107 protein-coding genes, 7 tRNA genes and 1 pseudogene (2 of these 115 running past the window's edge) are annotated in these 111935 nt (G+C 67.4%); 59 read left to right on the forward strand and 56 right to left on the reverse strand.

Features of this window, described 5'->3' with window-relative positions; all coding sequences use genetic code 11:
• On the reverse strand, positions 1-2334 hold the 5' portion of the coding sequence (ptsP, locus tag ACF8ML_RS08190; RefSeq protein WP_047327113.1) for a phosphoenolpyruvate--protein phosphotransferase. Its footprint begins 210 nt before the window's first position; the window shows 2334 of its 2544 coding nt (coding positions 1-2334); the start codon lies at positions 2332-2334; its stop codon lies beyond the left edge, outside the window.
• Between the two features lie 135 nt (positions 2335-2469).
• On the opposite strand from ptsP, the gene ACF8ML_RS08195 reads away from it, so the two are divergent.
• From ACF8ML_RS08195 to ACF8ML_RS08215, 5 genes are all read left to right on the forward strand, one after another.
• Positions 2470-3456 (forward strand): LacI family DNA-binding transcriptional regulator, encoded by a 987-nt coding sequence (locus ACF8ML_RS08195; RefSeq protein WP_017407260.1) that lies wholly within the window; start codon positions 2470-2472, stop codon positions 3454-3456.
• A 128-nt stretch (positions 3457-3584) separates the two neighbouring features.
• Entirely contained in the window at positions 3585-4271 is a 687-nt protein-coding gene (locus ACF8ML_RS08200; RefSeq protein WP_016445168.1) for a DUF3334 family protein, read from the forward strand.
• A gap of 116 nt (positions 4272-4387) precedes the next feature.
• Complete coding sequence (locus tag ACF8ML_RS08205) at positions 4388-4897, forward strand: MarR family winged helix-turn-helix transcriptional regulator (RefSeq protein ID WP_016453094.1); 510 nt, start codon at positions 4388-4390, stop codon at positions 4895-4897.
• Position 4898: 1 nt separating this feature from the next.
• A complete protein-coding gene (locus tag ACF8ML_RS08210) occupies positions 4899-6125 on the forward strand; it encodes a multidrug effflux MFS transporter (protein WP_070080514.1) in 1227 nt (408 codons plus the stop codon).
• A gap of 114 nt (positions 6126-6239) precedes the next feature.
• Positions 6240-7139 (forward strand): alpha/beta hydrolase family protein, encoded by a 900-nt coding sequence (locus ACF8ML_RS08215; protein WP_034363042.1) that lies wholly within the window; start codon positions 6240-6242, stop codon positions 7137-7139.
• Between the two features lie 64 nt (positions 7140-7203).
• Here ACF8ML_RS08215 and fumC read toward each other — a convergent pair whose 3' ends face one another.
• Positions 7204-8595, reverse strand: a complete 1392-nt coding sequence (gene fumC / locus ACF8ML_RS08220; RefSeq protein ID WP_016445164.1) for a class II fumarate hydratase — start codon at positions 8593-8595, stop codon at positions 7204-7206.
• Between the two features lie 313 nt (positions 8596-8908).
• On the opposite strand from fumC, the gene ACF8ML_RS08225 reads away from it, so the two are divergent.
• The 4 genes from ACF8ML_RS08225 (at position 8909) to murI (ending at position 12728) form a co-directional block, all read left to right on the forward strand.
• The gene (locus ACF8ML_RS08225) at positions 8909-10462 is read left to right on the forward strand and encodes a fumarate hydratase (protein ID WP_013803260.1); all 1554 of its coding nucleotides are present in this window, start codon (positions 8909-8911) and stop codon (positions 10460-10462) included.
• 100 nt (positions 10463-10562) lie between these two features.
• The gene (locus tag ACF8ML_RS08230) at positions 10563-11195 is read left to right on the forward strand and encodes a class I SAM-dependent methyltransferase (RefSeq protein ID WP_047327111.1); all 633 of its coding nucleotides are present in this window, start codon (positions 10563-10565) and stop codon (positions 11193-11195) included.
• Entirely contained in the window at positions 11192-11779 is a 588-nt protein-coding gene (locus ACF8ML_RS08235; RefSeq protein ID WP_047327110.1) for a GNAT family N-acetyltransferase, read from the forward strand. Before ACF8ML_RS08230 ends, ACF8ML_RS08235 begins: the two co-directional genes overlap by 4 nt.
• A 58-nt stretch (positions 11780-11837) precedes the next feature.
• Positions 11838-12728, forward strand: coding sequence for a glutamate racemase (gene murI / locus ACF8ML_RS08240; RefSeq protein ID WP_047327109.1), 891 nt, complete (start codon positions 11838-11840; stop codon positions 12726-12728).
• Position 12729: 1 nt separating this feature from the next.
• Here the strand turns inward: murI and ACF8ML_RS08245 are convergent, their stop codons facing one another.
• The 13 genes from ACF8ML_RS08245 to tig all read right to left on the reverse strand — a co-directional run bounded on the left by ACF8ML_RS08245 (position 12730) and on the right by tig (position 22417).
• Positions 12730-13341: a M48 family metallopeptidase gene (locus tag ACF8ML_RS08245; RefSeq protein ID WP_047327108.1), complete on the reverse strand. Its 612-nt coding sequence runs from the start codon at positions 13339-13341 to the stop codon at positions 12730-12732.
• Between the two features lie 32 nt (positions 13342-13373).
• On the reverse strand, positions 13374-14000 hold the full coding sequence (locus ACF8ML_RS08250) for a DUF6806 family protein (protein WP_013803265.1): 627 nt from the start codon (positions 13998-14000) through the stop codon (positions 13374-13376).
• A gap of 328 nt (positions 14001-14328) precedes the next feature.
• Positions 14329-14419, reverse strand: a tRNA-Leu gene (locus tag ACF8ML_RS08255).
• 99 nt (positions 14420-14518) lie between these two features.
• Positions 14519-14594, reverse strand: a tRNA-Gly gene (locus ACF8ML_RS08260).
• 139 nt (positions 14595-14733) lie between these two features.
• A complete protein-coding gene (locus tag ACF8ML_RS08265) occupies positions 14734-15498 on the reverse strand; it encodes a M48 family metalloprotease (protein WP_016445158.1) in 765 nt (254 codons plus the stop codon).
• Positions 15499-15881: 383 nt separating this feature from the next.
• A tRNA-Cys gene (locus tag ACF8ML_RS08270) sits at positions 15882-15955 on the reverse strand.
• Positions 15956-16001: 46 nt separating this feature from the next.
• Positions 16002-16077, reverse strand: a tRNA-Gly gene (locus ACF8ML_RS08275).
• Between the two features lie 58 nt (positions 16078-16135).
• A tRNA-Gly gene (locus ACF8ML_RS08280) sits at positions 16136-16211 on the reverse strand.
• Between the two features lie 67 nt (positions 16212-16278).
• Positions 16279-16354: transfer RNA gene (locus ACF8ML_RS08285), tRNA-Gly, on the reverse strand.
• Between the two features lie 103 nt (positions 16355-16457).
• Positions 16458-18872 carry an endopeptidase La gene (gene lon, locus ACF8ML_RS08290; RefSeq protein ID WP_016445089.1) on the reverse strand — a complete coding sequence of 805 codons (2415 nt, stop codon included), beginning with the start codon at positions 18870-18872 and terminating at the stop codon, positions 16458-16460.
• Between the two features lie 120 nt (positions 18873-18992).
• Positions 18993-20255 carry an ATP-dependent Clp protease ATP-binding subunit ClpX gene (gene clpX, locus ACF8ML_RS08295; protein WP_012204530.1) on the reverse strand — a complete coding sequence of 421 codons (1263 nt, stop codon included), beginning with the start codon at positions 20253-20255 and terminating at the stop codon, positions 18993-18995.
• 107 nt (positions 20256-20362) lie between these two features.
• On the reverse strand, positions 20363-20971 hold the full coding sequence (gene clpP, locus ACF8ML_RS08300; protein ID WP_016445088.1) for an ATP-dependent Clp endopeptidase proteolytic subunit ClpP: 609 nt from the start codon (positions 20969-20971) through the stop codon (positions 20363-20365).
• Positions 20972-21106: 135 nt separating this feature from the next.
• Positions 21107-22417, reverse strand: coding sequence for a trigger factor (gene tig, locus ACF8ML_RS08305; RefSeq protein WP_016445087.1), 1311 nt, complete (start codon positions 22415-22417; stop codon positions 21107-21109).
• A 569-nt stretch (positions 22418-22986) separates the two neighbouring features.
• On the opposite strand from tig, the gene ACF8ML_RS08310 reads away from it, so the two are divergent.
• The 24 genes from ACF8ML_RS08310 (at position 22987) to ACF8ML_RS08425 (ending at position 42181) form a co-directional block, all read left to right on the forward strand.
• Entirely contained in the window at positions 22987-23205 is a 219-nt protein-coding gene (locus tag ACF8ML_RS08310; protein ID WP_016445086.1) for a hypothetical protein, read from the forward strand.
• Between the two features lie 381 nt (positions 23206-23586).
• The gene (locus ACF8ML_RS08315) at positions 23587-23790 is read left to right on the forward strand and encodes a tail protein X (protein ID WP_016445085.1); all 204 of its coding nucleotides are present in this window, start codon (positions 23587-23589) and stop codon (positions 23788-23790) included.
• Between the two features lies 1 nt (position 23791).
• Positions 23792-24058: a hypothetical protein gene (locus ACF8ML_RS08320; RefSeq protein ID WP_392406920.1), complete on the forward strand. Its 267-nt coding sequence runs from the start codon at positions 23792-23794 to the stop codon at positions 24056-24058.
• The gene (locus tag ACF8ML_RS08325; protein ID WP_392406921.1) at positions 24055-24636 is read left to right on the forward strand and encodes a glycoside hydrolase family protein; all 582 of its coding nucleotides are present in this window, start codon (positions 24055-24057) and stop codon (positions 24634-24636) included. The genes ACF8ML_RS08320 and ACF8ML_RS08325 overlap by 4 nt, the downstream gene beginning before the upstream one ends.
• A complete protein-coding gene (locus ACF8ML_RS08330) occupies positions 24636-25202 on the forward strand; it encodes a DUF2514 family protein (protein WP_392406996.1) in 567 nt (188 codons plus the stop codon). The genes ACF8ML_RS08325 and ACF8ML_RS08330 overlap by 1 nt, the downstream gene beginning before the upstream one ends.
• The gene (locus tag ACF8ML_RS08335; protein ID WP_392406923.1) at positions 25186-25695 is read left to right on the forward strand and encodes a phage tail protein; all 510 of its coding nucleotides are present in this window, start codon (positions 25186-25188) and stop codon (positions 25693-25695) included. Before ACF8ML_RS08330 ends, ACF8ML_RS08335 begins: the two co-directional genes overlap by 17 nt.
• A 95-nt stretch (positions 25696-25790) precedes the next feature.
• Positions 25791-26387 carry a phage baseplate assembly protein V gene (locus ACF8ML_RS08340; RefSeq protein WP_235434622.1) on the forward strand — a complete coding sequence of 199 codons (597 nt, stop codon included), beginning with the start codon at positions 25791-25793 and terminating at the stop codon, positions 26385-26387.
• On the forward strand, positions 26384-26734 hold the full coding sequence (locus tag ACF8ML_RS08345) for a GPW/gp25 family protein (protein WP_016445079.1): 351 nt from the start codon (positions 26384-26386) through the stop codon (positions 26732-26734). The genes ACF8ML_RS08340 and ACF8ML_RS08345 overlap by 4 nt, the downstream gene beginning before the upstream one ends.
• Before the next feature lie 8 nt (positions 26735-26742).
• A complete protein-coding gene (locus ACF8ML_RS08350; protein WP_224986493.1) occupies positions 26743-27588 on the forward strand; it encodes a baseplate J/gp47 family protein in 846 nt (281 codons plus the stop codon).
• A complete protein-coding gene (locus ACF8ML_RS08355) occupies positions 27585-28565 on the forward strand; it encodes a phage tail protein (RefSeq protein ID WP_141833969.1) in 981 nt (326 codons plus the stop codon). The genes ACF8ML_RS08350 and ACF8ML_RS08355 overlap by 4 nt, the downstream gene beginning before the upstream one ends.
• Before the next feature lie 2 nt (positions 28566-28567).
• Positions 28568-29053 (forward strand): hypothetical protein, encoded by a 486-nt coding sequence (locus ACF8ML_RS08360; protein ID WP_012204516.1) that lies wholly within the window; start codon positions 28568-28570, stop codon positions 29051-29053.
• A 10-nt stretch (positions 29054-29063) separates the two neighbouring features.
• A complete protein-coding gene (locus ACF8ML_RS08365; RefSeq protein WP_392406926.1) occupies positions 29064-32180 on the forward strand; it encodes a DUF4815 domain-containing protein in 3117 nt (1038 codons plus the stop codon).
• Positions 32177-32716, forward strand: coding sequence for a hypothetical protein (locus ACF8ML_RS08370; protein ID WP_343740059.1), 540 nt, complete (start codon positions 32177-32179; stop codon positions 32714-32716). Before ACF8ML_RS08365 ends, ACF8ML_RS08370 begins: the two co-directional genes overlap by 4 nt.
• Positions 32713-33846, forward strand: coding sequence for a hypothetical protein (locus ACF8ML_RS08375; RefSeq protein WP_392406928.1), 1134 nt, complete (start codon positions 32713-32715; stop codon positions 33844-33846). The genes ACF8ML_RS08370 and ACF8ML_RS08375 overlap by 4 nt, the downstream gene beginning before the upstream one ends.
• A complete protein-coding gene (locus tag ACF8ML_RS08380) occupies positions 33836-34321 on the forward strand; it encodes a hypothetical protein (protein WP_392406930.1) in 486 nt (161 codons plus the stop codon). The genes ACF8ML_RS08375 and ACF8ML_RS08380 overlap by 11 nt, the downstream gene beginning before the upstream one ends.
• A gap of 306 nt (positions 34322-34627) precedes the next feature.
• Positions 34628-35038, forward strand: a complete 411-nt coding sequence (locus ACF8ML_RS08385; protein ID WP_155524763.1) for a hypothetical protein — start codon at positions 34628-34630, stop codon at positions 35036-35038.
• Positions 35038-35523: a hypothetical protein gene (locus tag ACF8ML_RS08390; protein WP_392406932.1), complete on the forward strand. Its 486-nt coding sequence runs from the start codon at positions 35038-35040 to the stop codon at positions 35521-35523. The genes ACF8ML_RS08385 and ACF8ML_RS08390 overlap by 1 nt, the downstream gene beginning before the upstream one ends.
• A 57-nt stretch (positions 35524-35580) precedes the next feature.
• A complete protein-coding gene (locus tag ACF8ML_RS08395) occupies positions 35581-36774 on the forward strand; it encodes a phage tail sheath subtilisin-like domain-containing protein (RefSeq protein ID WP_016450710.1) in 1194 nt (397 codons plus the stop codon).
• Between the two features lie 63 nt (positions 36775-36837).
• Positions 36838-37347, forward strand: coding sequence for a phage major tail tube protein (locus ACF8ML_RS08400; RefSeq protein WP_012204508.1), 510 nt, complete (start codon positions 36838-36840; stop codon positions 37345-37347).
• A 68-nt stretch (positions 37348-37415) separates the two neighbouring features.
• Positions 37416-37775 carry a phage tail assembly protein gene (locus ACF8ML_RS08405; RefSeq protein ID WP_012204507.1) on the forward strand — a complete coding sequence of 120 codons (360 nt, stop codon included), beginning with the start codon at positions 37416-37418 and terminating at the stop codon, positions 37773-37775.
• A gap of 8 nt (positions 37776-37783) precedes the next feature.
• Positions 37784-37900 carry a GpE family phage tail protein gene (locus ACF8ML_RS08410; protein WP_012204506.1) on the forward strand — a complete coding sequence of 39 codons (117 nt, stop codon included), beginning with the start codon at positions 37784-37786 and terminating at the stop codon, positions 37898-37900.
• A 113-nt stretch (positions 37901-38013) separates the two neighbouring features.
• Positions 38014-40728, forward strand: a complete 2715-nt coding sequence (locus tag ACF8ML_RS08415) for a phage tail tape measure protein (protein WP_392406935.1) — start codon at positions 38014-38016, stop codon at positions 40726-40728.
• Between the two features lie 11 nt (positions 40729-40739).
• Positions 40740-41180, forward strand: a complete 441-nt coding sequence (locus ACF8ML_RS08420; protein ID WP_012204504.1) for a phage tail protein — start codon at positions 40740-40742, stop codon at positions 41178-41180.
• Positions 41180-42181 (forward strand): contractile injection system protein, VgrG/Pvc8 family, encoded by a 1002-nt coding sequence (locus tag ACF8ML_RS08425; RefSeq protein ID WP_392406937.1) that lies wholly within the window; start codon positions 41180-41182, stop codon positions 42179-42181. The genes ACF8ML_RS08420 and ACF8ML_RS08425 overlap by 1 nt, the downstream gene beginning before the upstream one ends.
• A gap of 48 nt (positions 42182-42229) precedes the next feature.
• On the opposite strand, the gene ACF8ML_RS08430 is transcribed toward ACF8ML_RS08425, so the two are convergent.
• Positions 42230-42562, reverse strand: coding sequence for a helix-turn-helix domain-containing protein (locus ACF8ML_RS08430; protein WP_012204502.1), 333 nt, complete (start codon positions 42560-42562; stop codon positions 42230-42232).
• 86 nt (positions 42563-42648) lie between these two features.
• On the opposite strand from ACF8ML_RS08430, the gene ACF8ML_RS08435 reads away from it, so the two are divergent.
• From ACF8ML_RS08435 to ACF8ML_RS08460, 6 genes are all read left to right on the forward strand, one after another.
• Complete coding sequence (locus tag ACF8ML_RS08435) at positions 42649-42870, forward strand: hypothetical protein (protein WP_224986487.1); 222 nt, start codon at positions 42649-42651, stop codon at positions 42868-42870.
• 61 nt (positions 42871-42931) lie between these two features.
• Complete coding sequence (locus tag ACF8ML_RS08440) at positions 42932-43255, forward strand: ogr/Delta-like zinc finger family protein (RefSeq protein ID WP_099734180.1); 324 nt, start codon at positions 42932-42934, stop codon at positions 43253-43255.
• A gap of 151 nt (positions 43256-43406) precedes the next feature.
• The gene (locus ACF8ML_RS08445; RefSeq protein ID WP_232244042.1) at positions 43407-43811 is read left to right on the forward strand and encodes a hypothetical protein; all 405 of its coding nucleotides are present in this window, start codon (positions 43407-43409) and stop codon (positions 43809-43811) included.
• Between the two features lie 4 nt (positions 43812-43815).
• Positions 43816-45789, forward strand: a complete 1974-nt coding sequence (locus ACF8ML_RS08450) for a replication endonuclease (RefSeq protein WP_392406941.1) — start codon at positions 43816-43818, stop codon at positions 45787-45789.
• A 21-nt stretch (positions 45790-45810) separates the two neighbouring features.
• Positions 45811-46068 carry a hypothetical protein gene (locus tag ACF8ML_RS08455; protein WP_213757928.1) on the forward strand — a complete coding sequence of 86 codons (258 nt, stop codon included), beginning with the start codon at positions 45811-45813 and terminating at the stop codon, positions 46066-46068.
• A 42-nt stretch (positions 46069-46110) separates the two neighbouring features.
• Positions 46111-46317 (forward strand): AlpA family transcriptional regulator, encoded by a 207-nt coding sequence (locus tag ACF8ML_RS08460; protein WP_012204496.1) that lies wholly within the window; start codon positions 46111-46113, stop codon positions 46315-46317.
• A 26-nt stretch (positions 46318-46343) separates the two neighbouring features.
• Here the strand turns inward: ACF8ML_RS08460 and ACF8ML_RS08465 are convergent, their stop codons facing one another.
• The 6 genes from ACF8ML_RS08465 to ACF8ML_RS08490 form a co-directional block, all read right to left on the reverse strand.
• Positions 46344-47651 (reverse strand): type II toxin-antitoxin system HipA family toxin, encoded by a 1308-nt coding sequence (locus ACF8ML_RS08465; protein ID WP_392406943.1) that lies wholly within the window; start codon positions 47649-47651, stop codon positions 46344-46346.
• Positions 47651-48052 carry a helix-turn-helix domain-containing protein gene (locus ACF8ML_RS08470; protein ID WP_392406945.1) on the reverse strand — a complete coding sequence of 134 codons (402 nt, stop codon included), beginning with the start codon at positions 48050-48052 and terminating at the stop codon, positions 47651-47653. The genes ACF8ML_RS08465 and ACF8ML_RS08470 overlap by 1 nt, the downstream gene beginning before the upstream one ends.
• Positions 48053-48171: 119 nt before the next feature.
• A complete protein-coding gene (locus ACF8ML_RS08475; protein WP_026062098.1) occupies positions 48172-49188 on the reverse strand; it encodes a tyrosine-type recombinase/integrase in 1017 nt (338 codons plus the stop codon).
• A gap of 185 nt (positions 49189-49373) precedes the next feature.
• Positions 49374-49460, reverse strand: a tRNA-Leu gene (locus ACF8ML_RS08480).
• A 120-nt stretch (positions 49461-49580) separates the two neighbouring features.
• Positions 49581-52796 carry an efflux RND transporter permease subunit gene (locus tag ACF8ML_RS08485; RefSeq protein WP_392406947.1) on the reverse strand — a complete coding sequence of 1072 codons (3216 nt, stop codon included), beginning with the start codon at positions 52794-52796 and terminating at the stop codon, positions 49581-49583.
• Entirely contained in the window at positions 52793-54016 is a 1224-nt protein-coding gene (locus ACF8ML_RS08490) for an efflux RND transporter periplasmic adaptor subunit (RefSeq protein ID WP_154834815.1), read from the reverse strand. Before ACF8ML_RS08490 ends, ACF8ML_RS08485 begins: the two co-directional genes overlap by 4 nt.
• 174 nt (positions 54017-54190) lie before the next feature.
• Between ACF8ML_RS08490 and hpnC the strand changes: the two genes are divergently transcribed.
• The 4 genes from hpnC (at position 54191) to ACF8ML_RS08510 (ending at position 58501) form a co-directional block, all read left to right on the forward strand.
• Entirely contained in the window at positions 54191-55075 is an 885-nt protein-coding gene (gene hpnC / locus ACF8ML_RS08495; RefSeq protein ID WP_353178910.1) for a squalene synthase HpnC, read from the forward strand.
• A gap of 67 nt (positions 55076-55142) precedes the next feature.
• The gene (gene hpnD, locus ACF8ML_RS08500) at positions 55143-55988 is read left to right on the forward strand and encodes a presqualene diphosphate synthase HpnD (protein ID WP_016449592.1); all 846 of its coding nucleotides are present in this window, start codon (positions 55143-55145) and stop codon (positions 55986-55988) included.
• A complete protein-coding gene (gene hpnE, locus ACF8ML_RS08505) occupies positions 55985-57358 on the forward strand; it encodes a hydroxysqualene dehydroxylase HpnE (protein ID WP_392406950.1) in 1374 nt (457 codons plus the stop codon). The genes hpnD and hpnE overlap by 4 nt, the downstream gene beginning before the upstream one ends.
• Positions 57359-57481: 123 nt before the next feature.
• A complete protein-coding gene (locus ACF8ML_RS08510; protein ID WP_099751390.1) occupies positions 57482-58501 on the forward strand; it encodes a tripartite tricarboxylate transporter substrate binding protein in 1020 nt (339 codons plus the stop codon).
• A gap of 39 nt (positions 58502-58540) precedes the next feature.
• Here ACF8ML_RS08510 and ACF8ML_RS08515 read toward each other — a convergent pair whose 3' ends face one another.
• Positions 58541-59224: a GntR family transcriptional regulator gene (locus ACF8ML_RS08515; RefSeq protein WP_392406952.1), complete on the reverse strand. Its 684-nt coding sequence runs from the start codon at positions 59222-59224 to the stop codon at positions 58541-58543.
• Positions 59225-59391: 167 nt separating this feature from the next.
• Between ACF8ML_RS08515 and pcaC the strand changes: the two genes are divergently transcribed.
• From pcaC to ACF8ML_RS08530, 3 genes are all read left to right on the forward strand, one after another.
• Positions 59392-59790 carry a 4-carboxymuconolactone decarboxylase gene (gene pcaC, locus ACF8ML_RS08520; protein ID WP_392406954.1) on the forward strand — a complete coding sequence of 133 codons (399 nt, stop codon included), beginning with the start codon at positions 59392-59394 and terminating at the stop codon, positions 59788-59790.
• A gap of 10 nt (positions 59791-59800) precedes the next feature.
• Positions 59801-60664: an NAD(P)-dependent oxidoreductase gene (locus ACF8ML_RS08525; protein ID WP_192368149.1), complete on the forward strand. Its 864-nt coding sequence runs from the start codon at positions 59801-59803 to the stop codon at positions 60662-60664.
• A 132-nt stretch (positions 60665-60796) separates the two neighbouring features.
• A complete protein-coding gene (locus ACF8ML_RS08530; RefSeq protein ID WP_016454061.1) occupies positions 60797-61780 on the forward strand; it encodes a tripartite tricarboxylate transporter substrate binding protein BugD in 984 nt (327 codons plus the stop codon).
• Between the two features lie 173 nt (positions 61781-61953).
• On the opposite strand, the gene ACF8ML_RS08535 is transcribed toward ACF8ML_RS08530, so the two are convergent.
• From ACF8ML_RS08535 to ACF8ML_RS08545, 3 genes are read right to left on the reverse strand one after another with little or no spacing between them, the layout of a single operon-like run.
• Positions 61954-62166: a DUF2788 domain-containing protein gene (locus ACF8ML_RS08535; RefSeq protein WP_016454060.1), complete on the reverse strand. Its 213-nt coding sequence runs from the start codon at positions 62164-62166 to the stop codon at positions 61954-61956.
• A gap of 55 nt (positions 62167-62221) precedes the next feature.
• Positions 62222-63055, reverse strand: coding sequence for a DUF2189 domain-containing protein (locus ACF8ML_RS08540; protein ID WP_374005627.1), 834 nt, complete (start codon positions 63053-63055; stop codon positions 62222-62224).
• Between the two features lie 30 nt (positions 63056-63085).
• Positions 63086-63856, reverse strand: a complete 771-nt coding sequence (locus ACF8ML_RS08545) for an HAD family hydrolase (protein ID WP_141834014.1) — start codon at positions 63854-63856, stop codon at positions 63086-63088.
• Positions 63857-63947: 91 nt separating this feature from the next.
• Between ACF8ML_RS08545 and hemH the strand changes: the two genes are divergently transcribed.
• The 4 genes from hemH to ACF8ML_RS08565 all read left to right on the forward strand — a co-directional run bounded on the left by hemH (position 63948) and on the right by ACF8ML_RS08565 (position 67542).
• Positions 63948-65045, forward strand: a complete 1098-nt coding sequence (gene hemH / locus ACF8ML_RS08550; RefSeq protein ID WP_374005628.1) for a ferrochelatase — start codon at positions 63948-63950, stop codon at positions 65043-65045.
• Between the two features lie 146 nt (positions 65046-65191).
• On the forward strand, positions 65192-66166 hold the full coding sequence (locus tag ACF8ML_RS08555) for a sulfurtransferase (protein ID WP_374005629.1): 975 nt from the start codon (positions 65192-65194) through the stop codon (positions 66164-66166).
• A 93-nt stretch (positions 66167-66259) separates the two neighbouring features.
• Complete coding sequence (locus ACF8ML_RS08560) at positions 66260-67357, forward strand: YeeE/YedE thiosulfate transporter family protein (protein WP_043823824.1); 1098 nt, start codon at positions 66260-66262, stop codon at positions 67355-67357.
• Positions 67358-67368: 11 nt separating this feature from the next.
• Complete coding sequence (locus tag ACF8ML_RS08565) at positions 67369-67542, forward strand: hypothetical protein (protein WP_016449605.1); 174 nt, start codon at positions 67369-67371, stop codon at positions 67540-67542.
• Between the two features lie 13 nt (positions 67543-67555).
• On the opposite strand, the gene ACF8ML_RS08570 is transcribed toward ACF8ML_RS08565, so the two are convergent.
• From ACF8ML_RS08570 to ACF8ML_RS08615, 10 genes are all read right to left on the reverse strand, one after another.
• Positions 67556-68551: a rhodanese-like domain-containing protein gene (locus tag ACF8ML_RS08570; RefSeq protein ID WP_016449606.1), complete on the reverse strand. Its 996-nt coding sequence runs from the start codon at positions 68549-68551 to the stop codon at positions 67556-67558.
• Between the two features lie 110 nt (positions 68552-68661).
• A complete protein-coding gene (locus ACF8ML_RS08575) occupies positions 68662-69582 on the reverse strand; it encodes an alpha/beta fold hydrolase (RefSeq protein ID WP_288899361.1) in 921 nt (306 codons plus the stop codon).
• 62 nt (positions 69583-69644) lie between these two features.
• Positions 69645-71849 carry a 3-hydroxybutyrate oligomer hydrolase family protein gene (locus ACF8ML_RS08580; RefSeq protein WP_061289074.1) on the reverse strand — a complete coding sequence of 735 codons (2205 nt, stop codon included), beginning with the start codon at positions 71847-71849 and terminating at the stop codon, positions 69645-69647.
• A 52-nt stretch (positions 71850-71901) separates the two neighbouring features.
• Complete coding sequence (locus tag ACF8ML_RS08585) at positions 71902-72969, reverse strand: branched-chain amino acid ABC transporter permease (RefSeq protein WP_392406960.1); 1068 nt, start codon at positions 72967-72969, stop codon at positions 71902-71904.
• Positions 72970-72982: 13 nt separating this feature from the next.
• Positions 72983-73975 carry a branched-chain amino acid ABC transporter permease gene (locus ACF8ML_RS08590; protein ID WP_016449610.1) on the reverse strand — a complete coding sequence of 331 codons (993 nt, stop codon included), beginning with the start codon at positions 73973-73975 and terminating at the stop codon, positions 72983-72985.
• Complete coding sequence (locus tag ACF8ML_RS08595; protein ID WP_016454051.1) at positions 73972-74721, reverse strand: ABC transporter ATP-binding protein; 750 nt, start codon at positions 74719-74721, stop codon at positions 73972-73974. Before ACF8ML_RS08595 ends, ACF8ML_RS08590 begins: the two co-directional genes overlap by 4 nt.
• On the reverse strand, positions 74718-75500 hold the full coding sequence (locus tag ACF8ML_RS08600) for an ABC transporter ATP-binding protein (RefSeq protein ID WP_012204469.1): 783 nt from the start codon (positions 75498-75500) through the stop codon (positions 74718-74720). The genes ACF8ML_RS08595 and ACF8ML_RS08600 overlap by 4 nt, the downstream gene beginning before the upstream one ends.
• A 3-nt stretch (positions 75501-75503) precedes the next feature.
• Complete coding sequence (locus ACF8ML_RS08605; RefSeq protein WP_017406780.1) at positions 75504-76697, reverse strand: substrate-binding domain-containing protein; 1194 nt, start codon at positions 76695-76697, stop codon at positions 75504-75506.
• Positions 76698-77044: 347 nt separating this feature from the next.
• Complete coding sequence (msuE, locus tag ACF8ML_RS08610) at positions 77045-77626, reverse strand: FMN reductase (protein ID WP_016454049.1); 582 nt, start codon at positions 77624-77626, stop codon at positions 77045-77047.
• A 297-nt stretch (positions 77627-77923) separates the two neighbouring features.
• Complete coding sequence (locus ACF8ML_RS08615) at positions 77924-78826, reverse strand: LysR family transcriptional regulator (RefSeq protein ID WP_016449615.1); 903 nt, start codon at positions 78824-78826, stop codon at positions 77924-77926.
• A gap of 111 nt (positions 78827-78937) precedes the next feature.
• Here ACF8ML_RS08615 and ACF8ML_RS08620 point away from each other — a divergent pair, with 111 nt between their 5' ends.
• The 3 genes from ACF8ML_RS08620 to ACF8ML_RS08630 all read left to right on the forward strand — a co-directional run bounded on the left by ACF8ML_RS08620 (position 78938) and on the right by ACF8ML_RS08630 (position 82047).
• The gene (locus ACF8ML_RS08620) at positions 78938-79912 is read left to right on the forward strand and encodes a tripartite tricarboxylate transporter substrate binding protein (RefSeq protein ID WP_013803335.1); all 975 of its coding nucleotides are present in this window, start codon (positions 78938-78940) and stop codon (positions 79910-79912) included.
• A 54-nt stretch (positions 79913-79966) separates the two neighbouring features.
• The gene (locus ACF8ML_RS08625; RefSeq protein ID WP_017405477.1) at positions 79967-80824 is read left to right on the forward strand and encodes a substrate-binding domain-containing protein; all 858 of its coding nucleotides are present in this window, start codon (positions 79967-79969) and stop codon (positions 80822-80824) included.
• Between the two features lie 119 nt (positions 80825-80943).
• Complete coding sequence (locus tag ACF8ML_RS08630) at positions 80944-82047, forward strand: porin (RefSeq protein ID WP_392406963.1); 1104 nt, start codon at positions 80944-80946, stop codon at positions 82045-82047.
• A gap of 178 nt (positions 82048-82225) precedes the next feature.
• Here ACF8ML_RS08630 and ACF8ML_RS08635 read toward each other — a convergent pair whose 3' ends face one another.
• Positions 82226-82399: a hypothetical protein gene (locus tag ACF8ML_RS08635; protein WP_392406965.1), complete on the reverse strand. Its 174-nt coding sequence runs from the start codon at positions 82397-82399 to the stop codon at positions 82226-82228.
• Between the two features lie 87 nt (positions 82400-82486).
• On the opposite strand from ACF8ML_RS08635, the gene ACF8ML_RS08640 reads away from it, so the two are divergent.
• On the forward strand, positions 82487-82744 hold the full coding sequence (locus tag ACF8ML_RS08640; protein WP_155294193.1) for a hypothetical protein: 258 nt from the start codon (positions 82487-82489) through the stop codon (positions 82742-82744).
• Between the two features lie 446 nt (positions 82745-83190).
• Positions 83191-83514 carry a hypothetical protein gene (locus ACF8ML_RS08645; RefSeq protein ID WP_034391624.1) on the forward strand — a complete coding sequence of 108 codons (324 nt, stop codon included), beginning with the start codon at positions 83191-83193 and terminating at the stop codon, positions 83512-83514.
• Between the two features lie 99 nt (positions 83515-83613).
• Here ACF8ML_RS08645 and ACF8ML_RS08650 read toward each other — a convergent pair whose 3' ends face one another.
• Positions 83614-83742, reverse strand: a complete 129-nt coding sequence (locus tag ACF8ML_RS08650; RefSeq protein WP_392406967.1) for a hypothetical protein — start codon at positions 83740-83742, stop codon at positions 83614-83616.
• 179 nt (positions 83743-83921) lie between these two features.
• Here ACF8ML_RS08650 and ACF8ML_RS08655 point away from each other — a divergent pair.
• Positions 83922-84074 (forward strand): annotated as a pseudogene (locus ACF8ML_RS08655) (porin); the annotation flags it as partial.
• Positions 84075-84106: 32 nt separating this feature from the next.
• Here the strand turns inward: ACF8ML_RS08655 and ACF8ML_RS08660 are convergent.
• The 3 genes from ACF8ML_RS08660 to ACF8ML_RS08670 form a co-directional block, all read right to left on the reverse strand.
• A complete protein-coding gene (locus tag ACF8ML_RS08660) occupies positions 84107-84385 on the reverse strand; it encodes a hypothetical protein (RefSeq protein ID WP_392406969.1) in 279 nt (92 codons plus the stop codon).
• Positions 84386-84555: 170 nt separating this feature from the next.
• Positions 84556-88476 (reverse strand): AAA family ATPase, encoded by a 3921-nt coding sequence (locus tag ACF8ML_RS08665; RefSeq protein ID WP_392406971.1) that lies wholly within the window; start codon positions 88474-88476, stop codon positions 84556-84558.
• A gap of 504 nt (positions 88477-88980) precedes the next feature.
• Entirely contained in the window at positions 88981-89634 is a 654-nt protein-coding gene (locus ACF8ML_RS08670; RefSeq protein ID WP_392406972.1) for a S24 family peptidase, read from the reverse strand.
• Positions 89635-89720: 86 nt separating this feature from the next.
• Between ACF8ML_RS08670 and ACF8ML_RS08675 the strand changes: the two genes are divergently transcribed.
• From ACF8ML_RS08675 to ACF8ML_RS08685, 3 genes are read left to right on the forward strand one after another with little or no spacing between them, the layout of a single operon-like run.
• Positions 89721-90440, forward strand: coding sequence for a hypothetical protein (locus ACF8ML_RS08675; RefSeq protein WP_392406974.1), 720 nt, complete (start codon positions 89721-89723; stop codon positions 90438-90440).
• Positions 90437-91177: a hypothetical protein gene (locus ACF8ML_RS08680; RefSeq protein WP_392406975.1), complete on the forward strand. Its 741-nt coding sequence runs from the start codon at positions 90437-90439 to the stop codon at positions 91175-91177. The genes ACF8ML_RS08675 and ACF8ML_RS08680 overlap by 4 nt, the downstream gene beginning before the upstream one ends.
• Positions 91177-91920 (forward strand): hypothetical protein, encoded by a 744-nt coding sequence (locus ACF8ML_RS08685; protein WP_312840858.1) that lies wholly within the window; start codon positions 91177-91179, stop codon positions 91918-91920. The genes ACF8ML_RS08680 and ACF8ML_RS08685 overlap by 1 nt, the downstream gene beginning before the upstream one ends.
• 18 nt (positions 91921-91938) lie before the next feature.
• On the opposite strand, the gene ACF8ML_RS08690 is transcribed toward ACF8ML_RS08685, so the two are convergent.
• The 15 genes from ACF8ML_RS08690 to ACF8ML_RS08760 all read right to left on the reverse strand — a co-directional run.
• A complete protein-coding gene (locus ACF8ML_RS08690; RefSeq protein ID WP_392406977.1) occupies positions 91939-94494 on the reverse strand; it encodes a TonB-dependent siderophore receptor in 2556 nt (851 codons plus the stop codon).
• Between the two features lie 111 nt (positions 94495-94605).
• On the reverse strand, positions 94606-95712 hold the full coding sequence (locus ACF8ML_RS08695; RefSeq protein ID WP_392406979.1) for a FecR family protein: 1107 nt from the start codon (positions 95710-95712) through the stop codon (positions 94606-94608).
• 120 nt (positions 95713-95832) lie between these two features.
• Positions 95833-96390, reverse strand: a complete 558-nt coding sequence (locus tag ACF8ML_RS08700; protein ID WP_392406997.1) for a sigma-70 family RNA polymerase sigma factor — start codon at positions 96388-96390, stop codon at positions 95833-95835.
• Positions 96391-96552: 162 nt separating this feature from the next.
• Positions 96553-97731 carry a DUF4272 domain-containing protein gene (locus tag ACF8ML_RS08705; protein WP_392406981.1) on the reverse strand — a complete coding sequence of 393 codons (1179 nt, stop codon included), beginning with the start codon at positions 97729-97731 and terminating at the stop codon, positions 96553-96555.
• A gap of 84 nt (positions 97732-97815) precedes the next feature.
• Positions 97816-99348, reverse strand: coding sequence for a sigma-54-dependent Fis family transcriptional regulator (locus tag ACF8ML_RS08710; RefSeq protein ID WP_047218309.1), 1533 nt, complete (start codon positions 99346-99348; stop codon positions 97816-97818).
• 42 nt (positions 99349-99390) lie between these two features.
• On the reverse strand, positions 99391-99711 hold the full coding sequence (locus tag ACF8ML_RS08715; protein ID WP_016449629.1) for a metalloregulator ArsR/SmtB family transcription factor: 321 nt from the start codon (positions 99709-99711) through the stop codon (positions 99391-99393).
• A 140-nt stretch (positions 99712-99851) separates the two neighbouring features.
• Positions 99852-102374: a TonB-dependent siderophore receptor gene (locus ACF8ML_RS08720; protein WP_392406983.1), complete on the reverse strand. Its 2523-nt coding sequence runs from the start codon at positions 102372-102374 to the stop codon at positions 99852-99854.
• Positions 102375-102460: 86 nt separating this feature from the next.
• Positions 102461-103501: a siderophore ABC transporter substrate-binding protein gene (locus tag ACF8ML_RS08725; protein ID WP_267178822.1), complete on the reverse strand. Its 1041-nt coding sequence runs from the start codon at positions 103499-103501 to the stop codon at positions 102461-102463.
• A 65-nt stretch (positions 103502-103566) separates the two neighbouring features.
• Complete coding sequence (locus ACF8ML_RS08730) at positions 103567-104529, reverse strand: iron chelate uptake ABC transporter family permease subunit (protein ID WP_017405488.1); 963 nt, start codon at positions 104527-104529, stop codon at positions 103567-103569.
• On the reverse strand, positions 104529-105533 hold the full coding sequence (locus tag ACF8ML_RS08735) for an iron chelate uptake ABC transporter family permease subunit (protein WP_043792727.1): 1005 nt from the start codon (positions 105531-105533) through the stop codon (positions 104529-104531). Before ACF8ML_RS08735 ends, ACF8ML_RS08730 begins: the two co-directional genes overlap by 1 nt.
• On the reverse strand, positions 105530-107347 hold the full coding sequence (locus ACF8ML_RS08740; protein ID WP_392406986.1) for an ABC transporter ATP-binding protein: 1818 nt from the start codon (positions 107345-107347) through the stop codon (positions 105530-105532). The genes ACF8ML_RS08735 and ACF8ML_RS08740 overlap by 4 nt, the downstream gene beginning before the upstream one ends.
• The gene (locus ACF8ML_RS08745) at positions 107341-109155 is read right to left on the reverse strand and encodes an ABC transporter ATP-binding protein (RefSeq protein ID WP_392406987.1); all 1815 of its coding nucleotides are present in this window, start codon (positions 109153-109155) and stop codon (positions 107341-107343) included. The genes ACF8ML_RS08740 and ACF8ML_RS08745 overlap by 7 nt, the downstream gene beginning before the upstream one ends.
• A 163-nt stretch (positions 109156-109318) precedes the next feature.
• The gene (locus ACF8ML_RS08750) at positions 109319-110356 is read right to left on the reverse strand and encodes a FecR domain-containing protein (protein ID WP_392406988.1); all 1038 of its coding nucleotides are present in this window, start codon (positions 110354-110356) and stop codon (positions 109319-109321) included.
• A 9-nt stretch (positions 110357-110365) separates the two neighbouring features.
• Positions 110366-110884 carry a sigma-70 family RNA polymerase sigma factor gene (locus tag ACF8ML_RS08755; RefSeq protein ID WP_212646072.1) on the reverse strand — a complete coding sequence of 173 codons (519 nt, stop codon included), beginning with the start codon at positions 110882-110884 and terminating at the stop codon, positions 110366-110368.
• Between the two features lie 103 nt (positions 110885-110987).
• A protein-coding gene (locus ACF8ML_RS08760) for an SGNH/GDSL hydrolase family protein (RefSeq protein ID WP_392406989.1) crosses the window boundary here: on the reverse strand, positions 110988-111935 show its 3' portion. The gene runs 357 nt beyond the window's last position; the window shows 948 of its 1305 coding nt (coding positions 358-1305); its start codon lies off the right edge, out of view; it ends in the stop codon at positions 110988-110990.

The raw sequence follows: 111935 nt of genomic DNA on the forward strand, positions 1-111935 counted from the left end.
GACGCCCACGGGGCGCGCGCAGGTGGCAGCGCCCTGCACGGTGGCGCGCACCATCCGCAGCACGGCCGGATTCAGGCTGTCCGCCTCGGCCGCCAGTTGCGGGTTCTGGCGGTCCATGGCCAGCACGTACTGGGTCAGGTCGTTGGTGCCTATGGAGAAGAAATCGGCATGGCGGGCCAGTGCGTCGGCCTGCACGGCGGCGGCGGGCACCTCGATCATGATGCCCAGCGGCAGGACCGGGGCGTCCAGTTCGGCACGCAGCCGTTCGCAGGCCGCGCGCAGCGCCAGCAGCTCCTGCACGCCGGTGACCATGGGAAACATCACGGACAGCCTTGCGCCATCGCGGGCCGCCCGGTACAGGGCGCGCATCTGGGGCTCCAGCAGGTCGGGGCGGCGCAGCAGCAGCCGCGCGCCGCGCACGCCCAGGAAGGGGTTGTCCTCGCGCGGCAGCTCCAGGTGGGCGACCTGCTTGTCGCCGCCGATGTCCAGCGCGCGAACGATCAGCGGCCGGCCCTCCAGCGCCTGCGCCATGGCGCGGTAGGTTTCGTACTGCTCGTCCTCGCCGGGCGTGCTGCCGCGCTCCAGGAACAGGAATTCCGTGCGCATCAGGCCCACGCCCTCCGCGCCCTGGGACAGAGCCAGCGGCACCTGCCCGGGCAGGTTGACGTTGGCGCAGACTTCGATGCGCACGCCATCGGTGGTGATGGCAGGCAGGCTGCGCTGCGCGGACACGCGTTCCTGCAGTGCCTGCTGCTCGGCCATGTGGGCACGCGCCGAAGCCAGGTCCTGCTCCGAGGGATCAAGGTAGATGCGGCCATTGGCGCCATCGACGATGGCCAGGGCCCCATCGGCCATGCCCAGCACGCCGCCGCCTGCCGCCACGGCGGCCGGCAGCCCCAGCGTGCGCGCAAGTATGGCCGTGTGCGAGGTGGGACTGCCCTGCGCCGTGACCAGCGCGGCCACGCGCGCCGTGTCCAGCTGGGCGGTTTCCGAGGGCGAAAGATCGGCCGCGACCAGGATGCAGCCGCCTTCCGGCAGGCCCTCCGGCCCCGCCGCTGCCAGCGAGGGCTGCAGTTGCACCAGCACGCGCCGGCCCACGTCGCGCAGGTCGGCGGCACGCGCGGCCAGCGCGGGGTTGTCCAGCGCCTGGAGACGGGCAGCGCCCTCCTCCACGGCCTGGTCCCAGGCCCAGGCCACGCCGTGGCCCTGGACCATGAACTGGCAGGCGCGCGTGAGGAGACCGGTGTCGCCCAGCCACTCGGCCTGCGCGCTGAAGATGGCCGCATCGCCTTCGCCCAGGCGGCGGCGAGTGTCGTCATGCAGGGCGCGCAGCTGGCCCTGTGTCTCGGCCAGCGCCGCATGCAGCCGCCCGCCGCCCACGCTGAGCGGCTCAGGCAGGTCGGGGATCTCGGCGGCCTCCACACGCCACTGGTGGATGCGGGCCACGGCCAGCCCCGGGCTGGCGCCCAGGCCCACAAAGGCAGGCCGCGCCAGCGGCGGCAGCCAGCCCGTGGCGGGCGATTCGGCCGCCTTGCGCGCAGCGGCGTCGGCATCGGCACGTTCCTGGACCACCAGGGCCTGGGCCACGGCACACAGGCGCTGGACCGCGGCACTGGCATCGGGCCCCTCTGCCGAGACGGTGACCTTGTCGCCTTCGCGCAGTCCCAACTGCAGCAGGCTGGCCATCTGCCGCGCATCGGCCACCTCGCCGCCATGGCGCACCTGCATGCGCGAGGCAAAGCCGCGCGCCGCCTCCGCCCAGCGCGTGGCAGGCCGCGCATGCAGGCCGTTGGGATAGGCAATGGTCCATTCGCACGCCTCGGCCAGGTCCACTGCCGCCGGGCGGGCGGCAGGCGGTGCCGGGTCCGCCTGCCCCTGGAGGACATCGATGACCTGCTGCGCATCGCCGGTGGTGAACAGCGCCTGCAGCCGGGGTGTCTGCAGCAGGCCGGCCAGGCGGCGCAGCAAGGTGATGTGGGCATCGGAGCGTGCCGCCACCGCCACGACCAGATGCACGTTCTGGCCGGCATTCCAATCCAGGCCCTCGCGCACCTGGAGCACGGCCACCGCGTCGCGCAGCACCAGGGCCCGGTCTTCGGCGCGGCCGTGGGGAATGGCCACGCCGTGGCCCAGAAAGGTTTCGGCCTGGGCCTCGCGCGCCTGCATGCCGGCGGCATAGCCAGGGGCCACGCAGCCGCTGTCCTGGAGCAGCCGGGCGGCCTGGTCAATGGCGTCGGCCTTGTCGCGCACCCTGGCGCCCAGGCGCACGGCGATCTGCAGGCCCGCAGAAGCGGTGGGTGCAACCGCCGGGAGGGATGAATGGGCATTGATCATGGCGCGGATTGTGGGAACGTTCCCAACCATCAGTCAATCTGCACTGCAACATAACCTGGCCACAATCCGGCCATACCTCGGCATTTCTTTGGAGTTATCCTCTGCGGCACACCACAACCAACGGGAACGATTGCATTGAGCATCAGCATCAACGATGTGGCCCGTGCGGCCGGGGTTTCCAAATCAACGGTATCGCGCGCGCTGGCGGGCGGCTCGGTCAGCGAAGAAGTCCGGGCGCGGGTCGCGGCCGCCGTGCAGGCCACGGGCTACCGGCCCAATCTGATGGCGCGCCGGCTGCGCGCGCGCGACGCAGGGCCCATGGGCGTGCTGGTGGCCGACATACGCAACCCGTTTTTCACGGCCCTGATCCGCGCGGTCGAGGCCGAGGCCTATCGCCAGGGCCGGCGCGTGCTGTTGTGCAATACCGACGAAGACCCGCAGCGCGAAGCCATGTACCTGCAGCTCATGCAGGAAGAGCGCATCGCGGGGCTGATCTTTGCGCCCACCCAGGCCAGCCTGCACAAGCTCGAGCGCATGCAGCTGGAGTTTCCCGTTGTCCTGGTGGACCGGGCGGGCGCCCCGGCCTTCCATGACAGCGTGGTGCTGGACAACGCCCAGGCCTGCGCCACCCTGGTCAGGCATCTGGTGGAACAGGGCCGCCGCCGTATTGCAGGCGTCTTCGGCAGCACCAGCAGCACGGCGCGCGAGCGCTGCGACGGCTATCTGGCCGCCATGCGCGATGCAGGCCTGGAGCCCGACTTGCGCCAATTGCCCCCGACCAGCGATGCCGCCGAGGCCGAAGTCACGCAATGGCTGCGCCAGCCGCAGCGGCCCGACGCCTTCGTGGCCAGCAACGGCCTGCTGCTGGAAGGCTGCCTGCGCGCGATACGCGCCGCAGGCCTGCGCATCCCCGGCGATGTGGCGCTCGCCGGTTTCGACAACGAGCGCTGGACGGAGCTGGTGGCCCCCGCCATCACCGTCATCGAGCAGCCGATCGACGCCATGGGCCGAACGGCCTTCAGCCTGCTGATGGAGCGGCTGCATGCGCCCGAGCTGCCCGTGCGCAAGGTGGTCATGCAGGGGCGCTGCATCGTGCGCGAGTCCACGCAGGCGATTCGCTGAGCGCGGCTTTCGGGGCCGCCTGCCAATCCCCGCCCCAGGAGGGGGCACATTGGACTTTCAATGTTACAAACAGTCGCAAACAACGGACTTGCACCCATAATCGCTCACAATTTTGTCCCGTTGACCTCATGAACCAGCCCCAACATCCCATCGTCCATGGCACGGAAGACGTGCTGATCAGCCTCTGCAACTCCGTCTCGCGCGTGCTCCAGGTGGCCACGCAGTGCCAGATCCAGTATTCGGGCATGGTGCAGCGCATCACCAAGACCAGCCTCAAGCCCGACATCGGCTGTTTTGTCCTGGTGGACGGCGGCTTTTCGGGCCTGGTGATCATCAACTTCTCGGCCGCCGCCGCCATGGAGCTGTACCGCAGCTACATGCTGAGCATGGGCATGGGCGAGGAGGACCTTGCCAGCTCCTACACCTCCGACGATGTCAGCAACGTCATGGGCGAGCTGATGAACCAGGTGGTGGGCGACTTCACCAGCAAGGTCCAGCGCGAGCTTCAGACCTACATCACGCAAAGCCAGCCCAAGATGATCCGCCTGAACAAGCAGGTCAACCTCAGCGTGGATGCCAACCTCGACTCTCCCGAGGCGCGCCGCGTGACCTTCTACACGGGCAACAACAACATCTTCTATCTCGAGCTGGCCATGGACCGCACGGAGTTCATCAAGGTGGTGGATTTCGAACCGCAGGAGCGCCCCGACCCGGACGCCCTCATGGCGCAGGCCAACGCCAGCGCCCCCGCCGCAGCGCCTGAACCGGCCGGCAGCACGGACACCGACGAACTGCTCAAGTCCCTGGGCATGTAGGCCCCGCCTCCCCTGCGGGGGCCAAAACCCTGACGCCTGCGGATGTATCAGGCGGCTCCGGGAAACGATATCGTTGACATGCAGATAATTGGAATGCCAACTATTTGAATGCCACGATGTCTTCCCTTCCCGACCAGTCCCCGCCCGCGCAAGCCGATGCCGCCAGCGTGCAGCGGCATTTCATGTTCACGCTGGGCCAGGTCAACAAGCAATGGCGCCGCACGCTGGACAGGCTGCTGGCGCCCATGGGCCTGACCCAGGCGCTGTGGATGCCGCTGATGCATCTGGCGCGTTCGCCTGAAGCCATGCGCCAGAAGGATCTGGCCCATTCCCTGGCGCTGGACAGCTCCTCGGTCGTGCGCCTGGTGGACGGCCTGGCCGCCCAGGGCTGGATAGAGCGCGTGGACGACAGCGACCGCCGCGTCAGGAAAATCCAGCTCACGCCAGCCGGCCATGCCCAGGTCGAAGCCGTGCAGGGCCTGCTGCAGCAGGCCCGCGCCCAGGTGCTGGGCGCCGTGCCGCCCGAGGAACTGGGCGCGGCCTACGCCACGCTGCAGCGCCTGCTGGAGGCCATGGCCGCCGAGCCCGCCTGCGACACGGACCTGCCCGACGAGCAGGCTGCCTGAGATGGCTGCCGAGCACTCTTCGCTGCCACCCGCCCAGGACCATACAGCGGCCAGCCGCAAGGCGCCGCTATGGCTGCTGGTGGTCGTGACCATCGTCGGCACGCTGGCCATGCACATGTTCCTGCCCGCCCTGCCCGATGCGGCACGCCAGCTCCAGGCCGGCGCCAGCCAGATGCAGCTGACCATCACGGTCTACATCCTGGGCCTGGGCGTGGGCCAGTTGATCTATGGCCCGCTGTCGGACAGCCTGGGGCGCCGCCCCATGCTGCTGGCCGGACTCATCCTCTATGCGCTGGCCAGCCTGGCGGCCTTTCTCGCCCCGTCCGCCCCCTGGCTGATCGGCGCGCGGCTGCTCCAGGCGCTGGGCGGCTGCGCGGGCCTGGCCCTGGGCCGCGCGATTGCGCGCGATTCGAGCACGCCCGAGAACGCCGTGGGCAGCCTGGCGCTGCTCAACCTGATGATGATGATCGGCCCCGGCATCGCGCCGGCCATCGGCTCGGCCATCGACGACGCCCTGGGCTGGCGCGCCATCTTCGGCACGCTGGCCGTGGTCGGCGGCGTGACGGCCTTCGCCATCTGGAAGCTGCTGCCCGAAACCGGCCAGCCCACGGGCCGCCTGCACCTGGGCACCATCCGCGACGACTACCGCAGCCTGCTGCGCTCGCCGGCCTTCGTAGGCTTTGCCGTGGGCGGCGGCTGCGCCACCACGTCCATCTATGCCTTCCTGGCGGCGGCGCCCTTCGTGTTCATCGAGCAGCTGCATTCCACCAAGCATGAGGTGGCCATCTACCTGGGCCTGCTCATGGGCGGCATGGCCGTGGGCAATGCGCTGGCCCGCCAGCTGATACGCCACTGGCCCCTGGAGCGGCTGATGCTCAACGGCAATCTGCTGAGCCTGGCCAGCGCGGCCATGCTGCTGTTGCTGGCCCTGTTCAACCAGCTCACGCCGGCCATCGTGGTGGGGCTGATGGTGCTGTTCGCGCTGGGTTCGGGCCTGACCAGCCCTGCGGCGCTGGCCAGCGCGCTGAGCGTGCATCCGCGCCTCACGGGCTCGGCCGCCGGTGTCTACGGCAGCACGCAAATGGCCGTGGGCGGCCTGTGCACCTTGGGCGCCAGCCTGGGCAGCAACCCGGCGCTGTCGGCCGCGCTGGCCCTGGTCGTGGCCTGCGTGGTGGGGCAGTTGGGCTTTCGCAGCGCGCTGCGCCACGCGCAGCGCGCGCCCGGCTGAGGGCCATGGTCCCCGAGGCGACGGCCCGGCCGCGCGGAGCGCAGGCGGGGCCAGGGCCTCGATTACATTGGCGCAGCCGTGGGCCCTTGCCACGGACCACAGGAGACAAAAAACATGCGCCAACTTTCCTTTTCCATCGTCCTGCGCCAGGCCGCCTCCGGCACGCTGGCGGCCGCCGCGCTGCTGGCCGGCCCGGCCGCCCAGGCCGGCTCCATCGAGGCCGCCGAGTTCAAGAGCGCCACGCTCCAGCGCAGCTGGACCTACAACGTCTACCTGCCCACGGGCTACGACGCCCAGTCCAGGCTGCGCTACCCCGTCATGTACCTGCTGCACGGCAACGACGGCCAGCGCAACGACTGGCCCGTCAAGGGCAACCTGCTGCGCACGGTGGACCAGCTGATCCAGAACGGCGAGATCCCGCCCGCCATCATCGTCATGCCCGACGCGGGAACGACCTGGTACGTGGACCTCAAGGAGCCCATGGAGACGGCCTTCTTCCAGGACCTCGTCCCCCATGTCGAGAAGAAGTACCGCACCCTCACCAGCCGCGATGGCCGCGTCATCGGCGGCCTGTCCATGGGCGGCTACGGCGCGCTGCGCTACGTGCTCAAGTACCCGGAGAAATTCCAGGCCGCCGCCCTGCTGAGCCCCGCCATCTACAACCCCGAGCCGCCCGCCGATTCCTCGGCACGCTCGGTCAAGGTCTTTGCCGAACCCAACACGGGCGGCCAGTACAGCACCACGGTCTGGAAAAGCTACAACTACCCCGCGCTGTGGGACAGCTTTCTCGCCCGCAAGATCAGCGTGCCCATGTACATCAATTCGGGCGACGACGATGAATTCATGATCGAGTCCGACGCCGCCCAGCTCTACGCCCAGCTGCGCAGGAACAAGCAGCCTGCCGAGCTGCGCATCGTCAACGGCAAGCATGAATGGCCGGTCTGGGAAAGCACCATCGGCGACGCGCTCAAGTACGTGTTCCGCACCGTGCGCCGCCCGCAGGCGGACAACTGAGCCAGGCCATGAAGCAAAAAAAGGGGAGCCGATCGGCTCCCCTTTTTGATGGCATCAGCAGGTCCTACAGGTTGCCGACCATCTTGGCAGGGATCACCCAGGCGTCGAACTGTTCGCCGGTCAGGTGACCGGAGGCCACGGCCGCTTCGCGCAGGCTGGAGCCTTCCTTGTGCGCCTTCTTGGCGATGTAGGCCGCCTTGTCGTAGCCGATGTGCGGATTCAGCGCCGTCACCAGCATCAGCGAGCGCTGCACCAGCTCGGTGATGCGCTCGCGGTTGGGCTCGATGCCCACGGCGCAGTGGTCGTTGAAGCTCTTCATGCCATCGGCCAGCAGGCGCACGCTCTGCAGGAAGTTGTGCGAAACCATGGGGCGGAACACGTTCAGCTCGAAGTTGCCCGAGGCGCCGCCGAAGTTGATGGCCACGTCGTTGCCGAAGACCTGGGCCGCCAGCATGGTCACCGCCTCGCTCTGCGTGGGGTTGACCTTGCCGGGCATGATGGACGAGCCGGGCTCGTTCTCGGGAATGGAGATCTCGCCCAGGCCGCTGCGCGGGCCGGAGGCCAGCCAGCGCACGTCGTTGGCGATCTTCATCATGCTGGCGGCCAGCGTCTTGAGCGCGCCGTGGGCGTGGACCAGGCCGTCGCACGAGGCCAGGGCCTCGAACTTGCTGGGCGCCGTCACGAACGGGTAGCCGGTGAGCTGGGACAGCTCGGCCGCCACGCCCTCGGCATAGCCCTTGGGTGCATTCAGGCCCGTGCCCACGGCCGTGCCGCCCAGCGCCAGCTCGTACAGGTGCGGTAGCGCGGCGCGCACATGCTTTTCGCCATGGGCCAGCTGGGCCACCCAGCCCGAGATTTCCTGGCCCAGCGTCAGCGGCGTGGCGTCCTGCAGATGGGTGCGGCCGATCTTGACGATGTCGGCATAGGCCTCGCTCTTGGCCTGCAGCGTATTGCGCAGCAGGGCAATGGCGGGCAGCAGCTTTTGCTCGATGGCCGTGACGGCAGCCACGTGCATGGCGGTCGGGAATACGTCGTTGCTCGACTGGCTCTTGTTCACGTCGTCATTGGGGTGGACCAGGCGCGATTCGCCCCGCTCGCCACCGAGGATTTCGCTGGCGCGGTTGGCCAGCACCTCGTTGACGTTCATGTTGGTCTGCGTGCCCGAGCCGGTCTGCCAGACCACCAGCGGGAACTCGTCCGGGTGCTTGCCGGCGATCACCTCGTCGGCGGCGGCCAGGATGGCCCGGGTCTTCTTCTCGTCGAGCAGGCCCAGCTTGTGGTTGACGGTGGCCGAGGCCTTCTTGACCTGGGCCAGCGCGTGGATGATCTCGCGCGGCTGCTGCTCGCCGCTGATGTCGAAGTTCTGCAGCGAACGCTGCGTCTGCGCGCCCCAAAGCTTGTCTGCGGGGACGGCTATGGGTCCGAAAGTGTCTTTTTCCTGGCGGGTCGCGGTCATTGGTGTGGACTCCTTGGTGAAAACAACGCGGCGCAGTTGGCTGGAGGCAGGTCGGCGGGCCGCGCGCTGCGTGGCTCGGGGATGTCTGGCTGGCGGGGCCGCAATGGCAAAAACCCGCCCATGGTAACTCCGCAAATGGGAACCTCTCGCATCCATCCCCCACTGAGGTGTCGCCGAGGCGGGCTTGTCCAGGCAAACCCCTCGACTCTTGTACAAGACTGCACCCCTCGCGTGCACTTTCCGCCGCGCAGCGCCGATAATCGCCCCCGGGATTCCCCTCCCCTGTTCCCCCGATCAAAAAGACACCCCACCGATGACCACCACGATCCGCCAGCAGGACCTGATCGATTCGATCGCAGGCGCCCTGCAGTACATCAGCTACTACCACCCCGCCGACTACATCGCCCACCTGGCCCGCGCCTACGAGCGCGAGCAGAGCCCGGCGGCCAAGGACGCGATGGCCCAGATCCTGACCAACTCCAAGATGTCGGCCACCGGCCACCGCCCGATCTGCCAGGACACCGGCATCGTCAACGTGTTCCTGAAGGTGGGCATGGACGTGCGCTGGGAAGGCTTCACGGGCGGTCTGGAAGACGCCATCAACGAAGGCGTGCGCCGCGGCTACAACCACCCCGACAACACGCTGCGCGCCTCCGTCGTGGCCGATCCGCTGTTCGCGCGCAAGAACACCAAGGACAACACGCCTGCCGTCATCAACGTGCAGATCGTGCCCGGCGACAAGCTGGACGTGACCGTGGCCGCCAAGGGCGGCGGCTCGGAGAACAAGTCCAAGATGATCATGATGAACCCCAGCGACAACCTGGTGGACTGGGTTCTCAAGACCGTTCCGACCATGGGCGCGGGCTGGTGCCCGCCGGGCATGCTGGGCATCGGCATCGGCGGCACCGCCGAGAAGGCCGTGCTGCTGGCCAAGGAAAGCCTGATGGAAGACCTGGACATGTACGAGCTGCAGGCCAAGGCCGCGCGCGGCGAGAAGCTCGACCAGGTCGAGGAACTGCGCCTGGAGCTGTACGAGAAGGTCAACGCCCTGGGCATTGGCGCGCAAGGCCTGGGCGGCCTGGCCACCGTGCTGGACATCAAGATCAAGATGTACCCCACGCATGCGGCCTCCAAGCCCGTGGCCATGATCCCCAACTGCGCGGCCACGCGCCACGCGCACTTCGTGATGGACGGCTCCGGCGCGGTCTACATGGACGCCCCCTCGCTGGACCTGTGGCCCAAGATCGACTGGGAGCCCGACTACAACAAGTCGCGCCGCGTGGACCTCAACGCCCTGACCAAGGAAGAAGTGGCCAGCTGGAAGCCCGGCGACACCCTGCTGCTCAACGGCAAGATGCTCACGGGCCGCGATGCCGCCCACAAGCGCATCCAGGACATGCTGGCCAAGGGCGAGAAGCTGCCCGTGGACTTCACCAACCGCGTGATCTACTACGTCGGCCCCGTGGACCCGGTCAAGGACGAAGCCGTGGGCCCCGCAGGCCCCACCACGGCCACCCGCATGGACAAGTTCACCGACATGATGCTGGAGCAGACCGGCCTGATCGCCATGATCGGCAAGGCCGAGCGCGGCCCGGTGGCCATCGAGTCCATCAAGAACCACAAGTCGGCCTACCTGATGGCCGTGGGCGGCGCCGCCTACCTGGTGTCCAAGGCCATCAAGAACGCCAAGGTCGTGGGCTTCGAGGACCTGGGCATGGAAGCCATCTACGAATTCGACGTGGTGGACATGCCCGTGACCGTGGCCGTGGATGCCGGCGGCACCAGCGCCCACATCACCGGCCCTGCCGAATGGCAAAAGCGCATCGCATCCGGCGAGTTCAAGACCATTGAGATTGCCTCGGCCTGACGCCGGCGCCAAGCGCAAAGAGGCCGCCTTCGGGCGGTCTTTTCATTGGCGCGGGCATTTGTGACAGACTGCCCGCTGCCTGCAACACTGCCCATTCAACATGACCATCGCGCTCGTCCTCATCGCCCTGCTGGCCGCGACCAGCCTGGCCTGGCGCCTGTCCTCCCGCCGCCATGTCCTGCCCTGCCCGTCCTGGCTGCGCTGGATGGTCGAGCTCGACAATCCCTTCGCGGCCAGCAACAAGGCCGCCTTCATCGTCGGGCAACTGCAGATCCAGCCAGGCATGAAGGTGCTGGACGCGGGCTGCGGCCCGGGCCGCGTCACCCTGCCGTTGGCACATGCCGTTGGCGCGCAGGGACAGGTGCTTGCCGTGGACCTGCAGCCGGCCATGCTCGAACAGGTGGCGGCCAAGGCGCGCGCGCAGGGGCTGGAGAATGTGCGCACCCAGGCGGCGGCGCTGGGCCAGGGGCAGCTGGCAGCCGAGCAGCACGACCGCGCCGTGATGGCCGCCGTGCTGGGAGAGATCCCGGACCGCCAGGCCGCGCTGGCCGACGTGTTCCAGAGCCTGCGCCCCGGCGGCCTGCTGGCCGTGGCCGAGCTGGTCTTCGACCCGCATTTCCAGCGCCGCACCAGCGTGGAAAAGCTGGCAGGCAAGGCAGGCTTCATCCCCCACTCCTTCCACGGCCATGCGGCCGCCTATCTGCTGGTGCTGCAGCGCCCTCTCCAACCATGACCACCACACATTCCCCTGTAGCGACCCTGCGGACACCGCGCCTGATACTGCGCCAGTGGCAGGCCGGCGACCGGCAGCCCTTTGCCGCGCTGAATGCCGACCCACAGGTCATGGAGCACTTTCCGACACTGCTCAGCCGTGAACAAAGCGATGCCATGGCAGACAGGATCCAGGCACTGATCGAGGAACGCGGCTGGGGCTTCTGGGCGGCAGAGCACCTTGCCAGTGGCGAGTTCATGGGCTTCATCGGGCTGCACACTCCCGCCGCGTCTTTGCCGTTCTCGCCCTGCGTGGAAATCGGCTGGCGGCTCGCCCGGCCTTTCTGGGGCCAGGGCCTGGCCAGCGAAGGCGCGCGGGCGGCGCTGGAGCACGGCTTCGGCGCGTTGCATCTGGAGTCCATCGTCTCGTTCACCGCGCTGTCCAACCTGCGTTCGCAGGCCGTGATGCAGCGCCTGGGCATGGAGCGCGACGCCCATGACTTCGACCATCCGGAGGTGCCGGCAGGCCATGCGCTGCGCAGGCATTGCCTGTATCGCCTGACACATACCCAATGGCTGCAGCAGCAAGCCATGGCCGCAGCATGAACGCGCCCGAGCGGGCATACTGGGCGCCGCCTCCAAAAGCCTTTATCCGCATCTCCACATGACCTCCCCGGCCTCTCCCATCGGCGTCTTCGACAGCGGCATCGGCGGCCTCAGCGTGCTGCAGGCGCTGCGCCATGAGCTGCCGCATGAGCGCTTCATCTACCTGGCCGACAGCGGCTATGCTCCGTATGGCGATGCACGCGGCGACGCCTTCGTGCAGCAGCGCACGCGCACCATTGCGCGCCACCTGTGCGACCAGCACCAGATCAAGGTACTGGTGATCGCCTGCAATACGGCCACGGCCGCTGCCGTGGACATGCTGCGCGCTGAAATGCCCGAACTGCCCCTGATCGGTGTGGAGCCCGCCATCAAGCCCGCTTCGCTATCGAGCCAGACCGGCCACGTGGGCGTGATGGCCACGCGCGGCACGGTGAGCAGTGCGCGCTTTGCCCGGTTGGTGGCCGACCATGGCCAGCGCGTGCAATTCCATGTCCAGCCCTGCGACGGACTGGCCAAGGCCATCGAGGAAAGCACGGAGCAGCCCGTTCCCGCCGACCCCATGGCCACCGAGGTCGCGCGCCTGTGCGCCAGGTATGTGAATGCCCTGGGCAGCTTCGGACAGAAGACGGGTGAGATGGATTCCCTGGTGCTGGGCTGCACCCACTACATATTCGCCCGCGAGCAGTTGCGCACGCTGCTGGGGCCGGACATCCAGTTCATCGACACAGGTGCCCCGGTAGCCCGCCAGACGCGGCGCGTGCTGGACCGCCTGGGCACCCTGGCCAGCGAAACAGGACCCTTGCCCGCGGCGGAGGGCCAGGTCCGGTTGATGACCACGGGATCGCTGCAGGCCCTGCAGGCTGCGGCATCGCGCTGGCTGGATCTGCCCGCGCAATGCTGCTCGTCCGTTCAGGTCGGCGAATCCAGCGCCATCCCCACGGCCGCTTGAATCACGGCTGCGCCTGCCACAGGCGCCGGCCCGAGTGGTCCATCCAGCTCAGGTACAGCCGCAACTCGAACTCCAGCTGGTGGTATTCGGGCTCCATGTGGGTGCACAACTGGTAGAAGGCCTTGTCGTGATCGGGCTCGCGCAGGTGGGCCAGCTCGTGGACGACGATCATGCGCAAAAAAGCCTCGGGCGCTTGCTTGAACAGTGCACCGATGCGGATCTCATGCCGTGCATTGAGGCGGCTTCCCTGCACCACGGCGCGGCGCGTGTGCAGGCCCAGGGCGTTGTGGACCACATGGATGCGGCCGTCGTAGGCTACCTTGTTCAGCGTGCCGGCATTGCGCAGGTGCCGGCCCTTGAGGGCATCCACGTAGTCATAGAGGCTCTTGTCCGTGCGCACGGCATGGGCCTCGGGATGCTTGCGCAGCAGCCAGGCCTCGGCCTTGTCATCGGCCAGCCAGCCACGCACCTGTGACTGCAGCGCGGCCGGGTAGGCGGACAGGTAGGGAAGCGGCAGCGCGCCACCGGCCACCTCGCGCCGCTGCTCGCGCTGGCGGCGCACGGTCTCGGTGACTGCTCCAGAATACTTGGGCGTGCTGGTCTGTGCCGCCATGGCTGTACGCTGCGCGGGGCAGCGCCTTGCGCTCAATGCAGGTGGCGGGGGCGGCGGTTGCCGCCGTGGCCCGAACCCGATCCACCCATGCCGCGCGGCGGCTTGCCGATCTCCAGCGAGCTGACCAGGGCGTCGAAGCGCTGGGAGAACAGCTTGTCGATCTCCTGCACCACGCCACCCAGCTCGGAGCCGTCGAAATGGCGCTCCATCAGGTTGACCACGTCCTGCACCAGCAGGTCGCGCTGCACCTGCATGATGGCCGCGGGCGTCGGGCCCACGAAGAGCATGACGAAGTCGTCGCGCGACTCGGCCTCTTCGGACTCCTCTTCCTCGTCGAACTCGGTGTCGTAGAAGGTTACCTCGATGGCAGCACCCTGCTCGGCCAGCTCGTTGATGCCCATGCACATGTCGTCCAGCGACTGGCGGAAGTCCTCATCGCCGCGCACCGTCCAGCACACCTGGAGCAGGCGCTCCTTGGTATCGAACTGGATGCCGGGCTCTTCTTCGTAGACGCTGCCAGCGCCATCGGCCAGGGAGCGGGCACCCGCATACTTCCACAGCGGGCCCAGCGCTTCCTGCAACTGCTCGTAGGTCGTGTCGGGGCGCAGCAGCACCTGGCCGTGCACGTGGATTTCAAATGGAGCGTTGTAATTCGACATGTTCTCGTCTGGGATGAGTTTGGCCACACCTGTCACGCCGCACCATGTGCCACGATCAATGTCAACGGAACGCATGCAGGCATCGCCATCACTGTCTGCCCGAGCCGCGCCATCCAGGCAAGCAGCCCGGGGCCTGATGAAGGGATTCTCGCACGTAATGCAGCCGGCAAGGACTTGGCGGCGCATGGCCACAATGCGGTGCTGCAAGAGCACGAAGCCAGCAACATGCACTGCGCAGCACCGCGAAACATTGCGCAACCGCAGCATTCGCCTCAACGCAAAATTGCTGCAAAGATTGCAGCATCAGAACGTTGCTGCACATAGCTCATGGTGCCCCGAGCCGGGATCGAACCGGCACGCCCCTGTTCGGAAGCGGCGGATTTTAAGTCCGCAGTGTCTACCAATTTCACCATCGGGGCCCTGCGCCGCAGCGTCACAGGCCAACGCAAGCTGCTCATGCCTGCGAACTGCAGCACCAACGAAAAAGGGAAGCGTTACCGCTTCCCTTTTTTCTGAATTGGAGCGGGAAAACGGGTTCGAACCGTCGACCTCAACCTTGGCAAGGTTGCGCTCTACCAACTGAGCTATTCCCGCATATCTGTCAAGCTGTGCGCCTCACAGAGCAGACTTGAATTCTAGCGCAGATTTCCGGCACTCCGGACCAAGTCCGGAAAAAATCCACGTCGAAGCGGATCAATGCCCACCCGCACAGCAGCCCGCTCCATGCCGTCGCTTACTTGCCGTCGATGCGGTCCTGCATGCGCTTGGCGCGCTGTTCAGACGGGGGGTGAGAGCTCAGGATGGAGCTGCCGCCACTGCCACCGCTGAGCTTGGCCAGCTTCTGGAACGATGTGACCAGGCCCTGGCGACTCATCTTCTTTTCCGTGAGCAGGTCAAAGGAATAGTCATCAGCCGCCGACTCCTGGGACTGGGAGAACTGGGCGTTGATGAACTTCTCACCCAGATCTCCGGCCTGCGAGCGCGACAGCGAGGCCAGCGCCGAATTGCCGCTATTGGCTGCAATCGAGCGCGCAGCCGATGCCGCATAGGCCGTTTGCATGCGCTTCTTGCTATGACCCAGCGCCACATGCCCGATCTCATGGCCAATCACGCCACGCAATTCATCGTCGTTCATCAGATCCATCAGGCCGCTGTAGACGCGAATGCAGCCATTGGCCATGGCCCAGGCATTCACGTCCTGCGTCATATAGACCTTGTAGACGGCTTTTTTCCCATTGACGGCCTGCGGCATGCTGGCAATGACCTTGTTCAGCCGCACCGTGTACTTGCTCTTGGCATCGGCCACCTTGTTCTGCGCATCCATGGCCGCGCAGGAGTCGTTGGACAGCGTGACCACATCGTCATCCGTGAGCGTCATGGCCTTCATGGCCGTGGAGCCTGAATCCAGCAGCCCGCCCACATCAGCGGACTCCATGGTTTTACAACCCGCCAGCACCACGCCGCTGGCAACAATCGCCGTCAATAGCTTGATCTTCATAATCCCTCCCGATGAATGAAGCGCGCATCATATCCACGACCGGCCAATTGAATCCACCGCCAATGGCAAGCCATTTGCACTTTTTTGCAATTTTCCAATCAACTTCCAATAAGCACGCTCGCGGCGAGGATCCAGGCAGAACAATTGGAAACAAAATAATTCACCGAACTGGCAATGAATTACAGAATGGAATTCTCTTCATGTCACAGAAGAACAAGCCCTGAACCACTCGCAGAGTGCCGAAACTTTAGAGAGAGGGAGAGATGGAGCTTGACCGGGCACGGGGCTGGCTCGAACCAGACAGCAAGGACAAGCAATGATCCTGACGCAGAAAAAGAAAAAGGCCCCGAAGGGCCTTTTGAACTGTTTTCGCAATGAATTTTTGGAGGCGCGAACCAGAGTCGAACTGGTCTAACCGGATTTGCAATCCGGGGCATAACCGCTTTGCTATCGCGCCAAGATCACTATCAAACAACTACAGCATTGCTGCAGTTTTTAAAAACTGGAGCGGGAAAACGGGTTCGAACCGTCGACCTCAACCTTGGCAAGGTTGCGCTCTACCAACTGAGCTATTCCCGCAAACATTCAAGCAACTACCCGTCACCTGAATCGAACGTACACAAGGCACATTCAAAACTGGAGCGGGAAAACGGGTTCGAACCGTCGACCTCAACCTTGGCAAGGTTGCGCTCTACCAACTGAGCTATTCCCGCTTGAATCATCCATTCTGGCAGCCAACCGCCACCAGAACCGAACACACCCGAAAGCATGTTCAAAATCTGGAGCGGGAAAACGGGTTCGAACCGTCGACCTCAACCTTGGCAAGGTTGCGCTCTACCAACTGAGCTATTCCCGCATTTCTATCGAAGCCTGACATTCTACAACGTCGTTTGCTGCGATGGGATGAATTGTAGCGTAGTTCTTGGAGGGTTCAGGAAAAACGCTACATTTTTTCATCTTCAGTGCTTGACTGCAGGCTCCACAGCCTTGGTTTCCGCCGGGGCCACGGCGGCGGCCTCCTCGTCGGACAGAGGCTCTGGCACACGTTCCAGCGCCACCTTGAGGACCTGGTCGATCCACTTGACGGGAATGATTTCCAGGCCGCTCTTGACGTTGTCGGGGATCTCCTGGAGGTCCTTGACGTTCTCTTCGGGAATCAGCACCGTCTTGATGCCGCCACGCAGGGCCGCCAGCAGCTTTTCCTTGAGGCCGCCGATGGCGGTGACCTCACCGCGCAGCGTGATTTCACCAGTCATGGCGACATCGGCACGCACCGGGATACCCGTCAGCGCAGAGACGAAGGCCGTCGTCATGGCTGCACCCGCGCTGGGGCCGTCCTTGGGGGTGGCGCCATCGGGCACGTGCACGTGGATGTCCTTCTTCTCGAAGGCCTCGTCCTTGATGCCCAGCATGCGCGAGCGGCTGCGCACCACGGTACGCGCGGCTTCGACCGATTCCTTCATCACGTCGCCCAGCGAGCCGGTGCGCGAGATCACGCCCTTGCCGGGCATGATGGCGGCCTCGATGGTCAGCAGATCGCCGCCGACCTCGGTCCAGGCAAGACCCACGACCTGGCCGATCTGGTTGTTCAGTTCGGCACGGCCATAGGTGTACTTGCGAACACCCAGGTAGTCAGGCAGGTTGTCGGCAGTGACGACGACGGTGGGCTCCAGCTTCTTGAGCTGCAGGCCCTTGACGACCTTGCGGCAGATCTTGGACAGCTCGCGCTCCAGCGAACGCACGCCGGCCTCTCGAGTGTAGTAGCGCACGATGTCGCGGATGGCGGATTCCTCCACCCGCATCTCGCCTTCCTTCACACCGTTGTTGGTGATCTGCTTGGGCAGCAGGTAGCGGATGGCGATGTTGACCTTTTCGTCCTCGGTGTAACCCGACAGGCGGATCACTTCCATGCGGTCCAGCAGCGCGGGCGGGATATTCATGGAGTTGGAGGTCGCCACGAACATCACGTCGCTGAGGTCGAAGTCCACTTCGACGTAGTGATCGCCGAAGGTGTGGTTCTGCTCGGGGTCCAGCACTTCCAGCAGGGCGCTCGACGGATCGCCACGGAAGTCCATGCCGAGCTTGTCGATTTCGTCCAGGAGGAACAGCGGGTTGCGCGTGCCGACCTTGTCCAGGCTTTGCAGCACCTTGCCCGGCATGGCGCCGATGTAGGTGCGGCGGTGGCCGCGGATTTCCGCCTCGTCACGCATGCCGCCCAGCGCCATGCGGACGTACTTGCGGCCCGTGGCCTTGGCGATGGACTGGCCCAGCGAGGTCTTGCCCACGCCCGGAGGACCGACCAGGCACAGGATGGGCGCCTTGACCTTGTCCACGCGTTGCTGCACGGCAAGATATTCAAGGATGCGGTCCTTGACCTTTTCAAGGCCGAAGTGGTCGGCATTGAGCACCTCCTCGGCATTGGCCAGGTCGTGCTTGATCTTGGTCTTCTTGCTCCAGGGCAGGCCCGTGAGCACATCGATGTAGTTGCGCACCACGGTGGCTTCGGCCGACATGGGCGACATGAGCTTGAGCTTCTTGAGCTCGGCCTCGGCCTTCTTGCGCGCCTCGGCAGGCATGCGAGCGAGCTTGATCTTCTTTTCGATCTCTTCGATGTCGGCGCCGTCCTCGCCCTCGCCCAGCTCCTTCTGGATGGCCTTGACCTGCTCGTTCAAATAGAAGTCGCGCTGGTTCTTTTCCATCTGGCGCTTGACGCGACCACGGATGCGCTTGTCGACATTGAGGATGTCGACCTCCCGGTCCAGCTGCTCGAACAGGTTTTCCAGGCGCTCCTTGATGTCCACCAGGTCGAGCACGGCCTGCTTGTTCTCGAGCTTGAGCGGCAGGTGCGCGGCGATGGTGTCGGCCAGGCGGCCGGCATCATCGATGCTGGCGATGGAGGTGAGGATCTCGGGCGGGATCTTCTTGTTGAGCTTGACGTACTGGTCGAACTGCTGCGTCACGGCGCGGCGCAGGGCTTCGATCTCGCTGGGCTTGTGGGTTTCGGCCTCGGGCGCCACGGGCACGACGGAGCCCACGAAGTGGGTCTCTTCATCCATGACCTGCTTGACCAGCGCGCGCTGCTGGCCTTCGACCAGCACCTTGACCGTGCCGTCGGGCAGCTTGAGCATCTGCAGGATGGTGGAGACGCAGCCGACGTCGAACATGTCGGCCGCCGTGGGTTCGTCCTTGGAGGCGGTCTTCTGGGCCACCAGCATGATGCGGCGGTCGCCCTCCATGGCCAGCTCCAGCGCCTTGATGCTCTTGGCGCGGCCCACGAACAGCGGAATCACCATGTGGGGGAACACGACCACATCGCGCAGCGGCAGCAGCGCCAGGTCTAGGGGGGTGGAAGGCAAAGGGGTATGTCCTGACATGGGAATCCTCGGTTTGTCAGCGGAAGATGGTCCGCCCACCGGTGTATTTCAACCCCGCAGCCCGAAAGGATTTCGGGCCACAGGGACTTGCGCTGCCGGACCTTTGCAGGCAGCGGCGCATCAGGCTTTCTTGGCCGCCTCGCGGTAAACCAGCAGCGGTGCTTTTCCGTCTTCGATGGTGGACTCGTCCACCACCACCTTCTCGACATTGTCGGCATTGGGCAGTTCGTACATGGTGCCGATCAGCGATTGCTCCAGGATGGAGCGCAGGCCACGCGCACCCGTCTTGCGCGCCAGCGCCTTGCGGGCGATGGCCTTGAGCGCGGCGGGCCGGATCTCCAGCTCCACGCCTTCCATGGCCAGCAGCTTGCTGTACTGCTTGACCAGGGCGTTCTTGGGCTCGGTCAGGATCTGCACCAGGGCGTCTTCGCCCAGTTCGGCCAGGGCCGTGACCACGGGCATGCGCCCCACCAGCTCGGGGATGATGCCGAACTTGATCAGGTCTTCAGGCTCGATCTCCTGGAACACTTCCGAGATGGAGCGCTGCTTCTTGCTCTTGACCGTGGCGCCAAAGCCGATGCCCGACGCCTCGGTGCGGTTCTCGATGACCTTCTCCAGGCCCGCGAACGCGCCACCGCAGATGAACAGGATGTTGGTCGTGTCGATCTGCAGGAAGTCCTGGTTCGGATGCTTGCGGCCGCCTTGCGGGGGAACGCTGGCCATGGTGCCTTCGATGAGCTTGAGCAGGGCCTGCTGCACGCCCTCGCCCGACACGTCACGCGTGATGCTGGGGTTGTCGGACTTGCGCGAGATCTTGTCGATCTCGTCGATGTAGACGATGCCGCGCTGCGCACGCTCGACGTCGTATTCGCAGCTTTGCAGCAGCTTCTGGATGATGTTCTCGACGTCCTCGCCCACGTAGCCGGCCTCGGTCAGCGTGGTGGCATCGGCCATGACGAAGGGAACGTTGAGCATGCGCGCCAGCGTCTGCGCCAGCAGCGTCTTGCCGGAGCCCGTGGGACCGATGAGCAGGATGTTGCTCTTGGCCAGCTCAATCTCGTCCTTGCCAGCCTTGTCCTTGTGACGCAGGCGCTTGTAGTGGTTGTATACGGCGACAGCCAGCGTGCGCTTGGGCAGGTCCTGGCCGATCACGTAGTTGTCCAGGTTGGCCTTGATTTCGGCGGGCGTGGGCAGGTCGCCTCGGCCGTCCTTGGCCTCGGTGCTGGGCTGCTCGTCGCGGATGATCTCGTTGCAGAGATCGATGCACTCGTCGCAGATAAAGACTGACGGACCCGCGATCAGCTTCTTGACCTCATGCTGGCTCTTGCCGCAGAAGGTGCAATAAAGGTTTTTTTCGCTGGAGGAGCCTTTTTTCTCGGCCATGGGGTCGGTGCCTTGTTACAGAAATATGGAAAAGGATGATAACCAAATGGAAAGCGGCGTTTTCCGTAGGGGGAAAACGCCGCCCATTCTCATACAGCCTCCGGGCTTCAGGAGCGCTTGTTGATCACCTGATCGACCAGGCCGTAGTCCTTGGCTTCGTCGGCGGACAGGAAGTAGTCGCGCTCGGTGTCGTGCTGGATCTTTTCCAGCGGTTGGCCCGTGCGCTCGGCCAGGATCTTGTTCAGGCGCTCGCGGGTCTTGAGGATCTCGCGGGCGTGGATCTCGATCTCGGTGGCCTGGCCCTGCATGCCGCCCAGCGGCTGGTGGATCATGACCTGGGAATTGGGCAGCGCAAAGCGCTTGCCCTTGGTGCCAGCGGCCAGCAGGAAGGCACCCATGCTGGCTGCAATGCCGGTGCACAGCGTGGACACATCGGGCTTGATGAAGTTCATCGTGTCGAAGATGGCCAGGCCGGCGCTTACGGAGCCGCCGGGGCTGTTGATGTAGAACGAAATGTCCTTGTCGGGGTTTTCGCTTTCAAGGAACAGCAGCTGGGCCACGACGAGGTTGGCCGTCTGGTCATTGACAGGGCCCACCAGGAAGATCACCCGGTCCTTGAGCAGGCGCGAGTAGATGTCGTACGACCGCTCTCCGCGGCCGGACTGTTCGATGACCATTGGGATCATGCCCAAACCCTGAGTTTCCAATGCGCTCATGTTTTCTCCAGTACTAGGGGGCTACTTTAGCCGTATCCGGAAAGAAAATGGGGCTTGTGCGCCAAAGCACAAGCCCCGCAGATGCCAACCCGCCCGCCGATCTCACGAAGCGGCAGGCAGGCGGTGCTCAAACCCTCAGGCCTGGCCCATCAGTTCGTCGAAGGACACGGCCTTGTCGGAGACCTTGGCCTTGCCCAGCACGAACTCGGTCACGTTGTTTTCGATGACAACGGCTTCGACTTCAGCCAAGCGTTGGCGGTCGCCGAAGTACCAGCGTGCCACGTCTTCGGGCTTTTCGTAGCTGGCGGCCAGCTCTTCCACGTGGGCCTTGATCTGCTCGGGCGTGGCGTGCAGCTCGTTGGCGCGCACCAGCTCGGCCACCACCAGACCCAGGCGCACGCGGCGCTCGGCTTGGGGCAGGAACACGTCTTCAGGGATCTCGGCCTTGTCGGCGTCCTTGATGCCGCGCTGCTGCAGCTCGGCGCGGGCGCCTTCCAGCAGACGTGCGACTTCAGCCTGCACCGAGGCCTTGGGCAGTTCCAGCTCGGCCTTGGACACCAGGGCGTCCATCACGGCTTGCTTGTTGCGGCCCTGGACGCGGAACTTGACTTCACGCTCCAGGTTCTTCTTGATGTCGGCGCGCAGGCCTTCGACCGTGCCTTCAGCCACGCCCAGGGCCTTGGCAAAAGCCTCGTCCACTTCGGGCAGGTTGGCGGCTTCGATCTTCTTGACCGTCACCAGGAAGTCGGCAGTCTTGCCGGCCACGTCCTTGCCGTGGTAGTCGGCGGGGAAAGCCAGGGGGAAGGTCTTGGACTCGCCGGCCTTCATGCCGCGCACTGCGTCTTCGAATTCCTTGAGCATCTGGCCTTCGCCGACCAGGAACTGGAAGTCTTCGGCCTTGCCGCCGGAGAAGGTCTCGCCGTCGATCTTGCCTTCGAAGTCCACGGTAACGCGGTCGCCGTCCACGGCCACATCGGCCTGGGCGCGCTGCGCGAAGGTGCGGCGCTGCTTGCGCAGGATGTCCACGGTCTTGTCGATGGCGGCGTCGTCCACTTCGGCCGTCAGCTTCTCGACTTCGGCCGAGGTCAGGTCACCGATCTTGACTTCAGGCATCACTTCGAAGATGGCTTCGAACTGTGCCTCGCCCTCGGGAGCGCCTTCCTTTTCGGAGATGCGGGGCTGGCCGGCCACGCGCAGCTTGGCTTCGTTGACGGCCTGTGCAAAAGCCTCGCCAACCTTGTCGTTGAGCACTTCATACTGCACCGAATAGCCATAACGCTGGGCCACCACGCTCATCGGCACCTTGCCGGGACGGAAGCCGTCCATCTTCACGGTGCGCGCCACTTGCTTGAGGCGGTTCTCGACTTCGCTCTGGATGGAGTTCAGGGGCAGGCTCAGCGTGATCTTGCGCTCGAGCTTTTCAAGGGTTTCAACAGTAACGGCCATGTTTGTTCCTATGAGGGATTGGACCGTGCCGGCTGCTGTACAGCCCGCACCGTATTGCGCAAAAGTCACGGTGCAACGCGAGCCAAAGCCAGTCGGCCGCGCGGCACCTCAGATTTCAAGGGCTTACATCACATGCGCCTGGCCGCTGGGGACCGCACATGGTTCGCTCAACCCGTGATGTAAGCGAAGCCGGACATTATAAACGAGGCGGTTTTAACCTCCGGACGCACCCACTTGCGGGGAATCCCCCAATCCGTTTGCAAACGGGCCGTCCCTACAGGAAGCGGGCTTGGGCAGTGTTCGCCGCAGTTGAGCGGCGTTGGTGCGTGGTGCGCGGGGGGCGGGTCGTCAACCATTCAAAAACAATCACTTGTCTTCACAGCGCGGGATTCGCGCGGGCCGTTCAAAAGCCTCCAGGTGCACTCTGCACACCCCAGGTCGACATGTACACGACCTGATCAAAACCCCGCTTGCCGTCCTCAATCAGCAGATGAAACAGGGTCACTTCAAATTGAAACATCTGCCCATTCGACCTATACTGTATGTGCATACAGTAGAAAGAAGACGTGATGCAGCACCAGATTGAGACGGTCAGGGACGATGTGGAAAGCGCCAGCGAGCAAGTGGCCGCCATCTGCGAGCTGCTGGCTGCAGCCCGGGGCACGGCCGTGCACGCCTCGGCCATTACCGCATTGCTGCTGCCGGTGTCACGCAAGCTCAGCGCGGCGGCGGGCGACCTGTCCGACCATCTGCATCGCAGCCAGGCAATTGGCAGCAAGCGCAGCTAGCCCAGCCCACCTTCGCCTCGACAAGGCCCCGCCCTGCGGGGCCTTGTCGTTCCTGCACCGGATACGCCGATGGTGTGCCCGGTTTGCGCACAGGCTTCGGCGATTGCCCGGCTGGCGCCCCTGGGCAAACATGGCATTCAACCCCGGCCCGCGCGCCGGACCCGGCATACCGCCTGCCCGGTGCCTCCGTGATCCGGTGGACTGAGGCGTTCCCGGCATCCGCAGCCACATGCATGGCGGGTGCACCAGGAACAGGTCCATGCGGGCCGGCCCACGAGGAGCCTCAGTGAGTCTTGCCATTCCCATTCCCATTCCTGCGCCGGATCAGGCGATATCGCCCCCTGCCCATACCGCCACCCATGGGTACAGGGAGTGCGACTAATGCAGGCCATTGCCCGTGAATACGAAACGCTGGACGAGCTGTGCATGCGCCAGCTGGGCGCCACGCGCGGCGTGGTGGAAGCCACGCTGGAGCGCAACCCGGGCCTGTCGGCCCACGGGCCCCATCTGCCCGCCGGCCTGGCCGTCGAGCTGACCGAACCCGCCCAGGCCCCCAGCCTGCCCCTGATCAGTTTCTGGGATTGACATGGACCGAGAAACCATCGTCAAGACCGCCGCCCTGGAAGGCGCCAAGGCCGCGCCTCCCGTCACCGTCGTGGCCGCGAACGTGGCCAATGGCTGGACCATGACCCATACCGCCACCGCGCTGACCATCGTCTACGTGCTGCTGCAGGCCGTGTATCTGCTGTGGCGCTGGCGCAATGAGCGCGAGGACCGGCGCGCGCGCCAGGCCGAGGACGCTGCGCGCAGGAAGGCGTCTTCGACCGCCACAGACACCGGAGTGGCCCCATGAGCACAGCGCGCATGCCAGCGGCAGGTCTGGGCATTGGCGCGGCCATCGTTGCTGCCTGGATTGCCGCAGAAGGCTTCAGTGCGGCGCCCATCATTCCCGTGCAGGGCGATGTGCCCACCATCGGCCACGGCGCCACGCGCTACGAGGACGGCACACGCGTGACCCTGGCCGACCCGCCCATCACCCGCGAACGGGCACGCGAGCTGGCCATCAACCTGCTGGAGCAGCAGTACGGCGCCTGTGTGCGCGATTCGCTGGGTGACACGCAGGTGCACCCGGCCGAGTTCGCCCAGGCGGTGGACTTCGCAGGCCAGTACGGCTGCGGGGCCTGGCGCGGCTCCTCGATGCTGGCCCGGACACGGGCTGGCGACTACGCCGGCGCCTGCCAGTCCTACCTGTCCTGGCGATTCATGACCAGCAGCCAGCCTTTGCAGGGCTTCAGCGCCTATCGATGGGATGGCGCAGGCCGGCCCACGCGCTGGCGCTTTGACTGCTCGGCACCCGGCAACAAGGTGTGCCGCGGCGTGTGGACACGCCAGCAGGCGCGCCACGCGGCCTGCATGGAGGCCCAGCCTTGATGGACCGCCTGCAAACCCATGCCTGGCAGCTGCTGGCCCTGCTGCTGGCGGCACTGCTGGTCTGGCAGTCGCTGGCGCGGCTGGGTGCCGAGCGCGATGCGGCGCAGGCACGCACGGATCTGGCGACCGACCGCCAGGCCGCTGCCACCGCCGCGCTGCACGCATCCGAACGCTATCGACAACGGGAAGGAGCCTACCGTGAACGCCTCGACTTTCTTGCACGCGACACGGACCTGGCCCTGGCGCGCGCTGCGGCGGATGCCGATGCTGCCCGCGCTGCTGCTGGCCGGCTGCGCGGCGACCTCGCCAGCTACCTCACCGCCCACCGTGCCGCCGCCCAGGCTCGCGCCGCTGCCGGACAGTGCGCGCCAGACACCGCAGCCCTCGATCTGCTCGCCGAGCTGCAGCGCCGCGCTGACGAGCGAGCGGGAGCGCTGGCGCGCATTGCTGACGACGCCCGCCACCGAGGCAGCGCCTGCGAGCGCGCCTACGACGCCGGGCTCGCGCTGACCAGCGCCCTGACAAGCACCATGACCCCGGACCCACGCCATGCTCAAGCCCGCTAGCCTGCGCGACGCGCTCGTCGCTGCCCTGCCCCAGCTGCAACAGTCGCCGGGGAACATCCGTTTCACCATCCAGAGGGGCCGTGTGGTCAACACGGGCACGCCGTCCCTTTCCTGGGAATACCGCTACACGCTGAGCCTGGTGATTGCGGACTTCACCGGCAGCATCGATGCCGTGACCGTGCCGCTGCTGGTCTGGGCGCGGCGCCACCAGCCCGACCTGTTCGACCATGCCGAAAAGCGCGAGCAGGCGATCCGCTTCGACATTGCGCCCCCTTCCACGGACCCTGCAGCCGCCTCTCAGCCGCAGCAGCTCGCGATCGAGATCGACCTGGTGGAGGCTGTGCTGGCGCGCCCGCGCGAGGGCGGCCCCGGTGCCTTCGACCTGATCTACAAGCCCGAGCCGCCAGGCCAGCTCGACATTGCGCAGCGCCAGTTGTGGGAGCTGTTCCTGTTCGGCGAGAAGGTGGCCGAGTGGAACTACGACCCGCGCTGAGGCGTGGCCGGGCCGCATGCCGGGCTGCATGTGGCAGCGTGCGCCACGCCCGGCACACGGCGACACGCAAGGGCCCGGCCGGCACCATGAACGCCATGGATTCGCCCGTCGCACAAACCGAGAGCCCGTACGAGATCATCCGCCGCCTGGAGGGGCTGATCCGCACCGGCACCATCGCCGCAGTCCGCCATGCACGCCCTGCGCGCTGCCGCGTCAAGACCGGCAACCTGACCACCAACTGGATTCCCTGGCTGGCACTGCGCGCCGCAGGCGAGAACGCCAGCGTCTGGTGGCCACCGGCCGTGGGCGAGCAGTGCGTGCTGCTGTCGCCCGGCGGCGACCTGCTGGGCGCCGTGGCGCTGACCGGCATCTACAGCAGCGCCGCAGCCCAGCCCAGCGACCGCGAAGGGGTATGCCACACGCAGTGGAGCCCCACCGATTTCATGGAGCACGACAGCACCACGGGCCGTCTCAACATCAACGTGGCCCACGGCATCACGCTGCGCGTGGGCAACTCGGTGATCAGCATCGACGAGCAAGGCATCAGCCTGCAGGCCGGCGGCGGTTCGGCCACCGTCAATGCGCAGGGCCTGGCCGGCGCGCCCGATGTGACCACCGGCCCCATCAGCCTGCTGCGCCACCGACACGGCGGCGTCAGGGCAGGCGACGCCGTCACGCAGGGGCCGCTATGAACCGCCATACAGGCCGCCGTATCGAGGGCATGGAGCATCTGCGCCAGAGCGTGGCCGACATCCTGTCCACGCCCATCGGCTCGCGCGTGATGCGCCGCGACTATGGATCGCTGGTCCCGGCGCTGCTGGACCAGCCCGACAACAACGCCACCCAGGCGCGCCTGCGCGCCGCCGTGGCCAGCGCGCTGATGCGCTGGGAGCCGCGCATCCGGCTGACGCGCATCGTGATCGAGCGCGATCCGGCCGCACCCGGGCGCGCCGACCTGACGCTGATCGGCACCTTCAACAACACGCGCCGCCCGGCCCCGCTGAGCCTGCAGATGCCCATCGCCCGCACCCTTTCATGAAGCAAGACATGACCCCTGCACTGGACGCCCTGCCGCCGCCCGGCGTCGTCGAGACGCTGGATTTCGAGCGCATCCTCGACGCCCACCGCGCCGATCTGCTGGCGCGCCACCCCGAGGCCGCCGAGGTCCTGGCGCTGGAGAGCGAGCCGCTCAACAAGCTGCTGGAGGCGCACGCCTATCGCGAGCTGCTGTACCGGGCGCGCGTCAACGATGCCGCGCGTGCGCACCTGATTGCGTTCGCCCAGGGCTCGGACCTGGATCACAAGGGCGCCTTCTATGACGTGGCCCGACTGCCCGGCGAAAGCGACGAACGCTACCGCCAGCGCATCCTGCTGCGCGTGCGCGCGCTGGCCGGCAGCGGAACGGCAGAGCACTACGAGCACCTGGCCATGACGGCCAGCGCCAATGTGCACAGCGCCATCGCCACGCAGCCCCAGCCCGGCCGCGTGAGCGTGCAGCTGTGGCTGGTCGAGCCCGCACAGGCCGAAGAGACCCTGGCCATCGTGCTGTCGGCCCTCAATGCGCCAGGCGCGCGGCCGCTGGGCGTACCCGTGTCGGTATCGCTGGCGCGCCCGCACCCCATCGACATCACGGCGCACCTGCTGCGCGAGCCCGGTGCGCCCGTGGACATCGTGGCGCGCCTGCAGGCCGGCCTGGCCGCCCAGATTGCGGCCTACGCGCTGCTGGGCCGCGATGTGCCGCGCTCGTGGATCACCACGCGCCTGCATGTGGACGGCATTGCCCGCGTCACCTACCCCGACGCCCAGGCCCCGGCCGAGCTCACGCCGCTGGCCGCCGACGAATACCCGGTGCTGGGCCGCGTCCAGCTGGTGGACGAGGGCCTGCAGGCATGAGCACCGCCGCCATCGTCCCGACGGCGCCCCGCCGCCACGTGCTGCCGCCCAACGCCACGGCGCTGGAGAAGGCCGTGGACCAGGTCGTCCCGAATTGGGATGGCCTGGCCGGCGCCTTTCCCGCGCCGGCCCATGGCGAGCCTGCGGCCTTTCTGCCCTGGCTGGCGGCCGAATGGGGCATCGCCCAGTTCGACCGCTACTTCGACGATGTGCCCGCCCTCATCGCCAACGGCCTGCCCTGGCTGCGCGAGCGCGGCACGGCCGCGTCCATGCAGCGTGCGCTGGGCTGGCTGGGCTATGACGGCGCGCAGCTCGACGAGGATGGTGCCTGGCTGCACCTGGACCTGGGACGCATCATCGGCGACGCAGAGCTGGCCAGCGTGGCCCATGTGGTGCGCGCCAGCCTGCCGGCGCACGTGCGCTTTTACCGCGTCTTCCACGGCCACGACCTGCGCCCGCTGCGGCTGGACCACGGCCCGGGCCTGGACGCCGGCATGCTGGACAACGACAGCGGCACCTGGATCGATGTGTCGCCGTATGGCGAACCCGTCAAGCTCAGCCAGGGCCTGCCCCGCCGCACCGGCACCGAGGCACCGCCTTCGGACGGCGTGCTCACGGCCCAGCTGTTCCGCGTCACCACCATCGCCACCTATGCCGACCGCATGCTGCTCGATGCCTGGACGCTGGACAGCGAGATCCTGATCGACGCCAGCCTGGGCATCACCGAAGTCAACGCCACCACCACGGGCGAGCCCGCCTACTACGCGCCGCTGCGGCCCATTCCCGCGCAGGCCATGGCCACCCACAGCGCCTGGACGGCGCCCGCTCCGCTGGCCCTGGCCAGCCTGCACCCCTGGGCCAGCACCGAGCGCCCGCACGACAACACCCGTACCTGGACCGGACGCTGGGACAGCACGCCCTGGCGCCGATCCTTCGAAACCCGCACCACCACCACCGAAGAACCCGAGGAACCCTGAACATGGCAGTTCTGCAGCAAGCGGGCCGCATCGCCCTCGCCAAGGCCGTCGCCGCCCAGACCATCCACATCGCCTGGGGCCGCGGCCTGCCCGCCTGGGACGCCGCGCCCGAGCCCGAACCCATCACCGCCAACGCCCTGGTCGACGAAATCGGCCGCCGCCTGGTCACCGAGGTGCGCTTTGCGCGGCCCGACGACAACGGCGAGATCGAGCTGCCCAGCGGCGCGCGCTACAGCGTCAGCGACACACCCACCACCTTCGTCTACCTGCGCGCGGCCTTCGGCTTCGACGACGCCAAGGGCGAGGACGTGCGCGAGATGGGCGTGTTCTTCGGCACCCAGGTCGCCACCGACGTGCCGCCCGGCCAGCGCTGGGTGCTGGCCAGCCAGCTGACCGGCAAGGGCGAGCTGTACACGCTGGAGCGCCGCCCCCGGATCCTGCGCAGCGGCAGCGTGCGCCAGGTCGAAGAAATCATCCTCCCCTTCTGAACGGCACCCCATGAGCCAGACCAAGATCTACGACCGCTTCGACGCCGGCAAGCGCTACGACAGACTGCAGTTCGCGGCCGACCGCGTGCTGCAATCGGCCGAACTCAACGAGCTGCAGAGCATGCAGCAGCACCGCCTGCGCGGCATCACCGATGTGCTGTTCAAGGAGGGCGACATCGTCCGCGGCTGCCAGTGCATCACCTCCGCCGACACGGGTGCCACCACCATCGAGGCCGGCGCGCTCTACGTGGCCGGCGCCGTGCGCGGCATCACGCCGGGCACGCTCACCGTGGCCACCGTGGGCACGGTCTACGTGGGCGCCTACCTGCAGACCGATACCGTCACCGAGCTGCAGGACCCCGAACTGCTCAACCCCGCCGCCGGCACGCGCGGCTATGGCGAGCCCGGTGCGCTGCGCGAGCGCGTCACCCTGGTCTGGGGTGCGCAGGGCGACGGCACGGCCGGCACGTTCTATCCCGTGTGGACCATCATCGACGGCTCCGTCATGCCCAAGGAGCCGCCGCCCAACATCGACGCCGTCACCCAGGCCCTGGCCCGCTATGACCGCGACAGCGCGGGCGGCACCTACGTGGTGCGCGGCCTGGACGTGATCATGGGCGAGGACCTGGCCACCGGCCAGCAGGTCTACACCGTGCGCGAGGGCGCCGCCCGCGTCAACGGCCATCCGCTGGAGCTGGGTGCCAGCCGCCGCCTGGTCTACGAGGCCAAGCCCGACCTGTTCTTCGTGGACAGCGAGCCCCACACCTCGGCCGGCACGGCCGCCCAGCGCATCCGCTTCGACCGCCAGCCCGCTGTCGGCACGCCCCAGGTGCGCGTGCAGGCGCGCAAGACCGTCACGCTCACGCATGGCGGCTTCACGGGCGCGGCCGACCCGCTGCCCGACAACGCCGTACTGGCCGTGGACAGCGTGGTCCAGGCCGGCACCACCTACATGCAGGGCACGGACTGGAAGCTGGTGGGCGGCCAGATCGACTGGAGCCCCTCGGGCGCCGAGCCCGTTCCCGGCAGCACCTACCAGGTCACCTACCAGTACATGCTCAACGCCACGCCCACGGCCGTGGACTCCACGGGCTTCACCGTGGAAGGCGCGCTCAAGGACACCCTGGTACTGGTCAGCTACCACTACGCGCTGCGCCGCTACGACCGCCTGGTGCTCAACAGCGAAGGCCAGCTGCAATGGGTGCCCGGCGTGCCCGCCGCCTGGTCGCCCAAGGTTCCGGCCGCACCCAGCGGCACCCTGGCCCTGGCCTCGGTCTACCAAAGCTGGGACAGCAACCGCCGCGTGGACCAGGACGCCGTGCGCGTCGTGCCCATGCAGACCCTCAAGGCCTACCAGGACCACATCCAGACCATCTACGCCGACCTGGCCGAGCTGCGGCTGTCGGTGGACGTGTCGGGGCGGCACAGCGGGGTCAAGAAGGGGTTGTTTGCGGATCCGATGCTGGATGACAGCCTGCGGGATGCAGGCCGTGCGCAGACCGGCCATATCCTGGGTGGCCATCTGCGCCTGCCGCTGAATGTGCAGCTGCACCAGATCGGCACCGACATCACCTCACCCCAGACCACGCCCTACCAGGCTGTGCCCGTGCTCAGCCAGTTGGGCCGCACGACCACCATGCTGGTCAACCCCTACGGGGCCTTCGACCCGCTGCCCAGCTCCACCAGGCTGACGCCCGCCGTGGACTATTGGACCGAGGTGCAGACCACATGGGCCAATCCCATCATCGCAAGCTTCTGGAGCGGAGAGTCCGAGCGTGTGCTCTCGGACACATCCAAGAACATTGAGTTCCTGCGCCAGATCGAGGTGCAGTTCTGGATCGACTTCCCTGTGGGCGAAACGCTGACGGCAGTGACCTTCGATGGCATCGCCGTCACGCCAGAGCCTTTGGCAGGCGGCACGCTGGTGGCCACGGAACAAGGTCTGAAAGGCAAGTTCAAGATCCCGGCTCGCGTGCCCGCAGGCACCAAGGCCGTGCGCTTCACAGGCCGAGGCGGCAGCCATGCAGAAACCATCTTCACCGGTCAAGGCACGCTGCGCAGCCGTACGCTGGCCTCGGTGGTGGTCGTCATCATGTTGACCAACGGCTGGGATCCGCTGGCCCAGACCTTCACACTGGGCACCACGCGCGAAGTCTGCGGAACACGCCTGTGGTTCACGACTCCGGGCAAAGAGGACGTGCAGGTGCAACTGCGCGAAGTCACAGGCGGCGTTCCCTCGCGCGGCGTCATCTCCGAATGCGTGCTCAAGCCGGAGCAGATCCGGGCCGACGTCGCCGCAGGAAAGCCCACCCTTGCGCAATGGGCGCCGCAGCTGCTGGAGGCCGGCGTCGAATACGCCATTGTCATCCTCACCAACGACATGACCACCGCCGTGGCCGTGGCCGAACTCGGTGGCTGGGACCAGGCCCGCGCGCAATGGGTCACCAGCCAGCCCTACAGCGTGGGCGTGCTGCTGTCCAGCAGCAACGCCAGCACCTGGACGCCACACCAGACGCGCGATCTCGCCTTCGAACTGCTGGCGGCTGAACACACGGCCAACACCCGCACCGTCGAGCTGGGCCGCGTCACCGTGGAGGACGCCACCGACCTCATGGTGCAGGCCGGCGCCATGCTGCCGGCAGCCGACTCGCAGGTGGTCTTCGCCATGCAACTGGAGGATGGAACCACGTTGGAGGCCGCAGCCGGCCAGCCCGTGCAACTGGCCAGCCGCTACAACGGCGAAGTGGCCGTGCGCGCCAAGCTCTCGGGCAACACCCAGTTGGCAGCCCATCTGCTGCCCGGCATGCAACTGGCCGCCGCCAGCCTGCAAAACACCGGCGACTACATCAGCCCCACCATCAACGCCGGCAGCAACACCACGCTCAGCGTAGTGGCAGAGGCCGTGCTGCCCGCTGGCAGCTCCCTGGTCGTGCAGATGCAGGCCGAGGGCAGCAGCACCTGGGTAAACGTCCCCTACCTGAGCACCAGCCCGCAGACCGCCGGCGTGCTGGAGATCACCTACCGCCTGGCCGGCATCAACGCCGAGCGCCTGCGTGTCCGCCTGGTCCTCACGGGCAGCCATAGCGCCCGTCCCCAGGTCACCAACCTGCGAGCCATCGTGATATGACATTGCACGACGACAAGACAGCGCAGGGCTGGCCCCTGCCCCACCCCGACAACCGGCTCGAGGACGACGTGCTGCGGCTGCGCCAAGCGGTGCAGGACGTGGACCAGGCACTGACCGCAGCGCGCCAGCTCATCGACACCAAGGCCAGTTCCCAGGGCGTGCAGGACGCCATGGACGTGGTGGCACACCGCATAGAGCAGCTGGAGACCGCTGCCCAGGCGTTGAGCACCGGCAAGGTAGCCAGCGTCAACGGTGTGGCCGGCATCAACGTCAAGCTCAACCCAGAGCACCTCGCGCTGGGCCCGGCCAACGGCGCCACCAGCGAAAGCTTCGGCTACGACGCCCAAGGCCGCATCAGCAGCATCACGCGCAGCGTCAACGGCTTCAGCGCCACCACCGCCGTCAGCTACGACGGCGCCGGCCGCGTCTCCCAGCAGCAGACCAGCTACCGCGGGCGCGTGCGCACGGAAACCTATGCCTACGACGCCGCCACGGGGCGGGTGTCCGGGGTGAATGCGACGGAGGTGCAGGGATGAGCTTGGATGTGATTACGCACAGTGAAGTGCGGCGTTTGGCGCAGAGCCTGCAAAAGGACATGGGGCTGCAATTGCGGTCACGGCCAGTGTGGAAAGGCCCGGAGCGATTTGCACCGGGGATTCGGGTGGGTGGGGACAGTCCTTATCGGATGCTGCCAGCCTTCAGCCCGAACTACTTCTTGGAATCTGTCTGCCATAACGGCGAGATATATGCAGGGACACAGATCAATGGCAGCGTGGGAGCTTCTGTCTACACTTCTGCCGATCTCAAGACATGGGTACTGCGCTCCAGTGCCAGCAACGTCTCCAGTATCTCTAATATCGGCAGAACGATTTTGCTGTGGTGGAACAACCGCCAAACAGTCAGCATATCCAATGACAACGGCCTGACCTGGCCTACCGCCCTCAATGGAACGACATTAATCAATGTCGTAGCTGCGGGTGCCTATGGGTTTGGTCTCAACTCCTCCCAATATTACTATCTGTTTACGGTGACGGGCGGCTGCGAGACGCTTCCCCTTCCAGAATCTCGCCAGTGGAAATACATGCTTTTCAACGGCAGCCGCTACTTGGTGTTGGACTACTACTGTGACCGCGCCTATGCCAGTCAGGATGGGCGAACCAGCTGGCAGGCTACAGCCAATCTGAGCCAGGCGCTGACAGATTTGCCAGGCAACTATGGCTCTATTACCGCTCGCCAAGCCTATGTTATTGATGGACGCTTCGTGATACTTGATGTGGCGCGTGGATCCATCTCAACCGTGATCTCGGACGACGGCATTAACTGGAGAGCAGGCACCACTGGCATGATTTTCGGGCACCATGGCTATATCGCCCAATGCTCCGACAAAGCATCCATATATGACGGCGCACTGTACATAGGTGCGCGCCTCACCAACGGGGTGGCCGGCGATCTTGGCCGGTTCGTATTGCTTGAAATCAGGGAAGGAACCCGCGTCCGGCTAATGCCCTCCTTCTACACGCCAAGTTCCAGCGGCTCCTCGGAGACGCCGCCTGGAATACATGCCAAGGTGGGGGGAACCGGTCTGTTCTTCAACTCAAGCGCCAACGTCCCTGGCGCACGCTACGAAATCAACCCAGATGCCATGGAGACCTACCATGCACTATGAATATGACCTCTGGGGTTGGTATGTCGGTGAGCACCAAACCTGGCGTGAACGCTGCACCACACTGGCGCCATCATGCACCGACATGCCCGAAGAGCCCGGCACCACACGCTGCCTGTGGACCGGCAACGGCTGGATAGAACACCCCTACGAGAAGCCGCCGATCCTGCCAGATTTGCCACAGCATCCAGACCCACGCCACATCACCCCCCTGGCCCTGCGCCGCCGCTTCACCCTGGCCGAACGCTCGGCCATCGAATGGGCGGCCGTGGACCGTGCCGACACCAGCGAGAAGCAGCGCAAGGATGCCGCCATGCTGCGCGCCTGCCTGAAGGACCAGGAGCAGGCCGGCTTCATCGACCTGGACGATGCGGACGTAGCCACCGGCGTGCGGCTGATCGAGGAGCTGCAACTGATCGCACCAGGCCGCGCAAGCGAGATCCTCGTGGCACCCGTCCAGCCCGGCGAACGCCCCTGATATCCCCACCTGCAAAAGCCCCGGCACCTATTGGGCGGCCGGGGCTTTTCCGTTTCTGATCTGCACCCCAAAACCGGTGCAAAAGCAAGCCTCTGTGCAGCCCTCCGGCACAGCCAAGGTCGCTGGTGCCCAAGCCCCCGCCGCGAGAACATCAATGCAACCCGGGCACAGCGCCAGCGGCCTTGCAGGCGGCCGGCGTCAGGCCCTGCCAGGACAACCAGGCCGCCTTGGCTGCATGAACTTCAGCATGAAACAAACCATCACTGTCGATTCCATCAACACCGCAGCTTGCGCAAAGGTGCCCGCGTGAGCCTGGATGCCGTCATCAGTGCCGATCTGGTGAAGACGCGGGCGGAGATTGCTGCCTTGACCAGCTCCCTGGCGGCCGCACGCAGCGCGGTTGCGGAACTGAGCAGCCAGGTCAACGGCAGTACTGTCATCAAGAGCGTTCAGAGGGGTCGAATCGATATTCCCGCCGCTAGTAGCGGAAGCACTAGCAGGGTGGTTGTCAGCATTTCACCGGTCAATCCCGCAAAAGCAGCCTTGTCGTATCTAGGTAGCACAGGTGTTCGCCAATGGAACACCGAAGGCATGTTCAACGGAGGACATGTTGCCTTGATTTCTGGCACCCAAATTGAAGGGAACTGCACGCTTCCACCGTGGGCGGGAGCAGGAACTGGGTTCTCCATGTCTTGGGAACTGGTGGAGTTCAAGTAATGTCCCACCACTACGCCCAGCTCACCCCCGCCGGCGTGGCCTTCGCCATCACCGAAACCCACGCCGAGCTCAACGCTCCCGACCTGCTCCCCCTGCCCCGCTACGACACCTCGGTGCTCGGCCGCCGCTGGACCGGCACGCACTGGGAAGACGTGGCGCAGGCCTTGCCTGAAGACCAGGCAGCGTCCAACGAACCCGCCTCCCGCCACATCACCCCCCACGCCCTGCGCCGCCGCTTCACCGTGGTCGAGCGCACGGCGCTGGAGTGGGCGGTGGTGGACCGTGCCGAGGCGGGCGAGGCCGACCGGCTCAACGCGGCCACGCTGCGCTCGCTGCTCAAGGACATCGAGCAGGCGCGGCAACTCGATCTTGACGACCCCGAACTGGCCGACAGCCTGCGCCGGTTCGAGGCCTTCGGACTCATCGCCGCGGGGCGTGCCCAGGAAATCCTGGACGGCCCCGTACAAGCCCACGAACAGCCGTGACCACCCCTTTTTGACGACAGCCCCACGGCCCAACCACCCCCCAACCCGGAGAACACCATGGCGACAGCCCCGTTCCATCATGGCATTCGCGTCACGGAAGTGAGCGAAGGCATCAATTCCATCCGCATCGTGTCCACGGCCGTGATCGGCCTCGTGGCCACGGCCAGCGACGCCGATGCGGCCACTTTCCCGCTGAACCGCCCGGTGCTGGTCACCAAGGTCGATGCGGCCATCGGCAAGGCCGGCACCAAGGGCACGCTGGCCCAGGCGCTGAACGCCATCAAGGAGCAGTGCCGCCCGGTGCTGGTCGTCGTGCGCGTGGCCGATGGCGAAGGCGCCACCGAGGCCGAGCGCCGCACCGACCAGGACGCCAAGGTCATCGGCACCACCGCCGGCAACCAGTACACAGGCCTGCAGGCGCTGCTGGCGGCCCAGGCCCAACTCGGCGTCAAGCCGCGCATTCTGGGCGCACCGGGCCTGGACAGCCAGGCCGTGACCGACGCGCTGGCGTCCGTGGCCATCAAGCTGCGCGGCTTTGCGTATGCGGCGGCCATCGGCAACGATGTGGCCGAGGCCCAGGCCTACCGCGAGCACTTCGGCCAGCGTGAACTGATGCTGCTGTGGCCCGGCTTCAAGGCGCTGGATCTGTCCACCGCCGCCGTGCAGGACGCCTCGCCCGTGGCCTACGCCCTGGGCCTGCGCGCGCGGATCGACCAGGAGCAGGGCTGGCACAAGACGCTGTCCAACGTGCCGCTGTCCGGCGTGCTGGGCATCTCGCGCGATGTGCACTGGGACCTGCAAAGCCCCGATACCGAGGCCGGCATCCTCAACCAGGCCGGCATCACCACGCTGATCCAGAGCCAGGGCCACCGCTTCTGGGGCTCGCGCACCTGCACGGACAGCGAGCTGTTCCGCTTCGAGTCCAGCGTGCGCACCGCGCAGGTGCTGGCCGACACCATGGCCGAGGCGCATTTCTGGGCCGTGGACAAGCCCATGCACCCCAGCCTGGTCAAGGACATCCTGGAAGGCATCAACACCAAGTTCCGCGAACTGAAGGCCCTGGGCTACATCCTGGACGGCAAGGCCTGGTACGACGAAACGGTCAACGAGACCGCCACGCTCAAGGCCGGCAAGCTGGTGCTGGACTACGACTACACGCCCGTGCCTCCGCTGGAGGACCTGGGCTTTCGCCAGCGCATCACCGACCGCTACTTCGCCGACTTCGCCCTGCGCGTGGGCACCGGCCAGTAAGCGGCGGCCGCACCCGACACACCCAATACACCGAACACACCGGATACACAGGAGAAAAGCACCATGGGACTGCCCCGCTCTCTCAAGAATTTCGCCACCTTCGTGGATGGCAACTCGTACATCGGCGACATGCCCGAAGTGGGCTTGCCCAAGCTCACCCGCAAGATGGAGAAGTACCGCGCCGGCGGCATGAACGGCGAGGTCAGCCTGGACTTCGGCATGGAGGCCATCGAGGCCGACCTGACCGCTGCCGGCTACATGAAGGAATTGATCTCCACCTGGGGCACGCTGCGCCACGACGGCGTGCTGCTGCGCTTCGCCGGCGCCCTGCAGGGCGATGACAGCGAAGGCGTGGACTCGCTGGAAGTGGTCATGCGTGGCCGCTTCTCGGAGTTCGACCCCGGCAAGGCCAAGGCCGGCGACAAGACCGAGATCAAGTACAAGCTGGCCGTCAGCTACTACCGCCTGTCCATCAACGGCCAGGTGCTGATCGAGATCGATCCGGTCAACTTCGTCGAAGTCGTCAACGGCATCGACCGCCTGGCCCAGGTCCGCGCCGCGCTGGGCATCTGAGCCTGGCTCAACTGACCGGGCCGGCCGGCCCGGTCCTCCTCTTTTCTTCACCCGAACGCTGACACACCATGGACACCACCAAGCCCCAGGAAGACCTCCAGAACCAGGCTGCCGCCAACGCGGCCGCCCTCGCATCGGGCGATGCGCGCGAGATCACGCTCGACGTGCCGCTCAAGCGCCCGGGCGGCGACCTGGCCCGGGTGCTGGTGCGCCGCCCCAATGCCGGCGCGCTGCGCGGCCTGTCGCTGGTCGAGCTGCTGCACATGAACGTGACCGCGCTGCAGACCCTGCTGCCGCGCGTGACCGAGCCCATGCTGCACAAGGCCGAGGTGCTGCAGCTGGACCCCGCCGACCTGGTGACCCTGGGTACGGAGGTGGCCTCTTTTTTGGTGCCGAAGGCGCAGAGGGAGCAATTCCCGAGCGCGTAGAGGACGCCATGGCCGACCTGGCCATGGTCTTCCACTGGCGGCCGGCGGACATGGAGGACATGTCGCTGGCCGAACTCGGCCAATGGCATGAACGGGCGCGCGAGCGCTACGAAAGCCAGGACTGAGCCAGGACTGAGCACCACCTCCACTCCATCGCCCGCCTCTCGCCCCTCTCTTGCACGCCCCTTGCCCATGACCTCCACCCAACGCCAAAACCGCACCGGCCAGGGAGCCCTCCATGGCCGTTGACACCCTGCGCCTGGACGAGGTGCTCAAGCAGGCCGAGCGCGTGCACCAGCCCCTGGCGCTGCTGGGCAGAACCAGCAGCAACACGGCCCGGGAACTCAAGGAAACGGTCGACCAGTTGAAGAAGCTGCAGCAGCAGCAAGCCCAGCTGGGCGACTACCGCGCGCTGCGCAGCGGCCTGGCCGACACCACGGCACGGCTGCGCGGCGCGCGCCAGCAGATGGCCCAGCTGCGGCTGGAATCGGGCGCGGGCGAGCAGCCCTCGCGCGCCATGCTGCGCGCGCTGCGTTCGGCCCAGGTCGAGGAAGAGCGCCTGGCGCTGCTGCGCGCCACGCAGCGATCGCGCCTGATGGACATGCGCGAAGGCCTGCGCGGCGCGGGCGTGGACACGGGCAACCTGTCCGCGCACGAGCGCAAGCTGCACAACGACATCCGCGCCACCACGGCCCAGATGGAAAAGCAGCGCAAGGTGGTGGCACCGGCCGCCCAGCGGCTGGAGAGGATCGACGCCCTGCGCGAGCAGAGCAAGACCCTGGCCGATCGCGGCCAGGCGCTGCGCGAGACGGGCGGCAAGATGCTGGCGCCCGTGCGCGCCGTGAGCCAGGCCTTCATGACCGACGACCAGGCCGCCGCACAGCTGCGCGCCACCATGGCGGGCAGCAACGGCAAGCCGGGCGCCGACTACCAGCAGGTGCTGGACTTGGCCAAGAGCCTGGGCACCGACATGCCCGGCAGCACGGCCGACTACATCGCGATGATGAACCAGCTGCAGCGCCAGGGCGTGTCCTCGCAGGATGTGCTGGGCGGCGTGGCCCGGCAGGCGGCCAACCTGGGCGCGGTGCTGAACATGCCCGCCAAGGAGGCCGGCGAGTTTGCGGCGCAGTTGCAGCAGGCCACCCGCGCAAGCGCGGGCGACATGGCCGCACTGGCCGACACGGTGCAGCGCACCTCCCATCTGGGACTGGACCCCACAGGCATGGTCAAGGGCCTGGACGCCATCGGCAAGGCCCTGCCGCAGCTGGGACAGCAGGGCGCAAGGTCGGGACAGATGTTCGCGCCGCTGCTGCTCATGCTCAACGACGCCAGCATCAGCGGCGAGGCCGCCGGCAAGGCCGTCGGCAACCTGGTCAAGAACTCCATGGACCCGGCCAAGCTGGGCCAGGTCAACAAGATGCTCGCGAGCCAGGGCGTGTCGCTGGACTTCAAGGACGCCAGCGGCCAGTTCGGCGGCACCGAGCAGATGATGGCCCAGCTGCAAAAGCTGCAGAGCCTGGGCAGCGACAAGCTGCGCGCCGCTGCGCTGGACAAGCTGGCGGGCGGCGATGCGCAGACGCGCAAGGCCCTGGAGGCGCTGCTCCAGCAGGGCCCGGGCGGCTACCAGCAGATCGCCTCCCAGCTCAAGTCACAGGCGGATCTGGATGGGCGCGTGGCCATCCTGAAGGACTCGGTCTCGGCCCAATACGAGTCCGTCAAGGACAGCTACAACGGCCTGTTGAGCGACATGGGCTCGACCATCGAGTCCGACCTCAAGGCCGTGCTGGGCACGCTGCGCGAGATGACCGAAGGCATGCGTGCCTGGGTCAAGGAGCATCCCCAGATCGTGCAGTGGACGCTGCGCATCGTGGCCGTGCTGGGCCTGCTGGTCGCAGGCGTCGGCGTGGTGAGCAGCGTGCTGTTCGGCCTGCTGGCGCCGCTGCTGCTCACGCGCACCGTGTTCGGCCTGCTGGGCGCGGCCATGGGCGCAGGCAGCAGTGCCTTGGGCGTGCTCAGGCGCGGCCTGGCGGCCGTGGTCCTGTCGCTGGGAATGATGGGCGGCGGCGGCAGTGCCATGGGCCTGTTGGCCGGCGGCTTGCGCATGGCCAGCAACGCTGCGGGCGTGCTCAGGCGCGGGCTGGGAGCCGTGGTCCTGTCGCTGGCCATGATGGGCCGCGGCGCTGCCATGGGCAGCATAGGCACCGCCCTGGCCGGCGCGGGCCGCGCTGCAGGCCGCATCTTCGGCGGCGGTGCAGGCAAGGGCCGTGCGGGCGCCGTCATGGGCCTGCTGGGCGCCGGCCTGGGGGCCGCAGGAGCCGTCGGCAGTGGCCTGGGCGGTAGTCTGGGTGGTGCAGCCGCATCGCTGATGGGCCTGGTGCGCATGACACCCATGGGCCGGCTCGCAGGCGGCCTGATGGGCGCGGGCGGCTCGATCATGCAGAACTGGGACGGCCTTTCCACCGCCTTCAAGGCCGGCGACTGGAAGGGCGTCGGCGGCACGCTGCTGGAGGCCGGCAAGGCCGGCCTCGATGGCGCCACGGGCGGCCTGTTCGGCGTGGTCTCTGACCTGGCCGGCAAGGGCATCAGCGGCCTGGCCTCGTCGGTGGGCTCATGGTTCAAGTCCGGCGATGCGTCGGCACCCGACCAGGGCCGCGCCGGCGCACTGCGCCAGGGTGTCGCTGCTGCAGCCACGGCGGCCACGCTGGCCACGGGCGCCATGCCGGCCCTGGCCGACACGGGCGCCGTGCGCATCGACAGCCGCCCGCCGCTGGCCAGCGCTGCTGCACCCGCGCCGGCACCGGCCCCGGTGGCCGGCGCCACCATCCATATCACCGTCAACGCTGCGCCCGGCCAGGATGCGCAGGCCATTGCGCGCGCCGTGGCCGCCGAGCTGGACCGCCGCGACATGGCCAAGCGCTCCAGCGTGCTGTCGCAGCTGTCCGATATCGATTGAGGAGCATGAGCATGCTGATCACACTGGGCCAGTTTGCCTTCGGCATCGACACACTGGCATTCGACAAGCTGGTGCGCAGCAGCACCTGGCGCCACCCGAGCAACAGCCGCGTGGGCGCGCGCCCCGCCCGCCAGTCGCTGGGCCCAGGCGATGAAACGCTGGGCCTGACCGGCGTGCTCGCACCCGAGTTCCGGGGCACGGCCAAGTCGCTGGACGACCTGCGCGAAATGGCCGACCAGGGCAAGGCATGGGCCCTGGTGGGCGGCGAAAGCATCCTGGGCGCCTGGGTCATCGAGAGCCTGCAGCAGACCGGCACGCACTACACACCGGGCGGCAAGCCGCGCCGCATCGAGTTCGATCTCAAGCTGGCCCGCGTGGACGACCACCTGGCCGAAGGCGGCGGCGGCGTCGATCCCTGGCCCGATGACGACTTCTGGGAATGGTGGATCTGATGGCCACACAGGAATACCTGCACGCCAAGCCCCAGTACGAGATCGTCCTGGACGGGCGCAACATCACCAGCCAGGTGGACACGCGGCTGATGAACCTGACGCTGTCCGAATCGCGCGGCGAAGAAGCCGACAAGCTGGACATCACGCTGGACGACAGCGATGGGCGCCTGGCCCTGCCGAGCAAGGGATCCAAGATCGCGCTGAAGCTGGGCTGGGCCGGCCACGGCCTGGTCGACAAGGGCACCTACGAGGTGGACGAGGTGGAGCACCAGGGTGCGCCCGACAGGATCGTGGTGCATGCGCGCTCGGCCGAGCTCAAGCGCCAGCTGCGCACGCGCTCCGAGCACAGCTACCACAACAGCACGCTGGGCCAGATCGTGCGCAGCATTGCGCAGCGCAACGGCCTGCAGGTGCGCGTGGACGCGCAGTTCGAGAACCTGCGCGTGGACCACATCGACCAGACCCACGAAAGCGACCTGAACTTCTGCAGCCGCCTGGCGCGGCAGTACGACGCCGTGTGCACGGTCAAGAAGGGCAAGCTGGCCTTCATCGCCATCGACAGCAAGATCACCGCCGGCGGCCAGACCGTGGAGGCCGCCACGCTCACGCGCGCCGAGGGCGACAGCCACAACTACCACACGGCCGCACGCAACGACTACAGCGGCGTGCGCGCGTACTGGAACGACGCGGATCGCGCCGAAAAACGCAGCGCCACGCAGGGCGCCGAAGACAACGAAAAGCGCCTGAAGGACACCTACGGCAGCGAGGCCGAGGCGCAGGCCGCCGCCAAGGCCGAGATGGGCCGCATCAACCGCGCCAAGGCCACCATGGGCCTGAAGCTGGCGCTGGCGCGGCCCGACCTGATGCCGCAGACGCCGCTGAAGCTGCAGGGATTCAAGGCAGAGATCGATGACACGCCGTGGCTGGTCGTCAAGATCCAGCACGAACTGGGCGACGCCGGCTTCACCTCCAAGCTGACGCTGGAGACACGCGCCAAGTGAGCGAGAGGGGCGGGTAGAGCGCGTCCTGGAGCGGCCACCGCAGGCCGTTCAGCGCGCGGCCAGGGTCGCCACGGCCATGATGGCGGCGCGGCCCGAATCGTCGGCCCGGCCGTAGCAATCGAGCAGCTCGCGCTCGTCGGGCGCCAGGGTCTGGACCGATGCGTTCGCATGCTGGCCCGTGACCACATACAGGACATCCACGCCCAGGCCCGCCATCACGGCCAGGGCGGCCGCATTGGGCGATTGCTCGCCCTTCTCCCAGGTGGCCAGGGTGCCGCGCGAGACGTCGCAGGCGTCGGCCATGGCGAGCTGCGCCACGTCCAGACGCAGACGCTCTTGCCTCAGCCTTTCACCGATGTGATCGAAATTTCTTCTATTCATCAATTGACATGCTCGAAATTTCGAGCAATGATGCAGTCAGCGTGTAACCAAACCATCCAAACCATCCCAAATACTACATGACAGCCATGCACTCCCCCAGAGCCGTGCCCGGTATCCCTGCGGATCCGGTGCTTCATGACAGGCCCGTGCCACTGCGCATGACGGCATCCGAACGCGAACGCCACGCCCGCTATGCCAGCCGTGAAAGCCGCAGCGCCTCCAACTTCGCGCTGAAGCTGTACCGCATGGGCATGCAGCAGTACGAGCAGCAGATGCCGCCGCTGCCCCAGGCCGATCAGGCGCGATAGCCGCCCGCGCCGACCTGTTCACCGCCTTGTCTTCGATCCCAACTGCCCCCAGGAGCCTGCCATGCGCATGATGTGCCCCCACTGCAACGAACACGCCTACACCCGCACCAGCCTGCAGCTGACCAGCACCAGCCGCGAGACCATCTTCCAGTGCCGCAACTTCGAGTGCGGCCATGTGTTCTCGGCGGTCACCGAGATCAACCGCACCATCAGCCCCAGCGCCATCCCCAACCCCATGGTGATCCTGCCGATGAGCACGCACATCAAGCGCAAGCTGCTGCAGACCCAGCTGGACGCCATGCCGTCCTCGCAATACGAAGGCGCAGCGCACCGCGCAGCCCAGGCGGCCGAATCCGCCCAATCCCCCCAAGGCGCGCGCAGCTAGCGCGGCCGGGGCGCCTTCTCCTGACGGCGCCCCACCCGGCGCGCGGGCAGCCCGCCTGCACCGCCGCCACCCAACCCCCTTTCCCGCAACCTGCGGAGCCTGCATGAAGGCCCTGCGGGATGCGCTCACCCTGAAACGACCTGGACAGACCATGAAGCTCGGCGACCTGCGCCTTTCCGATCTGATGCGACTGCTGCGGGCAGACGATGCGCCCGCGCCCGAATACCGGCCCGAGGACCCGCCCGCGCTGCCCGAGGCCTACCAGCGCCTGAGCGTCCAGGACTGCCGCATCCGCCTGCGCGAGCTGCAGCGCGAGGCCGCGCAGCGCTGCGCAAACGGCCGCTGCGGCAGCGCCGAAAGCCGCGAATGGGCGGGCCTGGCCAGCCACTACCGCATGGCCCTGGTGCTGCTGGCGGGCATAGACGGCGAGATCGAGGAGCTGGCCCTGCGCGACTGGCGCGAAATGCCGCCGCCCGAGCGCGACGCCATCCGCCGCCAGATCCGCGCGCTGCGCAGCTGCCTGCTGCCGCTGCGCGCGCTGGCCCTGAGGACCTGAGCCCATGTCCGTCCTGCTCGCCGCCAAATCCACCGGCCGCAGGCTGCGCACCGCCAGCCTGCAGCAATGGGACCAGCACAAGCCGCGCCCCCACATGGTCCAGCGCGCCATGCAGGCGCTGGAAAAGGCCTTGCCCCCGCAGTGGCTGCAGCCCATGAAGCTGCTGGGCCTGGGCGACTGGCAAAAGGGCGCGCAACACGCCAACGGCCAGCCCGAATGGGCGGCCTGCCACGACGCGCTGGCCGCCATTGACGACTTTGCCAGCCGCCACGGCCGTGCGGCCGAGTGGAATCTGGACGACTACGAGATCTGCCAGATGGCCAGGCGCCTGAGCGACGAAGTCGGTGAGCTCGACGCCGGCGCCCAGGCCCAGAACATGGATCTGGCCGCACGCGTGGACCTGGTGCGGCTGATGCTGCGCATGCTGGGCCTGCAGGAAAGCACGCCGCTGGCCGGCGAGCCCGCCATCCGCCGCGCGCTGGACGCGGCCTGGTGGCGCCGCATGCTGCGCCGCCACGTCACGCGCACCGTGGAGGCCGGCGCCGTCAAGCTGGGCATCGTCAACCGCAGCGCCGGCGGCTATGCCAGCAATGCCACCGTGCGCCGGCGCACCGCGCAGATCGAGCGCAACGCCCGCGCGCTGGAGCGCAGCCTCTACCGAAACGAGGCCGGCCAGGTCTTCACCCTGGCCGAGCTGGCCGCGCTGTCGCCGGCCAACCCCGTGATCCGTGGCGGCGAGCTGATGACGCGCATCCGCGGCGCAGAGGAATATGCCGACGCGCGCAGCCACGTCGGCCTCTTTCTCACGCTGACGGCGCCCAGCCGCTTTCACGCCGTCACGCTGGGCAGCGGCGGCCGGCCGCGCCCCAATCCCCATTACGACGGCCGCAGCACGCCGCGCGATGCCCAGTTGTGGCTGCGCACCATGTGGGCGCGCGTGCGATCGCACCTGGGCCGCCAGCGCATCGCCATGTACGGCATCCGCGTGGCCGAGCCGCACCATGACGCCACGCCGCACTGGCACGCCCTGGTCTGGGCCGAGTGCGAGGAGCACGCCCGGCACATCGAGGCCGCCATCCGCAAATGGTGGCTCAGCGAAGATGGCGACGAGCGCGGCGCCCAGCGCAACCGCGTCAACGTCAAGCGCATGACCGGCGGCGGCGCTGCCGGCTACGTGGCCAAGTACATCGCCAAGAGCGTGGGCCATGCGGCCCTGGCCGACCACCTGGACGTGGTGCAGGGCCGCCTGTGGGATGTGGAGCAGGGCGGCATGCCCGGCCACCGCCGCGTGGACGCCTGGGCCGCCTGCTGGGGCATTCGCCAGTTCCAGGCCGTGGGCATGCCCAGCGTCTGCGTCTGGCGCGAGCTGCGCCGTGTCAGCAAGGACCAGGTCGAACAGATCCGCATCGAAGGCGACAAGGCCAGCTGGAAGGCCTGGGGCGCCAGCCACCGCCACGGGCCCGACATCCCCGCCGACTGGCGCCGCTACATGGAAGCCATGGGCGGCCACTGCCTGGCCCGCGACCGCTGGCACCTGCGCATGGCACGCCGCCCCGTGCCCGCCGGCGCCGTCAACCAATACGGCGAGGCCATCGCGCCCGGCTGCGGCCGCGTGGTGGGCCTGGAAACCCGGCGCGGCCAGTGGCTGGTCTCGCGCCGCATCGCCTGGCGCAGCGTGGCCCGCGCCACGCTGGAGTTCCAGGAAACCCAAGGTACAGAAAGCGCCGAGGGTGCCGAGGTCGCCGACGTGGCCCCGCCCGCCCTGCCCGCCCGCGCGCCGCTGGCGCGCGCTTGGACTGGTTTCAATAACTGTACGGCCCGGCTCACGGGCCACACGCTGCGCGCCCTCATCGACCGCGGCGGGCACCAGCGCGAGGACCGGGCCAACCCGGCCGGGCCCGATTCGGGTGCCGATTCAGTGCTGCACCGCCCCACATCCGGCGCCACGCCATCCAACCACGCTTTCTTTTCCAGCTGATCCACCCCAGGAGGACCCACCATGCACCACAACATCACCGCCCTGCGCAGCTACCGCGCCACCCTCATCCCCCACGGCGTGGACGCCGCGCAGCTGGATCAATTGGCCGACGCCCGCCTGCTGCCCGTGCTGCGCCTGAAAGCGGCCAGCGCCAGCCACGCCCAGGCCTGCGCCCTGCTGGCCAGCGGCCGGCCCGTTCTGCGAGTGGAGCGAGTGGAGCGAGTTGAACGTGTGGAGCGCAAGAAGTCAGGCAAGTCCATCACGCCGCGCCAGGCCTGATCAAGCACCCAAGCACCGGACACGACATCGGAGAACACCGCAATGACGCAACAGAACATGGAACTCTTTCACAGCGCCCCGCGCCTGGACACCCAGGGCATCGCCAACTACCTGGGCCTGAGCCGCGAGCACGTCACCGCGCGCCTGACCAAGCGCCCGGACTTTCCCAAGCCCTTCATCAACGCCAGCCGCCGCATCCGCTACTGGCGCATGGCCGACGTCAAGGCCTGGGCCGAGGGGCGCCGGTGAGCCGGCACCAGGCCATCGCCGTGCGCTCAGTGATCGCTGCCCGCAAGAAAACGGCGTGCCTGGTCGCGCGCCCCGTCGAAGATCTGCCGGGCCATAGGCTGCGGCACGCTGGCCGGCAGGCGCGGCTGCAGCCGGGCTATGGCGCCGTCCAGCGCCTCGACCATCTCCACCATGCTCTCCCACAGGCCTGCGATGCGCGTGGTCTCGGCCAGGGCCTTCCAGTGGCGGCGCTGGATCTCGGCCAGGCGGTAGTGGCGGCTGCGCCCCGGCAGGGCCATGGCCATCCTGGCGCGCTGGCGGGCAATCTTGCCGTGGCCATGGCCGATGATGGGCCAGGCCGACAGCACGTCGTACAGAGGCGTCATCTCATAGCCGCCGCCCGGCTGCAGGAACACCGAGAAATTCTTGGCATGCCCGTCCGTGGCCCCCAGCAGCCAGAACGCCAGCTGGGCCATCACGAAGCGGGCGCAATCCTGGGCAGGCTCGCTGCCATGCTGCAGCACCTGCAGGCACTGCAGCATGCCGGGCCCGCCATGGGTCTCGTACTTGTTTGCGCTGGCAACGCCGCGCACCTGGCAGAAATCTTCCTGGGGCAGACGCGCAATCCAGCCCTGGGCCGTCCAGGCGCGGTCAAAGCGCTCCACGCACAGCACCTGCTGCCCGCCAAAGGTCTCGATGCTGCTGTCGGCCACGGCAAAGCCCAGCTCGGCCAGCAGGCGGGCGCACAGCCACTCATTGGCCACTGACTCGCTCAGGTCGTAGTGCCAGTGCGGCACCACGCCGATGGCCGGCTTCAGGATATGCGTGGTCGGCGTCGCACCCAGCGGGCGGCACCACTGGCCGCCATGGCGCAGCACCGCCGTCTTCTCCTGCGCACCGGCGATGGACAGCCGGAACTCCTGGTCCACCTCCAGCGCGCCAAACCCGCCACCCAGGCTGGCCAGGTGCTCTGCAATCTGCGCCTCGCTCAGCGGCTCGAAGCGCACCTGGTCAAAACCGTCGGGCACGGCCCCCTCGGGCAGCAGCTGCACGGCACCCACGCAATCGCGGCCAATGGCCTCCAGCAGCGAAAACGCATCGATCCCGCGCAGCCCGAAGCGCTGGTGAATGCGCCGGCGAATGCCCTCGCCATCCGGCAGCAGGTTGTCGAAATAGTGGGCCACCACCTCGCCCGCCACCGTCAGGTCGCGGGTGAAGGGCATGGACAGTGACAGCGGCCGCGCATGCGCGCTCTGCGGCCAGGCCGGGTCATAGGCGAACACATGGCGGCCCGTGCGCGTGACCTCCCAGGTGCCCACCCGCTCCCCATTCATCCAGACGCCCAGCGCCGCCATCACCAGGACCCTTTCGGCTTGCGGTCCTGCCAGTGCGGCGGCAGCGCCTGCGGCTTGAAGGCCACGGGGCGGTCGGCGGGCTTGCGGGGCACGTTGTCACCCGCGTACGGTTGTGGAGCTGGCTCGGCCACCCTCAACGCAGCAGGCACAGGTGCAGGTGCAGACGCAGGAGAAACCACCGCATCCGCCCTGGGCCGCATGAGCAGATCGGCATCCAGCAGCTGCAGGATCTCCATCAGCTGGCGCACGCTGATGGCGGCCGGGTCACGCTCTATCGCCGCCACACGCGACTGGGACACGCCCAGCCGCTGTGCCAGTTCAGCCTGGCTCACGCCAGCGGCCTTGCGCAGCGACTTCAGGTGCAGCGCAAGCCGATCGGGCAGTTGCAACAGATGGTCCATGGTGTTCTCCTGGCCAGGGCATTCAAAATATCATCTCAAGATGATGAATTGAAATTATCACTCCAGAATAATATTGTCAACATATCATATTGGAGTGATATTTCCGACAGCCATCCTGCCTACAACCGTGCCGCGATGTCCTCGGCCGTCTCCCGGTAATAGGTATTGAACAGCTCGTTGATATCCACGTGGCCGCTGATGCGGGCCAGCGTCATCACATCCACGCGCTTGCTCAGCCAGGTCAGCGCCGTGGCGCGCAGGTCATGGAAGCGCAGGCCCTGCACCATCACGCGGTCGCGCAGCTTGCGGTAGAGCGTGTCACGGCTGGCGTCGCTGATGGTCCAGTAGGCGTCGCGCCCGGCAGCCTCGGCGGCGGCGTCCAGCACGCGCAGCAGGCGCACGGCACGGCGCGTCAGCGGCACATGGCGCTCGCCCACCTTGGCCTCGGTCTTGTGGTGCGGCAGGTGGTAGACCCGGCGCTTGAGATCCACATTGCTGCGGCCCATGCGCAGGATCTCGCCGCTGCGCATGGCCGTGTGCAGGGCCACCAGCATGGTCCAGGCCGTCTGCTCCATGGCGGTGACAGGCGCCAGGCGCGGCGAGACATTGGCCGAGCGCAGCATGCGCCGCACCTCGCTCCACTGCCCCGTGCGCCGGCGCGCATGGGACTTGGCCGGCAGCTTGATCTCGGGCCAGGGGCTCTTGCCCACCCATTTCCACTGCTTGACCGCCAGCGTCCAGATGGGACGGAACTGCTGCGCCTCGCGCAGCACGCTGGCGCCGGAGACCTGCTGCAGCCGCGCATCGCGCCAGCGCGCCAGGTCGTCACCCGTGATCTCGTGGAACACCTTGGCCGCCAGCTCGGGAAACTCGCGCAGCCAGGCATCAAAGCGCAAATGGTCGGCCCGCGCCGTGCTGGCCGTCTTTTTGTCGGTGACCTCGCGCCGATAGCGCTCCACCGCCTCGGCCAGCGTGCGCCGCGGAAACTCCCCGCGCGCACCGGCCAGAATGGCCGCCTCCTCGGCCACGGCCCATCCCTGCGCCTCGGCCTTGGTCGCCCGCGTGGCGGTGCGCCGGATGCCCGCACGCTCCACCTCGGCCCGCCAGCCGTTCTTCACCTTCCGGAAATACGCCATCCCATCTCCTGCTGCACGCGCGGGATCACAAGCGGGATCTGCGCGGGATTGTGATGTGATTTTGCGCTGTTTTGTGCCGGTTTCAACCCGTTCCGTTTTGCAGCGGAGACCCAGAAAAAAAGCCCGCCTCCTCTACAGGAAGCGGGCTTGAGCAGTGTTCGCCGCAGTTGAGCGGCGTTGGTGCGTGGTGCGCGGGGGGGGACTCGAACCCCCACACCATTGCTGGCGTCAGGACCTAAACCTGGTGCGTCTACCAATTTCGCCACCCGCGCTGGTTCTTGAGGGAGCCGCCTGCGCGGCGGCTCCTAGGTCAGGGCGCAGATTCTAGCCGCAATTGCGGGGTGCATTGCCATACCCCGGATTTGAGCGGCGGCCTCTGCGTTTTCGCCACCTCAATGCGTGGGCTCACGGCGCACGCGGAACACGGCGGCGTACATGGCCGGCAGCGCCAGCAGTGTCAGCACGGTGGCCACGATCAGCCCGCCCATGATGGCCACGGCCATGGGGCCCCAGAACACGCTGCGCGACAGCGGGATCATGGCCAGCACAGCGGCGGCGGCCGTCAGCACGATGGGGCGCAGGCGGCGCACGGCGGCTTCGATGATGGCGTCCCAGGCCGGCACGCCGCGCGCGCGGTCGGTCTCGATCTGGTCGATCAGGATCACCGAGTTGCGCTGGATCATGCCCATCAGCGCCACCACGCCCAGCAGCGCCACGAAGCCGAAGGGCCGGCCCAACAGCAGCAGCGCCGCCGCCACGCCGGGAATGCCCAGCGGCCCGGTGATGAACACCAGCAGTGAACGGCTGACACTGCGCAGTTGCAGCATGAGCAGCGTGAAGGTGAGGAACAGCATCACGGGCACACCAGCGACGATGGCGTCCGAGCCCTTGGAGCTTTCCTCCACGGCGCCGGCCACATCGATGCGGTAGGCCGTGTCGCCCGCGGCATGCCAGCGCGCCTCGATCTCGCGCAGGCCCGGCAGCAGCGCATGGGTCAGCGTTGCGCCCTGCAGGCCCTCGCGCACATCGCCCTGCACGGTGATGGCGAACATGCGCTTTTCTCGCCACATCACGCCGGGTTCCCAGACCATCACGGGCTTGGCGATCTGCGTGAGCGGGATCGACTTGCCCGATGCCGTGGGCAGGTAGGCGTTGGCGATGTCGGTGATGGCGTCGCGCTCCGAATACGGCGTGCGCAGCACGATGTCGATGAGCTTGTCACCCTCGCGGAACTGGCCCACGGTGGAGCCGCTGAGCATGACGCGGGCCGCCTGGGCGATGGCCTGGCTGCTCACGCCCAGGGCGCGCGCCTTGTCCTGGTCCACCTCCAGGCGCACGGCCTTGACGGACTCGTTCCAGTTGTCGTTGACGCCGCGCATGTCGGCGTTGGCGATCATGGCCTGCTTGACCTCGTCGGCATAGGCCCGCAGCTTTTGCGGATCGGTGCCGGAGACGCGGAACTGCACCGGATAGGGCACCGGAGGCCCGTTGGGCAGCAGCTTGACGCGGCCGCGCACCTCGGGGAACTCCTGGGCCAGCAGCGCCGGCAGCGCCTTGCGCAGACGCTCGCGTGTGGGCAGGTCCTGGGCCACCAGGATGAACTGCGAGACGTTGTTCTGCGGGAACACCTGGTCCAGCGGCAGGTAGAAACGCGGCACGCCCGAGCCTACCCATTCGCTGACCGTGCGCACGCCGTCGAGCTTCATGAAGCGCTCTTCCACGCGGCGCGTGACGGCCTCGTTGGCGGCCAGCGACGTGCCTTCGGGGAACCAGATGTCCACCAGCACCTCTGGCCGGCTGGAATCCGGGAAGAACTGCTGCTGCACGCGCGACATGCCCACCAGGCCCAGCGCGAAGACCAGCACCGTGATGGCGATGGTCAGCCAGCGGTGCGTCACGCACCAGTTCACGGCGCGCCGGAAGCGGTTGTAGAACGGGCTGTCGAAGACCTCATGCTCGGCTGAGGACGCATTGAGGTTGGTCTCCTCGATGGGCACCTCGCCCGAGGCCACCTCGGGCGGCAGCGTGGCCGCGTGCGGCGGGCGCTTGAGCAGCAGCATGCCCAGGTAGGGCACGAAGTACACCGAGGCGAACCAGCTGAGCACCAGCGCAATCACCGTCACCGCGAAGATGGCGAAGGTGTACTCGCCCGTCATGGACTTGGCCATGCCGATGGGCAGGAAGCCCGCCGCCGTGATCAGCGTGCCGGTCAGCATGGGCTTGGCCGTGATCTCGTAGGCAAAGGTGGCGGCGCGGTACTTCTCGTAGCCCTCCTCCATCTTGCGCACCATCATCTCGACGGCAATGATGGCGTCGTCCACCAGCAGGCCCAGCGCGATGATCAGCGAGCCCAGCGACACCTTGTGCAGGCCGATGTTCCAGTACCACATGGCCAGGAAGGTCGCCGCCAGCACCAGCGGAATCGTGATGGCCACCACCAGTCCCGGGCGCGGATCGATGTACCAGCGCTTCCACAGCGGCTGGTGGCCTTCGCGCTTGTGCAGGCCCAGGCTGATGAAGCTCACGGCCAGCACCACCACCACGGCCTCGATCAGCACCTGCAGGAACTCGTTGACCGAATCGGCCACCGCCTTGGGCTGGTCCTGCATGTTGGCCAGCTCCACGCCGGCCGGCAGCGTGCGCGCGATGTCGCCCACGGCGCCGCGCAGGGACTTGCCCAGGCGGATGATGTCGCCGCCCTTGGTCATGGACACGCCCAGCGCAATCGTCTCGCGCCCCTGGTGGCGTACCTTCACATTGGCCGGATCGGCATAGCCGCGGCGGATCTCGGCGATATCGCCCAGGCGCAGCTGCGCACCCGATGCGCCGCGGATCGGCATGGCGCGCAGTTCATCCACCGCCAGGAACTGGCCGGCCACGCGCACCTGCACATCCTCGCGCGGCGTCTGCAGCACGCCTGCGCCCTCGATGGCGTTTTGCTGGCCCAGCTGGCCCAGCACCTGGTTCATGTCCAGGCCCAGCTGCGACAAGCGGCGCTGCGACAGCTCGATGTAGACCTTCTCGTCCTGCACGCCGAACAGCTCGACCTTGGCCACATCGGGCACGCGCAGCAGCCGCTGGCGCACGTCGTCGGCCATGGTCTTGAGCTCGGCGTAGCTGAAGCCGTCGGCCTGCAGGGCGTAGATCACGCCATAGACATCGCCGAACTCGTCATTGAAGAACGGCCCCTGCACGCCCTGCGGCAGGGTGTAGCGCATGTCGCCGATCTTCTTGCGCACCGTGTACCACAGCTGCTGGACATCGCCGGGGCGCGAGTTGTCCTTGAGCTGGAAGATGATCATCGACTCGCCGGGCTTGGAGTAGCTGCTGATCTTGTCGGCGTAGGGCACCTCCTGCAGCGTGCGCTCGATCTTGTCGGTGACCTGCTCGGCCATCTGCTGCGCCGTGGCGCCGGGCCAGTTGGTGCGCACCACCATGGCGCGGAAGGTGAAGGGCGGGTCCTCGTCCTGCCCCAGCTGGAAGTAAGAGGCAAAGCCCAGCAGCAGCAGCACGACCATGAAATAGCGCGTCAGCGCCACATGGTCCAGCGCCCAGCGCGAAAGATTGAAGTGCCCGCCCTGCGGCGCCTTGTGCTTGGGCCCGCTCATTGGGCCGCTCCGCTGGACGCAGCACCTGCGGAAGCTGCGGCACCTGCGGCGGCAGGCGCCTGTGCCGGCTGCTGCGTCTTGTCATACCGGTCCTGATAGACCGTGACCTTCTGCCCGGGCGTGAGCACATGCACGCCGGCGGCCACCACCTGCATGCCGGGCGTCAGGCCGGCGGCAATCACGGCCTCGTTGCCATCGGCCGTGGCCAGTTGCACGGGCTGCAGCTTCACCGTGCTGCTGGCGGCATCGAACACCCACACGGCCGTGCCCTGGCCGCCGCCGCCTTCCTGGCGCAGCGCCGTGGTCGGCAGCTTGATCACGGGCTGGCCCGTGGGGCCCATGCCCTCGGGCAATGCGTGGACCGTGGCACCCAGCGGCGGCACGGCGGCGGCGTCCGAAGTGGGCAGTGCCACCTTCACCTGGTAGGTGCGCGTGACGGGATCGGCACTGGCCGCCACCTCGCGCACCTGGCCCTGCAGCGGCTGCATGCCGGCCGACCATGGGCGCACATTCACCTTCTGGCCCACGCGGATGGCACCGCGCTTGTCCTCCGGCACCACGAACACCACGTCGCGCGGGCCGTCCTGGGCAATGCGCACCACGGGCGATCCGGCCGACACCACCTGGCCCGGCTCGGCGTCTATGCCGGTCACCACGCCGGGCACATCGGCCAGCAGTTGGGCATAGGCCTCCTGATTGCTCTGCGATGCCAGCTGCGCCTTGGCCTGGTCCAGCGTGGCCTGGGCGGACTTGAGCGTGGCCTCGCGCCGCTCCAGCTCCGCACCGCTGATGAAGTTCTGCGCCTTCAGCTGCGAGTAACGCCTCACATCGGCAGCGGCAAGATCGCGCTGCGTGGTCGCGGCCGCCACCTGGGCGCGCGCGGCGTCAGCTCCCAGCCGGTAGTCGCTGGCATCGAGCCGTGCCAGCAACTGGCCTGCCTGCACGTGCTGGCCCAGCTCCACCTCGCGGCGAACGAGCTTGCCGGCCACGCGAAAGCCCAGGCGCGACTCTATGCGCGCGCGCACCTCGCCCGCGTACTCCAGCTGCGTGTCCAGCGCGCCCACGCCTACGGTGAGCAGCTTGACGGCGCGCACCGGCTCGGGCGGCGGCTCGGCCTTGGAGCAGGCGCCCAGCGCCAGCGCGGCGGCCAGGCACAGAGGGGCAAGAAGAAGATGGCGCGGCAAAGCGCGCGCGGCAGGGTTCGATGGCAAGTCGGGCATGTGGATCCGGGAGGGCTGGTGCGAAAAGCGGCTGCGGGCTGCAAGATCCGGGCAACATGCCGCGGCAGCTGGCTGGCGCCGTTTACTGACTGACGGGTTAGTAATTTAGGAGAAGCCCTTGAGCCCGTCAAGTGAAATGCATGGCCTTGCGCGCAGCATCGACAATCGGCCACCGTGAAGTCCACCGCTCCCACCCTGCCCGCCTCCCCCGCCCCGGTCACGCACTACGAGAACTTTCCCGTGGCGTCCTGGCTGTGCCCGCCCCGCTTGCGCCCGCCGATTGCCGCGCTCTACCACTTCGCACGCACTGCAGACGATCTGGCCGATGAGGGCGACGCCACACCGCCCGAGCGCCTGGCCGCGCTGGCCGCCTACCGTGCCGACCTGATGGCGCTGGGCACCGAAGGCGAGGCCTCCATGCTCGCCCGCACGGCCTGGCCTCTTGTCTTTGCAGGGCTGGCGCCGCAAGTACGCGCCCACCAGCTGCCGCTGGCGCTGATGGACGATCTGCTCAGCGCCTTCGCGCAGGACGTGCGCAAGACCGAATCCGGCACCACCTACGCCGACCGCGCCGAGCTGCTCGACTACTGCCGCCGCTCGGCCAATCCCGTGGGCCGGCTGCTGCTGCATCTGTACGGGGTGGATGATGCCGAATCGCTGGCCCGCAGCGACGCCATCTGCACCGCCCTGCAGCTGATCAATTTCTGGCAGGACTTCAGCGTGGACCTGCCACGCCAGCGCCACTACCTGACCGATGCCGACTGCGCCGCCCATGGCGTGCGGCGTGAAGACCTGCGCGCCGAGCCCGCTGCGCTGACCCCTGCCGTGCGCGCACTGCTGGCCGAGCAGTCGGCCTGGGCGCGTGCACTGATGCAGTCCGGCGCACCGCTGGTGCACCGCCTGCCGGGCCGCATCGGCTGGGAGCTGCGCCTGGTCGTGCAGGGCGGGCTGCGCATCCTGGACAAGGTCGATGCGCTGCAGGGCGCCAGCCTCTACCGCCGCCCCACCGTCGGCAAGGCCGATGCGCCGCTGCTGCTGTGGCGCGCCCTGCGCATGTGATGGCGGGCCGGCCGTTGCGACACCCAGGCTTTGGCTCCCAGCCGTCCATGGGACAATCCCGCCCCATATGAATCCGGATCAGTACGTCCAAGACAAGGCTGCCGCCTCGGGCAGCAGCTTTTATTACGCCTTCCTCTTCCTGCCGCGCGAGCGCCGTGCCGCCATCACCGCCTTTTATGCGTTCTGCCGCGAAGTGGACGACGTGGTGGACGAAGTCTCCGACCCCGGCGTGGCCGCCACCAAGCTCGGCTGGTGGCAGAACGAAGTGCACCAGGCCTTTGCAGGCAAGCCCTCGCATCCCGTGATGCGGGCGCTCATGCCGCACGCTCCGGTCTACGCCATCGAAGAGCGCCACCTGCAGGCCGTCATTGACGGCTGCCGCATGGACCTGGAGCAGACCCGCTACCTCGACTTCCCGGGCCTGGCGCGCTACTGCCACCTGGTCGCAGGCGTGGTCGGCGAAGTGGCCGCGCGCATCTTTGGCCAGACGCAGGAAGAAACCACGGCCTACGCCCACAAGATGGGCCTGGCCTTCCAGCTGACCAACATCATCCGCGACGTGGGCGAGGACGCCATGCGCGGACGCATCTACCTGCCCATCAGCGAGCTGCAGCAGTTCGACGTCAAGGCGCATGAGATCACCAAGCGCGAATACTCGGACCGCTTCACCGCGCTGATGCGCTTTCAGGCCGAGCGCGCCCACCGCCTCTACGACGAGGCCCTGGCCCTGCTGCCCGCGGCCGACCGCCGCACGCAAAAGCCCGGCCTGATGATGGCCAGCATCTACCGCACCCTGCTGCGCGAGATTGAGGCCGACGACTTCCGCGTGCTGCACCAGCGCATCAGCCTGCCGCCGCTGCGCAAGCTGTGGCTGGCCTGGAAGATGCAGGCGCTGGGGCGCATGGCGCGGTGAGCAGAGAGAGCTCCAAAGACAAGCCGCGCGCCGCCATCCTCGGCGGAGGCTGGGCCGGCTTCGCGGCCGCCCTTGCGCTGGCGCGCAGCGGCTGGCACATCACATTGCACGAGGCCGCACGCGAGCCCGGCGGCCGTGCGCGCGGCATGGACCTCGACACGCCACAGGGCCCGCTGCGCGTGGACAACGGCCAGCACATCCTCATCGGTGCGTACACCGAAAGCCTGCGCCTCATGCGCGAGGTGGGCGTGGACCCTGAACAGGCCCTGCACCGCCAGCCCATGGCCTTGCCCTATGCCGATGGCAGCGGCCTGCGCTTTCCCGACTGGCCTGCGCCGCTGGATGCGCTGGCCGGCATTGCCACCGCACGCGGCTGGAGCCTGGGCGAGCGTGCAGCCCTGCTGGCGCGTGCCGTGCGCTGGCGGCTGGCGGGCTTTCGCTGCGCGCCGCAAGCCACGGTGGCCGACCTGTGCGCCGGCCTGCCGCAGCGCCTGGTCAGCGAGTTCATCGACCCGCTGTGCATCTCGGCACTCAACACGCCCATTCACCTGGCCAGCGGCACGGTGTTCCTTCGCGTGCTGCGCGATGCGCTGTTCAGCGGCCGTGGCGGCTCGCATTTCCTGGTGCCGCGCCGTGACCTGGGCAGCCTGTTCCCGGCGCCGGCCGCGCAGTGGCTGCAGGAGCGCGGCCACGCCGTGCGCCTGGGCAGCCGCGTCGCAGAACTGCAGCCCCAGGGCCCGCACTGGACGCTGGGCGCAGCCCAGGCCGAAGATGCGCCCTTCGACGTCGTGCTGCTGGCCTGCCCCGCGCCCGAGGCGGCGCGCCTGGCACTCACCGCTGCCGAGCACGACAGCCTGCCTGCGCGCGACGGCATTGCCCTGCAGCGCTGGGCGCAACTGTCCCAGGACCTGCAGCACCGCCCCATTGCCACCGTCTATGCGCAGACCGGCGATCCCTCCCACACATTGCCCCCGGGCGCGCCCTGGCTGGCGCTGCGCTCCACGTCCGATGCGCCTGCGCAATTCGTCTTCGACCGTGGGCAACTCGGCGGCCCTCAGGGCCTGATGGCCTTCGTCATCAGCGACAGCGCATCGGACCGCGAAACCCTGCAGGCCCAGGTGCTGGCCCAGGCCCAGGCGCAGTTGGGCTGGCATGGACTGGTTGCGCTGCGCACCGTGATCGACAAGCGCGCCACCTTCGCCTGCCTGCCGCAGCTGCAGCGCCCCGGCATGGAGTTGGGCCACGGCCTGTGGGCCTGCGGCGACCATGTGGATGGACCGTATCCGGCCACCATCGAAGGCGCCGTGCGCAGCGGCATGCAGGCGGCCGAGGCCATCGGCCAGGCCCTGGGTGCCGAGGGAAAAGCCTGATCCCCCGGGTATCTCCGTAGCCTGCAGACCCTGGTTTGACAGCAGATTGACAGCCGCCGGCGCCACCATCGCTGGCGCCGCATCCGCTGCCCATTCACTACAACGATAGCCAGGAGACCAGACATGCCTTCGCGCGACTTTCTTCACCACGCAGACCTGCCCCCGCTCGGCCGCCGCCAACTGCTGGCCGGCACGGGCGCCATGGCCCTGTCGGGCCTGCTGCCTGCGGCCGCGCTGGCGCAGGACGCCTGGCCCACGCGTCCCATCCGCTTTGTCGTGCCCTTTGCGCCGGGCGGCAGCTCGGAAATCGTGGCGCGCTCCACGGCGGCCGAGCTGTCCAAGACCCTGGGCCAGAACGTCTTCGTGGACAACAAGCCGGGCGCGGCCGGCAACATCGCCATGCAGGAAGTGGCGCGCGCCGATGACCAGAGCACGGTCATCCTGGGCCACATCGGCACGCTGGCCGTCAATCCCTACATCTTCGACAAGCTGCCCTACGACGCCAACAAGGACTTCCAGCCCGTCAGCCTGCTGGCCAAGGTGCCCAGCCTGTACGTGGTCCACCCCGATGTGCCGGTCAAGAACCTGCGCGAACTCATCGCCTACGCCAAGAAGAAGCCCGGCCAGCTCAGCTACGGCTCGGCCGGCAATGGCAGCGCCGGGCACCTGGCCTTCGAGTACCTGAAGATGACGGCCGAGATCTTCATGCTGCACGTGCCCTATCGCGGCACGGGGCCCATGATGACGGACCTGATGTCGGGCCGGCTGGACGCCGCCTCGGTCGGCGCCGCCGCCCTGCTGCCCTTCATCAAGGCGGGCAAGGTGCGCTGCATCGCCACGGGATCGACCCAGCGCCTGCCCCAGTTGCCCGATGTGCCCACCGTGGCCGAGCAGGGCTTCCCGGGCTTCGAGATGACGCAGTGGTACGGCATGCTCGCTCCCTCCAGCATGACCCGAGCCCACGTGGACAAGCTGGCTGCCGAATGCGCCAAGGCCGTCAAGGCGCCGGACGCGCTCAAGCGCCTGCAGGGCGATGCGGCCGAGCCCATCGGCAGCACGCCCCAGCAGTTCGCGCAGTTCATTGCCACCGAGCAGGCACGCTGGCAAAAGGTGCTCAAGCGCGCCCAGGTCAAGCCGGACTGAGCGCACACGGACTGACACCCCCAGGCACAGGCCCCGGTATCAGCTGGCCGGGCCTGCCTTCTCGGCCATGGCGCGCAACACGCCCTGGCTGGCCTTTTGCACATGCTCGGCGCTCAGGCGCGCAGCCTGGTCCGCGTCGCCCTGCTCTATTGCCGCCACGATGGCATCCAGCTCGGCCAGCGTCTGCGGCAGGCGCCCGGGCTGGGACATGGAGATGCGCCGCAGCACCGTCACGCGGTTGTTCAGCTGCCGCAGCATCTGGCCGGCCACCAGATTGCCGCAGCCCTCGATCAGGATGTCGTAGAACTGGTTCTTGATCGCCAGCAGGGCCACCTTGTCGCTGGCCACGGCGGGCACGGCCAGCTCGCCCAGCTTGGCGCGCAGCGCGGCGCGCTGGCCTGCCGAGGCATGCAGCGCAAAGCCCCGGCTGGCCAGCGCCTCCAGGCTGGCCCGCACCTCGTAGATATCGCGCACTTCCTGCACCGAGATGTCCGTGACCTCGGGGCCGCGGTGCGGAACGATGGTGATCAGCCCCTCGGCCTGCAGGTGCTGCAGGGACTCGCGCAGGCACGAACGGCTCACATCAAGGCTCTCGCACAGCTCGCGCTCGGACAGCTTCTGGCCCGGCGCAAACACGCCATCGAGGATGGCCGTGCGCAGGGTCTGCGTCGTGCGCTGGCGCAGCGACGTTTCTTCGCGGGGGACACGCAGCATCTGGTTCATGGGATGAATCCTACCTGCCAATCCAGGGGCCGGGCGGACTGACGGATTGTCATACACGCACCTGCCGCGGCAGGCAATCCCGATTTTCATCAAGTAGGATTGTCTGACAATCTGATTAAATCCATTCCACCGAAAGACACCTTCACCGCCTTCCATCAGGAGTTTTCATGACCCGAGCCTACGCCCCCAAGAACCCCACCCTCTTCGACCAGGGCCTGTCCACCCGCCGTGAGGTGCTGGGCGCCGAGTATGTCGATGCGTCCATCCAGAACGCCACGGACTTCAATATCGACATGCAGGAGCTGGTCACCCAGTACTGCTGGGGCGATGTCTGGAACCGCCCAGGCCTGGACCGCAGGACGCGCTCCTTCCTGAACCTGGCCATGATCACGGCGCTGAACCGCCCGCATGAACTCAAGCTGCATGTGCGCGGCGCCATCAACAACGGCCTGAGCAAGGACGAAATCAAGGAGGTCTTCCTGCAGACCGCCATCTACTGCGGCGTGCCGGCCGCCATCGACTCCTTCCGCGTGGCGTCGGAAGTCTTCAAAGAGATGGACATCTGAGGCACGCAGCATGACCACCATAGGATTCATCGGCCTCGGAATGATGGGCCAGCCCATGGCCCACCTGCTGCACGCCGCAGGGCACGCCCTGGTCATCCGGGACGCCGTGCCCGCTGCCACCGCACGATTCGCGCAGGAACATGCGGGTGTGGCCGTGGCATCCGGCGCGGCCGACTTTGCCGGCTGCAGCGTGGTCTTCACCATGCTGCCCGACTCCCGCATCGTCGATGCCGTGGTCGGCGAACTGGCACCGCACCTGCCGCCCGGCGCCTGCATCATCGACATGAGCTCGGCCGACCCCAACCGCACGCGCGCGCTAGCCGGCCTGCTGAGCGAGCGCGGCATCGGGCTGCTGGATGCGCCGGTCTCCGGCGGCGTCAAGCGCGCCATTGCGGGCACGCTGTCCATCATGGTCGGGGGCGATGCGGACCTGCTCGCCCAGCACCTGCCGCTGCTGCAACGCATGGGCCAGGCCATCACCCATGTCGGCCCCGTGGGCGCGGGCCATGCGCTCAAGGCGCTGAACAACTATGTCTCGGCAGCGGCCCTGATCGCCACGGCCGAGGCCATCCACGCAGGCGCGGCCTTCGGCATTGCGCCGGCCACCATCGTGGACGTGATCAACGCCTCCACCGGCAAGAACAACACCACCGAAAACAAGGCCCACCAGTTCATGCTGAACGGCGCCTTCAACTCGGGCTTCTCGCTGGCGCTGCAGGCCAAGGACGTGGGCATTGCCCTGTCGCTGGGCCAGGCCATGCACACGCCCATGGCACTGGCCGAACAGGTCAGCGCCATGGCGGCCGAGGCCTCCAGATCCCTGGGACCCGCCGCCGACCACACCGAGCTGTACAGGTACGTGGCCCCGGCCTGAGCCTGCGCCGTCTCGCCGTCGTCAAGGGCCGCATGCGGCCCTTGCCTTCCTGCCTCACGCCACCAAACACGCCACCGACAACCGGCCGCACAGAGCCGGCGGCCCCTGCACGCGCCTCCAGGAGACAAACCCATGCGCCCCCTCATCCGCAATCCCCTCGCCCAGACCCTTCTCGCCGCCGCGCTGGCAGCAGCCAGCCTTGCCGCCCAGGCCTTCCCCAACAAGCCCGTCACCATCGTCGTTCCCTACGCGGCCGGAGGCTCCACCGACGTGCTGGCCCGCGTGCTGGCCGAGGCCATGACGCGCGACCTGGGCCAGCAGGTCATCGTCGAGAACCTGGGCGGCGCCGGTGGCACCATCGGCACCAGCCGCGTCACACGCGCCCAGGCCGACGGCCACACCCTGCTGCTGCACAACATGGGCATCGCCACGGCGCCCGCGCTCTACAGCAAGCTCGCTTTCGATGTGAGGCGCGACCTGGAACCCATCGCGCTGGCCGGCGACGTGCCCATGATCCTGGTGCGCAGCAAAGGCTTTGCGCCCGCCACGCTGGCGGACTTCATCGCCCACATGAAGGCCAAGCCGGGCGAAGTGCGCTTCTCGCATGCCGGCGTAGGCGCCACCTCCCACCTGTGCGCCATGCTGCTGCTGCAGACCACCTCCACCGAGGCCACCCTGGTGCCCTACCGTGGCACGGGTCCGGCCCTGCAGGACCTAGTGGCAGGCAATGTCGATGTCATCTGCGACCAGCCCGTGGCCACCGGCCCGCACATACAGGCGGGCATGCTCAAGGGCTACGCCGTCGCCACGCGCGAACGCCTGCCCTCCCTGCCCGATGTGCCCACCTTCGCGCAGGCAGGCCAGCCCGGCTTCGAGCTTGCCGTATGGCACGGCCTGTACGCCCCGCGAGGCACGCCCCAGGCCGTCATCGAGCGCCTCAACAAATCGCTGCGCACCGCCCTGGCCGAACCCGCCCTGGTCAAGCGCTTCACGGACATGAGCGTCATCATCCCGCCCGCAGACCGCCTTACCCCCGACGCCCTGCGCCAGCACACCGCCGCAGAAATCAAGCGCTGGGACCCGGTGATCAAGGCTGCGGGGGCCAAGGCGGAATAGAGGCGCAGCAAGGAGCAGGCAGGCCAGGAAGATAGGCGCGCTGAGCAGGGCACAAAAACCGACGCAGCCCAAAGCCTGGGACACCGAGCAAGGGCCGCCCCGCCGCGAGGGTGTCGTCCCCCTCCCGCGAAGCGAGAGAGGGGGAAGCCGCGCAGCGGCTCAGGGGGTGACGATCATTTTTCCATCCACCACTGGATGACGATCTTGGCGACGTAGCCGACAAAGCCCACGCCCAGACCCAGGAAGATCACGAAGGTGCCGAACTTTCCTGCCTTGGACTGGCGTGCCAGCTGCAGGATGATGAACACCATGAAGAGGATGAAGGCCCCCACGCCGTAGGTGAGGAAGAAATGGGCGATCTGTTCTTCTGTATACCCGAATATCACGACAACACCGTCCTACCTCCTCCCCTGCAAGTCCGGTCAGGCCGGGCGGTCCGGCTCAGCGCGCCGCAAAGGTCGACGCATCCACCAGGTCGCGGTACGCATGCCAGCTCGCGTGCCCCAGCAGGGGCATCACGGCCACCAGTCCCAGCAGCCAGCTGCCCAGGCCCAGCAGGGTCAACAACACAATGAGGGCGGCCCACAGTGCCAGAGGCACAGGGTTGGCCAGCACGGCCAACCAACTGGTCAGCACGGCCTGGCGCACCGTCACCCGCCTGTCCAGCATCAGCGGCATGGCCACCACGCTGGACGCAAAAATAGGCGCTGCCAGAAAACTGCCCAGCGCCAGCCATATCGCAAACAACTGCCCGTCGCGGGCCAGCACCACGTGCTGCACGAAATCCGCCGGAGTGGCAATGCGCACGGGCGAGAGCACGGTGATCAGCGACGCCGACACCAGCACCCAGCCCGTGGCCGCCAGCGACAGCAGCAGTCCGAACTGCACCAGGCACCAGTAGCCGCCCTGCCCCTCGGCCTTGGACGCGTGGCCGCTTTGCCAGCGCATCCAGGTGCTGCGCACCAGGGACAGGTCGGCGCGCTCGCCACGCTCCAGCGCACGGCTGATGGCGTAGAGGCTGGTTGCCACGACAGGGCCGACGATCAGGAACCCCGACAGGGCCCCAGCCATCAGCCAAAAGCGATTGTGCCCCAGCGTCAAGATCAAAAACCCGATCAAGGTCAAGACCAGGCCATGTGCCAGGCTCAGCCAGGGCGCCCTGGCCATGTCGCGCGCGCCACGCGCCAGCCAGCTCAGGGGGTGTTTCCAGCCGATGCTGCGCACGGCGGGGAGGACGGGGGGGTGGAAGAAAGCGGTGCTGTGGCTGGTGGGCATGGCATGGCGCGGCTTCGCGGGCAGGCAGGGTCAGCTGTCAGCCAGCCCCTGGCACAACTGCGCAAGGCTGGCCACCGTGACGTGGGGCGTGGACCCCTCGTGAGGCCATGCTACGCCCGTGCGGTTGAGCCAGACTGCGTGCATACCCGCATCCATGGCGCCCAGCGCATCGAGCCGCGCGTCGTCGCCAATGTGCAGCACCTCGTCAGGCGCCACGCCAGCCGCCGCCGCTGCCGCGTGGAAAAAGCGCACATCGGGCTTGGCCATGCCGGCCTTGCTGGCGCTCAGCGCGGCATGGAAATGCTCGCCGATGCCCACCACATGCACGCTGGCGTTGCCATTGCTCAAGGCCACCACGGGCCAGCGCGCGGCCAGGAACTGCAGGGCGGGCAGCGCGTCCTCGTACAGGTCCACGCGCTGGCGCTCGGCAAAGAAAAGATCGAAGGCCGGCTCGGCCAGCGCGCCGTCGTCGCCATTGCGCTGCAGCGCCAGGCGGATGGACTCGCGGCGCAGGCCGCTCAGGTCGTGGGCCAGGTCCGGGCGGTCACGCTCGATCTGCACGCGGATGGCGCGCAGGGTGGCCACGTCGCGCAGCGCTGCGGCCGTGGTGGGCGCATGGGCGTGCAGCCAGTCCAGCAGCACCTGTTCGGCGCGCGAGATGGCTGGCCACACGGGCCACAGCGTGTCGTCCAGGTCGATGGAAATGGCGCGGATGCGGCCGCTGCGGCGCAGCTGCTGCAATGCGGCCAATGCAGGGTCAAGAGAGGATTCGGCGAGGGGGGCGATGGTGGCTTGGGACATGGTTCGAGCATAGCGAAGGCAGCCGTTGCCGGCAGCAGCCGGGTCATCCGACTCGCGTGGCAGGCGGCTCCGTCCTGCCACAATCGGGTCCATGCCATCCCGCTTTGCGCCAGAACCCCCATTCCGCCACGACCAACCCCAGCGCACCGCCGTGCTGCTGTGCAACCTTGGAACGCCCGACGCGCCCACGGCCCCGGCCGTGCGCCGCTACCTGGCGCAATTCCTGGGCGACGACCGCGTGGTCGAGATCCCCAGGATTGCCTGGCTGCCCATCCTGCACGGCATCATCCTGCGCACGCGGCCGGCCAAGTCGGCTGCCAAGTACGCCACCGTCTGGCATGAGAAGGACGGCTCCCCCCTTCAGCACTGGAGCGCGCGCCAGGCCCTGCTGCTGCGCGGCTGGCTGGGCGAGGCCGGGCACAACGTGCTGGTGCGCCATGCCATGCGCTACGGCAACCCGTCCATCCCCAGCGTGCTCGATGCCCTCAAGGCCGAGGGCGCCACGCGCATCCTCATCCTGCCGCTGTACCCGCAGTACTCGGGCACGACCACGGCCAGCGTGTTCGACGCGGTCTACGACTGGGCCCGCACCCAGCGCCATATTCCCGAGCTGCGCTTCGTCAACCACTACCACGACGACGCCGCCTACATCGACGCGCTGGCCCAGCGCATCGAGGCCCATTGGCGCAGCAACGGCCGTGGCGAGAAACTGGTCATGAGCTTTCACGGCGTGCCCGAGCGCACGCTGCACCTGGGCGACCCCTACCACTGCGAATCGCGCAAGACCGCACGCCTGCTGGCCGAGCGCCTGGGCCTGTCGCCCTCGCAATACCTGGTGACCTTCCAGTCGCGCTTTGGCAAGGCCAAATGGCTGGAGCCCTATACCGAGCCTTCGCTGATCGAGTTGGCACGCAGCGGCACCAAACGGGTGGACGTGGTCTGCCCCGGCTTCACCAGCGACTGCCTGGAAACGCTGGAGGAAATCAGCCAGGAAGCGCGCGAGGCCTTCATGCATGCCGGTGGCGAGCAGTTCGAGTTCATTGCCTGCCTCAACGACAGCGCGCCCTGGATCACGGCGCTGAGCCGCATCGCCCAGCAGCATATGCAGGGCTGGCCCACGCAGAAGGCGCCGCAGGCCGAACTGGACGCCAGCCTGGAGCGCGCCAAGGCCGTGGGCGCACAGCGCTGAGGCCGTTCTGCATCTTCTGCGCCGCGCCATATAACCCTGCCTCATGAGCAGAATGCATAAGCGTCTTTGTATATAGATGCTGCAAGCGGGACAATTGCACTCCAGTTGCTTGTTCCGCCGGTCTTCCATGACCGGCCCCAGCCATCATGACCAAGACCTTTTCCCCCGCTCTGCGCCTGGCGGCCCCGCTGCTGGCGCTGGGCCTTGCCTGCACCGCCTTCGGCACGGCCCACGCCGCCGAACCCCTGCTCACCCCTGCCGGCGTGCAGGCAGCCGCCGGCCAGGACGCCGTGCGCATCATCGACATCCGCGATCCCAAGGCCTATGGCGAGCGCCACATTCCCGGTGCGCTCAATGCCCCCTACGGCAAATGGCGCGGCCCCGCCACCAACCCCGGTGAGCTGCCCGAGCTGCCCAAGCTCACCGAACTCGTGCAGTCCCTGGGGCTGACGCCGGCCACCCACGCCATCGTGGTCTCGTCGGGTGCGGACGCCACCGACTTCGGCGCCGCAGCGCGCGTGTACTGGACGCTCAAGCTGCTGGGCCTCAAGGAGCTGTCCGTGCTCAACGGCGGCATGAAGGCCTGGAACGAGCAAAAGCTCCCGCAGGACAACGAGGCCGTCAAAGTGGCCCGCAGCAGCTACCAGCCCCAGCTCGACACCAGCCTGATCGCCACGCGCGAGGACGTGGGCCAGCACGTCAAGCTCAGCAACGCCGCCCTGGTGGACTCGCGCCCCGACGCCTTCTACCAGGGCAAGACGCGCGCGCCCGCCGCCAAGCTCTCGGGCACCCTGCCCGGTGCGCAGCAGCTGGACTTCAACCAGTGGTTCGTGCCCGGCACCTCCACCTTTGTCGATACCGCCACGGCCAAGCAGATTGCGGCCAAGGTCAAGCGCGAGCAGGGCCAGGACATGGTGGCCTTCTGCAACACCGGCCACTGGGCGGCCACCGACTGGTTCGGCCTGTCCGAAGTCGCAGGCCTGCCGGGCGTCAAGCTGTATGCGGGTTCCATGGTGGACTGGACGCAGCAGGCCGATGCACCGCCCATGGCCAACCAGCCCGGCCGCGCCGAATCCCTGGCCTACGACGCCAAGCAGTGGTGGGAAAAAAAGTTCAAATAAACACCCCTTGAGGCGCTTGCGCGCCTCCCCCCCGTGGCACGGCGCCTCTCTACCCGCTTCGCGGGGGAGGGCGACTGCATGGAGAAAAATGATATGAAACGACTTCCTCTTGCGGCCATCCTGGCCGTTTTCTTTGGCTGGCTGCTGTGGAGCGTCTCGGTGCGCCAGGCCGCGCTGTTCGCCGTGGGCCTGGGCCTGGGCGCGGTGCTGGCCGGCAAGCGCTTCGGCTTCACCACCGGCTGGCGCATGCTGATCGAGGACAAGGACGCCAGCGGCGTCTTCGGCCAGTTGCTGCTGCTGGCGCTGGCCGCCGCGCTGGCCATGCCGCTGCTGGGCCACTATCCCGAACTCACGGCTGCCCTGGGCCCGCCCAGCATCAGCCTGCTGGTGGGTGCCTTCGTCTTCGGCCTGTGCATGCAGATCGCGGACGGCTGCGGCAGCGGCACGCTGTACAAGGCCGGCATGGGCATTCCCATGAATGCGGCCATCCTGCCCGTGTTTGCCATCGGCAGCTTCCTGGGCAGCCTGCACCTGGGCTGGTGGCTGGACCTGGGCAACACCCAGCCCGTGGGCCTGGTCACGGCCTGGGGCTGGGCCCCTGCCCTGCTGGCCACGCTGGCGGCGCTGGCCGTGGTCGCGCTGGGCGTGGCCTGGTATGTGCGTGGCGCCAACATGGCACTCAAGCGCCCGGCCAAGCCGCTGTTCGTGCGCAAGTGGGTGGTGGGCGCGGTGCTGCTGGCCGTGCTGGCCACGCTCAACCTCGTCATTGCGGGCCAGCCCTGGGGCGTGGTCTACGGCTTCGGCCTGTGGGCCGCCAAGATCGCCAACGCCACGGGCGCCGTGGACCTGGCCGGCAACTGGTTCTGGAGCCAGCCCGGCAACGCCGCGCGCCTGCATGAGACCGTGCTGCTGGACGTGACCAGCATCACCAACATCGGCATCCTGGGCGGCGCCCTGTGGGTGGCTGCCGCCAAGCCCGTCAATGCCAAGCCGCTCACTGGCACGCAATGGATGGTGGCCCTGGTGGCAGGCCTGGTGCTGGGCTACAGCTCGCGCCTGGCTTTCGGCTGCAATGTGGGCGCCATGCTCTCGGGCATCTCCACGGGCAGCATCCACGGCTGGATCTGGGTGCCGCTGGCCTTTGCCGGCACCATCTTCGGCCTGCGCATCCGCCGCCACTTCAACTTCTGAAAGGACCCGCCATGACACAACAGAACAGCCTGCGCGCGGTCTTCTGGGCCGTGCTCGTCCTCTTCCTGGCCTGGGACCACCTGCACTCGCCCCCCGTGGACCTGCGCTTCGAGGCACCGCTGATCGCGGCCGGCTCGGGCAAAGCCACGCAAGGCGGGCACTGCTCGATGCCGGCGGGCAAATAGACCAAGACCAAGGTCAGGGGACGCTGGGCGCCGGCCCCTCATCCGCGCCAGCCGTCACGGGCAGCGGCGCGGTTTCCACATCGAAGCCGGCCGCCTGCCAGGCCTTGAGGCCGCCCACCAGCGGGCGCACGTTGGCGAAGCCCGCGCGCTGCAGCTGGCGCGCCAGCCGCGCGGCCGAGATTTCATTGGGACAGTCGCAATAGACCACCACCCCGTGAGGATGGTCGTGCTGGGGCAGCAGGTGCGCATGCGACTCGCCGCCATCGCGCGGGCGCAGCTCCCAGGACTGTGCACCCGGGATATGGCCCTGGCGGTACTGCGGCAGGGCGCGCACATCGATCACCGTGGGCTGCATGCCCTGGGCATGCAGGCCCGCCAGCTCGCGCACCGACATGCGCGGCATGCGCAATGAACGCACCATGCGATGGCGCTGCCACCACTTGCGCACGATGAACAGCCCCAGCGCCACGGCCAGCAGCAACAGGCCCCACTGGCCCAGCGCGGTGAGCACGCCCAGCAGGTCTTCCACCGTGGAGCTGAACAGCGAGCCCAGGTACACGGCCGACCCTACCCAGATCAGCGCACCCAGCCCGTCATACAGCACGAAGCTGCGCAGCGGCGTGCCCATCACGCCGGCCAGCGCGCTGGCGATGGAGGCGAAGCCCGGCACGAACTTGGCCACCAGCAGCGACCTTGCGCCCCAGCGGCCATAGACGGTCTCGGTCTGGCGGATGCAGGCATCGGGCGACAGCGAGATGCGGCAGATGCGTCCCAGCACACGGTGGCCGTAGGCCTTGCCGGCCTGGTACCAGAACAGGTCGGCAATCAGCGCCGCGCTCACGGCCACGGCCACCAGCCACAGCAGGCGCACCCAGTCGGCGCCTTCCAGCGCACCGGTCACGACCAGCACCGGGTAGGCCGGAATCGGCGCGCCCAATTGCTCGACGAACACATTGAGAAAGACGATGCCGAAGCCGTACTCGCGGATCAGCTCCACCAGAAAACCCATGTCAGGCCTCTCTTGCCCAGACGGTGCCCGCACCCGAAAAAGAAGGCGAGGCTGCACCCGTCGCAAATGCTAGCGCGGCAGCAACATCCGCGCCCGGCCCGGGTTGATGCTCAGCCGCGCTGCAGATGCTCCAGCACCCATTGCCAGTGCGCGGGCACGTTCAGCGCCGGCGCATGGCCGCAGCCGGGCACCTCCTGCCAGTGCAGCAGGCCGCGCGCGCCGGGGCCGCGCGTGGTCATTTCCCTGGCCACCTCGGGCAGCACCAGGTCCGAGTCCACACCCCGCAGCAGCAGCACGGGGATCTGCAGGGCGTCGTAGTGCGGCCAGATGCCGTAGTCGTCGTCATGGGCCGTGAACTGCTCGATCATGGCCGGGTCGTAGTGCGGCGTGACGCGCCCATCGGGCAGGCGGCGCACGCTGGTTTCGGTGAGCTTGCGCCACTCTGCCTCGCTGAGCCAGCCATAGGGCCGGTAGGCCTGGCGAAAGAAGGCCTCCAGCTCGCCCACCGTATCGAAGGCCGGGGGCTGGCCCGCATAGGACCTGATGCGCGCCAGCGCTGACTCGGCCAGTTGCGGCGCATTGTCGTTGAGCACCAGCGTCGCAATGCGTGCGCGCAGCGAAGGCTCGAACAGGCCCGAGGCGCAGACCGTGCCGATGGCCCCGCCCATGGACGTGCCCACCCAATGCGCGCGCTCCAGCCCCAGCGCATCGAACAGCCCGCGCGCAATGCGGGCGTAGAAGCCCAGCCGGTATTCCTCGCGCGGCGCGCGGCTCCACTGGCTCAGGCCCCGGCCCAGCGTGTCGGGGCAGACCACGCGCCAGCCCTGCCCCGCCAGGAACTGCGCCAGCGCATCCATGTCGCGCCCCGTGCGTGCCAGCCCGTGCCAGGCGATGACCGTACCTGCAGGCTCCGCGCCGGGCGCAGGCTGCCAGTCCATGTAGTGGATCTCATAGCCCGAGCAGTGCGCGTAGCGGGAATCCGGCACGGCAACAAAAGGGGATGCGGACGAGGGTGATGCTGTGGAAGCCATGGAAGAAATCTCTGTGCAGGAGCGGCCGGCCGCCGTGGCAGCCGGCCGCCCCGGGGCCTGGCTCACTCAGGGATGCGGATCAGCCCGTCGCTGACCTCGATGGTGTTGGCCGTTGCGGGCCGCGTCACGAAGGGCGGCACCTGGGCCGCCGTGATGGCAGGCGCCGCGCCCGGCTGGCCGCCGCGCGGTGTGGTGCGCACCACCTGGCTGGCGGGCAGCGCGGTGCTGCTGCGCAGGTTGGCCCACACGGCATCCATGGCCTGGTTGAAGTACGGGTGCAGCGGCACGAAGCGCGTGTCGAAGCCCGAGAACGGCAGGAAGGCATCGAAATGCTGGGCATTCACCACCTCGATATAGCGCAGCCGCGTGCTGGAGCCATCCAGGCCACGGTTGAGCACCGTGTAGGCGCGCGCATTGTGGTTGACCGGCACCAGCGCATCGCTGCGGCCCGCCACGATGATGGTGGGCTTGCCGCGCAGCCTGCCGGTATGCAGCACCTCGTTGATGCCGGCGCGCACGGCGTCGCTCTGGGCGCGCGTGGGCACGCTGCTCTCGGACAGGTTGAAGCCGGTCACCGGATCGAAGCCCGTCACCAGCGCGTGCTGGCACAGCGCGTTGTCCAGCCCGAAGTCGGCCACGCGCGTGGAGGGCGACACGGCAAACTGCCAGGCCTTGGCCCCGCCCACCGAGTCGTTGTAGACCACCGTGGCGGGCGTGCCGTTGGCCGTGCCATTGGCCGTGGCAAAGCTCTGGGCCAGCGCGGCCCCCGTGGCGGGCACCACGTCGCCCGTGGCATTGGCGGCCGCAAAGCTGGTGCGGCACAGGTTGGCATCCACGCCAAACCGGCCATAGGCCATGGTGTACATGGCCGACAGGATGGGGCCGTTGCCCAGCGCGTAGTGGGCGTTGTGCATGCGGTCGTGGTCACGCGTCCAGCCGTACAGGCGCAGCTTGCTCAGCGCATTGGCGGCACGGTCGGCCGTGGTGGCGCCGATGACCAGGCCCTTGGCGGCCAGGCTGGTGCAGCGTGCCTCGGCACGCGCCGTCATGGCGGTGAGGCCTATGTAGTTGAAGATCGAGGTCTCGGTCAGCGCCGCATCGGGCGCCAGCGCCGCGCAGGGCTGGTAGATGTTGCCGTAGGTGGTGTACTCGGCCAGCGTGCGGCCCGGGTTGGGCATGGTCGCATTGCCCACGGCAATGGTGTAGCCCTGGCGCGTGGGCATCTCGGTCACGGGTTCGGAGGCCACCACGCCGTCGATCAGGCCGTCCGTATCCAGCTCGGCCGCGCGCAGCACGGCCGCGCCGCCGTTGGAGGCCGAGCCCGCCAGCACCAGCGTGTTGTCCTTGCCGAAGGGCACGGGGTCCTGCGTGGTGCCATAGCGGGCATTGAGCACGTACAGCGCATAGCGGGCCGCGGCCAGCGTGTCGTTGCCCCAGTCCTTTTCAGGGTTCTGCTGGGAATGCGCGTGCTTGATGGCAATGCGGTTGGGAAACGCCGCGTTGTAGGCGGCGCGCGCCGCATCGGTCAGCCGTGCGGCAAAGAAGGACAGGCTGCCGGCATCCGTGCGCGTGGCGCGGGTGCCGTCCAGCTTGTTGACGGTGTCGTCGCTCAGGTTGTGCAGGCCCACGCCCTTGCCCGCGTCGGTCAGCGCCACGGCGCAGCCCTTTTTCAGGCCCCACTCGCCCGCCGTGCCGATGGCGCCATACACGCCGCGCGAGCCCGAGGACGGGCCCAGCACGATGCAGGGCCGGTTGCGGTCAAAGCTGTCCGGCACCTGCACGGCCACCATGGTCTGCTTGCGGCCCGTGCCGTCGTCCAGCACGGCCAGGTACTCGCGCCCGGGGATCAGCCCTTCGCCCGCAGTCACCTGCCCGTCTGCCGTGATGTTGGGGCCGTACAGCGTGCCGTAGCCGCCGCCCGCCGTGGGGTCCAGGATGCCCCGGTAGTTGGAGTACAGCGCATTGCGCCGCAGCTCCGCCGCCGTGGGATTGGCCGGGTCCGCGTACAGGGGCGCAGCTGCGGCGCCCAGGCCCGTCTTGCCCAGGCCGCCCGTCAGCAAGTCCTGCGTGGCTGCCGTGGCACCCGTGCCGGTGGCCGTGGCCGGATACACCGTGGCGCCCAGCTCGGTAAAGCCCTTGGGCAGGTCGTTGCTGGGCTCACGCTCGCCGCTGCCGCAGGCCGCCAGCGCGGCCGCCGCCAGCGCCGTGACGGCCCAGCGCCACGGGGTTGCAGGAATCGACGACACCATCTCTTCACGCTTCAACATGCCCATCTCCTTGTGGTAGTTCTCTGATGCACGAATGCGCCAGGGGCCCTGGTCAGGCTCCGGCGCGGGAAGAACGCAGACGCCCCACGACGCCCGTGGGGAAATAGTAGACCGACAATACAAACAGCACGCCCAGCCATAGCAGCCAGCGGTCGGGCGACAGCAGCGCGGCCAGCCAGGGCAGGCTGTGCGCGGCCTCGCTGGCCACGCGCAGCAGGTCCTGCAGATAGCTCTGGGCGATGAGGAACAGCACCGAGCCGATCGCCGCGCCATAGATGGTGCCCATGCCGCCGATCACCACGATCAGCAGGCAGTCCATCATGATCTCGAACGACAGCGAGGTATCGGGCCCGTTATAGCGCAGCCACAGCGCCAGCATGGCCCCGGCCACACAGGCGAACAGGGCCGACAGCACGCTGGACAGGGTGCGGTACACCACCACCCGGTAGCCGATGGCCTCGGCACGGAACTCGTTCTCGCGGATGGCCTGCAGCACGCGGCCGAACGGGGAATTGACGATGCGCAGCAGCGCCAGCACCAGCACCACGGCCAGCACGAACAGCAGGTAGTAGGTGATGATGCGCCCGTCGATCAGCACGCCCAGCACCTCGTTCTCGAAGGGCTCGAAGCTGGGCGACAGCCACTCGGGCAGCTTGAAGCTCAGCCCGTCCTCCCCGCCCGTCCATTCCGACAGTTGGGAGGCCAGCGTCTGGAACGCCGCCGCCACGGCCAGCGTGATCATGGCAAAGAAGATGGCCCGCACGCGCAGCGAGAACAGGCCGATGGCCAGCGACAGCAGCAGCGACACCAGCAGCGCCGCGCCCAGGCCCAGCGCCAGCGCGCCCCAGCCCGCGCCCATGCGCGACGATGCAATCGCCACGCCATAGGCGCCAATGCCGAAGAACATGGTGTGCGCAAAGCTCACGATGCCGGTATAGCCCAGCAGCAGATCGAAGCTGGCCACCAGCACCACGAAGATCAGCACCTTGGCCGCCACGTTCAGCGCCTTCACGCCAGGGAACAAGAAGGGCGCCGCCGCCAGCCCCAGGAAGATCAACAGCAGCAGCACCGCCAGCACGCGGCTGCGCGGCATGTCGCCGGAAAGCAATCGGTTGAGCATGTCGATCACTCCTTCAGCGGTTCGCCACGGGATAGACGCCCTGAGGCCGCCACAGCAGGATGGCCACCATCAGCGCGATGTTGGAGAACAGCGCCACCTTGGGCACCAGGAACCCCGTGTAGTTGGCCATCAGCCCCACCAGCAGCGCGCCGATCAGCGCCCCGCCCGTGCTGCCCAGCCCGCCGATGATGATCACGATGAAGATCAGCACATTCACCTGCGCCCCCATCTGCGGCACCACGCTCTGCTGGTACATGCCCCACATCACCCCGCCCAGCCCGGCCAGGGCCGAGCCCGCCACGAACACGCCCACGAACAGGCGGCGCACGCGGTAGCCCAGGGCCTCCACCATCTCGCGGTCCTGCACGCCCGCGCGGATCAGCAGGCCGATCTTGGTGCGCGACAGCGTCCAGGCCAGCAGGGCAAACACCGCCAGCCCCACCAGCACGGCCACCACGCGGTACTTTTCCACGGCGGCATCGCCCAGCAGCCAGGCGCCCTTCATGCCCTGGGGCAGCGGCAGCGGAATCTGCTGCGGGCCCCAGATGAGCTTGATCAGCTCCTCGCCGATGATCATGCCGCCCATGGTGATCAGGATCTGCTTGAGATGCTGGCCGTACACGGGCCGCACGATGAAGCGCTCGAACGCCAGCCCGATGGCGCCCGCCACCAGCATGGCCACCACCATGGCCGGCAGCACGGCCAGCAGGTTGCGCCACAGCTGGTCCGACCCCGTCCAGTCGCCCATGGCGCCCAGCACGCTGGTGGCCACGAAGGCACCCAGCGCGATGAACACGCCGTGGCCGAAGTTCAGCACATCCATCAGCCCGAACACCAGCGTCAGCCCCGAGGCGATGATGAACACGATCATCCCCATGGCCAGCCCCGCCACCGTCAGCGTCAGCCAGGTCGAGCCCGAGCCCACCAGCGGCAGCGCCGCCAGGGCCAGCACGGGCACCAGCAGCAGCGGCTTGAAATCCACATCCAGCCTGTTCAGCTTGTTCATAGCGAAAGCCCCAGCAGCGACTGCTGCAACGCCGCGTCTGCCGAGAACTCGGCCATGCCGCCCGCGTGCACCACGCGGCCGTTGTCCATCACCGCCACGCGGTCGCCCAGGCGGCGCGCAAAGCCCAGGTTCTGCTCCACCAGCACAATCGTCGTGCCGCCCGCCTTGAGCTGGGCGAAGGCCGCGATCATGTTCTCGATGATGGCCGGTGCCAGGCCCTTGCTGGGCTCGTCCACGATCAGCAGGTCGCGCGGCTCCACGATGGCGCGCGCCACCGCCACCATCTGCTTTTGCCCGCCCGACAGCTTGCCGGCCGGGTGGTTCCAGAACTTCTCCACGGCCGGGAACATGCCGAAGATCCACTGCAGCCGCTGCGCGTCCATGCGGTCGGCGCGCGAGGCGCCGCGCGCGGCCAGCAGCAGGTTTTCCTGCACCGTCAGGTCCGCGAAGATGCCCATGTTCTCGGGCACATAGGCAATGTTCAGCCGCGCGATCGCGGGCGTGGGCAGGGCCGTGATGTCGGCCCCGCCAAAGGCGATGCGCCCCTGGCTGGCCCGCCACAGGCCCATGATGGTGCGCAGCGTGGTCGTCTTGCCCGCGCCGTTGCGCCCCAGCAGCATGGTCAGCTGCCCGCGCGGCACGGCCAGGTCCACGCCATGCAGGATGTGATAGGCCCCGATATGCGTGTGCACGCCCGACAGTTCGAGCAGGTTGGGGTTTGGGTTGAGGTTGGCGGCAGCGCTCATGCGGCCTCCTTCACGGCGCCCTGCTCCGGCACCACACCCAGGTAGGCCTGCTGCACCACAGGCGAGGCAATGACCTCGGCCGGCGGCCCATCGGCCACCAGCGTGCCATTGGTCAGCACGATGATGCGGTCGGCCAGCTCGCGCACCACATCCATCTTGTGCTCCACCAGCAGGATGATCTTGCTGCGGTCCTGCTTGAGCTTGCGTATCAGGTCCAGGATCACCGGCGCCTCGTCATGGCTCATGCCCGCCGTGGGCTCGTCGAACATATAGACCTGGGGTTCCAGCGCCATCAGCAAGGCCACCTCCAGCTTGCGCTGGTCGCCATGCGGCAGCGCGGCCACGGCCTCGTCGCGCCGGGCGGACAGGGCCACCTGGTCGAGGATGTGCAGCGCCCGCTGCGTGAGCGCGCGGTGGTCGCTCCAGATGCTCCACAGGTTCAGGCCGCGCCGGTGCGGCCCCTCGTCGCGCGCCTGCACGGCCAGGCGCACGTTCTCCAGCACGCTCAGGTGCGGGAACAGATTGGTGAGCTGGAACGCCCGCCCCAGCCCGGCCCGCGTGCGCGCCGAAGGGGCCAGCCCCGTCAGCTCGCGCCCGCCCAGCAGCACGCGCCCGGCCGTGGCCTTGAGCTGCCCCGAGATCAGGTTGAAATACGTGGTCTTGCCCGCCCCGTTGGGGCCCACGATGGCCGTCAGCGTGCCCGGCTCGAAAGCGCAGCTCACGCCGTTGACGGCCACATGGCCCCCGAAGCGGATGGTCAGATCCTCTGTGCGCAACATTGCTCAGCGGCCGTTGCGGATGGGAACCTGCATCTCCTCGGGCTTGATCTCGCGCACCAGTTCCGGCACGCCCCAGGCCAGCGCCGGGTCCACGCGGATCTTGAAGTGGTACATGCTCTGCAGGGCCTGGTGGTCTTCCTTGCGGAAGGTCATCTGGCCCTTGGGCGTGTCGAAGCTCATGCCCTCCATGGCCTTGATCAGACCGTTGGTCTTGGTGTCTCCACCTGTCTTCTTGAGCGCCGTCACGATGGCCATGGCCGCAGAGAAACCGCCCGCCGTGAAGAAATCCGGCGGCGTCTTGTACTGCTTGTAGTGCATGGACACCAGCGCCTCGTTCACCGGGTTCTTGGGAATGCCGTAGTAGTAGTACGTGGCGCCCTCCATGCCCGGCAGATTCTTGTAGGCCGCCATGGCGGGCAGGATGTTGCCGCCCGTGGCGATCTCGATGCCGTAGCGCTTGAGGTCCAGGTCCGCGATCTTGAACGGATTGCCCGCCCCGGCCCACACGATCCAGATGATCTTCCTGCCCGGCTGGTCCTTGAGCTTGTCGATCAGCCGCTGCGCCCCTGCCGTGAAATCCGTGGTGGCGGCAGGCAGGTACTCCTCATGCGCCAGCTTGCCCTTCTTGATGGCGTCCTTGAAGGCCTTCACCCCGTCGCGGCCGAAGGCGTTGTCCTGGGCCAGCGTGGCAATCGTCACGCCCGCCCTGTCGATGGCCACCGCATTGCTGATGGCGTCCTGGCTGGAGTTGCGGCCCGTGCGGAAGATGTACTTGTTCCACTTGTCGCCCGTGATCGAATCGGCCACGGCCGGCTCCACCAGCAAAATCTTCTTGTACTCCTCGGCCACCGGCAGCATGGCCAGCGCCACGCCGGACGACGTGGGCCCCACGGCCAGATCGGCCTTGTCATCGGAATACGCCGTGGCCAGCAGGCTCTTGCCCAGGTCGGGCTTGCCCTGGTCGTCCTTCTCGATCACCACCAGCTTTTTGCCATTCACCGCCATGCTGCCGCCCGTGGCGTACTCCAGCCCCATCAGCAGCCCGGCCTGGGTCTGCTTGCCATAGGCCTCCAGCGCGCCGGTCTTGCTGTAGACGTGGGCAATGCGGATCTCGCCCTGCTGGGCCAGTGCAGCAGGAGCTGCAGCGGCCATGGCGGCGAGTGCGATGGTGCAATGGAGGAAGGGGCGGCGGTGCATGGTTTGTCTCCTTTGGGGTTTGCGGCTTGATGGCCTGGCTGGGCCTGCCGTTTTGCAAGGGGACCATGCATGCTTTGTGCCAGGCACGCCCAGACGGCACCCAGGCGGCACCAAGACAGGGACGGCCTTGTGCCCCCGGGCCAGGCAGCCCGTGCCAGGGCCGAAAGTGTCTGGCCATTGGACAGATTCAGTGTCTTTTTCCAAGACAGCTGCCTGAATCCGATACAGGGCAAACCATGAATTCCTGGGATGTTCCCCTGCGCCTGGCCCGCCATCACGTCCTGGCCGGCCAGCAGCTTCATGAGTTCAGGAGGCCCATGGGCGTGGAGAGAAAACCGTTGTTTTCTTCATGCAACAGCCGCTGATTCGGCCAGATGGGGCATGGTGCGCTGCCTCAGTTCTACCAGCGGCAATGCCCGCTGAACCGCCAGCGCGGCCCGCTGTAGCAGTGCCTCGTCGTGCAGGCGGTAGTCCACGAAATCCTTGTCGGTCGCGTAGACACCCAGTGGCAGGGTGCGCGCCTGGAAGAAGCTGAACAGCGGCCGCAACTGGTGGTCGATCACCAGGGCATGGCGCTCGCTTCCACCGGTGGCCGCCAGCAGCACGGGTTTGTCGATCAAGGCGTCCTGGTGGACGAAGTCGAAGAAGTGCTTGAACAGTCCGGTGTAGGCGCCGCGAAAGACCGGTGTGGCCACCACCAGCACATCCGCCTGCTCCACCGCCGCAAGCTCCCGCTCCACCGTCTCGGGCAACTGCGAGCGCCACACCGCGCCGGCAAGCTGCGGCGCGAGCTGGCCCAGTTCCACCAGGCGTTGTTCGCACGGAACTTCGTCGGCGATCAGATCAGACAGATGCTCTGCCAGGGCGGCAGACTTGGAGGGGCGCTGCAGTCCGCCGGATACGGCGACCAGACGAAGTGGACGTGTCATTGCTGCTCTCACGCAAGATGGCCGGGGTTCAACGCGGGAGCCGGTTGTGGCGACCATGCGGTCCGAGGTGAAGTGATGGCCATGACTGCTTCCCAAAATGCAAACGAACAATGGGAGCGGATGATATGGAGCCAAATCAATGAAGTAAAATGGTTTTATCTCACAATTACATGATTAAAACTCATATAAAGCCTTAAACCTGCCCCATCGGTGCTGTTCGGGGGAGTATCCGGGCCACAAGCGAGGCGGGCATCTGCATCGCGCACAAGCGGGCCGTTGCCGAACCGGCATTCCCGTTCAGCGGCCCGCTTCCTGGGCCTGCACCAGACACTCCCGCAACGCCTGCGCCACAGGCCCGAGCATGCGATCGCGCCGCTGCAGCAGGCCCAGCGTGCGCCACACATCGGGCGCGGTCAGCGGCACGCCGCAGACCTGGGCATGGTCCTGGCGCAGGGCCAGCTGGGGCACGGCGGCCAGGCCCAGGCCCGCTTCCACCAGGGCCAGGGCGCCCGTGACGTGGTTGCATTCGTGCCAGGCCACGGGCTGCTCTGGCAGGCCGGCCATCACCTGGTCCAGCAGCAGCCGGTTGCCGCTTTGGTGGGAGACGGACACCAGGCGCTTGCCCGCCAGCTCGGCCCATTCCACCTGGCTGCGCCCGGCCCAGGCATGGCTGCGCGGCATGGCCAGCACATAGCGCTCGCGCGTGAGCGCCTCAAAGCGTAGCGACGGCTCCTGGCTGCCCGTGAAGCTCAGGCCGAAATCCGCCTCCCCGCGCAGCACGGCCTCCACCACCTGGTGCGCGCTCTCGTCGATGACGTGCACCTGCACATCGGGCTGCTCCACGGCAAAGGATTTCAGCACCGGGGGCAGCAGATTGGTGGCCACCGAAGGCACGCAGGCAACCGTCACGCGGCCACGGCGCAGCTTGACCTGGTCATCCACGCGCTGCACGGCCTCGTCCAGGCCGGCCAGGGCCCGGCGCGCCTCCTGCAGGAATTCATGGCCTACCTCGGTCAGCTTCACTTGCCGCGTGGTGCGCTCCAGCAGCCGCACGCCCAGCACCGACTCCAGGCGCTCCACGCGCCGGCTCAAGGCAGGCGGCGACAGGAAAAGCGCTTCTGCGGCCAGGCGAAAACTGGCCTTCTCGGCCGTGGTCACGAAGGCGATCAGCTCCCCCATGTCGAATTTGATGCGCTGCATGCAACAGTCCCTCCAAAAGTTGCAATTCACAGAATAGCAGCCCCTGCATAGGATGGCGCCCTTGATAACGCTGCCCCCTGCGGGCAGGCAAGACCAACAAACGGAGACGACATGCACCAACGCAGACTGATCGCGGGCGGCGCCCTGGCAGCCCTTCTTTCCCTGGCAGTGGGCACCGCCCAGGCCCAGGACTTCCCCCCCAAGAAACCCGTGGTCATGGTGGTCGGCTTTGCTGCAGGCGGCTCGGCCGACATTGCCGCGCGCATCATCGCCAAGAAGCTGGGCGAGAACATCGGCCAGAGCGTGGTCGTGGAAAACAAGCCCGGCGCGGGCGGCAACCTGGCCCACACGCAGGTGGCCAATGGTCCGTCCGACGGCTCGGTGCTGCTCTTCGGCTCCATCGGCCCGCTGGCCATTGCGCCGCACTTCATGAAGATCGGCTACGACCCGCTCAAGGACCTGGCCCCCATCACCATGGGCGTGAACTTTCCCAACGTGCTCGTCGTGCCGGCCGCCACGGGTATCAAGACCCTGGGCGAATACGTGGCCAAGGCCAGGCGCGAACCCGGCAAGCTGGACTTCGCCTCCACCGGCCCCGGCTCCGCATCGCACCTGGCCGGTGAACTGCTCAACGATGTCGCCAAGATCGACACCCTGCACGTGCCCTACAAGGGCGGCGCGCCCGCCCTGCAGGATGTGCTGGGCAACCGCGTGACCTCCTTCTACGCGGCCCCGCCCACGGCCCTGCCCCACATCGAATCGGGCAAGCTGATTCCGCTGGCCACCACGGGCCTCACGCGCCCGGCCTACCTGCCCAACGTGCCCACCGTGGCCGAAAGCTTCCCCGGCTTCAACGCCACCAACTGGTACGCCTTCGTGGCATCCGCCAAGACGCCCAAGCCCTTGCTGGACCGCTGGAACACCGAGCTGGTCAAGGTGCTGAACACCCCCGAAGTGCGCGACAACCTGCTCAAGCACGGCCAGACCGCCGCCCCGGGCACCCGCGAGGAACTGGGCCAGTTCATTGCCGCCGAGCACGCCAAGTGGGGCCGCATCATCCGCGAGCGAAAAATCACCGCCGATTGATTCCCTCGGCAGCCGTTAGCCGTTCCCCAACCATAAAAAACCAGGAGACAAACCATGACCGCCATCCGTTCCACCCCCCTGCAGTCCTCTCTGCAGTCCTCCGTGCCATCCACGCTGCGCCGCCGCACCCTGGGCGCGCTGCTGGGCGGCGCCCTCAGCCTGGGCCTGGCCCTGGGCGCTGCCGCGCCTTCCACCGCCGCCGCAGATGAAATCCGCGTGGTCACCTCGGGCGGCTTCTCTGCCGCCTATGACCAGCTGATACCCCTGTACGAGCAGGCCACGGGCCACAAGGTCGTCACCTCGCGTGGCGCCTCCATGGGCAATGCGCAGGACTCCATTCCCAGCCGGCTGGCGCGGGGCGAGCAGTTCGACGTGGTCATCCTCGCCGACTCGGCCCTGGACAACCTGGCAGCGCAAGGCAAGGTGGAAGCGGGCAGCCGCGTGGACCTGGCGCGCTCCATGATCGGCATGAGCGTGCGCAAGGGCACGCCCAAGCCCGACATCAGCACCGTGGACGCGCTCAGGCAGACCCTGCTGGACGCCAAATCCGTTGCCTACTCGGCCAGCGCCAGCGGCACCTACCTGGCCAACGAACTGTTCCCGCGCCTGGGCGTGGCCGAGCAGATGAAGGGCAAGGCCACCCGCATCCTCAGCGAGCGCGTGGGCGCCGTGGTGCTGCGTGGCGATGCGGACATCGGCTTCCAGCAGGTCAGCGAACTGCTGCCGTTCAAGGAGCTGGAATTCGTCGGCCCCCTGCCCGATGAAGTGCAGCAGCGCGTCTTCTTCTCCGCAGGCGTGGCCACCGGCGCCAAGAGCCCTGACACGGCGCGACACCTGATCCGCTTCCTGGCAGCCCCCGCCGCCGCGCCCATCGTGCGCAGCACCGGCATGGAGCCGGCGGCCAAGCCCTGACGGCAGGCCCCCGAGCCCTCAAGGCTCTCTAGGCACTCAAGGCCCTCGACACAGAGAGGGCCTTCACCCCTCCCCGGTTCGACCTTCATTCAGCGGCGCTGCAACGGCACTGCTGCGGCATGCCGCTGCCCAGCCCTCTCACCCTCGCCACACCCATGAACACCAAAACCCTGGTGCTGATCACCCTCGCCGCCGCACCGCTGTCGGCCCTTGCGCAATCCAGCATCACGCTCTACGGCATTGCCGATACCGGCGTGCGCTACACCAGCGGCCTCGCCGCTGCCAACGCGGCCAGCAACACCTCGGGCGCCGCGCTGTCCAGCGGCGTCAACACCACAAGCCGCTTCGGGTTTCGGGGCCGCGAAGACCTGGGCGGCGGCATGTACGCCCTGTTCAACCTGGAAACCGGCCTGAACCTGGACACCGGCACCACCGCCAACTCCAGCAAGTTCTTCGACCGCGCGGCCATCGTGGGCCTGGGCGGCAGCTGGGGCCAGGTCACGGCCGGCCGCCAGACCAACCTGCTGGCAGAGGCCATCAGCCCCGTGGACCCCGTGGGCATGCGGTTTGCCTCCTTCAACCCCAACATCGCCACCGCCGCGCTCAGCAGCCACGGCCTGGGCGTGGAATACGGCAGCGCGGGCGCCACCACCGGCTCGTACCGGCTGGACAACTCGGTCAAGTACACCGGCCGCTTCGGCGGCCTCACCGCCCGCGCCATGTACAGCTTTGGCGAGACGGCGCAAGGCGGCTCCGCCCGCTCATCGGCCGGCGCGGGCCTGGCCTATGGCACGAAGACATGGACCGTCTCCGGCGCCTACCAGCGCTTCAAGACCGCAGACCAGTGGGAGCTGAAAGCCGCCACCCTGGGCGCCAGCTACCAATGGGACAAGCTGCGCCTTGCGCTGAACACCGCGCGCAGCGACGGCCAGACCAACGCCACCACCGCCCGCACCGTGCAGCGCGTGCACTCGCTGGGCGCCACCTGGTCCGCCCGCAGCACGCTGGACCTGACCGCCGCCCTGTACCGCGTGGAACGCGAACGCAGCGGCCGCGCCGCAGACGGCTACACCCGCGCCCTGCTGTTTGCGGAATACAAGCTCTCGCGCCGCAGCAAGCTGTATGCGGAACTGGACCGCACGCACTGGAGTGGAGGGTTTCAGGGCGGGCAGAACAAGGATGTGGCTACGGGGGTGACTGCGGGGTTGATGCATAGTTTCTGAGGGGCGCTGCAGCGACCCGCAGCGCCCACTTTTGAGGTGCTTGTGGAGGGTTGCTGCAGGCCGACCCAATCCCCTCAGACGCAGGCACCAAGTAGTGCCTGCCTCTTGTCCACAGGCATTGATTACAAGCTACTCTGGCCTGGCCAAGCGCGGGACGGACAGCGAATGGGCTGGCCGCTCAGCCCTCGGCGATCTCCAGGCAGACTTCTACGGCAAAGACTTCTAGCGTGAAGGATTTGAGGTTCGCGTGCTCGCTGGCCAAAAGACCAAAGGCAGTGGACAGGCGCGCCGGCGCGCCCACGTGCTTGATGGCTTCCGCCTTGACGGTGACTTCTACAGAGCCGCGCTTCAAACTGCTTCATTGACCGGTTGACTACACCGCCAAAAGAGATAGGTTGGCGCTGAGGCAGAATTAACCTATTTCCTGGCTGAGTGCGCAATGGATCAAGACATCTGCTTTTTCTATTCTCAAGACCGCCAACGTCGCATCGCGCTTTTTCGTCGAGAGGTGGGAAGTTTTGGATTTGTCGAACAATATTACTTCGACAACGAAGCCGCCGGCATCGAGGGGTGGGCCTCCTGCCCGTCAGAGTCATCCTTCTACGCTGACTTGGAGACTGCCAAGAAGGAAGCGGTACAAGGAATCCGATGGGCTGCGAGCGAAGATGGATTTGTCGCTGCCGGAAATGAGGTTTAGTCGCTGGGGGCGGACGATCCGCCTCGTTGCTCGACCTGCAGCTTGCGACCCGAAACGGAAGTAGCGACCGCAGCAAAGCGGAAATTCAAGCGCAACAATTGCTACGTGTCTCAGGCTTACTTGGAGTTGGACTTTGGAAACTGCCTGGCATATGCCGCCACATGAGCCGGAAACAGCTCTTCGTAGATGGGATACGCAATTCCCAATACGCTTAGCTCCAAGCCTTCTGGCCCGAGCTCAAACGAATGGTCTTCGAGATGAATGGTGCCGCCGCCGGGCAGAGGCGAGCCGTTCGTTAGCCTTACTGAGAGGAAGAGGTGGTCCTGGCTCCCTCCAGCAGATTCGACGACTGCCTTCTGAACGTTGACGTATGCTGGGAGGGGAACGAAGCGCCCGAAGGCGACGTTCACCCCATACCGGACCCTCCACCGCCCGATAATTGACGCATGAACCCCTGGAAGCATGTCATCGCGAAGTTGTCCGACACTGGACCTCTTTTGGCTCACTGGCATCTTTACTCGGGCGTAGCGTTCTACATGTACGTGCCGAGGAAGTCAGACATCGGCTCGGAGACTATCAAGCCCGACTCCGAAGTGCGCTTTGAGGAAATAGCGCGGCTGGACATCATGCGCTCCCTGCGCCTTGGAGGCTTGGAGGCAACAAACGACCTCGACGTATGTCAACGTGCTGTTGCTTCAATTCCGGAAATAGCCTTGCAGGAAATCGAAGGCGGCATTCAGCTGAGTCTGCGCGGCACCGAAGTCCGCTAGTGGCCGAAGCCGGGCCTAGCTACTTGTGAGCGCAGCACCGCAAGGCGGACTGTAAGCGTCCGGTAAAGGCATCCGGCTGACGCCAGTCCCGCTCAAGCGTCAGAGTCGCTCCACCTCTTCGGCGCCCAGCTTGAACCGCTGGCCCGTGGATTCGGTGCCATGCACCTCGAATTCCGTTGCAGCGTCTCTGAGCGAGCTGCGGACGCTGCGAAGCAGCTCAACGGGCATGCCGCGATCCGGATCACTGGTATATCGGCACACCGACGTCTGCGTCTCGCTTGCTGGCACGAGATGGGTTCGAGCAATGTCGATGTCGTTGAAGTCCCCTAATGTGCCCAGTGCCCACTCGTATTAGTTCTCAGCGTCGAACTCGATGGGGACCAGGCCGAGTGAATGAGGCTCATCACGGCCGCGCCCTGCTGTTTGCGGAATACAAGCTCTCGCGCCGCAGCAAGCTGTATGCGGAGCTGGACCGAACCCACTGGAGTGGAGGGTTTCAGGGCGGGCAGAACAAGGATGTGGCTACGGGGGTGACTGCGGGGTTGATGCATAGCTTCTGAGGGGCGCTGCGAGCACTCGCCCCACTGCCACCTCAGCCGCTCAGCTTTTTGAACGGACTGTCGGAAGTGATCCAGCCCTTGCCCTGGGGGCAGACCACTTCCTTGTAACGCAGCTCCTTTTCAAAGCTCCACTGCTGGCCGAGTGCGCAAACGTCCCCTGCGTTGAGGACAAATGCCACCGTCTGTGGATCGCCTTTTTTCAGCAGAACATCGACGCTTTGCGTCGCTTCCCACCGCCCACTCGGCGACTGGCTGCATCCCAGAGTTGCCAGCAACGCCATGATCGCGCCCCTTCGCAGTACGTTTTTCATCAACTGCCTTTCTGGTAGTTGTCGCGTGAAGACTTTCGAGCGACGGCTTCAGGCTGCTCAGAGCCATTCGCGGATGACAGCGTGAGTGGCCGCTTCATTCGTTACCAGTCAGTCACCTCTCGGTGTATGACCGAATTCCCCCGGCTTGCCAGCAGGGCCATGACTCAAGGCTAGGTGTAAAGCACTCCAAGGATGAGCACAGCGGATGCCACCTGAAGCACGCCCGGGTGGCTCTTCCCGACAGCCAACACATCCGACACCCCGAGGCCGCCAATCGTCTCGAATTGACGCAGATGCTTTAGATCGCCCGGAAGCGCCTTGCCCACCCGCTTGAAGAGGGTCGTTCCGTCCGACAAGTGCACTGCGACGTAATGTTCTTCCCATCGGTCGAGCGAGGAAAGATCAAGAATCTCCCCGCCTAGAGCAATCTGCCCTTCGAGCGCCAAAGGCACAGCGCTCTCCTCCTTCACCCGGTAGGCACTCTTGATCCTTTTCAGCAAAGCTCCAAGGTGCACTTGGTCTGCTTCACCGTTCCCTTGCCGTTGTAGTTTGACCTCCACATGGAACAGCATGCCCATCACCTTATGCAGAGCAACTTGCGCGGAGCTGAGCGTAATCGTTGGTCGTCCCTTTGTAGGGTCAGGCGTCTCTGTGGCCAATCCAATGTAGCTGCTGTGCTTTGATCGGTGCAGCCGCCTTGCGAATGTCACATTTTCCTGGCGCGCAATCACAAGGCTGCGGTCAGACACATCACTGGCAAGGGCTTCGACGATGGCCACGCTCTGCACTGTCGACGCAAAGCCGAAGTTCGTTGTGCGAAGGAAGAACGCTGCCTTGTCATCGAACCACTCTGACTTGAGCACCTCCAGCTCTGTCTCCTGGGATTCGCCGTAAGCGCTTCCACGGACGAAAGCAGCGAGATTTGGCTGGATGGTCAGTGTGAAAGTCGGTATCTGCTCCAGTAGCAACGGCTCCAGGGAAAGCTCTGGCTGCTTCAAGAAATCTTGGCGACAGAACGTCCGGAAGTCCTGATGAGCCAGCTCTACAAGGTCACACAGACGTTCGAGATTCTGCAGCTCCTTTGCCACCTGTGTAGGGGTGATGGACTTCTTGTTCTGATGATGCGCGTTGTTCAGCAGCGCATAAGTATCAGATTGAGGATTCAACCCAACGTGCTTCGACAGATTCACGATGTGCTTCGCCTTAAAGAGAGCGATCGAGCCATCACGGACTGCCCCTCTAAGTTCATTGGCGAAGTCTCCAAGTGTTGGCTTGAGGTTCTGTGCCGATGTCGCAGGCTTGCCCATGCCATCGAAGAAGTCGCCAAGGCGCGCCTCAATGAACTCACGGCAGGTTGAGGCATATGCTTGGGCCAGCGCAGGAACTGTCCATTGCGACTTGATCGCCGCCTCTTTCGCACGAAGGACATCCAGCACGCTGGGCGCCGTTACCAGCGTAGGACGCAGCGTCGTTGCCGGATGGACGTCCCGGTGCTCGATCCCTACCTGCGCTGCATGGCACTCCCGAACGACGTGATTGGCGAACTTGTTGTCGTGGGTGGTGAGGAACGGCTGAGCTCCACGGCTGACAAGCGACACCACGCCCCTGGCAAGGCGCTCCTTGTTGTCGCCGTCGAGCAGTTCCTGTGGATCGTCCAAGACGATGAGATTCAGCCCTCCCCGCTCCTTGCGCAGATATTCCCAGTAGGCTAGATAGAACGCGATGAGGGTAGCTCTAAGTGCTGAAGCGTTGGCCACGTGCTGGGCGGGCGCGGAGGCGCCATTACTGCCAATTCGGAACTCGACGTTGCCGTCGGTTTTCATGGTGGTCGCCGTCAGGTCGTGATTCGCATTTGGGTATCCGGCTTGGTAGATGAGCTTTCGCCACCGGTCCGTCTCGGTGTGCAACGTCGTCTGCAAGCCAGCGACCTGCTGCTCGGCAAACCCACCGAGTTTGTAGCACTCTCCCAAGGCGGTGTCGGCCACACCGTAGGCCCTGAGACGTGCCTCCACAGCGCGACGACTTGCCACATCATCTGTGAGCCGCCGACTGGTACGCAGCGCGTCGTTCAGGGGTTCGACATCCTCAATGAGCCGCTGCAGGGTTGCGAGTCTGCCCCGGAGCGAGGTCTCAGCTGGCTGTGTCTCCATGGTCGCCATACCGACCACGTCCCTGCTGAACTCTTGAAGCAGGTCCTCGTTTGCCTGCCGCCAATCTGCAGTTCGCAGCGCGCGATCCAGCCGACGGATGGCTTGCTGGAGGGCGGGCATACCGGGCAGATGCTCTACAAGGTTCGGCAAGGCGCTCACTGCCAGACCAGGAGCGCTGGCGCGGCTGGTGTCGCAGGCGTTTGTGGTGAGGTCGGCCAGCGGACGCAGCGGCCCCTTGAACGACGCGGCGGTTAACGTCTCTTCAACCAGTGCCTTGTGCATGAGGTCAAACGGGGCTTCGCTAAGGTCTCGCTTCAGCTCTGACGCAAGGACATCTCCGAGCACCGACGGGAGCTTGCTCGCGGCCGCCATTGACCAGCGCTCAAGCGTCTGAGAAAGCAGCGTCGAATCTCCAGCAAGGGCGTCGCTCAGATGCGTTTGAACCCGCTGTCCAGTGACGGAGTCATCGGCGTCAGCCAAGCTCCCCCCGCACACCGCGCACGTGGAGAGGTCGGGCCGCTCTATGCCCTGATCGATGTACCACTGCGCGATTGCCGCGTAGATGCGCTGGCGTACAGCCGTCTCCGGCGACTTCGACAGTTCCAGCAGTACCTTCGCCTCTGTTAACGCATCGGCGATGAGCGTGCGTGCTGCCTCTCTCTCCTCGACGGTCAGCTTCTTCAGCCCTAAAAGCCGACGCGCCGACTCAGTGTTCTTGAGCCCTTCGATGGCCGTCCGCGCGTTGACGACGTCACGCTCTAGGGCCTGCCCCTGTTCCTCGGGATTGAAGCTCTCCCCTAGCACCTTACGCGCTGCTTCCAGGGCAGACGACTTCTGACTGGTCAGCGCATCAGTCAGCAACTTGAGCGTCTTCTCGGTCGCATCACCGTCCTTCGGGTGCGGCACCACCGTGTCAATCCTCAGCTCGGGATTCTGCGCAGCCACTTCGACCAAGTCTTCTAGGCCGCGAACGAAGCGCTCGTCACATTGCTTCACCTCGACGTTGCGAGCCCTAGTCTCGTCGCCAGCCAAGCGCTCGCGGACCTTCCTGACGTGCTTCGCCAAGTCAGTGAGCGGCGCGAGCCCGGTGAGCTGCGCGACGGCCTTTCCAAGCTCTGACTTCGACCCAAGCTGCGAAAACGGTAGAAGCGCGGGAATAACCGTACCGATGCGAAGCGCCTGGCTGTCGAGGCCCATTCCCGAGAAGTTGGGCGGCTTCTCATCCAAAGTGCCGCGGCTTGACCGGGTCTGGGTGCGTCGCACCGTGTGCAACTGCCCCGTGTTCGCATCGCGAAACTCGAGTTCAACCCAGGTATCCACCGGGACATGCTTGCTTGTCAGCCTTCCCATTGAAGCGGGCGGAAGAGGCGTTACGGGCGACAGCTTATAGCTCGCAGGCTCTGCCGCCCCATCATGAACCAGGTCGAATTCAAAATCCTGGTCCGCCTTCTCCGGTTCGCGCTGCGGCCGAAGGAGCATGCCGGTAATGCACCAGACCAACGCGTTGAGCAGCGAGGTTTTGCCCGCGCCGTTGAACCCCTCAAGCACCGTTACGTCCGGCGTAACCTCCATGATGAAGTCCTCTGGCGCTTGGGCGGTCGTCCCGAACGCGTGGATGCCGGCGAAGCGGTGGGCTTGGATTCGTGTCAGCAGATACACAGCGTGTGAACCGGCCGGCGCCGGCGCAGGCTCCGGTGACTGAATCAGCGTTAGGCCGAGACTTGCAACGATGGCTTCGATGTCGGAAAGCTTGACGTTCTCCGCCCACTTGCCTCGATTCTTCGCGTACCACGCCAAGACCGCCCGACTAGGCAAATCCGCAAGCGAGAAGGACTCACCAGCGGTGCCAACGCCCACTGCACCGCCTCCGATCAACTCGGCAAGCAACGACTCGATGGAATGTAGATGTAGCGGCTTGACGCCAGCGTTGTCTTCAACCAAGGCACCTCCCTGGCGCAGGTTGCCAGCCTAGGGCCGCCAAGCGCCATTGCACGAACGATGGTTCTGCGCTTTAAGTCGGCCGTGCGACCGCGACTGCGCCCTACTCTTTGGAAATGATTGTGCAGCAAACGTTGCGATGTGAAGAAGCGATGCCGGTCGATGTTGCGTGTATGCGCCGACGCGGCGGTGCAGCAGTCGGGTGCCCAGTGATAAGACAGCAACGCGGGGCGCGCGGAACCTAGAGAAACTACGGCAGGTAAGCCCGCAAAAGCGTGAGTTCGGCCTCGGTGGACGAAGGATCGGAATCGCTGCAAAACCGACACCCACAAGCCACATATGAGCATCACCAAAGGGTCGATATCAGACCAGAAGATGGACAAGCGACAAAGTCAGTTGACCAGCTTTGACGGAGAGCCCAAGTGGACTGATCCAACCCAAACGCTTGCACAAAGCATTCAAGTTCCCACGACGGATGAAAGAGTCAGCCACAAAGCAACGCCAGACTCAGAGCTTGGCCCCGACCCATATGGCTCGCCCTTGCACCAGGCCCTCAGCCTTCCCGGCAATGACGATATCCGGGTGCTCGCTTTTATCAGCGTTGTCGGCCACGGCATGCCAAACGTCACCCACCCGCTGAAAGCGCCGCACAAGCATCTGCCCTTCCCACGCGAATGCATAGACGCTGCCACGGCGCGGCGTTCGATCCGCACGATTGAGCAAGAGCACGGCACCGTCCCGGATCGTGGGCTCCATGCTGGTTCCTGCCACATGGACGAGGGCCGCGTTCACCGCACTGACACCAACTGAGCGCAAGAAGTCGCGCCGGAACTGCAATGCGCCAAGTTCTGCAATAAGAGCGCTTCCAACATCCGAGTCCACGCCGACGCTGAGTTGCGAGACGTGAACGAAGTCGCTGTGTTCTTCATCCCCGTCGAGGGAGTATTTCGGCAGATTCAGCGCCTCTTCTATCTCGCGCGCCAGCTTCGCGCCTATGGGCTTCCTCCCTCTCAAGCGATCAGACCAATAACTCGATGTCCGGCCAAGTCGATTGATCAACTCCGAAGGGGAGCCCGAGTTGTCGCCCTTCCGACTGGTCCAGCCCAAGCGCAGGCAAAGGGCATTCAAGTTCGCACAACGGATATTTGACGTGTCGCTCATAGGTGTACTTGAGCCCACGAATTACACCAAAGGGTGTTGACAAGAAGTGATTCCAACGATGCAATGGCGATTGATCGTTTCTATGAATGCACGCTCGTCCTTACCCCATGCACATCACCCACCACTTCACACCCGGCCTGCACTTCGCCGCGCGCTGGAAGTACGCCGCCCGCGCGCCATCGGGCCGGGCCTGTTGGTCGCGGCTGCCGCTGGGGCAGCCGGATGCGGGCAGGGCCGATCCGCATGGCGCCTGGTGGTGCGTGAGGCGCTGCGCTGCCGTGCTGCGGCGGGAGATGTGGCAGTCGGTGGATCTGCCGCCAGGCATGCCCTTGCGGCCGGGGCCGGAAGATGTGGCGCTGGCCCTGCACGCGCTGATGCCGCGTTGGCAGGTGCAGCTCAGCGCAGGGGCCGGGCCCAGTCCGCTGCAGTCCTGCACCCGGGCGCTGCTGGCGGGCGGCGGGGCCGTGCTGCAACTGCAGTCAGAGGCGCTGAACCGGCGCCCGCAGAGCACGTTCTGGGCCTGGGTGATTGGTGTGGAGATGCATCAGAGAATGCTGCCCGCGCCGGTGAAGCCATGGCCCTCATGCCGTGCGCCCCGCCCTGCCGCGCTGCTGACCATTCCCTTTGGCTGGAGCATGCCCTGGGCCTGCGGCTATGCGGCGCGGCTGCAGGTGAACCGCGACGGGCATTGCGATGTGGATGGCATTGACGGGCAGTGGCGCGAGTGCCGCTGCCTGGCCGCGATCACGCTGTCGCCCGCGCAACGCGGCAATGCAGGGCCATTGACGGGGCCCGCACTGTGTTGAAGTCCACCACGACAAGGCTCCACATGGCTGAGACCGCGCACGTCACCCACCGCTTCACCCCTGGGTTGCGCTTTGACGGGCTGTGGACGTACGCGGCGCGCATGCCGTCAGGCCGTCGCTATTGGGCGCGACTGCCGGCAACCCGCACAGGCGGCGTGGCTGCAGCAGATCCACAGCGCGCGTGGTGGTGCGTGCGCCAGTGCGTTGCGGTGCTCAATCGCATGCCCTGGCATTCCGTGCATCTGCCCCCGGGCCTGCCTGTGCAGCCGGAATGCGGCGATGTGGCATTGGCCCTGGGCGCAATGCTTGCGGACTGGAACGTCAAGGTGCTCGACGAGAGCACGGCACAGGCGCCGCTGCTGCGCAGCACCGATGCGCTGCTTGCCAATGGCTGCTCTTTGCTGCAGTTGCAGGCCGAAGATTTGAGTGTTGGCGCGCCACCCGTTTTCTGGGCCTGGGTGGTCGGCGTGGAAATGCATGAGAAGTTCAAGCGCGCCAAGCGCACTTCGGCCTTTGACGTGCCCGGGCGTCCTCGCGCCCTGCTGATCTGGCCCTTCGGCTCGAAATCTCCCCTGACAAGGAACCACGCCTTGAGGATGACGGTGGATGGCGAAGGGCTGTGCGGTGTGGATGGCATCGATGCGCGCCGGGGCCGGTACCGGTGCATCGGGGCCATTACCGTGGCGCAGTCGGACAACCACAGCGCCGGCAACGGCGGCCTTTCCGGATCCGAATAATGCAAAAGCCCGAAGACGCACCAGAGCCATGTGAGCGGGAGGTTCCGCAGGAAGGCATCCGTCTCGATCACCGCCTCATCTGCGGCCTGCGCTTTGATGAGCACTGGCAATACAGGAGACGCACGGAATCGGGCCACACCAGTTGGACACAGCTGCCGATGGCATCCGACCCCGTTGCCCCGGCCGACCCCTATGGCGTCTGGTGGTGCGTTCGCCGGTGCACCGTGGTGCTGGAGCAGCGAAGCTGGCTGTTCCTGCAGCTTCCCACTCACCTGCCCGCTGTTGCCGGCGTGCAGGAGATGGCGCAGATCCTCGATGTGCTGATGCCCGATTGCAACGTGCAGGCACATGCGCAATGCGCCGAGACACACTTGCTCTGCGCCCATGCGGTGGAGCAGGCAGGAAGTGCATTGCTGATGCTGGAGTCGCCGGAATGTGACGGCCCCAAGCCCGGCATTTTCTGGGCCTGGGTGGTGGGCTACGAGCCGCAACTGCCTTTGCCGTGCACCGAAGATTGCGTTGCACCCGACACGTGGCAGCCACTGGACATACAAGCCATGGCACCGCCCCAGGCCCTGCTGGTCCTGCCCTTCGACTGGACCATCCCCTGGTCCAGCGGATACCCCACCCGGATCCAGGTGCAAGCCGACGGGTCCTGCCATCTGCAAAATGCCGACGGGCCATGGCACCCATGCCGTTGGCTTGGCACTGTCACGCTTGGAGCCAGGACCGCACCGGCCTGACGGTGGCCCGCCTGCCTCTCAGATGCGCGGCGTGTACTTGAGCGTGAACATGACGTTGCGCGGGTCGCCGAAGTCGTTGTTGCCGTTTTGCTCGGCAAAGCCGGGGATCCAGTAGCGCTTGTCGAAGACGTTGTTGAGGTTCATGGCCAGGCTGACTTCGGGGGTGAGCTGGTAGGCCAGGCGCATGTTCCAGACGGTGAAGCCGGGGACCTTGAAGGAGCGGTCATAGCCCAGGGTATGGGTCTGTGCAGTGAAGCCGGCACCCACGTTCAGGCGGCTCCATTGACCGGGCAGGCGATAGGCGGCCCAGGCGCGCAGCATGTGCCGGGGCGTCCAGGTGCTGAAGACCTTGCCCTGGTTGACGGGGTCGCTGAGGAACCTGGTGGTGTTGTAGGTGTAGCCGGCCATGAGCTGCAGGCCGCGCAGCACTTCGCCGCTGACTTCGGCTTCCAGCCCCTGGCTGCGCACCTTGCCCGAGGCGGTGGAGCAGTACCAGTCGTCGCAGGCCATTCCGGAGGCTACGTCGTTGACGGCACGGTTCTTGTGGTCATAGCGGAACAGGGCCAGAGAGGTGTTGACGCGCCCGTCCAGCAGTTCGCCCTTGAGGCCGATTTCGTAGTTGGTGCCGATGATGGGGTCCAGCACGTTGCCGGCCACGGTGCGCTCGGACTGCGGCTCGAAGACGCTGGTGTAGCTGCCGTAGGCCGACCACTGGGGCGTGAGCGCATAGACCAGGCCCGCATAGGGCGTGATCTCGCCCGAGGCGGTGATGGAGGTGCGGGCATTGGACAGGGGCACGCTGTAGAGGTAGTCGTACCAGCTGGCGCGTGCGCCCGCAATGGCGGTCAGCGGCTCGGCCAGCTTGGCACGCCAGCTGGCGTAGATGCCTTTTTGCTCCACGTCGTACCGGGGCAGGGTCTTGATCCCGCCCCCGGCCATGATGGTGTCCAGGTTCTGCCAGGGCCGGTTGTGGTCGATGTTGAAGATGTTGCCGCCCGGCGTGAAGGTGCGCGCATACATGTCGTTGGATTTGTACCGGGAGTAGTTGGCGCCCACGGTGATTTCATTGCGCAGGCCCAGCGCCTGGAAGCGGCCGTTGACGAAGGCGTCCAGGCCGACCTTGGTGGAGTCGAAGTCGGTGACCCAGTTGGCATAGGTGAGGCCGCTGCCGTCGGCCGCGACGTTGCCGTGCATGCGCTGGTGGGCGGAGGTATTTTTCTCGCTCATGCGCAGGGTGGAGACCTTGAGCCTCCAGTCGGCGTTGAAGCGGTGGTCCAGGTCGGCATAGAAGGTGGTCTGTTCTATGCTGGCCCGGTTCCACCAGGCGCCGACGAAGGTGGAGCGCGGCAGGCCGAGGTCGCGTCCATCGGCAAAGCGCGGCAGGCCCCGGATCATGGGGCGGCCGTTGCTATCGGAGTGGCTGATGCCCAGGCCCACGGTGGTGTCGGGGCTGATGTCGTAGTCAAGGGCGGCGTACAGGGAGCGCGTGCGGTCGTTGACGTAGTCCACGAAGGAGTGGCTGCGCGATTCGTCCAGCACGACGCGGCCGCGCAGGGTGCCTTCGCTGTTCAGGGGCCCGCCCGCATCGAGCTGCAGGCCGTAGCGGTCCCACGAGCCGGCACGGGCGGTGATGGCGACGGTGCGCTCCGCCTGCCCGCGCTTGCGCACGAGGTTGACGGCACCGCCGGGGCTGCCCGTGCCCTGCAGCAGGCCGGAGGCGCCGCGCAGCACTTCCAGCCGGTCATAGAAGACCATGCCTTCGGTGCCCCAGTTGCCCAGGGCGTAGTTGTTGCGGGGGATGGCGACGCCGTCGTACTGCCAGGCGTCGATCTGGAAGCCCCGGGCCGAAAGCACCATGCCCTGCCCCACGCCCTTGACGCCCACGGTCCCGGTGACGTTGTTGGCGGCCACGCGCAGGTCGGTGATGCCCTGGTCGTCCAGCTGGCGGCGCGTGAGCACGCTGACAGATTGCGGTATGTCCTTGAGCGCCTGGTCGCCCTTGGTGATGCTGATGGCGCGCGCGGCCAGGGATTCGGAGCCCTCGGTGATGGCGCTGCGCTCTGCCTTGGCCGAGACGTTGACGGGCGCAAGGGTGAGCGAGCCGGTGGCCGCCCCCTGGGGCATGCGCCGCACGATGACGGCGCTGCCGTCGATTTCCGCATACAGGCCGGTGCCGGCCAGCAGGCGGCCCAATGCCTCGGAAGCGCTCAGGCGGCCTTCGACGGCGGGTGCGGTCCTGCCCTCCACCAGTGCGGGCTGCACCATCAATTCAAGCCGAGCCTGGCGGGCCAGCGTGTCCAGCGCCTGCGCCAGGGGCTGGGAGGCGATGCGGATCTGCACCGGCACGGAGGCCATGGCCGACGCGCCACCCGCACCACCCGCACCACCCGCACCACCCGCGCCAGGCAGCACCTGCAACGGAGCCTGGGACTGGGCGCGGGACGGCGCGGCCATGGTGGCCAGCAGCAAGGCCGTGGCCAGGGCCAGCGGGACGGGGGTGAAGAGGACGGAACCGGGAATGGAGCCGGGAGTGGGAATGAAGCCGGGAATGGAAATGGAACTGGAACGGGGCATGAGGGAGATCTCCGGAAGGCTGCGAATACGAATCCTTCTCAGGTAGACGCACGGCACGGCAAAACCCCAACCCGCCCGTGAAAAATTTTTGAGGAACTCGCAGCGCCCGTCTCAGGGCGCGGCGACGATGAGGGTCTGCGCGCCTTCCCCACCCTGGGGGTCGAGCAGGCGCACGGGGAGCACCTTGGGCAGGGCCTTGCGGAAGTTGTCCAGGCGGCGCGGGTCGAAGGTGCCGGACAGGCGCATGGCGGCCACGGCAGGATCGCGCACCGCCAGGCGCGTGGGGCCATAGCGCTCGAATTCCGCCAGCGCCTGCGACAGCGGCACGTTGTCGAAGCTGACGCGTCCGTCGCGCCAGGGCGCGATGCCGGCAGGCGGCACGGCGCCGACAGCCGAGAGGCGGCCATCGCCATCGGCCTGCACCTGCTGGCCCGCAGTGAGCAGCACGGCATCGGAAGGGCCGGCCGCAGACACCCGCACCTGCCCTTCCTGCACGGCCACCTGCACCGGGCTGCCGGCCGTGTGGCGCACGGCAAACTGGGTGCCGACCACGGTGACCTTCACGCTGCCGGCGAGCACATTAAAGGGCCGGTCCGCATCGCCGTGCACCTGGAAGACGGCCTGCCCTTCGGGCAGGCGCACTTCGCGCCGCTGGCGGTACAGCGCCACATGCACGCGGGTGGCGGTGTCCAGCCGCAAGCGGCTGCCGTCGGGCAGCTCCACGTTCAACTGCTGGCCGCGCCCGGTGGCGTAGTCCTGGACAAACAGGGGCCGGCTCTGCCAATGCTCCCAGGCCATGCGGCCCGCGCCACCGGCCACCAGGAGCACGGCGGCCGCCAGCGCGGCACGGGGCACGGCGGCCGTGCAGCCGCGCAGCCAGGCCAGCGGAGCGGACCATGCTGGCCGGGCTGGCTGGACAGCGGGGGCGGGCCGTGGCTGCGCCCTTTGCCCGAGCAGGTCCGCGGCCTTGTCGGCAGCCAGTTGGCGACGCAGCTGCTGGACGGCGGTGTCAGGCAGCGTATCAAGGCGGCGCCAGTCGGCCTGCCAGCGCTCGAAGGCGGCCCGGTGGTCCGGATCGACGGCCAGCCAGGCCTGGAAGTTCGCATCATCGAAGGCGGCCTGCGGCTGCTGGCTGAATTGCGCAAACCAGTCCAGCGCCTGGGCATCGGCGCTGCGGCTGGCATCGGTGGGCCGGGCTGGGGGGAGGTGTTCAGTCATGCGAATGACGCAGGCTACAGGGAAGCAGACGCACGGACAGCCGCGAACCCAACCCCGCGTGCGGGGCAAACGGGGTGAAGGCACAGGCCGCAGTCCGCGCAGGCCATGCAAGGTCTGGCCTCATCGAGCGTCTCCCGGCCGGGGCGATGCGGCGGGCGCAGGCGTGCCGTCCATGCGGTCCTGGCAGGCGCGGCAGGCCTGCATGCCCAGCTTGATGTGGCGCTCGACCATGGTGGTGGAGATGCCCATGTGCCGGGCCACTTCCGCCTGGGACATGCCGTCGAACTTGTGCAGGATGAAGGCCTCGCGGCAGCGCAGCGGCAAGGCGCCGATGGCGGCCAGCAGCGCTTGCACGGACTGGGAGGACATGGCGGCGATCTCGGGCTCGCAGGCCTGGGGGCCGGCCAGGTCATCCGCGCCCTGCGCCTGCTCCGCGCCCTGCGGCCCGGCATCCAGCGGCGCATGCGCTCCACGCACCTCGCTGCGGCGGTACTGGTCGATCACCAGGTTGCGCGCCGTGCGGTACAGCAGGGCACGCGGTTCGGCAATGCCCTCTCCAGAGCGCTGCACGGCCAGCAGGCGCGCATAGCTTTCCTGTGCAAGATCCTCGGCCGTGTCGCGATCCTTGATGGCCCTTTGCAGGAACCTCAGCAGTTCTCGGTAATAGCGTACGACCACGGGAGCCAACAACGGATCAGTCAACGGATGGCCATGCCCGGCCGCCTTGGCCCAACGGCAGGCGGTGCCGGGGGCTGCGAAGCGGCGAGTATAGACAGTTGAATGAGTTTCAATCTCAAACAGGAATAAAAAGAGGGCCGGCCGTGCGGCCATGCCACGTGCTCAGGTCGGCGTGTCCACGTCATCCCAGTCATTGCCCTCGAAGCGCACCAGCCAGTTCAGGGCGTGGTGGCGCTCCATGAGCACGTCGGCGTTCAGCCCCGCGGGCGCGGGCTGCTGCTGCACCTGGGCCTGGCGCACGATCCAGTGCAGGCGGTAGTGCTGGTCCAGGGCGTCGAGGATGTCGCTGTCGGGCCGCATGCGTGCGGCATGCAGGGCGCCTTGCAGGTCGCCAGCCTGCAGCAGGACGCGCGAGGTGAGCGGCACGTCGCAGATGGCATCGGGGAACGGCAGCGCATCGACCAGGCCCAGCGCCCATTCCAGCAAGTACGCGGCTTCGTAGCGCCAGCCGAACTTGGCGATGGCCTCTTCGGAGGGCTGGGCAGTGGCCATGAAGTCGCGCTCGTTGGGGGTGAGCGCGGCCTGGGCGGCTGGCAGGCGGTGGAACAGCTGCTCGGGTGTGAGCGGTTCGCCACTGTTCATTGCTTCGTTCAGTGCGTCGTTCAGCGATTCGGCGCGCACGGCCACGGCCAGCAGGGCGAAGGCGCGTGCGGCGATCTCGTCGGGCGCGCGCATGCGCAGTTCGGGCTCGGAGATCAGCGGCGGCAGGCTGGCCGCTGGCATGAAGCCGCGCTGCGCCAGCGTCTGCTCGCTGCGCTGCTTGCGCTGCCAGGCCTGCTGCGGATAGGGCAGCGCGGCCTGTTCATCGGGCTCGGCGCCGTTGGCGGCCAGCAGGATGCGGCCCTGCGGGTCGCGGATGCTGCCGTCCGCCAGAAATGCGATGGCGTTGGCGCGCTGCGCCCAGCCGGCAAAGGCATCGAGCTGCTCCGGCGCAACGCCCAGGCTCAGGTGCTGCTGCACGCGCTGGATGTGGCGCATGGCGTGGTAGCGGTTGCGCGTCATCTGCCCATCGCCGCGCCCCAGCACATAGCCGACAAAGCCGGAAAGATGCGGTGCCAGCTCGGGGTCCGACAGATCGCGGCGCCCGGCCAGCGTGTGCGGAAAGTCAATCGCAGGAAGGTCCCAGACGGTGCAGTAGGCGTTGATGAGTACTTCGTCCTTTGCAGCATCCGCCTGGGGTTCTTGCAGCTGGCGCTGGTGTTGCTGGTGTTCCTGTGGGCGAGCGGGCTCGGGTGCAGGCTTGCTGAATGCGGTCTTGAGGCGGGTAAGGAGGTTTTTCATGTTCACGGACTGGGTTCCGGGATGGGGAACAGCAGGAATCGCCCTGCCTCTTGGCCACGGTACGGCCTGCAGATGGCGGGTGACTCAGCCCCCCAGCTCCAGCACCGCCATGCGGTCATACAGCGTGGCCCGCGAGATGCCCAGCTGGCGCGCCGTAGCCAGTTTGTTGCCGCTGTTGGCGGCCAGGGTGGCGGTGATGGCCTTGCGCTCCAGTTCGGCCACCTGCTGGGCCAGGGGGCGCAGCAGGTCGGTGTCGGCGGGGCTGTTGTGGGCAGGGGACGGCGCGGGCGCAGTCTCGGGGCCCGGCGCGGGGGCGGCGGGTTCCACTCCTGATGAGCGCAGCACTTCGCGCAGTTGTTCTGCGTTGATGGCGGTGTCTTCGCTGCGCATGGCGGCCTGCTCCAGCACGTTGCGCAGCTCGCGGATGTTGCCGCGCCAGGTCTGGCCGGCCAGCAGGGCCAGGGCGTCGGGCAGCAGTTCGGGCGGGGGCATGTCGTTGCGCAGGGCCAGTTCTTCGGAGAGGACTTCGACCAGGGCCGGGATGTCGCGCCTGCGTTCGCGCAGCGGCGGCACGCGGATGGGCAGCACATGCAGGCGGTAGAAGAGGTCTTCCCTGAAGCGGCCATCGCGCACCATCTGCGGCAGGTCGCGCGAGGTGGCAGCGACCACGCGCACGTCAAAGCGCACGAGCTGGTTGGAGCCCAGCGGTTCGATCTCGCCTTCCTGCAGCGCGCGCAGCAGCTTGGCCTGCAGGTTCAGGGGCATGTCGCCGATTTCGTCGAGGAACAGCGTGCCGCCGTCGGCCAGCTTGAATTTGCCGTCGCGCGGCTTGCGGTCGGCGCCGGTGAAGGCGCCGGGGGTGACGCCGAAGAATTCGGCCTCCAGCAAGGCGTCCGGCACGGCGGCGATGTTGACGGTGACGAAGGGGCCGCCGCTGCGGGCCGATGCGGCGTGGATGGCATGGGCCAGCAGCTCCTTGCCGGTGCCGGTCTCGCCCAGCAGCAGCACGGGGCTGAGCGACTGGGCCGCGCGGCGCGCCTGGCGCTTGACCTCCACGGCGGCCGGGCTGCTGCCTACAAAGCTGGCAAAGCTGTACTTGGCGCGGCGCTCGCCCTGCACGGCCACGCGCAGGCTGCGGTTGCGCTGGGCGGCCAGCTCGCGCCGGGCCTCGTCCAGGTCGCGTTGCAGAACGGCGAACTTGCTGATCAGGGGCTGCAGCGTGGTCTCCGGCTGGTCGAACAGCACGATGCCGATGGCGCCGATGACCGCGCCCGCATCGTCCTTGAGCGGGATGCGGCTGACCACGAAGGTGCCGGCGCGGTTGGTGAGCAGGTCGATGAGCACGGGCTCGCCGGTTTCCAGCACGCGGCGCATGCGGGTGTTGGGGATGACGTCCTCGACCATGTGGCCCAGGAACTCATCCACCGAGGCCACGCCCAGGTCGGGCAGGAAGCGCTGGTAGCCCTCGTTGACCCAGACGATGCGCCCCGCCCTGTCGGCCAGGAACATGCCCTGGCTCATGGTGGAGAACAGCTGGAACATGGAGCGCGCTGCCAGCGCGAGGATGCCGTCGGCATCGAGCGGCAGGGGCTGGACCAGGGTGGGTGTGGGCGGCATGGATGGCATCCTAGCCGAGTCGCCCCTGCCAGGCTGCGGCACTCAGCCCTGCTCGATGGCGACCTGGGTGCAGATGGCGCAGCACATCTGCGCAGCCTGCTCGTTGGCGATGAAGTAGTAGATGCTGACGCCTTCGCGGCGCCGGCCCAGCACGCCGGCCTGGTACAGCGTGTTCAGGTGCTGGGACATGTTGGGCTGCGTGGTGGCGATGCTGGCGAGCAGCTCGGTCACGTTCTTCTCGCCATTGCACAACACGCTGATGATCTTCAGGCGCACGGGCGCCGCCATGGCACGGAACAACTCCGCAGCGCTCTCGAAAACGCTGTCGTCGCTCAGGTCCATGCTGTCATTGCGGCTGTCCATAGGCGTCTGTCATCCTGGTATACGGCGGGAGGGCAAGGGGGCTGGCATGCTTTGCCGCCCGACCGGGCTAGTTTATAGCCCGCAGGGCGGCAGCGCAGGCTCGGTGCGGCTTGATGGAAGGCAAGCCGCCCTGTCATCGCTCAGAAATCAACCGTGGCCGACAGCATGAAGGTGCGCGGTGCGCCCAGCCCGAGGCTGGTCCACAGCGGCGTGGCCCAGTAGGCCTTGTTGGCCACGTTGGTGATGCTGCCGCGCAGCGTGAGCGGATGGCCGGCCGCCGTGGTCACGTAGCGCGCGCCGATGTCGAACACGGTGCGGCCCGGCACGGACAGCGAGTTGTCGGCATTGATGTACTGCCTGGACGCCGTGGTGGCGTTGGCCGTCAGCGTCAGGCCCTGCACGGCGGGCAGGTCCCACTCCACGCCCAGCTTGCCCTGCAGCCTGGGCACGCCCGCCGCCAGCTTGCCCTGGTTCACGCCGCCTGCCGTGCGGGTGAGCTTGGGCTGTACGTAGGCAATGCCGCCCATCAGGCGCACGCCCGTGGCCACGTTGCCGAAGAAGCCCCATTCCACGCCCCGGTTGCGCTGCTCGCCGCCGAAGGAGAAGACGTTGGAGACGGGATCGGTGTAGCCGTTGGGCCGCTGGATCTCATAGAGGCTGAAGGTGTGGGCGAAGTCGCCCAGGTCCAGCTTCAGGCCCAGCTCCTTTTGCCGGGACTTGTAGGGCGCGAACACTTCGCCCGCGTTGGCCGCCGTCATGGGTGCGGTGGCGCCCTGGCTCAGGCCTTCGATGTAGTTGGCGTAGACCGAGACACGCTCGCTGGCCTTCACCAGCAGCGCGGCGGCCGGCGTGGTGGCGCCTTCGTCATAGCGCGCGGTGCGCGCGCCCGTGGCCACGTTGAAGGTGTCGCTGAGCACCTGCTGGCGGCGCAGGCCCAGAGTGAGCTGCACGCGGTCCTGCGCGAAGGACAGGGTGTCGGCCACGCCGATGCTGGTCAGCCGCAGTTCGGTGCGCGAGATCGGGGGCGCGTTGAAGCTGGTGGCCGGGCCCCAGATGGGGTGGTAGATGTTGGTGATCCAGTCCTGGGTCAGCACGTTGCGGCGGCCGAACTGCTTGTCGGTATGCGTGTAGTAGGTGGCGTTGAGCGCCCACTGGTGGCCCACGCCAGCCGTGTTGAACTTGCCCTTGAGGCCGGCCTCGGCCGACTTCTTGTCCATCTCGAAGCCCAGGTCGGCCAGGTTGGTGCGGTAGTCGCCGGCCGTGTTGAAGACCTGGATCAGGTAGGCCCCCGTGGAACGGTACCGGGTCTTGCTGGTGCCCACGGCGGCATAGGCCGTGACGCGGTCGCCCAGGTCGAGTTCGCCGCGCACCATGGCGCCCTTGTCCTTGGTGTCGTAGAAGGCCCAGCTGGGGTTGAGCAGGGTGTCGGCCTTGGGCGGCCTGGGCACGGGCAGGCCTGCGGCCAGGTTGATGCCGCGGTTCAGGCCGTCGGTGCGGTCCTCGCTGCTGTACAGGTCGGCCGACAGGCGGGCACGGTCGCCGCGCCAGTCCAGGCCCAGCGAGGCCAGCCGGGTCTCTTTTTCCTGGTGGTTCACGGCGCCGTCGCCGTCGCGCAGCACGCCGTTGAAGCGGATGCCGAACTGCTTGCGCTCGCCGAACCGCCGGCCCAGGTCGATGTGGGCGCCCAGTTGCGCATCCGACATGAAGGAGGTGGTCAGCCGCGTCAGCGGCTCGTCGCCCGCGCGCTTGGGCACGAGGTTGACCGTGCCGCCCACCGAGCCGCCGGGCGGCATGCCGTTGAGCAGGGCCGAGGGGCCCTTGAGCACGTCCACGCGCTCGAACATTTCTGGCGATGCGCGGTAGAACGGCGCCACGCCGAACAGCCCGCCAAAGGTCACATCGCCGATGCTGGAGCTGAAGCCGCGAATGGAGTAGTTCTCGCTGATGATGCCGGTCATGCCCGTGCTGAACACGGTGGGGTCGGCGGCGGAGATCACGTCGGTGATGTCGCGGGCCTGGCGGTCGGCGATGAATTTCTCGGTGTAGCTGATGGTGTTGAAGGGCGTCTCCATGAAGTCCTTGTCGCCCAGCAGGCCCATGCGGCCGCCTGTGGAGACCTGGCCGCCGGCATAGGCTTCCGGCGCCTGCTGAGCCTGTGCGCGCACGGTGACGGCAGGCATGAGCACGCCGCCGTCCACGGGCGCTGCCGCGTTGCGGTCGCGGCCCAGGGTATAGCTGCCGTTGGCTTCGCGCAGGGCGCGCAGACCCTGGCCGCGCAGCAGCTCGGCAAAGCCTTCGGCCACGCTGTAGCTGCCCGACAGGCCTGCGCTGCTGCGGCCTTGCAGCAGGCTGGAATCCACCGTCAGCTCCACGCCGGCCGCTGCGGCAAAGGCGTTGAGCGCCTGGCCCAGCGGGCCGGCCGGGATGCTGAAGGCGCGGCGGGCCTCGCCGGGTGCCGCCCCGGAGGCGGCTCCAGATGCGGCCCCCTGGGCAGCCGCCTGCGCCAGCGCGGACGGCATGGCCACGGCCAAGCCCCCCAGTGCCAGGCCCGCCATGCAGAGCATGTGCACGGCGATGGCCGTGTGCCTGCAGGCAAAGGCCGGGTGCGGCAGGGGGCGCGATGCGCCGTTGTGCGCGGGGCGCGATGGATGGCGTAGTGCCATGCGGGACTCCTTTCGATTCGGGTAGGCGTTGGGTCTTTCACCTTGTCTTCCGAACGAGAACGCCAAACCCTCAATCGAGAATGCGATCAATTTGCAACCGCAGCGGCCACCGGGCCCGCGCCCGCTGCCGGCGCATCGCCGTAGCCCTTGAGCACGTCATCGACCATGAGCTTCACCGAGGTCACGCTGGCCGCCGTGACGTACCAGGCCTCTGAATCGACGAAGACCACGCGGTTGTTCTTCCAGGCGCTGGTCTGGCGCAGCAGCGGGTTGTCCATGCCTGCGGCGTCCATGCCCGGGCGGCGCTGCATGATGGCCGTGCGGTCGATCACATAGAGGATGTCCGGGTTGGCCTGCTGGATGAATTCGCTGGAGATGGGCTGGCCGTGCAGGTCGGCCTCGGCCGCCGTGCTGGCGGGCCTGACGCCCAGCGCGTTGAAGACAAAGCCGTAGCGCGACTGCGGCCCGAACGAGGTGAAGGCGCCGTTGTTGTGCATGACGATGAGGGCCGTCTCCTTGCGCCCTTCGGTGGCGCGCCGGGCCTGGGCCACCTTGTCGTCCATCTCGGCGGCCTTGGCGCGCGCCAGGTCCTGCTTGCCGAAGATGCGGCCCAAGGTCAGCAGGTGATCGCGCACGGTGTCCAGGTGCCGGGTGCCGCTGTTCCTGAAGTCCACGTCGAAATGCACCGTGGGCGCAAAGCCCGAAAGCTCCTGGTAGGCGCTGGCCTGGATGGGCGAGATCAGCACCAGGTCGGGCTTGAGCGCATGCACGCGCTCCAGGTTGGGTTGGACGATGGAGCCCAGGTCCTGCACGTTGGCATCGTCCTTGTACCGGGCCAGGAAGTGGGGCACGAAGTCCTTGGGCATGCCGGCAATGGGCACGCCGAGCTGGTCGAGGAAGTCGGCCTCGTTCATGTCCAGCGCGGCCACGCGCTGCGGCGGGCGCTCCACCACCGTCGTGCCCAGCTGGTGCTGCACGGTGACGGGCTTGAACTCGCCGGCGCCCGCCGCCTGCGGCGCTGCGGCCTGGGTCGTGGGTGTGGCGGGCCGGTCGCAGGCCGACAGGCAAAGCGCTGCCGCCAGCGCAAGCATGGGCGCGCGGTGGGGAATGCGGAAAAGATGGGTCATGGGCTTTCTCTCCTGAAAAATGGCATGCATTGCTTGACTGTTTTTTGGTGGCGCCGGTGCTCGGCTCAGGCCCGGCCGCGCCCGCGCACCATGAGTGCAAGGAAGTAGCTGCCGCATACCAGGTTGACGAGGATGCCCACCGAGGTGCGGTAGTTGAAGACATGCTCCACCGCCAGTTGCGCCGCGATGAAGATGGACACGGCCACGGCACAGCCCAGCGGCAGCGTGACCCGGTGGCGCGCCGTGCCCGCCAGCGCATAGCTGATGTGGGCCACGAAGATGCCCATGAAGGCCGTGGGCCCCAGCAGGCTGGTGGACACCGCCACCAGCGCGGCAATCAGCGCCAGCTGCAGGCGCAGCTGGCGCTGGTAGTGCACGCCCAGCGAGATGGCCTGCTCGCGCCCCAGGGCCAGCACGTCCAGCACGGGCAGGCTGCGCCGCACGATCACGCAGGCCACGGCCACGATCAGCGCCGACCACAGCAGCTGCGCGGGCCGGGCGCGGTTGAACGAGGTGTAGCTGTAGCCCTGCAGCACAGAGAACTCTCCGGGGCTGATGCGCAGCTGCACGAACTGCGTGAAGGTGCCTATCACCATGCCCAGCACCAGGCCCAGCAGCAGCAGGAAGTACACGTTGTCGCGCCCCCCGCCCAGCAGCCAGCGGTGCAGGGCCCAGGAGTAGCCCAGCATGCAGGCCACCGACAGCCAGAAGTTGCCGCTGGGGCCCAGCACCACCAGGCTTTGCACGCCCATGGCCAGCACCAGCAGCGCCTGCAGCAGCAGGTAGACCGCCTCATAACCCATGATGGCGGGGGTGAGGATGCGGTTGCCCGCAAGCGTCTGGAAGACGATGGACGACAGCGCAATGCAGATGCCGCCGATGACGATGGCCGACAGCCGCGTCAGCCGCCGTGCAATGACGTAGCCGAAGTCCAGCCCCGAGCCCAGCAGCACGAAGCAGGCCGCCAGCGCGGCCACCACCAAGGCAGCCGCAATCCACGCGGTGGTGTGAGGCAAGGCCTTGCGCATCACGGCCTTCTGCGCAGGATGAGCACGAGGAAGAGCACGCCGCCCACGCTACCCGCCGTCAGGCCGATCGGCACCTCGAAGGGGTGCATGATCAGCCGGCCCACGATGTCGCAGGCCAGCAGCAGCGAGGCGCCGCTGAGCGCGACGATGGGCAGGGTGCGGCCCAGGTTCTCGCCGCATCGCATGGCCACCAGGTTGGGAATGACCAGGCCCACGAAGGGAATGGCGCCCACGGTGATGACCGTGGCCGAGACGGTGACCGCCACCAGCACCAGGCCCAGCGTGGCCAGCGCCGGATAGCTCAGCCCCAGGCTGGTGGCCATGCCCTCGCCCATGCCCAGCACGGTGAAGCGGTGCGCAAACGCATAGGTCAGCACCACGATGGGCACGATGAGGTAGATGATCTCGTAGTGGCCCTGCACGACGCGCGAGAAGTCGCCCAGCAGCCAGCCCTGCATGCTTTGCAGCAGGTTGTGGCGGAAGGCATGGAACTCGGCAATGGCGCTGAGCACGCTGCCGTACATCAGGCCGACCACGGGCACCAGCACCAGGTTGCGCAGGCGCATGCGGCGGATGATGGCCACGTACAGCAGGCTGGCGCCCAGGCAGAACACCAGCGCGAACACCATGCGCCAGGCCACGCCCCACGCGCCCGAGGTGAAGGCCGAGGCGGGCGCCACCGTCAGCGACACCAGAATGCCCAGCTTGGCCGCGTCCAGACCGCCGCAGGTAGCAGGCTCCACAAAGCGGTTCTGCACGATCTGCTGCAGCACGACGCCGCACACCGACAGCCCCACCCCCGTGAGCACCAGCGCTGCCAGGCGCGGCAGGCGGCTGGCCGTGAGGGTGAGCCAGGCATCGCCCGACAGCGACAGCAGTTGCCCCCATTCCACCTGCCGCGCGCCGGTGAGCACGGACGCGCAGCACAGCGCGGCAAACGGCAGCAGCCACGGCGCCAGGCGCGGGACCTGCGTCCCGGTCTTTGGCTTCGCAGGCTCGCTCAACGGAGGTCCTCACCCGTGCCCGTGCCCGTGCCCGTGCCCGCTACCGTGCGCGTTCTCGCAATGCGCCAGCCCTTGGCGGCGCGCCGCCGCGCCAGAAAGCGCGCGTACAGGCCCGGCGCCTGTGCCAGCTGCTGCGGCGTGCCCTGCTCGCTGACGCGGCCCTGGTCCAGCACGATGATCTGGTCGGCCATGGCCACGGTGGACAGCTGGTGGGCAATCACGATCAGCGTGCGCCGGCCGCGCAGCCGCGCCAGCGCCTGGGCGATGGCCGCCTGGTTTTCGGCATCCAGCGCGGCCGTGGCCTCGTCGACCAGGAGGATGGGCGCATCCTTGATGAGCGCACGCGCGATGGCGATGCGCTGGCGCTCGCCGCCCGACAGGCGCGCCCCGCCCTCGCCCACCGGCGTGTCCAGGCCCTGCGGCAGGCGCTCGATGATTTCGGCCACGCCGGCCTGGCGGGCGGCTTCCATCACCTCGGCATCGCTGGCCTGCGGGCGGCCCATGCGGATGTTGTCGGCAATGGAGCCCTGGAAAAGGTAGCTGTCCTGGAAGATCTGGCTGATCTGCCCGGCCAGCCGCTCGCCCGCGATCTGGCGCACGTCGATGCCGCCCACCAGAACGCTGCCCTGCTGCACATCGAAAAAGCGTGCGATCAGCCGCAGCACGGACGACTTGCCAGAGCCCGAGGCCCCCACCAGCGCCGTCATCGAGCCCGGCTCCACGCGCAGGCTCAGGCCGCGCAGCACCTCGGGCTGGCCCGGCGCGTAGCGGAACACCACATCGCGCAGCTCCACCGAGGCATCGCGCGGCGCCTGGGGCACGGCAGGCTCGGGCAGCGGCTGGACCGCGAGGATGTCGCGCACGGCATCGAGCTGCACGCGCGCGGCGCGCAGCGAGTCGGCGTAGCCGGCCACCTCCAGCAGCGGATCGACATGGCGGCAGGCCAGCAGCAGGGCCACGATCACGGGGATGGCGGCTTCCATTCCCATGCCCATGCCCTGTGCTGCAACGCCGCCCAGGCGCTCGTCCAGCCACAGCGCGCCGGCCACCAGCAGGGCCGCAAACACAGCCTGCACGGCCCAGCCGTTGAGCACGCCCGACAGCGCCGCCAGGCGGATGGATTGCGCGCCCGATGCGCGCTGCCGGCCCAGGGCCTGCTCCAGCCAGCGCGTGCCGCCGCCTTCGCCATTGAAGGCGCGCAGCACGGACTGCGCCTGCGCAAACTCCACCATGCGCTGGCTGGCGCCGGCCATGCTGCGCTGCAGGCGTTCGTCTGCACGGCGGCCCAGGTGCGCGGTGACCAGCAGCACGCCTGCCAGCAGCGGCAGCGCCAGCAGTGCAATCAGGCCCATGCGCCAGTCCATGGCACACAGCGCGGCCACCACGGCAACGGGCGCCACGGCGCCGCTGAACACGGGCGTGAACACATGGGCCGGCAGCTGGGCCACCTCCATCATTCCCTGCGAGACAACGTGGTTGAGCCGGGCCGTGTTCTCGGGGGTGAACCATCCCACGGGCAGGCGGGCCACATGGTCGCCAAGCCGGTGGCGCGCCACGCGCAGCACGGCGGCGCCCAGGCCCAGGCCGGCCTTTTCCACCTGGCGCTGCCAGGCCCAGCACAACACCACGCCCGCCAGCAGCACGGCCAGCCAGGCTGCGGCGCCACGCGTATCGCCTGCCAGCAGGCGCGACGCCACGGGCACCAGGGCCGTGACGACCAGCCCGCTGAGCAGGCCATGCAGCACGGCCATGCAGGCATAGCGGCGGAAAAGCCGGGCGTCGTCGCCCAGCAGTTGCATCAGGGTCTTCAGCATGGGGGCAGCTCCGGGGCCAGGGCGGGGGTGGAAGGCAGGGATTGGGAGGGCTGTGACTCGTACCCGCCCAGCGCCCACAGCCGTGCGTAGCGTCCGCCCAGCGCCAGCAGCTCGGCATGGCTGCCGCGCTCGCGGATGGCTCCGCCTTCCACCACCAGGATCTGGTCCGCATGCATGACGGTGTCCAGCCGGTGGGCGATGACCAGCAGGGTGCGTCCGGCGGCCAGGCGCGACAGGGCTTCCTGGATGGCAGCCTCGCTCTCGGCATCGGCAGCGGCCGTGGGCTCGTCCAGCACCAGCACGGGCGCATCCAGCAGCACGGCGCGCGCAATGCTCACGCGCTGCTGCTCGCCGCCGGACAACTGGGCGTCTTCGCCGATCACGGAGTCATAGCCGCGCGGCAGCGCCAGGATGCGTTCATGGATGTGGGCGGCGCGCGCCGCCTCTTCCACCTCCTGCGCGCTGGCCGAGGGCCGGCCCAGTGCGATGTTCTCGCGCACGCTGGCATGCACCAGGCGCACGTCCTGCAACACAAAGGCCAGGTGGCGGTACAGCTGCCGGGTCTCGATCTGCCGCAGGTCCACCCCGCCCAGCGTGATGCGCCCTTCGTTCGGGTCGAAGAAACGCAGCAGCAGCCGGGCGAGCGTGGACTTGCCCGCGCCCGAGGCACCGACCACGGCGGTCACCGTGCCGGACTTGAGCGTGAAATCCATGCCCTTGAGCACGTCATGCCCCGCCTGGTAGGCATGGCCCACGCCTTCGAAGCGGACTTCGCAGCCTTGGGGCAGCCTGCATTGATGGGCGGCCGGTTGCTCCAGCACGGGCGTGCGCAGCAGCGCCTGCACGCGCTGGGCGGCGCCCGTGGCGTGGTTGAGCGCATGCAGGTTGAAGCTGAGCAGCTGCAGCGGCGCGCTGATGCCCGGCGCCACCAGGGCAAAGGGCAGCACGTCCACGGGCGCCATCCAGCCCAGGGCCGTGAACAGCGTGCCAAAGGCCAGCACCACCCCCAGCACGGCCACGGGCGCGATCAGCGCATTGGCATTGGCGCGCGCCGACACCAGCGGACGCGCAAAGCCTAGGAAGGCATCGGTAAAGCCATCGACGGCCTCGCGGTAGCTGCCATGTGCTCGGCCGCTGGTGCCAAAGGCCTTGACCACGGGAATGCCGTGCACGAACTCCACCACCGCGTTGTTGATGCGCGCCAGTCCCGCGCCAAAGGCCGGCATGTGGGCACTGCTGGCCCGCATGGCGTGGCGCATCACCAGAAAGAAGATGCCGAACGGCAGGGCCGAGACCAGGGCCATGCGCCAGTCCATGGCCACCAGGTAGACCGCAGAAGCGGCCACCGTGCCCGCGCCGCGCCCCACCGTGGTGTAGAAGTGCGCGGTCAGCTCGTGCAGGGTGGCCACGTCGTCCTGCATGGCCTGCTTGACCTGGCCCGAGGCCCGCTCGGTGAACCAGCCCAGCGGCACACGCGCCAGCCGCTGCATGGCCGACAGGCGCAGCCCGTGGGTGAGGCGGTTGTCGGCCAGATGGGCAACCAGCTCGCCCGCCGACACCAGGGCCATGCCCGCGAACAGGCAGACAAGGCACAGCGCGATGACGTGCCAGGCATCTGCCGCCACCATGCCGCCATCGGCCAGCGCCAGCCGCGCGATGTGGGCGATGCCGGCCAGCGGCGCCAGCGCCAGCACGGCACCCGCAAACGACAGCAGCGCGGCAAGAACAAGCTGCGCGCGGATGGGCTGCAGCGTCTGCGCAATGGGGCCGGGGCCGGCCTGGGCGTCATCGGCCTCGGGTGAGTGCATGGGTTCTCCTGGAAGGCATGGCGGATCAGAAAAGAACAGAAAACAAGGGCTCTTGCCTGTCTTCCGAACGAGAACGCCAAACCCTCAATCCCCAGGGGCAGAAAGTTGAATCAGCCGGTAACGGGTTCCGAGAAACGGGGAAGGCGCCGCGATCAAAGAAGCCTCAGCCCGCCGCCTGCACCGTGACCCAGTAGCGCGTGCGCGAGACCACCTGCACGGGCAGGCCCAGGGCCAGGTTGTGCAGGGCGCGGTCGGTGTCGCGCAACGAGAACACGCCCGTGACGCGCAGGCCGGCCACCTGCGGGTCGCAGCGCAGCAGGCCCGTGCGGTAGCGCGCCAGTTCGGCCACCAGCTCGCCCAGAGGCATGTTGTCGGCCACCAGCACGCCGCGCGCCCAGGCGGCGGCACTTTCCTGCGCAGGCACCGGAGCCCGGGCCTGCTCGCCAGTGAAGACGGCGCCCTGCCCCGCATCCACGCGCACCACCTGGCCCGGCGCCCTGGCAGGACGCACCTCCACCGCGCCCTCGAACACGGCCACGCGTGAATGCTCTTCTTCCTGGCGCAGCGTGAAGCGCGTGCCCAGGGCCTGCACCGTGCCGTGGCGCGAGCGCACGCGCAGCGGGCGGGGTGTGCTTTGCGGATCGGGCGCGGTGGTGACGAGGATTTCGCCGGCGCGCAGCAGGATCAGGCGCTCGGCCTCGTCAAAGCGCAGGTCGATGGCCGAGGCCGAGGCCAGCACCACCTGCGTGCCATCCGGCAGCGTGATCTCTCGGACTTCACCACGCGCCGTGCCATGGCTGGCGGCGGCGACCTGCCATGCATCGGTGCCGCGCAACACATGGGCAATGCCTCCGGCCGTGGCCATGAGGCCCAGCAACTGCATGGCACGGCGGCGGCCCCGGGGCGCCGGCGACGCAGCGGAGGTGTCCGCCAGCGTATGCCGCGCGATGCCGCCGGGCACGCTGCGCAGCTTGTCGTCGAAGGCCTGCAGGCGGCCCCAGGCCAGCTCGTGCCGGGGATGCTCGGCCCGCCAGCGGGCGCAGGCGGCTCGGTCTTCATCGCTGGCGTCGTCAGCCCACAGGCGTGCCATCCATTCGGCGGCGCGCTGGACGATGGCCGGCTCCAGCGGCTCGCTGGCGGACGCAGTTGCGCAGGCGTCAGTGGATGCGGCTGACGCGGCCGATGCCGGAGATGAAGACATGCCGGCCACTCAGCACACGGCGCCGTGCAGCGCCTGGTAGCAGGCCAGCAGGCCGGCAGCGATGTATTTCTCCACCGAGGACACGGACACGCCCAGCTCGGCCGCGATATCTCGGTAGGCCATGCCGTCGAGCTTGCACAGCAGCAGGGCCTTGCGCGCCTTGGGCGGCAGGCCGTTCAGCGCGGCATCGATCTCCACCAGCGCCTCCAGCGCCAGGGCACGTGTTTCTTCGGAGGGCGCCATCTGCTCGGGCAGCAGGGCCAGCGCTTCAAGATAGGCCGCCTCCACGCGGCGGCGCCGGTACAGGTCGATCACCAGGCCATTGGCGATCTGGGTGAGATGGCGGCGGTGCTCGTCGGCCGGCGGAACACGGCCGGTGCGCAGCAGTTGCAGGTAGACGTCGTGCGCCAGATCGGCCGCATCAAAGGCATTGCCCAGCTTGCGGCGCAGCAGGCCGCGCAGCCAGCCGTGGTGATCGGTGTAGAGAATTTCGACTTGTTGCTGAAGCGCAAACTCGGCGGCGGCCACAGTACCCCTCCCTGTGCCCCAGGGCGCAGGCACGCCGGGGACGTATGACAAATGAGAACCATTTGCATTTTATATGGAAGCCAGCCCCCGCCGCCGCGACGCACTAGCGCTGCGGCAGGCCGGGCAGTATGGCGTTCAGGTCTACCGCGTTGGCCATGGCGCGGTTGCCTTCGTCGCCAGGATGCAGGTGGTCGCCCGAGTCGAAGCGCGCCGCCATGCGTGCCGGGTGGGCGCTGTCGCGCAGCACGGCGTCGAAGTCGATGACGGCATCGAAGGCGCCGCCCAACCGTATCCATGCATTCACCTGCCGCCGCAGGTCGTCCTTGCCGTCCTGGTAGTAGTCGTCCAGCGGCGTGCCTGGCAAGGCGCCCTCGAAAGGCGGCAAGGTGGCGCCGATCACGCGCAGGCCGTGGCTGCGCGCCCTGGCAACCAGCTGGCGATAGCCCTCTGCCATGTCCTGCAGCGTGGGGCGCTGCGCCCGCGGCGCAAAGGCCGTGCCGGGCCAGGAAATATCGTTGATGCCCAGCAGCACGATGAGGCTGCGCACACCGGGCTGGGCCAGCACATCACGCTCCAGCCGCGCCAGGGCATGCTCGCCCATGCCATCGGACAGCAGGCGCGCCCCCGAGATGCCGGCATTGACCACCGCCGCGCCGTGCGGCGCAAGGCGCGCGGCCAGGAAATCCGGCCAACGACTGTCCCTGTCCAGGCTGGCCGTGGCACCGTCGGTGATGGAGTCGCCCATCACCGCTACCACGGGCGCCGCAGCTTCTGCCTCGACCTCTATGCCCGCCAACAGCGGGCGGGCCGTGCTGCTGATTGCGCCAGGGTCCGAAGTCCGCAGCGCCGCAGCCGCGGACTGATCGCCCGCCACGATCCAGCCGGTCTGACGCCCATCCCAGTGAAAACTCTGCACAGGCGTGGCACCGGGCAGGTACAGGCTCACGGCCACCTGCGACAGCGAGGCCAGCGGCAAGGCCACAGGGTCGCTGACCAGGGATACGCCTGCGGCAATGGTGGCTTGCGCGCTGCCGCCAAAGGTCACGGCCTG

It is taken from the genome of Delftia sp. WSY_10 (assembly GCF_043104705.1).
Lineage (GTDB): Bacteria > Pseudomonadota > Gammaproteobacteria > Burkholderiales > Burkholderiaceae_C > Comamonas > Comamonas tsuruhatensis.

Bases quoted from the DNA above. Each gene is read 5' to 3' on its own strand.
- ACF8ML_RS08235 (WP_047327110.1), top strand. From the start codon at position 11,192: ATGACCACCACACATTCCCCTGTAGCGACCCTGCGGACACCGCGCCTG.
- murI (WP_047327109.1), top strand. From the start codon at position 11,838: ATGACCTCCCCGGCCTCTCCCATCGGCGTCTTCGACAGCGGCATCGGC.
- ACF8ML_RS08555 (WP_374005629.1), top strand. From the start codon at position 65,192: ATGACCAAGACCTTTTCCCCCGCTCTGCGCCTGGCGGCCCCGCTGCTG.
- ACF8ML_RS08225 (WP_013803260.1), top strand. From the start codon at position 8,909: ATGACCACCACGATCCGCCAGCAGGACCTGATCGATTCGATCGCAGGC.
- ACF8ML_RS08690 (WP_392406977.1), bottom strand. From the start codon at position 94,494: ATGCCCCGTTCCAGTTCCATTTCCATTCCCGGCTTCATTCCCACTCCC.
- ACF8ML_RS08345 (WP_016445079.1), top strand. From the start codon at position 26,384: ATGAACCGCCATACAGGCCGCCGTATCGAGGGCATGGAGCATCTGCGC.
- ACF8ML_RS08705 (WP_392406981.1), bottom strand. From the start codon at position 97,731: ATGAAAAACCTCCTTACCCGCCTCAAGACCGCATTCAGCAAGCCTGCA.
- ACF8ML_RS08695 (WP_392406979.1), bottom strand. From the start codon at position 95,712: ATGACTGAACACCTCCCCCCAGCCCGGCCCACCGATGCCAGCCGCAGC.
- fumC (WP_016445164.1), bottom strand. From the start codon at position 8,595: ATGACCGCGACCCGCCAGGAAAAAGACACTTTCGGACCCATAGCCGTC.
- ACF8ML_RS08430 (WP_012204502.1), bottom strand. From the start codon at position 42,562: ATGAATAGAAGAAATTTCGATCACATCGGTGAAAGGCTGAGGCAAGAG.
- ACF8ML_RS08470 (WP_392406945.1), bottom strand. From the start codon at position 48,052: ATGGACCATCTGTTGCAACTGCCCGATCGGCTTGCGCTGCACCTGAAG.
- ACF8ML_RS08645 (WP_034391624.1), top strand. From the start codon at position 83,191: ATGAACCCCTGGAAGCATGTCATCGCGAAGTTGTCCGACACTGGACCT.
- ACF8ML_RS08565 (WP_016449605.1), top strand. From the start codon at position 67,369: ATGACACAACAGAACAGCCTGCGCGCGGTCTTCTGGGCCGTGCTCGTC.
- ACF8ML_RS08360 (WP_012204516.1), top strand. From the start codon at position 28,568: ATGGCAGTTCTGCAGCAAGCGGGCCGCATCGCCCTCGCCAAGGCCGTC.
- ACF8ML_RS08595 (WP_016454051.1), bottom strand. From the start codon at position 74,721: ATGAGCGCTGCCGCCAACCTCAACCCAAACCCCAACCTGCTCGAACTG.
- ACF8ML_RS08395 (WP_016450710.1), top strand. From the start codon at position 35,581: ATGGCGACAGCCCCGTTCCATCATGGCATTCGCGTCACGGAAGTGAGC.
- ACF8ML_RS08745 (WP_392406987.1), bottom strand. From the start codon at position 109,155: ATGCACTCACCCGAGGCCGATGACGCCCAGGCCGGCCCCGGCCCCATT.
- ACF8ML_RS08400 (WP_012204508.1), top strand. From the start codon at position 36,838: ATGGGACTGCCCCGCTCTCTCAAGAATTTCGCCACCTTCGTGGATGGC.
- msuE (WP_016454049.1), bottom strand. From the start codon at position 77,626: ATGACACGTCCACTTCGTCTGGTCGCCGTATCCGGCGGACTGCAGCGC.
- ACF8ML_RS08730 (WP_017405488.1), bottom strand. From the start codon at position 104,529: ATGCGCAAGGCCTTGCCTCACACCACCGCGTGGATTGCGGCTGCCTTG.
- ACF8ML_RS08415 (WP_392406935.1), top strand. From the start codon at position 38,014: ATGGCCGTTGACACCCTGCGCCTGGACGAGGTGCTCAAGCAGGCCGAG.
- ACF8ML_RS08455 (WP_213757928.1), top strand. From the start codon at position 45,811: ATGCACCACAACATCACCGCCCTGCGCAGCTACCGCGCCACCCTCATC.
- ACF8ML_RS08380 (WP_392406930.1), top strand. From the start codon at position 33,836: ATGCACTATGAATATGACCTCTGGGGTTGGTATGTCGGTGAGCACCAA.
- ACF8ML_RS08670 (WP_392406972.1), bottom strand. From the start codon at position 89,634: ATGAGCGACACGTCAAATATCCGTTGTGCGAACTTGAATGCCCTTTGC.
- ACF8ML_RS08340 (WP_235434622.1), top strand. From the start codon at position 25,791: ATGGATTCGCCCGTCGCACAAACCGAGAGCCCGTACGAGATCATCCGC.
- ACF8ML_RS08530 (WP_016454061.1), top strand. From the start codon at position 60,797: ATGCGCCCCCTCATCCGCAATCCCCTCGCCCAGACCCTTCTCGCCGCC.
- pcaC (WP_392406954.1), top strand. From the start codon at position 59,392: ATGACCCGAGCCTACGCCCCCAAGAACCCCACCCTCTTCGACCAGGGC.
- ACF8ML_RS08510 (WP_099751390.1), top strand. From the start codon at position 57,482: ATGCCTTCGCGCGACTTTCTTCACCACGCAGACCTGCCCCCGCTCGGC.
- ACF8ML_RS08265 (WP_016445158.1), bottom strand. From the start codon at position 15,498: ATGAAGATCAAGCTATTGACGGCGATTGTTGCCAGCGGCGTGGTGCTG.
- ACF8ML_RS08545 (WP_141834014.1), bottom strand. From the start codon at position 63,856: ATGTCCCAAGCCACCATCGCCCCCCTCGCCGAATCCTCTCTTGACCCT.
- ACF8ML_RS08215 (WP_034363042.1), top strand. From the start codon at position 6,240: ATGCGCCAACTTTCCTTTTCCATCGTCCTGCGCCAGGCCGCCTCCGGC.
- clpP (WP_016445088.1), bottom strand. From the start codon at position 20,971: ATGAGCGCATTGGAAACTCAGGGTTTGGGCATGATCCCAATGGTCATC.
- ACF8ML_RS08475 (WP_026062098.1), bottom strand. From the start codon at position 49,188: ATGGCGTATTTCCGGAAGGTGAAGAACGGCTGGCGGGCCGAGGTGGAG.
- ACF8ML_RS08390 (WP_392406932.1), top strand. From the start codon at position 35,038: ATGTCCCACCACTACGCCCAGCTCACCCCCGCCGGCGTGGCCTTCGCC.
- ACF8ML_RS08325 (WP_392406921.1), top strand. From the start codon at position 24,055: ATGAGCACAGCGCGCATGCCAGCGGCAGGTCTGGGCATTGGCGCGGCC.
- ACF8ML_RS08615 (WP_016449615.1), bottom strand. From the start codon at position 78,826: ATGCAGCGCATCAAATTCGACATGGGGGAGCTGATCGCCTTCGTGACC.
- ACF8ML_RS08675 (WP_392406974.1), top strand. From the start codon at position 89,721: ATGCACGCTCGTCCTTACCCCATGCACATCACCCACCACTTCACACCC.
- ACF8ML_RS08580 (WP_061289074.1), bottom strand. From the start codon at position 71,849: ATGTTGAAGCGTGAAGAGATGGTGTCGTCGATTCCTGCAACCCCGTGG.
- hemH (WP_374005628.1), top strand. From the start codon at position 63,948: ATGCCATCCCGCTTTGCGCCAGAACCCCCATTCCGCCACGACCAACCC.
- ACF8ML_RS08590 (WP_016449610.1), bottom strand. From the start codon at position 73,975: ATGAACAAGCTGAACAGGCTGGATGTGGATTTCAAGCCGCTGCTGCTG.
- ACF8ML_RS08715 (WP_016449629.1), bottom strand. From the start codon at position 99,711: ATGGACAGCCGCAATGACAGCATGGACCTGAGCGACGACAGCGTTTTC.
- ACF8ML_RS08330 (WP_392406996.1), top strand. From the start codon at position 24,636: ATGGACCGCCTGCAAACCCATGCCTGGCAGCTGCTGGCCCTGCTGCTG.
- ACF8ML_RS08435 (WP_224986487.1), top strand. From the start codon at position 42,649: ATGCACTCCCCCAGAGCCGTGCCCGGTATCCCTGCGGATCCGGTGCTT.
- ACF8ML_RS08720 (WP_392406983.1), bottom strand. From the start codon at position 102,374: ATGGCACTACGCCATCCATCGCGCCCCGCGCACAACGGCGCATCGCGC.
- ACF8ML_RS08600 (WP_012204469.1), bottom strand. From the start codon at position 75,500: ATGTTGCGCACAGAGGATCTGACCATCCGCTTCGGGGGCCATGTGGCC.
- ACF8ML_RS08540 (WP_374005627.1), bottom strand. From the start codon at position 63,055: ATGCCCACCAGCCACAGCACCGCTTTCTTCCACCCCCCCGTCCTCCCC.
- ACF8ML_RS08650 (WP_392406967.1), bottom strand. From the start codon at position 83,742: ATGCCCGTTGAGCTGCTTCGCAGCGTCCGCAGCTCGCTCAGAGACGCT.
- ACF8ML_RS08370 (WP_343740059.1), top strand. From the start codon at position 32,177: ATGACATTGCACGACGACAAGACAGCGCAGGGCTGGCCCCTGCCCCAC.
- ACF8ML_RS08200 (WP_016445168.1), top strand. From the start codon at position 3,585: ATGAACCAGCCCCAACATCCCATCGTCCATGGCACGGAAGACGTGCTG.
- ACF8ML_RS08335 (WP_392406923.1), top strand. From the start codon at position 25,186: ATGCTCAAGCCCGCTAGCCTGCGCGACGCGCTCGTCGCTGCCCTGCCC.
- ACF8ML_RS08420 (WP_012204504.1), top strand. From the start codon at position 40,740: ATGCTGATCACACTGGGCCAGTTTGCCTTCGGCATCGACACACTGGCA.
- ACF8ML_RS08485 (WP_392406947.1), bottom strand. From the start codon at position 52,796: ATGAGCGGGCCCAAGCACAAGGCGCCGCAGGGCGGGCACTTCAATCTT.
- ACF8ML_RS08490 (WP_154834815.1), bottom strand. From the start codon at position 54,016: ATGCCCGACTTGCCATCGAACCCTGCCGCGCGCGCTTTGCCGCGCCAT.
- ACF8ML_RS08365 (WP_392406926.1), top strand. From the start codon at position 29,064: ATGAGCCAGACCAAGATCTACGACCGCTTCGACGCCGGCAAGCGCTAC.
- ACF8ML_RS08620 (WP_013803335.1), top strand. From the start codon at position 78,938: ATGCACCAACGCAGACTGATCGCGGGCGGCGCCCTGGCAGCCCTTCTT.
- lon (WP_016445089.1), bottom strand. From the start codon at position 18,872: ATGTCAGGACATACCCCTTTGCCTTCCACCCCCCTAGACCTGGCGCTG.
- ACF8ML_RS08410 (WP_012204506.1), top strand. From the start codon at position 37,784: ATGGCCGACCTGGCCATGGTCTTCCACTGGCGGCCGGCGGACATGGAG.
- ACF8ML_RS08315 (WP_016445085.1), top strand. From the start codon at position 23,587: ATGCAGGCCATTGCCCGTGAATACGAAACGCTGGACGAGCTGTGCATG.
- ACF8ML_RS08245 (WP_047327108.1), bottom strand. From the start codon at position 13,341: ATGGCGGCACAGACCAGCACGCCCAAGTATTCTGGAGCAGTCACCGAG.
- ACF8ML_RS08230 (WP_047327111.1), top strand. From the start codon at position 10,563: ATGACCATCGCGCTCGTCCTCATCGCCCTGCTGGCCGCGACCAGCCTG.
- ACF8ML_RS08465 (WP_392406943.1), bottom strand. From the start codon at position 47,651: ATGGCGGCGCTGGGCGTCTGGATGAATGGGGAGCGGGTGGGCACCTGG.
- ACF8ML_RS08525 (WP_192368149.1), top strand. From the start codon at position 59,801: ATGACCACCATAGGATTCATCGGCCTCGGAATGATGGGCCAGCCCATG.
- ACF8ML_RS08630 (WP_392406963.1), top strand. From the start codon at position 80,944: ATGCCGCTGCCCAGCCCTCTCACCCTCGCCACACCCATGAACACCAAA.
- tig (WP_016445087.1), bottom strand. From the start codon at position 22,417: ATGGCCGTTACTGTTGAAACCCTTGAAAAGCTCGAGCGCAAGATCACG.
- ACF8ML_RS08710 (WP_047218309.1), bottom strand. From the start codon at position 99,348: ATGCCGCCCACACCCACCCTGGTCCAGCCCCTGCCGCTCGATGCCGAC.
- ACF8ML_RS08210 (WP_070080514.1), top strand. From the start codon at position 4,899: ATGGCTGCCGAGCACTCTTCGCTGCCACCCGCCCAGGACCATACAGCG.
- hpnD (WP_016449592.1), top strand. From the start codon at position 55,143: ATGAATCCGGATCAGTACGTCCAAGACAAGGCTGCCGCCTCGGGCAGC.
- ACF8ML_RS08375 (WP_392406928.1), top strand. From the start codon at position 32,713: ATGAGCTTGGATGTGATTACGCACAGTGAAGTGCGGCGTTTGGCGCAG.
- ACF8ML_RS08320 (WP_392406920.1), top strand. From the start codon at position 23,792: ATGGACCGAGAAACCATCGTCAAGACCGCCGCCCTGGAAGGCGCCAAG.
- ACF8ML_RS08350 (WP_224986493.1), top strand. From the start codon at position 26,743: ATGACCCCTGCACTGGACGCCCTGCCGCCGCCCGGCGTCGTCGAGACG.
- ACF8ML_RS08560 (WP_043823824.1), top strand. From the start codon at position 66,260: ATGAAACGACTTCCTCTTGCGGCCATCCTGGCCGTTTTCTTTGGCTGG.
- ACF8ML_RS08450 (WP_392406941.1), top strand. From the start codon at position 43,816: ATGTCCGTCCTGCTCGCCGCCAAATCCACCGGCCGCAGGCTGCGCACC.
- clpX (WP_012204530.1), bottom strand. From the start codon at position 20,255: ATGGCCGAGAAAAAAGGCTCCTCCAGCGAAAAAAACCTTTATTGCACC.
- ACF8ML_RS08750 (WP_392406988.1), bottom strand. From the start codon at position 110,356: ATGTCTTCATCTCCGGCATCGGCCGCGTCAGCCGCATCCACTGACGCC.
- ACF8ML_RS08625 (WP_017405477.1), top strand. From the start codon at position 79,967: ATGACCGCCATCCGTTCCACCCCCCTGCAGTCCTCTCTGCAGTCCTCC.
- ACF8ML_RS08605 (WP_017406780.1), bottom strand. From the start codon at position 76,697: ATGCACCGCCGCCCCTTCCTCCATTGCACCATCGCACTCGCCGCCATG.
- ACF8ML_RS08310 (WP_016445086.1), top strand. From the start codon at position 22,987: ATGCAGCACCAGATTGAGACGGTCAGGGACGATGTGGAAAGCGCCAGC.
- ACF8ML_RS08425 (WP_392406937.1), top strand. From the start codon at position 41,180: ATGGCCACACAGGAATACCTGCACGCCAAGCCCCAGTACGAGATCGTC.
- ACF8ML_RS08355 (WP_141833969.1), top strand. From the start codon at position 27,585: ATGAGCACCGCCGCCATCGTCCCGACGGCGCCCCGCCGCCACGTGCTG.
- ACF8ML_RS08515 (WP_392406952.1), bottom strand. From the start codon at position 59,224: ATGAACCAGATGCTGCGTGTCCCCCGCGAAGAAACGTCGCTGCGCCAG.
- ACF8ML_RS08250 (WP_013803265.1), bottom strand. From the start codon at position 14,000: ATGTCGAATTACAACGCTCCATTTGAAATCCACGTGCACGGCCAGGTG.
- ACF8ML_RS08585 (WP_392406960.1), bottom strand. From the start codon at position 72,969: ATGCTCAACCGATTGCTTTCCGGCGACATGCCGCGCAGCCGCGTGCTG.
- ACF8ML_RS08640 (WP_155294193.1), top strand. From the start codon at position 82,487: ATGGATCAAGACATCTGCTTTTTCTATTCTCAAGACCGCCAACGTCGC.
- ACF8ML_RS08740 (WP_392406986.1), bottom strand. From the start codon at position 107,347: ATGCTGAAGACCCTGATGCAACTGCTGGGCGACGACGCCCGGCTTTTC.
- ACF8ML_RS08570 (WP_016449606.1), bottom strand. From the start codon at position 68,551: ATGGGTTTTCTGGTGGAGCTGATCCGCGAGTACGGCTTCGGCATCGTC.
- ACF8ML_RS08440 (WP_099734180.1), top strand. From the start codon at position 42,932: ATGCGCATGATGTGCCCCCACTGCAACGAACACGCCTACACCCGCACC.
- ACF8ML_RS08725 (WP_267178822.1), bottom strand. From the start codon at position 103,501: ATGACCCATCTTTTCCGCATTCCCCACCGCGCGCCCATGCTTGCGCTG.
- ACF8ML_RS08660 (WP_392406969.1), bottom strand. From the start codon at position 84,385: ATGAAAAACGTACTGCGAAGGGGCGCGATCATGGCGTTGCTGGCAACT.
- ACF8ML_RS08460 (WP_012204496.1), top strand. From the start codon at position 46,111: ATGACGCAACAGAACATGGAACTCTTTCACAGCGCCCCGCGCCTGGAC.
- ACF8ML_RS08575 (WP_288899361.1), bottom strand. From the start codon at position 69,582: ATGGCTTCCACAGCATCACCCTCGTCCGCATCCCCTTTTGTTGCCGTG.
- ACF8ML_RS08205 (WP_016453094.1), top strand. From the start codon at position 4,388: ATGTCTTCCCTTCCCGACCAGTCCCCGCCCGCGCAAGCCGATGCCGCC.
- ACF8ML_RS08405 (WP_012204507.1), top strand. From the start codon at position 37,416: ATGGACACCACCAAGCCCCAGGAAGACCTCCAGAACCAGGCTGCCGCC.
- ACF8ML_RS08685 (WP_312840858.1), top strand. From the start codon at position 91,177: ATGCAAAAGCCCGAAGACGCACCAGAGCCATGTGAGCGGGAGGTTCCG.
- ACF8ML_RS08445 (WP_232244042.1), top strand. From the start codon at position 43,407: ATGAAGCTCGGCGACCTGCGCCTTTCCGATCTGATGCGACTGCTGCGG.